98 protein-coding genes and 3 tRNA genes (2 of these 101 cut by a window edge) are annotated in these 113,868 nt (G+C 71.7%); 55 read left to right on the top strand and 46 right to left on the bottom strand.

Annotated elements, in window-relative coordinates; genetic code table 11:
- The 6 genes from lepA to recO form a co-directional block, all read left to right on the top strand.
- Window positions 1–1,763, top strand: the 3' portion of a protein-coding gene (lepA, locus tag JGR68_RS09755) for a translation elongation factor 4 (protein ID WP_199360810.1). Its footprint begins 31 nt before the window's first position; only the last 1,763 of its 1,794 coding nucleotides appear in the window; its start codon lies off the left edge, out of view; its stop codon occupies window positions 1,761–1,763.
- A 37-nt stretch (window positions 1,764–1,800) separates the two neighbouring features.
- The gene (gene lepB, locus JGR68_RS09750) at window positions 1,801–2,595 is read left to right on the top strand and encodes a signal peptidase I (RefSeq protein ID WP_199359947.1); all 795 of its coding nucleotides are present in this window, start codon (window positions 1,801–1,803) and stop codon (window positions 2,593–2,595) included.
- 61 nt (window positions 2,596–2,656) lie between these two features.
- Window positions 2,657–3,037, top strand: a complete 381-nt coding sequence (locus tag JGR68_RS09745) for a DUF4845 domain-containing protein (RefSeq protein ID WP_199359948.1) — start codon at window positions 2,657–2,659, stop codon at window positions 3,035–3,037.
- The gene (rnc, locus tag JGR68_RS09740; protein WP_199359949.1) at window positions 3,024–3,704 is read left to right on the top strand and encodes a ribonuclease III; all 681 of its coding nucleotides are present in this window, start codon (window positions 3,024–3,026) and stop codon (window positions 3,702–3,704) included. The genes JGR68_RS09745 and rnc overlap by 14 nt, the downstream gene beginning before the upstream one ends.
- Window positions 3,701–4,624 carry a GTPase Era gene (gene era, locus JGR68_RS09735; RefSeq protein ID WP_199359950.1) on the top strand — a complete coding sequence of 308 codons (924 nt, stop codon included), beginning with the start codon at window positions 3,701–3,703 and terminating at the stop codon, window positions 4,622–4,624. The genes rnc and era overlap by 4 nt, the downstream gene beginning before the upstream one ends.
- 98 nt (window positions 4,625–4,722) lie before the next feature.
- Window positions 4,723–5,472: a DNA repair protein RecO gene (gene recO, locus JGR68_RS09730; protein WP_199359951.1), complete on the top strand. Its 750-nt coding sequence runs from the start codon at window positions 4,723–4,725 to the stop codon at window positions 5,470–5,472.
- Here recO and JGR68_RS09725 read toward each other — a convergent pair.
- Window positions 5,451–6,167: a response regulator gene (locus JGR68_RS09725; protein ID WP_234446490.1), complete on the bottom strand. Its 717-nt coding sequence runs from the start codon at window positions 6,165–6,167 to the stop codon at window positions 5,451–5,453. The two genes, recO and JGR68_RS09725, sit on opposite strands and share 22 nt — an antisense overlap.
- A gap of 34 nt (window positions 6,168–6,201) precedes the next feature.
- Between JGR68_RS09725 and JGR68_RS09720 the strand changes: the two genes are divergently transcribed.
- From JGR68_RS09720 to JGR68_RS09685, 8 genes are all read left to right on the top strand, one after another.
- Window positions 6,202–8,217: a hypothetical protein gene (locus JGR68_RS09720; RefSeq protein WP_199359953.1), complete on the top strand. Its 2,016-nt coding sequence runs from the start codon at window positions 6,202–6,204 to the stop codon at window positions 8,215–8,217.
- A gap of 18 nt (window positions 8,218–8,235) precedes the next feature.
- Entirely contained in the window at window positions 8,236–8,862 is a 627-nt protein-coding gene (locus tag JGR68_RS09715; RefSeq protein WP_199359954.1) for a YdbL family protein, read from the top strand.
- A gap of 221 nt (window positions 8,863–9,083) precedes the next feature.
- A complete protein-coding gene (gene rlmD, locus JGR68_RS09710) occupies window positions 9,084–10,412 on the top strand; it encodes a 23S rRNA (uracil(1939)-C(5))-methyltransferase RlmD (RefSeq protein ID WP_234446489.1) in 1,329 nt (442 codons plus the stop codon).
- A gap of 141 nt (window positions 10,413–10,553) precedes the next feature.
- The gene (locus tag JGR68_RS09705) at window positions 10,554–11,069 is read left to right on the top strand and encodes a CYTH domain-containing protein (protein ID WP_199359956.1); all 516 of its coding nucleotides are present in this window, start codon (window positions 10,554–10,556) and stop codon (window positions 11,067–11,069) included.
- A gap of 12 nt (window positions 11,070–11,081) precedes the next feature.
- On the top strand, window positions 11,082–12,083 hold the full coding sequence (gene nagZ / locus JGR68_RS09700; protein ID WP_199359957.1) for a beta-N-acetylhexosaminidase: 1,002 nt from the start codon (window positions 11,082–11,084) through the stop codon (window positions 12,081–12,083).
- Complete coding sequence (locus JGR68_RS09695; RefSeq protein WP_199359958.1) at window positions 12,080–12,640, top strand: hypoxanthine-guanine phosphoribosyltransferase; 561 nt, start codon at window positions 12,080–12,082, stop codon at window positions 12,638–12,640. Before nagZ ends, JGR68_RS09695 begins: the two co-directional genes overlap by 4 nt.
- A gap of 17 nt (window positions 12,641–12,657) precedes the next feature.
- Window positions 12,658–13,410: an S-methyl-5'-thioinosine phosphorylase gene (locus JGR68_RS09690; protein ID WP_199360812.1), complete on the top strand. Its 753-nt coding sequence runs from the start codon at window positions 12,658–12,660 to the stop codon at window positions 13,408–13,410.
- Between the two features lie 97 nt (window positions 13,411–13,507).
- Window positions 13,508–13,714 carry a cold-shock protein gene (locus tag JGR68_RS09685; RefSeq protein WP_144893142.1) on the top strand — a complete coding sequence of 69 codons (207 nt, stop codon included), beginning with the start codon at window positions 13,508–13,510 and terminating at the stop codon, window positions 13,712–13,714.
- Window positions 13,715–14,192: 478 nt separating this feature from the next.
- Here JGR68_RS09685 and JGR68_RS09680 read toward each other — a convergent pair whose 3' ends face one another.
- Together JGR68_RS09680 and JGR68_RS09675 are read right to left on the bottom strand one after the other, a co-directional pair.
- Window positions 14,193–14,717: a hemerythrin domain-containing protein gene (locus tag JGR68_RS09680; protein WP_199359959.1), complete on the bottom strand. Its 525-nt coding sequence runs from the start codon at window positions 14,715–14,717 to the stop codon at window positions 14,193–14,195.
- A gap of 79 nt (window positions 14,718–14,796) precedes the next feature.
- Window positions 14,797–15,354: a hypothetical protein gene (locus JGR68_RS09675; protein WP_234446488.1), complete on the bottom strand. Its 558-nt coding sequence runs from the start codon at window positions 15,352–15,354 to the stop codon at window positions 14,797–14,799.
- Between the two features lie 160 nt (window positions 15,355–15,514).
- On the opposite strand from JGR68_RS09675, the gene JGR68_RS09670 reads away from it, so the two are divergent.
- Window positions 15,515–17,116 (top strand): SDR family oxidoreductase, encoded by a 1,602-nt coding sequence (locus JGR68_RS09670; protein ID WP_199359960.1) that lies wholly within the window; start codon window positions 15,515–15,517, stop codon window positions 17,114–17,116.
- A 37-nt stretch (window positions 17,117–17,153) separates the two neighbouring features.
- Here the strand turns inward: JGR68_RS09670 and JGR68_RS09665 are convergent, their stop codons facing one another.
- The 4 genes from JGR68_RS09665 to JGR68_RS09645 are packed head-to-tail and all read right to left on the bottom strand — an operon-like array spanning window position 17,154 to window position 21,221.
- Window positions 17,154–18,992 (bottom strand): ABC transporter transmembrane domain-containing protein, encoded by a 1,839-nt coding sequence (locus tag JGR68_RS09665; protein WP_199359961.1) that lies wholly within the window; start codon window positions 18,990–18,992, stop codon window positions 17,154–17,156.
- Window positions 18,992–19,582, bottom strand: a complete 591-nt coding sequence (locus JGR68_RS09660; protein ID WP_199359962.1) for a YigZ family protein — start codon at window positions 19,580–19,582, stop codon at window positions 18,992–18,994. Before JGR68_RS09660 ends, JGR68_RS09665 begins: the two co-directional genes overlap by 1 nt.
- Window positions 19,579–20,628: a hypothetical protein gene (locus tag JGR68_RS14125; RefSeq protein ID WP_305067839.1), complete on the bottom strand. Its 1,050-nt coding sequence runs from the start codon at window positions 20,626–20,628 to the stop codon at window positions 19,579–19,581. Before JGR68_RS14125 ends, JGR68_RS09660 begins: the two co-directional genes overlap by 4 nt.
- Window positions 20,625–21,221, bottom strand: a complete 597-nt coding sequence (locus JGR68_RS09645; RefSeq protein WP_255531841.1) for an RNA polymerase sigma factor — start codon at window positions 21,219–21,221, stop codon at window positions 20,625–20,627. The genes JGR68_RS14125 and JGR68_RS09645 overlap by 4 nt, the downstream gene beginning before the upstream one ends.
- Window positions 21,222–21,434: 213 nt before the next feature.
- On the opposite strand from JGR68_RS09645, the gene JGR68_RS09640 reads away from it, so the two are divergent.
- Window positions 21,435–24,308 carry an EAL domain-containing protein gene (locus JGR68_RS09640; RefSeq protein ID WP_234446487.1) on the top strand — a complete coding sequence of 958 codons (2,874 nt, stop codon included), beginning with the start codon at window positions 21,435–21,437 and terminating at the stop codon, window positions 24,306–24,308.
- Between the two features lie 22 nt (window positions 24,309–24,330).
- Here the strand turns inward: JGR68_RS09640 and JGR68_RS09635 are convergent, their stop codons facing one another.
- From JGR68_RS09635 to JGR68_RS09615, 5 genes are all read right to left on the bottom strand, one after another.
- A complete protein-coding gene (locus JGR68_RS09635) occupies window positions 24,331–26,046 on the bottom strand; it encodes a VWA domain-containing protein (protein WP_199359964.1) in 1,716 nt (571 codons plus the stop codon).
- 79 nt (window positions 26,047–26,125) lie between these two features.
- Window positions 26,126–27,637: an aldehyde dehydrogenase family protein gene (locus JGR68_RS09630; RefSeq protein ID WP_199359965.1), complete on the bottom strand. Its 1,512-nt coding sequence runs from the start codon at window positions 27,635–27,637 to the stop codon at window positions 26,126–26,128.
- Between the two features lie 35 nt (window positions 27,638–27,672).
- Window positions 27,673–29,319 carry an acetolactate synthase large subunit gene (locus JGR68_RS09625; protein ID WP_199359966.1) on the bottom strand — a complete coding sequence of 549 codons (1,647 nt, stop codon included), beginning with the start codon at window positions 29,317–29,319 and terminating at the stop codon, window positions 27,673–27,675.
- Between the two features lie 123 nt (window positions 29,320–29,442).
- Window positions 29,443–30,795: an exodeoxyribonuclease VII large subunit gene (gene xseA, locus JGR68_RS09620; RefSeq protein WP_199359967.1), complete on the bottom strand. Its 1,353-nt coding sequence runs from the start codon at window positions 30,793–30,795 to the stop codon at window positions 29,443–29,445.
- An 89-nt stretch (window positions 30,796–30,884) separates the two neighbouring features.
- On the bottom strand, window positions 30,885–31,190 hold the full coding sequence (locus JGR68_RS09615; RefSeq protein WP_199359968.1) for a DUF2218 domain-containing protein: 306 nt from the start codon (window positions 31,188–31,190) through the stop codon (window positions 30,885–30,887).
- Between the two features lie 86 nt (window positions 31,191–31,276).
- Here JGR68_RS09615 and ispG point away from each other — a divergent pair, with 86 nt between their 5' ends.
- The 3 genes from ispG to JGR68_RS09600 all read left to right on the top strand — a co-directional run bounded on the left by ispG (window position 31,277) and on the right by JGR68_RS09600 (window position 36,724).
- Window positions 31,277–32,569, top strand: coding sequence for a flavodoxin-dependent (E)-4-hydroxy-3-methylbut-2-enyl-diphosphate synthase (gene ispG, locus JGR68_RS09610; protein ID WP_199359969.1), 1,293 nt, complete (start codon window positions 31,277–31,279; stop codon window positions 32,567–32,569).
- Window positions 32,559–33,248, top strand: coding sequence for a phosphatase PAP2 family protein (locus JGR68_RS09605; RefSeq protein WP_234446486.1), 690 nt, complete (start codon window positions 32,559–32,561; stop codon window positions 33,246–33,248). Before ispG ends, JGR68_RS09605 begins: the two co-directional genes overlap by 11 nt.
- 188 nt (window positions 33,249–33,436) lie before the next feature.
- Window positions 33,437–36,724 carry a S8 family serine peptidase gene (locus tag JGR68_RS09600; protein ID WP_199359970.1) on the top strand — a complete coding sequence of 1,096 codons (3,288 nt, stop codon included), beginning with the start codon at window positions 33,437–33,439 and terminating at the stop codon, window positions 36,722–36,724.
- A 66-nt stretch (window positions 36,725–36,790) separates the two neighbouring features.
- Here JGR68_RS09600 and JGR68_RS09595 read toward each other — a convergent pair whose 3' ends face one another.
- The 7 genes from JGR68_RS09595 to rnd form a co-directional block, all read right to left on the bottom strand.
- Window positions 36,791–37,660, bottom strand: coding sequence for a DMT family transporter (locus JGR68_RS09595; RefSeq protein ID WP_199360823.1), 870 nt, complete (start codon window positions 37,658–37,660; stop codon window positions 36,791–36,793).
- Window positions 37,661–37,701: 41 nt separating this feature from the next.
- A complete protein-coding gene (gene murB / locus JGR68_RS09590) occupies window positions 37,702–38,760 on the bottom strand; it encodes a UDP-N-acetylmuramate dehydrogenase (protein WP_234446485.1) in 1,059 nt (352 codons plus the stop codon).
- Window positions 38,757–39,815 carry a quinone-dependent dihydroorotate dehydrogenase gene (locus JGR68_RS09585; protein ID WP_199359972.1) on the bottom strand — a complete coding sequence of 353 codons (1,059 nt, stop codon included), beginning with the start codon at window positions 39,813–39,815 and terminating at the stop codon, window positions 38,757–38,759. The genes murB and JGR68_RS09585 overlap by 4 nt, the downstream gene beginning before the upstream one ends.
- A gap of 10 nt (window positions 39,816–39,825) precedes the next feature.
- The gene (locus tag JGR68_RS09580) at window positions 39,826–41,361 is read right to left on the bottom strand and encodes an aldehyde dehydrogenase family protein (protein ID WP_199359973.1); all 1,536 of its coding nucleotides are present in this window, start codon (window positions 41,359–41,361) and stop codon (window positions 39,826–39,828) included.
- Window positions 41,362–41,383: 22 nt separating this feature from the next.
- A tRNA-Arg gene (locus tag JGR68_RS09575) sits at window positions 41,384–41,460 on the bottom strand.
- Window positions 41,461–42,054: 594 nt separating this feature from the next.
- Window positions 42,055–42,130 (bottom strand) — tRNA-Ala (locus JGR68_RS09570).
- Window positions 42,131–42,145: 15 nt separating this feature from the next.
- Window positions 42,146–43,264 carry a ribonuclease D gene (gene rnd, locus JGR68_RS09565; protein ID WP_199359974.1) on the bottom strand — a complete coding sequence of 373 codons (1,119 nt, stop codon included), beginning with the start codon at window positions 43,262–43,264 and terminating at the stop codon, window positions 42,146–42,148.
- A 96-nt stretch (window positions 43,265–43,360) separates the two neighbouring features.
- Here rnd and JGR68_RS09560 point away from each other — a divergent pair, with 96 nt between their 5' ends.
- On the top strand, window positions 43,361–45,247 hold the full coding sequence (locus JGR68_RS09560) for a formylglycine-generating enzyme family protein (protein ID WP_234446484.1): 1,887 nt from the start codon (window positions 43,361–43,363) through the stop codon (window positions 45,245–45,247).
- 25 nt (window positions 45,248–45,272) lie between these two features.
- Window positions 45,273–46,187, top strand: coding sequence for a M48 family metallopeptidase (locus JGR68_RS09555; protein WP_199359975.1), 915 nt, complete (start codon window positions 45,273–45,275; stop codon window positions 46,185–46,187).
- A 155-nt stretch (window positions 46,188–46,342) separates the two neighbouring features.
- On the opposite strand, the gene phaR is transcribed toward JGR68_RS09555, so the two are convergent.
- From phaR to gluQRS, 3 genes are all read right to left on the bottom strand, one after another.
- Window positions 46,343–46,834, bottom strand: a complete 492-nt coding sequence (gene phaR / locus JGR68_RS09550; RefSeq protein WP_199359976.1) for a polyhydroxyalkanoate synthesis repressor PhaR — start codon at window positions 46,832–46,834, stop codon at window positions 46,343–46,345.
- A gap of 87 nt (window positions 46,835–46,921) precedes the next feature.
- The gene (gene phbB / locus JGR68_RS09545) at window positions 46,922–47,662 is read right to left on the bottom strand and encodes an acetoacetyl-CoA reductase (RefSeq protein WP_199359977.1); all 741 of its coding nucleotides are present in this window, start codon (window positions 47,660–47,662) and stop codon (window positions 46,922–46,924) included.
- 51 nt (window positions 47,663–47,713) lie between these two features.
- A complete protein-coding gene (gene gluQRS, locus JGR68_RS09540) occupies window positions 47,714–48,622 on the bottom strand; it encodes a tRNA glutamyl-Q(34) synthetase GluQRS (RefSeq protein ID WP_199359978.1) in 909 nt (302 codons plus the stop codon).
- A 114-nt stretch (window positions 48,623–48,736) separates the two neighbouring features.
- On the opposite strand from gluQRS, the gene htpX reads away from it, so the two are divergent.
- Window positions 48,737–49,645: a protease HtpX gene (gene htpX, locus JGR68_RS09535; protein ID WP_199359979.1), complete on the top strand. Its 909-nt coding sequence runs from the start codon at window positions 48,737–48,739 to the stop codon at window positions 49,643–49,645.
- A gap of 437 nt (window positions 49,646–50,082) precedes the next feature.
- Here htpX and JGR68_RS09530 read toward each other — a convergent pair whose 3' ends face one another.
- Both JGR68_RS09530 and epmB read right to left on the bottom strand, forming a co-directional pair.
- Window positions 50,083–52,164: an EAL domain-containing protein gene (locus tag JGR68_RS09530; protein WP_199361684.1), complete on the bottom strand. Its 2,082-nt coding sequence runs from the start codon at window positions 52,162–52,164 to the stop codon at window positions 50,083–50,085.
- 101 nt (window positions 52,165–52,265) lie between these two features.
- Window positions 52,266–53,270, bottom strand: a complete 1,005-nt coding sequence (gene epmB / locus JGR68_RS09525) for an EF-P beta-lysylation protein EpmB (RefSeq protein ID WP_199361685.1) — start codon at window positions 53,268–53,270, stop codon at window positions 52,266–52,268.
- Between the two features lie 49 nt (window positions 53,271–53,319).
- Here epmB and efp point away from each other — a divergent pair, with 49 nt between their 5' ends.
- The 8 genes from efp (at window position 53,320) to JGR68_RS09490 (ending at window position 61,133) form a co-directional block, all read left to right on the top strand.
- Window positions 53,320–53,886 (top strand): elongation factor P, encoded by a 567-nt coding sequence (gene efp, locus JGR68_RS09520; protein ID WP_199361686.1) that lies wholly within the window; start codon window positions 53,320–53,322, stop codon window positions 53,884–53,886.
- On the top strand, window positions 53,886–55,235 hold the full coding sequence (locus tag JGR68_RS09515; RefSeq protein WP_199361687.1) for a TRZ/ATZ family hydrolase: 1,350 nt from the start codon (window positions 53,886–53,888) through the stop codon (window positions 55,233–55,235). The genes efp and JGR68_RS09515 overlap by 1 nt, the downstream gene beginning before the upstream one ends.
- 34 nt (window positions 55,236–55,269) lie before the next feature.
- On the top strand, window positions 55,270–55,992 hold the full coding sequence (ubiG, locus tag JGR68_RS09510) for a bifunctional 2-polyprenyl-6-hydroxyphenol methylase/3-demethylubiquinol 3-O-methyltransferase UbiG (protein ID WP_199361688.1): 723 nt from the start codon (window positions 55,270–55,272) through the stop codon (window positions 55,990–55,992).
- The gene (locus tag JGR68_RS09505) at window positions 55,989–56,675 is read left to right on the top strand and encodes a phosphoglycolate phosphatase (protein ID WP_199361689.1); all 687 of its coding nucleotides are present in this window, start codon (window positions 55,989–55,991) and stop codon (window positions 56,673–56,675) included. Before ubiG ends, JGR68_RS09505 begins: the two co-directional genes overlap by 4 nt.
- A complete protein-coding gene (locus JGR68_RS14030; protein ID WP_234446483.1) occupies window positions 56,672–57,361 on the top strand; it encodes a phytoene/squalene synthase family protein in 690 nt (229 codons plus the stop codon). Before JGR68_RS09505 ends, JGR68_RS14030 begins: the two co-directional genes overlap by 4 nt.
- Before the next feature lie 124 nt (window positions 57,362–57,485).
- Window positions 57,486–58,409, top strand: coding sequence for a GTP cyclohydrolase FolE2 (gene folE2 / locus JGR68_RS09500; RefSeq protein ID WP_234446482.1), 924 nt, complete (start codon window positions 57,486–57,488; stop codon window positions 58,407–58,409).
- 97 nt (window positions 58,410–58,506) lie between these two features.
- The gene (locus JGR68_RS09495) at window positions 58,507–60,231 is read left to right on the top strand and encodes a diguanylate cyclase (protein ID WP_199361691.1); all 1,725 of its coding nucleotides are present in this window, start codon (window positions 58,507–58,509) and stop codon (window positions 60,229–60,231) included.
- Window positions 60,232–60,260: 29 nt separating this feature from the next.
- Complete coding sequence (locus JGR68_RS09490) at window positions 60,261–61,133, top strand: hypothetical protein (protein ID WP_199361692.1); 873 nt, start codon at window positions 60,261–60,263, stop codon at window positions 61,131–61,133.
- Window positions 61,134–61,165: 32 nt separating this feature from the next.
- Here the strand turns inward: JGR68_RS09490 and JGR68_RS09485 are convergent, their stop codons facing one another.
- From JGR68_RS09485 to yidD, 3 genes are all read right to left on the bottom strand, one after another.
- A complete protein-coding gene (locus JGR68_RS09485) occupies window positions 61,166–61,945 on the bottom strand; it encodes a M23 family metallopeptidase (protein WP_199362229.1) in 780 nt (259 codons plus the stop codon).
- A gap of 124 nt (window positions 61,946–62,069) precedes the next feature.
- Window positions 62,070–63,416: a dihydroorotase gene (locus tag JGR68_RS09480; RefSeq protein WP_199361693.1), complete on the bottom strand. Its 1,347-nt coding sequence runs from the start codon at window positions 63,414–63,416 to the stop codon at window positions 62,070–62,072.
- Entirely contained in the window at window positions 63,413–63,649 is a 237-nt protein-coding gene (yidD, locus tag JGR68_RS09475) for a membrane protein insertion efficiency factor YidD (RefSeq protein WP_207750148.1), read from the bottom strand. Before yidD ends, JGR68_RS09480 begins: the two co-directional genes overlap by 4 nt.
- A 265-nt stretch (window positions 63,650–63,914) precedes the next feature.
- Between yidD and dksA the strand changes: the two genes are divergently transcribed.
- Window positions 63,915–64,958, top strand: coding sequence for an RNA polymerase-binding protein DksA (dksA, locus tag JGR68_RS09470; protein WP_199361694.1), 1,044 nt, complete (start codon window positions 63,915–63,917; stop codon window positions 64,956–64,958).
- A 782-nt stretch (window positions 64,959–65,740) separates the two neighbouring features.
- Here dksA and JGR68_RS09465 read toward each other — a convergent pair.
- From JGR68_RS09465 to cysS, 4 genes are all read right to left on the bottom strand, one after another.
- A complete protein-coding gene (locus JGR68_RS09465) occupies window positions 65,741–67,429 on the bottom strand; it encodes an AMP-binding protein (protein WP_199361695.1) in 1,689 nt (562 codons plus the stop codon).
- A 118-nt stretch (window positions 67,430–67,547) separates the two neighbouring features.
- Window positions 67,548–68,762, bottom strand: coding sequence for an MFS transporter (locus tag JGR68_RS09460; RefSeq protein ID WP_199361696.1), 1,215 nt, complete (start codon window positions 68,760–68,762; stop codon window positions 67,548–67,550).
- An 83-nt stretch (window positions 68,763–68,845) separates the two neighbouring features.
- Window positions 68,846–69,286, bottom strand: a complete 441-nt coding sequence (locus tag JGR68_RS09455; RefSeq protein WP_199361697.1) for a SufE family protein — start codon at window positions 69,284–69,286, stop codon at window positions 68,846–68,848.
- A gap of 2 nt (window positions 69,287–69,288) precedes the next feature.
- Window positions 69,289–70,731 (bottom strand): cysteine--tRNA ligase, encoded by a 1,443-nt coding sequence (gene cysS / locus JGR68_RS09450; protein ID WP_199361698.1) that lies wholly within the window; start codon window positions 70,729–70,731, stop codon window positions 69,289–69,291.
- A 102-nt stretch (window positions 70,732–70,833) separates the two neighbouring features.
- Between cysS and JGR68_RS09445 the strand changes: the two genes are divergently transcribed.
- From JGR68_RS09445 to argH, 7 genes are all read left to right on the top strand, one after another.
- On the top strand, window positions 70,834–71,316 hold the full coding sequence (locus tag JGR68_RS09445) for a hypothetical protein (protein ID WP_234446481.1): 483 nt from the start codon (window positions 70,834–70,836) through the stop codon (window positions 71,314–71,316).
- A 255-nt stretch (window positions 71,317–71,571) separates the two neighbouring features.
- Window positions 71,572–72,588, top strand: coding sequence for an N-acetylornithine carbamoyltransferase (locus tag JGR68_RS09440; RefSeq protein ID WP_199361699.1), 1,017 nt, complete (start codon window positions 71,572–71,574; stop codon window positions 72,586–72,588).
- 111 nt (window positions 72,589–72,699) lie between these two features.
- Window positions 72,700–73,908: an argininosuccinate synthase gene (locus JGR68_RS09435; protein ID WP_199361700.1), complete on the top strand. Its 1,209-nt coding sequence runs from the start codon at window positions 72,700–72,702 to the stop codon at window positions 73,906–73,908.
- A gap of 126 nt (window positions 73,909–74,034) precedes the next feature.
- On the top strand, window positions 74,035–75,138 hold the full coding sequence (locus JGR68_RS09430; RefSeq protein WP_207750150.1) for an acetylornithine deacetylase: 1,104 nt from the start codon (window positions 74,035–74,037) through the stop codon (window positions 75,136–75,138).
- Window positions 75,139–75,381: 243 nt separating this feature from the next.
- On the top strand, window positions 75,382–76,713 hold the full coding sequence (locus JGR68_RS09425; protein WP_199361701.1) for an acetylglutamate kinase: 1,332 nt from the start codon (window positions 75,382–75,384) through the stop codon (window positions 76,711–76,713).
- Complete coding sequence (gene argC, locus JGR68_RS09420; RefSeq protein ID WP_199361702.1) at window positions 76,710–77,678, top strand: N-acetyl-gamma-glutamyl-phosphate reductase; 969 nt, start codon at window positions 76,710–76,712, stop codon at window positions 77,676–77,678. Before JGR68_RS09425 ends, argC begins: the two co-directional genes overlap by 4 nt.
- Before the next feature lie 137 nt (window positions 77,679–77,815).
- Window positions 77,816–79,117: an argininosuccinate lyase gene (gene argH / locus JGR68_RS09415; RefSeq protein ID WP_199361703.1), complete on the top strand. Its 1,302-nt coding sequence runs from the start codon at window positions 77,816–77,818 to the stop codon at window positions 79,115–79,117.
- Here the strand turns inward: argH and JGR68_RS09410 are convergent, their stop codons facing one another.
- Complete coding sequence (locus JGR68_RS09410; protein ID WP_199361704.1) at window positions 79,118–80,428, bottom strand: MFS transporter; 1,311 nt, start codon at window positions 80,426–80,428, stop codon at window positions 79,118–79,120.
- 73 nt (window positions 80,429–80,501) lie between these two features.
- A tRNA-Pro gene (locus tag JGR68_RS09405) sits at window positions 80,502–80,578 on the bottom strand.
- A 133-nt stretch (window positions 80,579–80,711) separates the two neighbouring features.
- Here JGR68_RS09405 and hisS point away from each other — a divergent pair.
- The 12 genes from hisS (at window position 80,712) to hisIE (ending at window position 91,985) form a co-directional block, all read left to right on the top strand.
- Entirely contained in the window at window positions 80,712–82,085 is a 1,374-nt protein-coding gene (hisS, locus tag JGR68_RS09400) for a histidine--tRNA ligase (RefSeq protein ID WP_199361705.1), read from the top strand.
- Window positions 82,086–82,117: 32 nt separating this feature from the next.
- The gene (locus JGR68_RS09395) at window positions 82,118–84,025 is read left to right on the top strand and encodes an aromatic amino acid lyase (RefSeq protein ID WP_199361706.1); all 1,908 of its coding nucleotides are present in this window, start codon (window positions 82,118–82,120) and stop codon (window positions 84,023–84,025) included.
- On the top strand, window positions 84,022–84,396 hold the full coding sequence (locus JGR68_RS09390) for a hypothetical protein (protein ID WP_199361707.1): 375 nt from the start codon (window positions 84,022–84,024) through the stop codon (window positions 84,394–84,396). Before JGR68_RS09395 ends, JGR68_RS09390 begins: the two co-directional genes overlap by 4 nt.
- A gap of 75 nt (window positions 84,397–84,471) precedes the next feature.
- Window positions 84,472–84,798, top strand: coding sequence for a YerC/YecD family TrpR-related protein (locus tag JGR68_RS09385; RefSeq protein WP_199361708.1), 327 nt, complete (start codon window positions 84,472–84,474; stop codon window positions 84,796–84,798).
- A gap of 10 nt (window positions 84,799–84,808) precedes the next feature.
- Window positions 84,809–85,723 carry an ATP phosphoribosyltransferase gene (hisG, locus tag JGR68_RS09380; protein ID WP_199361709.1) on the top strand — a complete coding sequence of 305 codons (915 nt, stop codon included), beginning with the start codon at window positions 84,809–84,811 and terminating at the stop codon, window positions 85,721–85,723.
- Entirely contained in the window at window positions 85,720–87,102 is a 1,383-nt protein-coding gene (gene hisD, locus JGR68_RS09375) for a histidinol dehydrogenase (protein WP_199361710.1), read from the top strand. The genes hisG and hisD overlap by 4 nt, the downstream gene beginning before the upstream one ends.
- Window positions 87,090–88,169 carry a histidinol-phosphate transaminase gene (gene hisC, locus JGR68_RS09370; RefSeq protein ID WP_199361711.1) on the top strand — a complete coding sequence of 360 codons (1,080 nt, stop codon included), beginning with the start codon at window positions 87,090–87,092 and terminating at the stop codon, window positions 88,167–88,169. The genes hisD and hisC overlap by 13 nt, the downstream gene beginning before the upstream one ends.
- Complete coding sequence (hisB, locus tag JGR68_RS09365; protein ID WP_199361712.1) at window positions 88,166–89,242, top strand: bifunctional histidinol-phosphatase/imidazoleglycerol-phosphate dehydratase HisB; 1,077 nt, start codon at window positions 88,166–88,168, stop codon at window positions 89,240–89,242. The genes hisC and hisB overlap by 4 nt, the downstream gene beginning before the upstream one ends.
- Window positions 89,239–89,838, top strand: coding sequence for an imidazole glycerol phosphate synthase subunit HisH (hisH, locus tag JGR68_RS09360; protein WP_199362233.1), 600 nt, complete (start codon window positions 89,239–89,241; stop codon window positions 89,836–89,838). The genes hisB and hisH overlap by 4 nt, the downstream gene beginning before the upstream one ends.
- Window positions 89,835–90,584 carry a 1-(5-phosphoribosyl)-5-[(5-phosphoribosylamino)methylideneamino]imidazole-4-carboxamide isomerase gene (gene hisA / locus JGR68_RS09355; protein ID WP_199361713.1) on the top strand — a complete coding sequence of 250 codons (750 nt, stop codon included), beginning with the start codon at window positions 89,835–89,837 and terminating at the stop codon, window positions 90,582–90,584. Before hisH ends, hisA begins: the two co-directional genes overlap by 4 nt.
- On the top strand, window positions 90,578–91,351 hold the full coding sequence (gene hisF / locus JGR68_RS09350; RefSeq protein WP_199361714.1) for an imidazole glycerol phosphate synthase subunit HisF: 774 nt from the start codon (window positions 90,578–90,580) through the stop codon (window positions 91,349–91,351). The genes hisA and hisF overlap by 7 nt, the downstream gene beginning before the upstream one ends.
- A complete protein-coding gene (hisIE, locus tag JGR68_RS09345; protein WP_199361715.1) occupies window positions 91,344–91,985 on the top strand; it encodes a bifunctional phosphoribosyl-AMP cyclohydrolase/phosphoribosyl-ATP diphosphatase HisIE in 642 nt (213 codons plus the stop codon). Before hisF ends, hisIE begins: the two co-directional genes overlap by 8 nt.
- A 24-nt stretch (window positions 91,986–92,009) precedes the next feature.
- Here hisIE and JGR68_RS09340 read toward each other — a convergent pair whose 3' ends face one another.
- A complete protein-coding gene (locus tag JGR68_RS09340) occupies window positions 92,010–93,818 on the bottom strand; it encodes a diguanylate cyclase (RefSeq protein WP_200672688.1) in 1,809 nt (602 codons plus the stop codon).
- Between the two features lie 156 nt (window positions 93,819–93,974).
- Between JGR68_RS09340 and JGR68_RS09335 the strand changes: the two genes are divergently transcribed.
- Window positions 93,975–95,579: a calcineurin-like phosphoesterase family protein gene (locus JGR68_RS09335; protein WP_199361717.1), complete on the top strand. Its 1,605-nt coding sequence runs from the start codon at window positions 93,975–93,977 to the stop codon at window positions 95,577–95,579.
- Window positions 95,580–95,770: 191 nt separating this feature from the next.
- Here JGR68_RS09335 and mtnC read toward each other — a convergent pair whose 3' ends face one another.
- The 5 genes from mtnC to JGR68_RS09310 form a co-directional block, all read right to left on the bottom strand.
- On the bottom strand, window positions 95,771–96,463 hold the full coding sequence (gene mtnC, locus JGR68_RS09330) for an acireductone synthase (protein ID WP_199361718.1): 693 nt from the start codon (window positions 96,461–96,463) through the stop codon (window positions 95,771–95,773).
- Window positions 96,460–97,017 (bottom strand): acireductone dioxygenase, encoded by a 558-nt coding sequence (locus JGR68_RS09325; RefSeq protein ID WP_199361719.1) that lies wholly within the window; start codon window positions 97,015–97,017, stop codon window positions 96,460–96,462. Before JGR68_RS09325 ends, mtnC begins: the two co-directional genes overlap by 4 nt.
- Before the next feature lie 12 nt (window positions 97,018–97,029).
- On the bottom strand, window positions 97,030–97,674 hold the full coding sequence (locus JGR68_RS09320; protein WP_199361720.1) for a methylthioribulose 1-phosphate dehydratase: 645 nt from the start codon (window positions 97,672–97,674) through the stop codon (window positions 97,030–97,032).
- A gap of 163 nt (window positions 97,675–97,837) precedes the next feature.
- On the bottom strand, window positions 97,838–99,139 hold the full coding sequence (locus tag JGR68_RS09315; RefSeq protein WP_199361721.1) for an amino acid permease: 1,302 nt from the start codon (window positions 99,137–99,139) through the stop codon (window positions 97,838–97,840).
- 28 nt (window positions 99,140–99,167) lie between these two features.
- Window positions 99,168–100,658: an amino acid permease gene (locus JGR68_RS09310; RefSeq protein WP_199361722.1), complete on the bottom strand. Its 1,491-nt coding sequence runs from the start codon at window positions 100,656–100,658 to the stop codon at window positions 99,168–99,170.
- Window positions 100,659–100,846: 188 nt separating this feature from the next.
- On the opposite strand from JGR68_RS09310, the gene JGR68_RS09305 reads away from it, so the two are divergent.
- A complete protein-coding gene (locus JGR68_RS09305) occupies window positions 100,847–101,398 on the top strand; it encodes an NUDIX hydrolase (protein WP_199361723.1) in 552 nt (183 codons plus the stop codon).
- 224 nt (window positions 101,399–101,622) lie between these two features.
- Here JGR68_RS09305 and serA read toward each other — a convergent pair whose 3' ends face one another.
- On the bottom strand, window positions 101,623–102,855 hold the full coding sequence (gene serA, locus JGR68_RS09300) for a phosphoglycerate dehydrogenase (protein WP_199361724.1): 1,233 nt from the start codon (window positions 102,853–102,855) through the stop codon (window positions 101,623–101,625).
- A 116-nt stretch (window positions 102,856–102,971) separates the two neighbouring features.
- On the opposite strand from serA, the gene JGR68_RS09295 reads away from it, so the two are divergent.
- From JGR68_RS09295 to JGR68_RS09285, 3 genes are read left to right on the top strand one after another with little or no spacing between them, the layout of a single operon-like run.
- A complete protein-coding gene (locus tag JGR68_RS09295; protein ID WP_199361725.1) occupies window positions 102,972–104,366 on the top strand; it encodes an FAD-binding oxidoreductase in 1,395 nt (464 codons plus the stop codon).
- 8 nt (window positions 104,367–104,374) lie between these two features.
- Window positions 104,375–104,677 carry a DUF2388 domain-containing protein gene (locus tag JGR68_RS09290; RefSeq protein WP_199361726.1) on the top strand — a complete coding sequence of 101 codons (303 nt, stop codon included), beginning with the start codon at window positions 104,375–104,377 and terminating at the stop codon, window positions 104,675–104,677.
- 7 nt (window positions 104,678–104,684) lie between these two features.
- Complete coding sequence (locus JGR68_RS09285; protein ID WP_199361727.1) at window positions 104,685–106,568, top strand: DUF4105 domain-containing protein; 1,884 nt, start codon at window positions 104,685–104,687, stop codon at window positions 106,566–106,568.
- Between the two features lie 116 nt (window positions 106,569–106,684).
- On the opposite strand, the gene yeiP is transcribed toward JGR68_RS09285, so the two are convergent.
- From yeiP to JGR68_RS09255, 6 genes are all read right to left on the bottom strand, one after another.
- Window positions 106,685–107,251 carry an elongation factor P-like protein YeiP gene (gene yeiP / locus JGR68_RS09280; RefSeq protein ID WP_199361728.1) on the bottom strand — a complete coding sequence of 189 codons (567 nt, stop codon included), beginning with the start codon at window positions 107,249–107,251 and terminating at the stop codon, window positions 106,685–106,687.
- Between the two features lie 9 nt (window positions 107,252–107,260).
- Window positions 107,261–108,031 (bottom strand): SDR family NAD(P)-dependent oxidoreductase, encoded by a 771-nt coding sequence (locus JGR68_RS09275; protein WP_199361729.1) that lies wholly within the window; start codon window positions 108,029–108,031, stop codon window positions 107,261–107,263.
- A gap of 33 nt (window positions 108,032–108,064) precedes the next feature.
- Entirely contained in the window at window positions 108,065–110,653 is a 2,589-nt protein-coding gene (locus tag JGR68_RS09270) for an EAL domain-containing protein (RefSeq protein WP_234446480.1), read from the bottom strand.
- The gene (locus tag JGR68_RS09265; RefSeq protein ID WP_199361730.1) at window positions 110,650–111,549 is read right to left on the bottom strand and encodes a hydroxymethylglutaryl-CoA lyase; all 900 of its coding nucleotides are present in this window, start codon (window positions 111,547–111,549) and stop codon (window positions 110,650–110,652) included. The genes JGR68_RS09270 and JGR68_RS09265 overlap by 4 nt, the downstream gene beginning before the upstream one ends.
- Window position 111,550: 1 nt before the next feature.
- Window positions 111,551–113,560 carry an acetyl/propionyl/methylcrotonyl-CoA carboxylase subunit alpha gene (locus JGR68_RS09260; protein ID WP_199361731.1) on the bottom strand — a complete coding sequence of 670 codons (2,010 nt, stop codon included), beginning with the start codon at window positions 113,558–113,560 and terminating at the stop codon, window positions 111,551–111,553.
- A gap of 61 nt (window positions 113,561–113,621) precedes the next feature.
- Window positions 113,622–113,868, bottom strand: partial view of a GxxExxY protein gene (locus JGR68_RS09255; RefSeq protein ID WP_199361732.1) — the 3' portion only. 137 nt of this gene lie beyond the right edge of the window; only the last 247 of its 384 coding nucleotides appear in the window; its start codon lies off the right edge, out of view; the stop codon is at window positions 113,622–113,624.

Below are 113,868 nucleotides of genomic sequence, written 5' to 3'. Positions count from 1 at the left end.
CGCACGTCGACCACGGCAAGTCGACGCTTGCCGACCGCATCATCCAGCTCTGCGGCGGCCTGACCGCGCGCGAGATGGAAGCGCAGGTGCTCGACAACAACCCGATCGAGCGCGAGCGCGGGATCACCATCAAGGCGCAGTCGGTGTCGGTGCCCTATACCGCGCGCAACGGCCAGACCTACCACCTCAACTTCATCGACACCCCCGGGCATGTCGACTTCAGCTACGAGGTCAGCCGCTCGCTGGCCGCCTGCGAGGGCGCGCTGCTGGTGGTCGATGCCGCGCAGGGCGTGGAGGCGCAGTCGGTCGCCAACTGCTACACCGCGGTGGAGCAGGGCCTGGAAGTCGTGCCGGTGCTCAACAAGATCGACCTGCCCACCGCTGACATCGAGCGCGCCAAGGCCGAGATCGAGGCGGTGATCGGCATCGACGCCACCGACGCGGTGGCGGTCAGCGCCAAGACCGGGCTCAACGTCGAGGAGGTGCTCGAAGCCATCGTGCACCGCATCCCGCCGCCCGTGCCGCGCGACACCGACAAGCTGCAGGCGCTGATCATCGACTCCTGGTTCGACAACTACCTGGGCGTGGTCTCGCTGGTGCGCGTGATGCAGGGCGAGATCAAGGCCGGCGCCAAGATGCTGGTGATGTCGACCGGGCGCACCCACCAGGTCGACAAGGTCGGCGTGTTCACGCCCAAGCGCAAGGAAACCGCGGCGCTGCGCGCCGGCGAGGTGGGCTGGATCAACGCCTCGATCAAGGACGTGCACGGCGCGCCGGTCGGCGACACGCTCACGCTCGCCAACGATCCCGCGCCGCACCCGTTGCCGGGCTTCCAGGAGATGCAGCCGCGCGTGTTCTCGGGCCTGTTCCCGGTCGACGCCGACGACTACCCGGACCTGCGCGAAGCGCTGGAAAAGCTCCGCCTCAACGATGCCGCGCTGCGCTTCGAGCCCGAGAGCTCCGAGGCCATGGGATTCGGCTTTCGCTGCGGCTTCCTCGGCATGCTGCACATGGAGATCGTGCAGGAGCGCCTGGAGCGCGAGTACGACCTCAACCTCATCAGCACCGCGCCGACGGTGGTCTACGAAGTGCTGATGACCGATGGCGAGGTCATGTCGCTGGACAACCCGGCGAAGCTTCCGCCCACCAACAAGATCGAGGAAGTGCGCGAGCCGATCATCCGCGCCAACATCCTCACGCCGCCGGACTACGTCGGCAACGTGATCACCCTCTGCGAAGAGAAGCGCGGCAGCCAGGTCGGCATCCAGTACCTGGGCAGCCAGGTGCAGATCAGCTACGAGCTGCCGATGGCGGAAGTCGTGCTGGACTTCTTCGACCGCCTGAAGTCGGTGTCGCGCGGCTATGCCTCGCTCGACTACCACTTCGTACGCTTCGAGGCCGGCCCCTTCGTGCGCGTGGACACGCTGATCAACGGCGACAAGGTCGATGCGCTGTCGATCATCGTCCACCGCAGCCACGCCGACCGCCGTGGCCGCGATCTGACCGACAAGATGAAGGAACTGATCCCGCGCCAGCAGTTCGACGTCGCGATCCAGGCCGCCATCGGCTCGCAGATCATCGCCCGCAGCTCGGTCAAGGCGCTGCGCAAGAACGTGCTGGCCAAGTGCTACGGCGGCGACATCAGCCGCAAGAAGAAGCTCCTGGAGAAGCAGAAGGAAGGCAAGAAGCGCATGAAGCAGGTTGGCCGGGTGGAGATCCCGCAGGAGGCCTTCCTCGCCGTGCTCCAGGTGGACAACAAGTGACGGCGGCCGACCGGCGCGCCGCGGACGGGGTGGACGCATGAAGTGGTTCGAACTCGGGCTGGTCCTGCTGACCTTCGCCTCCGGCATCATCTGGCTGCTCGACCGGCTGTTCTTCGCGAAGGCGCGCAAGGCGCGCGCCGGCCTGCTCGACGAGGGCCGCGAGCCGGTGGTCGTCGACTACGCGCGGGCGTTCTTCCCGATCCTGGCAGTGGTGCTGGTGCTGCGCAGCTTCATCGCCGAACCGTTCCGGATCCCGTCCAGCTCGATGATGCCGACGCTCCTGATCGGCGACTTCATCCTGGTCAACAAGTTCGCCTACGGCCTGCGCCTGCCGGTGAACAACCGCAAGGTGATCGAGATCGGCCTGCCCGAGCGCGGCGACGTGGTGGTGTTCCGCCCGCCGGCGCACCCCGACCAGGACTGGATCAAGCGCGTCGTCGGCCTGCCGGGCGACGCCATCGCCTACCGTGACAACGTCCTCTACGTGAACGGCGAAGCCTCGGCCTACCAGCCGATCGGCGCGTACGTCGGCAAGGGCCGCGGCGAGGAAATGAGCGGCGCCAGCCTGCTGGCCGAGGACCTCGGCGGCGATGGCCGCCACGAGGTGCTGGAGATCGACAGCCCGATGTTCGCGCACCACGGCGTGGGCGAGTGGACGGTGCCCGAAGGCGAATATTTCGTCATGGGCGACAATCGTGATAGAAGCGACGACAGCCGCTTCTGGGGCACGCTTCCGGAGACCCAGCTCCGGGGCAAGGCGTTCCTGGTGTGGATGAATTTCGACAGCGCCGCCGGCGGCGTCGACTTCGACCGCATCGGCACGCGCCTCTGAGCGGCACGGGGAAACGGGCGCGGCAATGACCAATCGCAACGGGGATCGAGGGGAGAGGGCAATGAGGAATTCGCAACGCGGCATCACCCTGCTGGGGTTCATCATCGTGCTGGGGGTCGTGGGCCTGTTCGCCTACGTCGGCATGAAGCTGTTCCCGATGTATTCGGAGTACTACAGCGTGCGCTCGGCGATGAAGGGCCTGGCCAACGAGCCCGGCATCGCCAACACCGAGCCGCGCAAGATCCAGGACCTGTTCTTCCGCCGGCTGTACATCAGCTACTCGGAGAACGTGAAGCCCGAACACGTCAAGCTCAAGCGCGTCGGCGCCGGCTGGCAGATGGACGTCAAGTACGAGGTGCGCAAGGAGCTGATCGGCAACCTCGACGTCGTGGGCAAGTTCGAGTCCACGCAGATGCTGACCAGGACCGGTGCGGTCGATTGATCCCGGTGCGCGCATCGCGGGACATGCGTTCCGCGATCCCGCGCTGCTCGCGCAGGCGCTGACGCACCGCAGCGCCGGCGCCCCGCACAACGAGCGCCTGGAATTCCTGGGCGATGCGCTGGTCGGGCTGATCGTGGCCGAAGTGCTGTACCTGCGCTGGCCCAGGGCCGACGAAGGCGCGATGACCCGCGCACGCGCCGAGCTGGTGCGCGAATCCTCGCTGGCGCGGATCGCGCGCGACCTGGAACTCGGCGCCCGCATCACCCTGGGTCCCGGCGAAATGAAGTCCGGCGGCCACCGCCGCGATTCGATCCTGTCCGATGCGCTCGAGGCAGTGGTCGGCGCGATCTATCTCGATGCCGGCTTCGAGGCCTGCCGCAGCGCGGTGCTGCCATGGTTCGAGCCGCAGGTCGCGGCGCTGCCGGCCGGTGGCTTCGGCAAGGACCCCAAGACCCGGCTGCAGGAATGGCTGCAGGGGCGGCAGCGTCCGCTGCCCAGCTATGAACTCGTGTCCGAAAGTGGCGAGGAACACGCCCGCATCTTCCTGGTCCGCTGCCTGCTGACCGAGCCCGCGCTCGAGGCCGAAGGCAGCGGCAGCTCCCGGCGTGCCGCCGAACAGGACGCCGCCACGGCGATCCTGTCCCAACTGGAATCCGCAAAACCATGAACACCCCAGCCGCCAGCCGCAGCGGCGCGGTCGCCGTCGTCGGCCGGCCGAACGTCGGCAAGTCCACCCTGGTCAACGCCCTGGTGGGCGCCAAGGTCAGCATCGTCTCCAACCGCCCGCAGACCACGCGCCATCGCCTGCTCGGCATCGCCACCTTCCCGGCGGGCCAGCTGCAGCTGGTCGACACGCCCGGCGTGCATCGCGCACCGGGCAAGCAGTCGGCGTCGGCCATGCACCGGATGATGAACCGGGCCGCGCGCGGCGCGCTCGAGGGCGTCGATGCCGCGGTGCTGGTGGTCGAGGCGGGCCGCTGGGACGAGGAGGACACGCTGGCGTACGAGGCCCTGCGCGAGGCGAAGGTGCCGGTGGTGCTGGTCGTCAACCAGGTCGACCGCATCCGCGAGAAGGCCGCGCTGCTGCCCTACCTGCAGAAGGTGACCGACGGCCGCGACTTCGCCGGCGTGCACCCGGTGTCGGCACTCAAGCGCACCGGCCTGGATGCGCTGGTTGCCGAGCTGCTGGGCCTGGTGCCCGAGGGCGAGCCGGCCTACGCCGAGGACGAGATCACCGACAAGAGCCAGCGCTTCCTCGCGGCCGAACTGCTGCGCGAGCAGCTGATGCGCCAGCTTGGCGCGGAGCTTCCGTACTCGACCACGGTGGAGATCGAGTCCTTCAGCGAAGAGGACACGAAGTCCGGCCCGATGATGCGCATCGGCGCTGTGGTCTGGGTCGAGCGCGACGGCCAGAAGGCGATCGTGATCGGCAAGGGCGGCGCGCGGCTGCGCGAGATCGGCAGCAAGGCGCGGCTTTCGATGGAGCGCCTGTTCGGCTGCAAGGTGTTCCTGGAAACCTGGGTGCGCGTGCGCGCCGGCTGGTCCGACGACGAGGCCGCGCTGCGCAGCTTCGGCTACGACAAATAGCCCGCGGCTTGAAACTGTAGGAGCGGCTACAGCCGCGATCACGGCCGCGGCCACCACGAACCCCTGATCGCGGCTGTAGCCGCTCCTACAATGCGCGCATGCGGATCGCCGGCGAGCATGCCTTTGTCCTCCACGCGCGCGCCTGGCGCGAGACCAGCCTGCTGGTCGAAGTGCTGTGCGCGGAGGAAGGCCGCATGGGCCTGGTGGCGCGCGGCGTGCGGGGGCCGAAGAAGCAGGCGCTGCGCGCGGCGCTGCAGCCGATGCAGTACATCCGCTTCGATGCCGTGCAGAAGGGCGAGCTGGCGCACCTGAATTCCGCCGAGGCCCTGGATGTCGCGCCGCGGCTGCAGGGCGAGGCCATGCTGTCCGGCTTCTACGCCAGCGAACTGGTGCTGCGCCTGGCACCGCGGCACGACCCGCAGCCCGAGCTCTACGCGGCCTACGCGGCGCTGCGCGCCCGCCTGGGCGCGGGCGAGCCGCTGGCCTGGACGCTTCGCCGCTTCGAGCGCGACCTGCTGGACGGCATCGGCGTCGGGCTCGACTACGGCCACGAGGGCGATGGCGATCCGGTGGATCCCGCCGCCCGCTACCGGCTGGACCCGGGACACGGACCGGTGCGCGTGCGCGGGGAACGCGGAGGCGATCGCGAGCGCAGCGCCACCGGCCGTGCGCTGCTCGCGCTGTCGGACGACGTCGCGCCCCCGGCCGAGGACCTCGGCGGACTCCGCCGGGTGCTGCGCGAGGTGCTCGAATCGCACCTGGGTGGCCGCCCGCTGGCGTCGTGGCAGCTGCTGGGCGACCTTGGCCGCGTGGGCCAGGGCGGGCCTCAGGGTGGCAGCAGTTCCTGAGCCGCGGCGTCGAAGCCGCCGAGCGCCGCATCCGAGTCGGGCGCGTCCTCCAGCGTCCTCACCGCCCGTCCCAGCCGCGCCGCGCCGACGAAGCCGCAGCTCGCGCGCAGGCGGTGCAGGACATCGCGCAGGCTGTCGTGCCGGCCGGTGCGGACCGATTCCATGACCTGGCCGTGGGCGGCCGGCAGCTCGGCCAGGAACAGCTGGCGCAGCGCGTCGACGTGCGCGCGCTCGCCGTTGAGCGCGCGCAGCGCGGCGACGTCGTCCCAGGCGTGCAGGCCGGCCGTGTCCAGCGGTGAAGCGACCGCCGCCTCCGCCACCCGCAGCGAGGATCGCCCGGCCAGCGCGCCGGCCAGCGCCGCGCGCAGCGCCGCCGCGGCCAGCGGCTTGACCAGCACGGCGTCGAAGCCGGCGTCCTGCAGTGCGCGGTGGACCTCGTCGTCGCGGGCGGCGGTGTGCGCGATCGCCGGCGTGTCCAGCCCGAGGCCACGGAGCTCGGCGAGCAGCCCCGCGCCATCGCCGTCGGGCAGGTGGGCATCGACCAGCCAGAGCGCATACGCGATGTTGGTGGCCTGGGCGCGCGCGGCCGAACGGGTGTTGACGGTGTCGACGGTCGCCGGCAGGCCTTCCGCCGCGGCGGCGAGGAAGGCGGCGGTGGTGTGGTCGTCCTCGACCAGCAGGATGCGTGGTTTCATCGGCGCGTCCCCTCCTGTCGCTACTCTGGCTGCCATGCCCGCGTGGATCTTACCCCTGCTCGCCGCGTTTGCGCTGCTGTCCGCGAGCCCGGCGCATGCGCGTGCGCTGGTGGCGCGGATGGCGAGCGTGTCCACGCCGGTGGCGACGCTGCAGGGCGTGCAGGTGCGGCTGGACTGGCCCGCAGACGCCGAGGTGGGCGAGCTGCGCATCACGGCGCAGCGCGCGGACGCGCCCGACCTGGGACAGCACTTCGCCGCGCTGTCGTGGCGTTGCCCGCTGCGCCGCGACGGCCAGGGCGGCTGGGCCTGTGCGGGCGAGTTGAGGCAGGGGCGCGGCGCGCCGCTGCGGCTGGAGCTGGCGCTGCCTCCGGGGCGCGTGTCCGCCGCGCTGTCGGGTGCTGGCGGCTCGCGGCTTGCGCTGCGCCGTGACGATGCCGCGCCGGATCTCTTCGCCATCGACATCACGCGCGTGCCGGTGGCCTGGGCCGAAGCACTGGCCCGGCGCGCATGGCCCGGCGTGCGGCTCGGGGACGGCCGCCTGGGGGGCCACCTCGAGCTGCGCGTTCCGGACGCGGCGCCGATGCGGCTCACCGGCGAACTGGCGCTGGACGGCGGCGCCTTCGACAGCGCCGACGGGACGCAGGCCGGGGCCGGACTCGGCGCGCGGCTCGGCATCGACTGGCTGGCGGCGGAGGCCGGTCCGCAACTGGCCATCGACGGCGAGCTGCTGGGCGGCGAGCTGCTGTTCGGCAGCGGCTACTTCGTGCTGCCGGCAACGCCCGTTCCGGTACGCCTGCGCGCGCATGGCGTGGCCGACGGCTGGGCGTTGGACGCGTTCCTCGCCCGCGACCCGGGCGTGCTGGAGGTGCAGGGCCGCGCGGACCTCGATGGCGCGGGCGTGCGCGCACTGGCGCTGTCGCTGCGCAGCGCGGAGGCGGCGCGGCTGCCGGAGCGCTACCTCTCGGGCTGGCTGGGCCAGGCCGGACTGACCGGGCTGGCGCTCACCGGCGGCTTCGACGCCGACGTGGAGATCATCGACGGTGCGCTGGCCGGCTTCGCGCTGCGCGCCCGCGGGCTGGACGTCGCCGCGCCCGACGGGCGCTTCCGCTTCCAGGGCCTGGACGGCGACGTGCGCCTGGTGTCGGAAGGCCGCGTCGACAGCGAGCTCCGCTGGCAGTCCGCGGCCATCGGCGCCATCCCCTTCGGTCCCGCGCGCCTGCCGTGGCGCAGCAGCGATGGCGAGCTGCACCTGCGCGAGGGCGTCGGCATCGCGATCCTCGATGGCCGCCTCGACATTCCCGCGCTGCGGTTGCGCCCGCCGGGCAGCAAGGGTCCGCTGCTGGTGGAGGCGGCGCTCGGCGTCGAGTCGCTGGACATGGCCACGCTGGCCCCCGCGCTCGGGCTCCCGGCCTTTCCCGGGACCCTGTCCGGCCACATCCCCAGCGCGCGCTACGTCGGCGACCGCCTGGACTTCGAAGGCGGCGTCGTGGCCCGCGCCTTCGACGGCGAGGTGCGGGTGTCGTCGCTGGCGATGGAGCGCCCGTTCGGCGTCGCGCCGACGCTGCTGGCCGACATCGCCCTCGACGGGCTCGACCTCCAGGCGCTGACCGGCGTGCTCGAGGTCGGCGGCATCAGCGGCCGCCTGCACGGCCGCATCGACGGCCTGCGCCTGGTCGACTGGGAGCCCGCCGCCTTCGACGCCGAGCTGCACACCGAGCCGCGCCGCGGCGTGCGCCAGCGCATCAGCCAACGCGCGGTGCAGGACATCTCCAGCGTCGGCGACGCCTCGTTCACCGCCAGCCTGCAGGGCCAGCTGCTGGCTCTGTTCGACGACTTCGGCTATCGCCGCATCGGCATCTCCTGCCGGCTGGCCAACGGCGTCTGCACGATGGCGGGGCTTCAGCCTCGCGGCAGCGGGTTTGTTATCGTCGAGGGCGCCGGGCTGCCGCGCCTGGACATCGTCGGCTACAACCGCCGCGTCGACTGGAAAACCCTGGTCGAGCGCGTGGTGGCCGCGGGATCGGGCGAAGTCTCGCCCGTGTTCGACTGACCGTCCGAGGAGGACTGCATGCGCTGGACCGGGTTGCCCTTCGTCGCCGCGCTGGCGCTCACCGCCTGCGTGACCATCAACGTGTACTTCCCCGCGGCGGAGGCGCGCGAGGCGGCGCGTGAGTTCGTCGAGAACGTGATCGGCGAGGACGGCGCAGCGCCCGCGCCCGCGCAGCCCGTGGACCAGCCCGGCGGCATGCCGGGAGGGATGGCGCTCGAGGGCGCGGCCGCGTCCGGTGGCCTGGCGTTCGACCCGTGGATCCTGCTCGGCATCGCGCCGGTGCATGCGCAGACGCCGGACATCACCATCCGCACGCCGGCGATCCAGGCGATCCAGCAGCGCATGGAATCGCGCTTCGCATCCACCCTGCGGCCGCATTTCGACAGCGGCGCGCTGGGCTTCGGCGGCGACGGCCTGGTCGTGGTGCGCGATGCGGGTTCGCTGCCGCTGAAGGACCGCGTGGCGGTCAACGCCGCGGTCGCCGACGACAACCGCGACCGCAATGCGGTCTACCGCGAGGTGGCGGTGGCCAACGGCCATCCCGAGTGGGAGCCGCAGATCCGCGAGGTGTTCGCCCGGCAGTGGATCGCCAGCGCGCGCGGCGGCTGGTGGTACCAGCAGGGCAACAGCTGGAAGCAGAAGTAGCACCCGAGCGGTGTAGGAGCGGCTACAGCCGCGATCGCGCGGAGCCGGTCCAGGCGATGTTCGCGCGGACCTGTCCAGGCGATTCCGGGACGACCTGGTGGATCGATCGCGGCTGTAGCCGCTCCTACAGGGCAGGGGAGGCGCGCGCGGGGGAGGGCGGGGCGGCGCGTCGCGGTGCGGGTTTGAGACAATGCGCGGCCCACCGTACCGGTAGCAGCGCATTGGCCCGCATCGACCAGACGCCCTTCGAGGCCGTGATCCTCGGACTCGGTCCGGACGGGCGCGGCATCACCCGGCGACCCGAAGGGCACCCGCACGCGGAGAAGACGGTGTTCATCGCTGGCGCACTGCCGGGCGAGCGGGTGCTCGCGCGCCAGACCCGGCGCTGCCGCCGCTTCGACGAGGCCGAGGTGCTCGAGGTGATCGACGCCTCGCCCGACCGCGTCCAGCCGCGCTGTCCGCACTTCGGTGTCTGTGGCGCGTGCAGCCTCCAGCACCTGGCCCCGGCGCGGCAGGTCGCGGGCAAGGCGCGGATGCTGGCCGACTGCTTCGCCCAGGCGGGCGTGCGCGCGGAAACGGAACTACCTCCGCTCGCCGGCGCGCTCTTCGGCTATCGCCGCAAGGGCCGGCTGTCGGTGCGCCGGGTGGAGAAGAAGGGCCGGACCCTGGTGGGTTTCCGCGAGCGCGACGCACGCTTCGTCGCCGAACTGGTGGAATGCCATTCGGTCGTCCCGCAGGTCGGGATGCAGCTGGGCGCGCTGTCTGCGCTGGTCGACGGCCTCGACGCGCGCAGCGCCATCCCGCAGATCGAATTCAGCGCGGGCGATGACGCCACCGCCCTGGTGTTCCGCCATCTCGAGCCGCTGGGCGAGGGCGACCGCGCGGCGCTGACGGCGTTCGCGCAGCACCACGGCTTCGCCATCTATCTGCAGCCCGGCGGCCTCGAGACCATCGCGCCGCTGTGGCCGGCCGCCCCGCGGCTGTCGTTCCGCCTGGCGCCATGGGACGTCGAGCTGGCGTTCGAGCCGCTGGACTTCATCCAGGTCAACGGCGACCTCAACGGGAAGATGATCGCGCATGCGCTGGAGCTGCTCGACGTGCAGCCCGGCGACCGCGTGCTCGACCTGTTCTGCGGCCTGGGCAACTTCAGCCTGCCGCTGGGACGCCAGGCGTCCGAAGTGGTGGGCGTCGAAGGCGACGCCGGCCTGGTCGAGCGCGCGCGTGCCAACGCGGCGCGCAACGACATGGACCACGTCCAGTTCCACGTCGCCGACCTCGCCACGGACCTGTCGGCCCAGCCGTGGATGGGCGCGGGCTTCGACCTGCTGCTGCTCGACCCGGCGCGCGCCGGCGCGCTGGAGGTGCTGCAGCAGCTGCCGCTGCAGGGGCTCAGGCGCATCGTCTACGTCAGCTGCAATCCGGAGACGCTGGCCCGCGATGCCGCGTACCTCGTCGGCGAGCGCGGCTGGCGGATGCCCGCGGCGGGCGTGATGGACATGTTCCCGCACACCGCGCACGTGGAGTCGATCGCGGTGTTCGAACCCGCCTGAGGCGGCCCCGGGCCGCCTGGGCCGCTCGCCGCGTCCAGCCGGGAAGGGACGGCGTGCGTCATGTGGGAGCGGCCATGGCCGCGATATGCTGCCCGGCCGGATCGCGGCCCTGGCCGCATCCAGCAAGCGCGCGGAGTGGTGATGGGCATCGAGATCGAACGCAAGTTCCTGGTCGCCGGCGACGGCTGGCGCCAGGCGGCCCACGCCGTGGTGCCGATGGCGCAGGGCTACCTCAACGACCAGCTGTCGATGGACGAAGGCCGCCAGCGCGCTTCGGTGCGCGTGCGCCTGGAGGGCGACGCCGCCTTCCTCAACATCAAGTCGCGCGAGCTCGGCCATACCCGCCAGGAGTTCGAATATCCGCTGCCGGTGGACGAGGCGCGCGCGCTGCTCGACCTGTGCGTCGGCGGACGGGTGGAGAAGCGCCGGCACCTGGTGCGCCACGGCGCGCACCTGTGGGAGGTCGACGAGTTCCTGGGCGACAACGCCGGCCTGGTCGTGGCCGAGATCGAACTCGGCAGCGCCGACGAGGCCTTCGCGTGCCCCGACTGGCTCGGCGTGGAGGCCACCGACTGCCCGCGCTACTACAATCTGGCCCTGGCCGCGCGTCCGTACTCGCTGTGGAGCGATGCGGAGCGCGCGGGACCGGAAACCTGAGGAGAGAGACCAATGCTCGTCATCGGCGTCGCCGGTACCGAACTCACCGCGCAGGAGCGCGACTGGCTGCAGCACGATGCCTGCGCCGGCGTGATCCTGTTCACCCGCAACTTCGCCTCGCGCGCGCAGGTGGCCGAGCTGTCACAGGCGATCCGCGAAGCCGCGCCGCGCCCGCAGCTGGTCTGCGTCGACCAGGAAGGCGGCCGCGTGCAGCGCTTCCGCGAGGGTTACAGCGCGCTGCCCTCGCTGGAAGGCTTCGGCCGCGACTACGCCCGTGACCCGGACGCCGCGCTGGCGCGTGCCCGTGAGCACGCCTGGCTGATGGCCAGCGAGGTGCGCGCCTCGGGCGTCGACCTCAGCTTCGCGCCGGTGGTCGACCTCGGCCGCGGCAACCTCGCCATCGGCGACCGTGCGTTCTCCGACGATCCGCAGGTGGTGGCCGCCTTCACCCGCGCCTACGTCGAAGGCATGCACGAGGCGGGCATGGCCGCGACCCTCAAGCATTTCCCGGGGCACGGCTCGGTGCGCGAGGACACGCACTTCGACGACGCCGTCGACGACCGCCCGCTGGACGTCATCCGCGCGGAGGACCTGGTGCCATTCGTTGCCGGCATCGACGCCGGCGCCGACGCGGTGATGCTGGCGCACGTGGCCTATCCGCAGGTCGCACCCGAGCCCGCCGGCTACTCGCCGCGCTGGATCGACGGGATCCTGCGCACGGAGATGGGCTTCCGCGGCGTCGTGTTCTCCGACGACATCGGCATGGCCGCGGCGCATGGCGTGGGCGGCATCAAGGCGCGCGTGGATGCGCACCTCGACGCCGGCTGCGACGTGGTCCTGGTCTGCCATCCGGAGCTGGTGGAGGAATCCCTCGCGGCGGCCGAAGGACGCGCGCTCAACACCATGGCGCTGGCCGGCCTGCTCGGCCGCGGCGCGCTGGGCTGGGACGGCCTGCTGGCGGACGGGCGCCATGGCGCGGCATCCGCGCGACAGGGCGGCGGGGTGGCGGCATGAGCGCGCCGTCGCTGGCCGAGGTGATGGTCGACGCCGACCTCATCCATGCGCGCGAGGTGCTCGAAGCCGCGATCGGCGATATGGCCGTGGCGATACACGCCGAGTACGCCGGCGATGCACGCGCGCCGCTGTTCGTCACGATCATGCACGGCGGCATGCCGTTCGCCGCGCAGTTGGCGTTCGCGCTGGGCGAGCGCGGCCTCGACCTGGAGTTCGACTACCTGCACGCCACCCGCTACCGCGGTAGCACCACCGGCTCGCGCCTGGCCTGGCTGCACCGCCCGGCCACGCCGATGCGCGGCCGCCGCGTGATCCTGGTCGACGACATCCTCGACGAGGGCCACACGCTGAAGGCGGTGACCCGCTGGTGCGAGGACGAGGGCGCGGCCGACGTGCGCGTGGCCGTGCTGGCGACCAAGGTGCATGACCGCTGCGTCGACGGCGTCTGCGCCGACTGGTCGGGGGTCGAGGTGCCGGACCGCTACGTCTTCGGCTACGGCATGGACTACAACGAGCAGGGCCGGAACCTGCCCGCCATCTACGCGCTGGGCGAATGAGCATGGGGGCGACCAGCATGGAGCCGCTTGCGCTGGCCGTGATCGGCGGCACCGGCCTGTACCAGCTGGCCGGGCTGCAGGATGCGGAGGAACACCAGCCGGTGACGCGCTACGGCGCGCTGCCGGGTCCCGTGCGGCTCGGCCACATCGGCGGCCAGCGCGTGGCCTTCCTGGCGCGCCACGGCGAGGGCCATTCGGTGCCGCCACACCTGGTGAACTACCGCGCCAACCTGTCGGCGCTGCACGCACTGGGCGCGCGCCGGGTCCTCGCGCTCAACACCGTCGGCGGGATCACCGCGGCCTACGGGCCGCGCGTGCTGGCCTGTCCCGACCAGCTCATCGACTACACCTGGGGCCGGGTTTCGACCTTCTGCGAAGAGCCCGGAACCGACGTGCTGCACGTCGACATGGGCGATCCCTACGCACCGTCGCTGCGCCGCGACGTGCTCGCCGCGGCGGCACGGGCCGGAGTCGGCGTGGTGGATGGCGGCTGCTACGGCGCCACCCAGGGACCGCGCCTCGAGACCCGCGCCGAGATCGCGCGCATGCGCCGCGACGGCTGCGACCTGGTCGGCATGACCGGGATGCCCGAGGCGGGGCTGGCGCGCGAGTTGGGACTCGACTATGCCTGCCTCGCGATCGTCGCCAACTGGGCGGCGGGCGCGGGCCCGCAGGTCGACGAGGTGATCACGCTGGAAGACGTGCTCGCCAACGTCGCCGCGGCCACCTCGGGTTTACCCGCGGTCATCGACGCGCTGCTCGACGGGTGATTGCGCGCGCCGTTCGGCCTTTGCATACTCGGGCCGCGTGCGCGGGTCCCTTGCAGGCATGCGCACGCAACCGCATCCAGACGAGGTAGGAAGAGTCATGCAATACGGCACAGTGAAGTGGTTCAACGACGCCAAGGGTTTCGGCTTCATCGCTCCCGAGGACGGCAGCGCGGACGTGTTCGTGCACTACTCGGCGATCGACTCCAAGGGCTTCCGCAGCCTGCAGGAAGGCCAGCGCGTCAGCTATGAAGTCACGCAGGGCCCGAAGGGCGCGCAGGCGGCCGGGGTGTCGCCAGTCGCCTAGAGCGGCGGACCGCAACAGCATTCGACCTGTTCCAGGGCCCCGGATTTCGGGGCCCTTTTTGTTGGGTCTTCTCCGCGCGCGGGGGATGGAGTTGTGCGGCGCTTTGACGCATGGCCTGCTGCCGCTCATGTCCCCCGGTGCCGGCCCACAGGGCCGTCACCTCCTCCTTGACTTCCCGTCAGCAGGCCACGCGCCAAAGCGGTGTGGCGTCCAGGGCGCCCCGCCCAGAGCAGACGCGGGCGTTCGCTTCCCAAGACCGCGGGAAAGGTCGCGCCTGCCGCGGATGCAGGGGGGGGATGGCCAGAGCCGGCCATGGATGGTCGGCGGCCGGATGCTGGGAGCAGGACGCGGAGACATCCGGCTGGCCATCCCCCCCCCTGCATCCGTGGCAGGCAGCGAGAATCCACTCGAGGCCAACGCCTGCACTCACAGCCAACGCCTGCACTCACAGCCAACGCCTGCACTCGCAGCCAACGCGTCAGCCAGGCGCCTTCGGATTGCGCAGCACCGACTTCAGCCCGGTCTTGATCTTGGCGTGCGTGGTGATGCCGGCCGCGAGGAACGAGGTCTTCCATTCCTCGTACTGTTCGTCGAATTCGGCCAGCTCCTCCGCGCTGAACAGCTCGCGGGCGGAGGCGAACATCTCCTTCTCCTCTTCCTGCGCGTGGTGGTCGATGAACTCCGACAGCACCTTGACCGAACCCGCGAACTGGCGGCTGGTCTGGTCCGACGCATGCAGGTCGGGCAGCACCGTCAGCTCCACCGCGCGGTGTTCCTGGATCGCCTCGGCGTGCTGCAGCAGCTGCTCGTGCGAGGCGCGTTCGGCGAACGCCGGATAGAACACCAGCTCTTCCCACTTGGCGTGTGGGATCAGGTTGGCCTCGATCTTCTCCAGCAGTTCGGTCCGAGCCTTCTCCGCGCGGTCGGTGGTGGCATTGATCTGCCCGAACAGGTCACGGAGGACGTCGTGTTCCTTCTTGAGCGTGACAAGGATGCTGCGCATTGGCGGTGGCTCGGGCGGGGGCGGATGGCCATCCAAGCGCGCCGCCGCGGACGCGGGCGTGAAGGGGCGGCGGGGCCGCTCAGGCCTGGGCGGCCGTCCGCAGCTCGATGCCGAGCGCGGGCGCGATCGCGCGCAGCGCCTCGTCGTCGCGGCTGAGCGTGATCCACCCGGCGACCGTGTCGGTGCCGGTCTCCCAGATCCACAGGGTGTAGCCGTAGCTGCGCAGCGCGTCATAGGCCACGTGCAACAGGTCGGGGGTCCGCGCCGCGTCCAGGAACTCGTCGTCGGTGGGATCCTCGACGCCCCAGTCGAGCTCCAGGTTCCAGCGCGCGACCAGCTCGGTGATGCTCTCGACGAAGGCCGCCGCGTCGTCGTCGTGGATCTGGAAGCCGGACGTCCAGTCGATGATGTCCTTCAGCAGCCAGACCGGCTCGACCTCGTCCTCGCGCGCGTCCGCGGTGGCGTCCTGCCAGGCGCCGAACTGGCGCATCGCGGTGTCCTCGTCGCCCGGATTGATCAGCAGCAGGAGCTGCCAGACCAGGGCTTCGGTGCCGGCCTCCTCGTCGACCTCCATCTCGTGATCGAAGCCGCTGGCGTAGTTGTCGTCGGGGTCGAATTCGCGGTCTGGGGCGTGCACGGGCGTGGTCCGGAGGGGCAGGGGCACACAGGATAAGGGTCGCGGCATGGCCGTGGCGGCAAGGGATGAGCGCCCGCGCGGGCGGTGTCTGACCGGGCGCAACGGGCGGCGCCCGCCCCCGGCGCTGTCGTTTGGGCGGGCCAGCCCTCAAACTATGCCGATGACCACGACCCCACCGGGCGCCTTCGACGCCCGACCGGACCTGTCCGGTGATTCCCTCGCAGCGCGGCTCAAGCTGGCCACCGACACCCTCGAAACCGTCGCCGCCGACCACTCGCTGCTCGACGCGCTCGACGACGCCAGCCGCGAGCGCCTGCACCGCGCGGTCGCCGCGCTCGGCGCGCCGGTCGATGCCGTGGCCCGCCGCCAGCGCCGCAAGCAGGCCAAGCGCAGCCGGGTGGAGGCGAAGAACGCCCATGACGATGCGCTGCTGGACGCCACCGGCATCCGCACCCTGCGCCGGCAGCCGGTGTTCACCACGCCCAACTACTTCCCGCCGGCGGACTTCCAGCCGCGCGACCTCGACGCCGACGTGCCGCCGCACCACGAGGCGCTCGAGCCGCAGCACTGCTACGTCTGCAAGCAGAAGTACACCCGGATCCACCATTTCTACGACCAGCTGTGCCCTTCCTGCGCGGACTTCAACTTCGCCAAGCGCACCGAGCTCACCGATCTCACCGGCCGCGTCGCGCTGCTGACCGGCGGCCGGGTCAAGATCGGCTACCAGGCCGGCCTGAAGCTCCTGCGCTGCGGCGCGCGGCTGATCGTGACCACGCGCTTCCCGCGCGACTCCGCCGCGCGGTACGCCGAAGAACCGGACTTCGCCGACTGGCACGACCGCCTGGAGATCTTCGGCCTCGACCTGCGCCACACCCCGAGCGTGGAAGCGTTCTGCAGCGAGCTGCTGGCCACGCACGACCGCCTCGACTTCATCATCAACAACGCCTGCCAGACCGTGCGCCGCCCGCCGGAGTTCTACGCGCACATGATGGCGGCGGAGACCGCAGCCCTGCGCGACGCGCCCGCGCACCTGCAGCGCCTGCTCGGCCGCTACGAAGGCCTGCGCGCCGACGCCCTGCTGCCCGAAGGCGACAGCACCGCGCTGGCCGGCCGCGACCTGCGCCACGAGGCGGCCGCGGGGCTGACCCGCGCCGCCGAACTGTCGCAGGTGCCGCTGCTGGCCGAAGAGCTGCTCGGCCAGTCGCACCTGTTCCCGGAAGGCCGGCTCGACCAGGACCTGCAGCAGGTCGACCTGCGCGGCCGCAACTCATGGCGCCTGCTGATGGACGAAGTGCCGTCGGTGGAGCTGCTGGAAGTGCAGCTGGTCAACGCGATCGCGCCGTTCCTGATCAATGCGCGCCTGAAGCCGCTGATGCTGCGCACGCGCGACGGCAGCCCGCTCACACGCGACCGCCACATCGTCAACGTGTCGGCGGTCGAAGGGCAGTTCTACCGCAACTTCAAGACCACCCGGCACCCGCACACCAACATGGCCAAGGCCGCGCTCAACATGATGACGCGCACCTCGGCCGCCGATTACCAGAGCGACGGCATCCACATGAATTCCGTGGATACCGGCTGGGTGACCGACGAGGATCCGGTGGAAATCGCCGCGCGCAAGACGATCGAAGAGCGCTTCCACCCGCCGCTGGACATCGTCGACGGCGCCGCGCGCATCGTCGATCCGATCATCGCCGGGCTGAACACCGGCGAGCACGTGTGGGGACAGTTCCTGAAGGATTACCGCCCCACCGACTGGTAGGGCCTGGGGTCCGGTCGCCTCGGCCGGGCAGCGGTGTTCAGGGCTGGGCGCCGGCACCCGCGTCCAGGAACTGCAGGCGCGCGAGCTCGGCGTACAGACCGCCCTCGGCCAGCAGTTCGGCGTGGGTGCCTTCGGCGACGATGCGGCCGTGGTCCATGACCACGATGCGGTCGGCGCGCAGGACCGTGGCGAGGCGGTGCGCGACGACGATCGTGGTGCGGCCTTCCATCAGCCGTTCGAGGGCGTGCTGCACGGCGCGTTCGCTCTGGGCGTCGAGCGCCGAGGTGGCTTCGTCGAGCAGCAGCAGCGGCGCATCGCGCAGCAGGGCGCGGGCGATCGCCACGCGCTGCTGCTGGCCGCCCGACAGGCGCGCACCCCGCTCGCCGAGCTCGGAGGCGTAGCCGCCCGGCAGCCGCTCGATGAAGTCGTGGGCCTCGGCGGCGCGCGCGGCGGCCTCGACCTCGGCATCGCTGGCGTCCAGGCGTCCGTAGCGGATGTTGTCGGCGGCGCTGGCGGCGAAGATCGTCGGCCGCTGCGACACCAGGGCCATGCTGCCGCGCAGCTCGACCGGATCGAGTTCGCGCAGGTCGATCCCGTCCATCGAGACGCTGCCCGACTGCGGATCGTGGAAGCGCTGCAGCAGGGCGAAGACGGTGCTCTTGCCGGCGCCCGAGGGGCCGACAAGCGCCACGGTCTCGCCGGGCGCCACTTCGAGGCTGAAGCCTTCCAGCGCCGCGGTATCGGGGCGCGTCGGATAGTGGAAGGTGACGTCGCGCAGCGCAACCGCGCCGCGCACCGGGCGCGCGAGCCCGCGCGGCGAAGCCGGCGCAACCACCTTGGGCGCCTCTTCGAGCAGTTCGCCGATCCGGCCCATGCCGCCGGCGGCCTTCTGCAGCTCGTTCCAGACCTCGGCCAGCGCGCCCACCGAGCCGGCGCCGAACATCGCGTACAGCACGAATTGCCCCAGGGTGCCGGCGCTCAGGCGCCCGTCGGCGACGTCGTGCGCGCCCAGCCACAGCACCAGGGTGATCGCGCCGAACACCACCGAGATCGCCACCGCGGTCACCAGCGCCTGCACGCCGATGCGCCTGCGCGCCACCTCGACCGCGGTGGCCACGGCGGCACCGAAGCGGCCGCGCTCGTGCTGCTCGCGCGCGTGCGACTGCACGGTGTCGATCGCGCCCAGGGTCTCGGTGGCCAGCGCATTGGCATCGGCCACCCGGTCCTGGCTCTCGCGCGAGATCTTCTGCAGCCGGCGCCCGCCCAGCACCAGCGGCAGCACCGCCAGCGGGATGCCGACCAGGGTCCAGGCGGCCAGGCGCGGGCTGGTCACCACCAGCATCGCGACCGAGCCCAGCACCATCACCACGCTGCGCAGGGCCACCGACATGCTGGTCGCGACCACGCCGCGCAGCAGCTCGGTGTCCGCGGTCAGGCGCGAGACCAGCTCGCCGGTGCGGCTGCGCTCGAAGAACGCCTGGTCCAGGCCGACGATGTGTCCGAACAGCTGCGTGCGCAGGTCGGCGACCACGCGCTCGCCCAGCAGCGAGACGAAGAAGAAGCGCGCCGCGGTGGCGAGCGCGAGCGCCAGCGTCACCACGAACAGCAGCGAGAAGGCGGCGTCGATGCCGGCGCCGCTTGCGAAGCCGTCGTCGATCATCCGTCGCACGGCGATCGGCAGGCTGAGGGTCGCCGCGCTCGAAGCCACCAGGGACAGCATCCACGCCAGCAGCAGCCCGCGATGGCGGGCCAGGAACGGCCAGAGGGGGCGCAGCGACGACAGCGAGGCCTTCGCCTGGGTGGCGTCGGGGTCGCTGGAGCTGGGGCTGGATTCGCGGGGCGGCGGGGGCGTGGACGTGCGGGCGAGTCGGACCATCACCCATTGTCGCCCATGCGCGCGCGGTCGCGGGTGGCGTCGCGCAGGCGCGTGGCCAGCGCGTGCAGCTGCGCGGCCGGCAGGCGCAGGCGGAAGCGCACGCCGTCGGCGGCGAAGTCCTCGCTCAGCTTCTCGGCGTCGAAGGCCGGCAGCGCCGCATGCACGGCGGCGAGGTCGGCGAAGGGGCACTCGACGTCGACCTCGGTCATCTCCACCACTTCGCGGCGCTCGGCGGTGCGCAGGCATTCCGCCGCGGCGCCGCCGTAGGCGCGGACCAGGCCGCCCGCGCCGAGCTTGATGCCGCCATACCAGCGCGTGACCACGACGGCCACGCCGTCCAGGCCCTGGCCGTCGATCGCGGCCAGGATCGGCCGTCCGGCGGTGCCGGCGGGCTCGCCATCGTCGCTGGAGCGGTAGCCGTCGCCCAGCCGCCAGGCCCAGCAGTTGTGGGTGGCGTCGGGCACCGAGACCGAGGCGATGAACGCCGCCGCCGCGTCCGGATCCGAGACCGGCGCGGCGCTGGCCAGGAACCGGCTGTGCTTGACGACGAGTTCGTGCGTGGCCGTCGCGGCCAGGGTGATGGTGCTCATTCCCCGCCCAGCAGCGCCCGCAGGTCGGGCGGCACCGGTGCGTCGGGATGGCGGCGGCGGAACTCGGCGTAGCTGTCGCGGGCCTCGTCGTAGCGCTCGGCCGAGACCAGTTCGCGGATGCGCGCCAGCCACGCCTCGCGCACCGCGGGCGAATCCACCGAAGCCGGCGGCGTGTCGTCGAGCGGCTGGTCCAGCCAGTCCTCGTGCCGCACCTCGTCCGCGGCCCCGGCCGCGTCCGCGCGCCGGGCGGCCGGGGACGCCATGGAGGGGGGCGCCGGCTGCGCGCGCAGCGGGGCAGGCGGTGCCGGCGGCGCGGGAGGCGCGGGCAGCGCTGGTGCCGGCTCCACCGGTGCAGACGTCGGGACGGGCGCGTCGAAGACCACCGGTGGCTCCTCGGACGCACGCATCTCGGCCGCCTGCGCTTCGGCCGCGGGTGGCCTCGCAGGCATCGAGGCCGCTGCCGGTGGTGCGGGCGACTCGGGCCCGCTGCCGGTGAGCGCGCGCACCGGCGATGGAGGCGCCACGACGCCTGCCTCGGGCGGGGCCTGGCGCGCGGGGCTGCCGGCGTCCCCCGCATCTGCCGCATCCACCGCCGGAGCCGCCTCCGCAGCCGCAGCCGCCGGCGCCGGCGTAGCCGCAGCCTCGGGCGCGCGCGCGGCGGCGTCCGGCGTCGCGGGTGCCGCGATCCCGGTTTCATCCGCCAGGTCGGGCACATCGAAACGCGGCTGCAGCTGCCACGCGATCCCGGCGGCGATCACCACGGTCGCCGCCAGGGCGCCGCCGCGCAGCACGGCGGGATGGCGTCGCCGATGCCGATGGCCGGTGGCCGCGGTGGTCCGGATCGCCGGGCCACCCGCCGCCGCACCGCTGCCGTCGCCTGCTTGCCCGCCGGCCGCCGCGCGCGCTGCGGCCGCGGCGCGCGCCGAAGCCAAAATGGTCGCGTCCAGCGCCGGGGAGGGGCCCGGCACGGGATCGTGGCGCGCCAGCGCGTCGGCCAGCGCGCGCTCGGTCGAGTCCAGCGGATCGGGTCGGGTCGGCTGCGTCATCGCGCGTCCTCCCGCGCGGGTTCGTCGGCCGCGGTGGCGGTGGGGGTGCCGGCCAGGGCGGCGCGCAGTTTGTCCATGGCATAGCGCAGCCGCGACTTCACGGTTTCGCGGCCCACGCCGGTGATGTCGCCGATCTGCTCCAGGGTCAGCTCCTGCTCCAGGCGCATCAGCACCACCTCGCGCTGGTCCGCGGGCAGGGTGTCGAGGGCCTGCTGCAGGCCGCGCCGTCGCTGCCAGGCGTCGAGCCGGCGCTCGGGGGTGTCGCCGTCCTCCAGCCGGGCGGTGCGCGCGTCGGCGTCGTCGGGCGCCGGCGGCCGATGCTGGCGGGCGCGCCAGTGGTCGGTGACGCGGTTGCGCGCGATCCGGTACAGCCAGGTGGCGAAGGCGGCATCGGGGCGCCAGTCGGCGCCGGCGGACACCACGCGCTGCCAGGTGTCCTGGAACACCTCGTCGGCCAGCCCCGGGTCGCGCAACTGGCGCAGCAGGAACCGGTGCAGCCGCTCGCGATGGCGCAGGTACAGCGTTTCGAAGGCCGCGGCGTCGCCCTGCGCCCACGCCCGCATCAGCGCGTCATCGCTGGGTTCGGCGTGCACTGCATGCTCCGGGGCGTCCATCGGCAGCAGGTTAAGCGCTGCGCCGGGGCGCGTGAAGCCCGTGCGCGCGGCGCCGATGCGCGGCATCATGTCGCCGGGAGGCCGGGGGGAAGGCCGCTCCTGCTTGCCGCTGGCGGCGTGATCCGTCGTTCTTCCCTTGGTACTGGGCTGTGCGAGGGGATCTGGCAGGTGCAGGCAAGGTTGGACATTCCGGTGGCATCGCCGCCCCGCAAGGTCGATCTCGCGGGGTTGGCGGGCATGCTGGCGCAATCGCTGCCCACCGGGTCCCTGGTCGTGGTCTGCTGGAGCGACGAGCGCCTGGGCGCAGGGGAATCGATCGTCGACGACGCCCCCGAAGGGCTCCGGGCGCGGGCCCACGGCCTGCTGGCCGGGGATCCGCCGCGGCGCGACGGCGGCAGGTCGATCGAGGACGCCTGGGAGGAGGGCGAGGCCGCGGTGGCCATCGCCACGCGCCTGCCGGAAGCGCTGACGCCCGGTTCCTGCGAGGCCTGGCGCGCGCTGGCGCGCCGGCTGGTCTCGGCGACCCTCGCCTCGGCCCAGGCCGAAACCCGCATCGAATCCCTGCGCAAGTCCGAGCGGCTGCAGCAGGCGCTGTACGGGATCGCCGACCTGGCGGGTTCGGGCCTGGACATGGCCCAGGTGCTGAAGCGGATCCACGGCGTGGTGGGCGGCCTGATGTCGGCCGAGAACTTCTACATCGTGGCCTACGACGACCTGCGCCACACCACCCGCTTCCTGTATTTCGCCGACCGCATCGATCCCTGGGTGGCCGAGCCCGACACGGAGATTCCGCTCGAGGACATGCCGGCCAGCCTCACCGTGGCCCTGTTGCGCCACGGGCATCCGCTGCGCGGGCCCTCGGACCAGCTGCGGAGCCAGCTGGGGGTCGAGCGCGACGCGCGGCACGGGCCTGACTCGGCCGACTGGCTCGGCGTGCCGATGCGCCGCGAGGGCCGCGTCTGCGGCGCGATCGTGGTGCAGAGCTACGACCTGCCGGACTGCTATACCGACGAGGACCGCGCGCTGCTGGAGTTCGTCGCCCAGCACATCCTGACCGCGCTCGACCGCAAGCACGCCCAGGCCGAGCTGGAGCGGCGCGTGGTCGCGCGCACGCGCGAGCTGCAGCAGGCCAACGAGGTGCTGCAGGCCGAGATCGTCGAGCGCCAGCGCGCCGAGCGGCTCCAGCGCGCGCTGTTCCGCATCAGCGAGCTGTCGTTCACCGCCGAAAGCGTGGAAGGCTTCTACAACGACCTGCACGCCGTCGTCGGCGAGCTGCTGTACGCGCGCAACTTCTACATCGCCATGGTGTCCAGCGACGGCGGGCACATCGAGTTCCCGTATTCGGTGGACGAGCGCGACATCATCCGCGAGCCGCGGCGCATGATCCGCGGCCTGAGCGAATACGTGATCCACAGTGGCCGCGCGCTGCTGGCCGATCGCGACACCATCGCCCGGCTCGAGGCCTCCGGCGAGCTGCAGCACCACGGCTCGCTGGCGAACTTCTGGCTCGGCGTGCCGCTGCTGCGCGATGGCGTGGCGGTCGGGGTGATCGCGGTGCAGAGCTATTCGCCCGACATCGCCTTCACCGTGCATGACCAGAAGCTGCTGACCTTCGTCGCACACCACATCGGCGGCGCGCTGGCGCGCAAGCGCTCGCAGGACCACCTGAAGTCGGCGCACGCCGAGCTCGAGGACCGGGTCGAGGCGCGCACCCGCGAGCTGGAGGAGACCAACCGCGAGCTGCGCGCCCAGGTGTCCGAGCGCCTGCGGGCCGAACAGCGGCTGATCCACCAGGCGCGCCACGACCACCTGACCGGGCTGCCCAACCGCATCCACCTGCTGGAGCGGCTCGACGCCGCGATCGCCGAGACCCGCGGGCAGGCGCGCGGGCCGTTCGCGGTGCTGTTCCTCGACCTCGACCGCTTCAAGCTGGTCAACGACAGCGTCGGCCACGCGGCGGGCGACGAGATGCTGGTGGAGGTCGGCCGCCGGATCGCGCGGCTGCTGCGCGACGGCGACGTGGTGGCGCGCCTGGGCGGCGACGAGTTCGCCGTGCTGCTGGGCGACGCCGGCGACGAGACCGTCGCCCAGGCCGTGGTGGGGCGGATCCTCGCCGACCTCGGGCGGCCGATGTGGGTGGCGGGGCGCGAGCTGTTCCCCTCGGCCTCGGTCGGCATCGCGATGTGGCAGCCGCGCTACCACCACGGCGAGGACCTGCTGCGCGACGCCGACGCCGCGATGTACCGCGCCAAGGCGCTGGGCCGCGACCGCAGCGAGCTGTTCGACGAGGAGATGCGCGCCGAGGCCACGCGCCTGCTGGACCTCGAGGCCGACCTCCGGCGCGCGATCCTGTCCGATGCGTTCGAGCCCTGGTTCCAGCCGATCGTCGACCTGGCCACCGGCCTCGTGGTCGGCCACGAGGCGCTGCTGCGCTGGAACCACGAGCTGCAGGGGCCGCTGCCGCCGGGTGCCTTCATCGGCGTCGGCGAGGACAGCGGCCTGATCGAACAGGTGGACTGGCTGGTCTACCGACGCGCCTTCGACTGGATGACGCGGCACCGCGAGGGCTACGTCTCGATCAACGTCTCGCCGCGCCATTTCCACTCCGACAACTTCGCCGAGCGCCTGCTGCAGATGCTCGAGGACGTGGGCGCCGATCCGGCACGGCTGCGCATCGAGATCACCGAGGTGGCCCTGCTCGACGATGCGCCGCGCGCGCTGCGCATGCTGAAGACGCTGCGCGCGCGCGGCGTCTATGCGCTGCTGGACGACTTCGGCACCGGCTTCTCGGCGCTGTCGTACCTGCACCGCTTCCCGATCCACGCGCTGAAGATCGACCAGAGCTTCGTCGCCGGGCTCGACGACGCGCTGCATCCCGAGAGCCTGGCCCTGGTGCGCGCGATCCTGGCGCTCGCGGGCACGCTGGGCATCGACACCATCGGCGAAGGCGTGGAGACCGCGGCCCAGGCCGAGACCCTGCGCCAGCTCGGCTGCACGATGGGCCAGGGCTTCCTGTTCGGACGCCCGATGCCCGCGCCCGCCGCCGGCGACCGCGGCGCGGCCTGAGCGGCGGCGGGGCAGGATCACGTCAGTCGCCGCCGGCGTGGGCATCGGCGCGGGTGGCGAGCCGGCCGGCCTCCACCAGGGTGGCGAATTCGGCGCGCAGGCCCCAGCGGTCGTCGCCGCGGTTGGCGGCAGCGCTGGCCGCGATCGCATCCCAGTTCCAGCCGCCCAGGTGGTGGCCGCCGCGCAGGGCGTCGGCGAAGGCGGCGACCGTGGCGGCGAAGCGCAGCGACTCGCCGGGCTGCGCGCGGATCGCGTCGCGGCGCAGCGGCACTTCGATCAGCCGGCTGCGGTCGTTGCCGGGCAGCTTGTAGCGCAGGCGCAGGTGCGCGAGTTCCCCGGTGGCCGCGGTGGTCTGCGCGGGCGCGGCGTAGCGCAGCGCGCGCAGGCGCTCGCCGCCCGAGCCCGCCAGCGCGATCTCGTACAGCGCGGTCACCTCGTGCCCGGCGCCGATGTCGCCGGCATCGACCCGGTCGTTGGCGAAGTCCTCCTCGCGCAGCATGCGGTTGCTGTACCCGACCAGCCGGTATTCGGCGACCACGGCCGGATTGAACTCGACCTGCACCTTGACGTCGCGGGCGATGGTCAGGAGCGTCGACGCCATCTCCTCCACCAGCACCTTGCGCGCCTCGAGCAGGGTGTCGACATAGGCGTGGTTGCCGTCGCCGGCATCGGCCAGGCGCTCGGCCATGGCGTCGTTGTAGTTGCCGGTGCCGAAGCCCAGCGTGGTCAGTGCGATGCCCGAGCCGCGCTGGTCGGCGACCATGGCCTCGAGCGCATCGCGGTCGACGGTGCCGACGTTGAAATCGCCGTCGGTCGCCAAGATCACCCGGTTCGCACCGCCTTCGACGAAGCCCTGGCGGGCCATCGCATAGGCCAGCTCGATGCCGGCGCCGCCGTTGGTGCTGCCGCCGGCCTGCAGGCGCCCGAGCGCGGCGAGGATCTCGCCCTTGCGATCGCCCGCGGTGGGCGGCAGGACCAGCCCGGCCGAGCCGGCGTAGGCGACGATCGACACCCTGTCCTGGGCGCGCAACTGGTCGACGAGCGCGCCGAAGGCCTGGCGCAGCAGCGGCAGCTTGTCGGGCGAATGCATCGAGCCGGAGGTGTCGACCAGGAACACCAGGTTGGCCGGCGGCAGCTGCGCCTTGGGCACGTCGTAGCCGCGGATGCCGACCATCAGCAGGTGGCGCGCCGGATCCCAGGGCGCGGGCGCGATCTCGGTGGTCACGGCGAACGGGACCTCGCGGGTGCGCGGCGCCGGGTGGCCGTAGTCGAAGTAGTTGATGAACTCCTCCGCACGGACCGCGTCCGGTGGCGGGCGCACGCCCGCGCGCAGCATGCGGCGGACGTTGCTGTAGCTGCCGGTGTCGACGTCGACGGAGAAGGTGGACACGGGGTGCTCGGACGCGCGGCGGACCGGGTTGTCGTCGAGGTCGGCATATTCCTCGCGATTGGCGGGCGGCGCCGGCGGACGCTGCGGCGGCATGACCGCGTAGGCGGTCGGGGCCGGGGCCTGCGCCATGCGCGTGGCCTCCAGCCGCCGTCGCGCACCGGTCGTTTCGATGCGGTCGAGCATCGCCTCCTGTGCCACCGGGGCGGGCCGGGCAGGTGGCGCGGCGGGCGTCGACTTCGGGACGGGCGCGGGCGCGGCGGGCGCGCCGTCGGCGGAGGACTGTGACGTCTGGCAGGCGGCGAGCAGCAGGCTCGCGGCGAGCGCGGCAGCGAAGGGAAAGCGGTTCATGGCGGACTCCGTCGGTGGACGCAGGAGGCCAACGCGCGAGGCGCCCGGGTGGGGTTGCCCGCCCGGCACGTGCATCCGCTCAGACCGGGTCGCGGATCACCAGCAGGCGCGGCTCGGTCATGTCCTCGATCGCGCAGCGCACGCCTTCGCGCCCGAGGCCGGAGTCGCGCACGCCGCCGTAGGGCATGTTGTCGACGCGGAAGCTCGGCACGTCGCCGACCACCACGCCGCCCACCTCCAGGCGGTCCCAGGCGCGCATCGCGTGCGCGAGGCTGGCGGTGAACACGCCCGCCTGCAGGCCGAAGGCGCTGTCGTTCACCCGCGCCAGCGCCTGGTCGAAGTCGTCGAACGGCTCCAGCATCGCCACCGGGCCGAAGGCCTCCTGGCGGTAGAGGTCGGTGTCGGGCGGGACCTCCTCCAGCAGCGTCGCCGGCAGCATGCTGCCCTTGCGCTCCCCGCCCGCGACCAGCTTCGCGCCGGCCTTGCGCGCGGCGCGGATCCACGATTCGACGCGGATCGCCGCGTCCTCGTCGATCATCGGGCCGATGACGGTCTTTTCGTCGCGCGGGTCGCCCATGCGCAGCTGCTGCACGGCCGCCTTCATGCGGCGCTTGAGCCGGGGGTAGAGCTCCGCATGCACCAGGATGCGCTGCACGCTGATGCAGCTCTGGCCCGACTGGTAGTAGGCCCCGGTGACCAGGCGCTCGACGACGTGGTCGAGGTCGGCACCGGGATCGGCATCGATGATGCAGGCCGCGTTGCCACCGAGTTCCAGCGTCACCTTCTTCTTGCCGGCGCGAGCCTTGAGGTCCCAACCGACCAGGCCGCCGGTGAAGCTCAGGAGCGCGATGCGCTCGTCCTCGACCAGCTGCGCGGCGTCCTCGTTGCTGCAGGGCAGGATCGAGAACGCGCCGCGCGGCAGGTCGGTCTCCGCCAGCACCTCGGCGATGATCAACGCGCCAACGGGGGTCTTGGCGGCGGGCTTGAGCACGAAGGGACAGCCGGCCGCGATCGCGGGGGCCACCTTGTGCGCGACCAGGTTCAGCGGGAAATTGAACGGCGTGATGAAGCTGCAGGCGCCGATCGGCACGCGCTTGACCATGCCGCGGTAGCCGCGGCTGCGCTCGGAGATCTGCAGCTCCAGAACCTCGCCCTCGATGCGCGTGGCTTCGCCGGCGGCGATGCGGAAGGTGTCGATGAGGCGCGCGACTTCGCCGCGCGCGTCGCTGATCGGCTTTCCGGCCTCGATGCACAGCGCCAGCGCGAGCTCGTCGGCGCGCTCGCCGAAGCGCCGCACGCAGTGCTCCAGCACGTCGCGGCGCGCATCCGGCGGGAACGCGGCCATCGCCCGCTTCGCCGCGTGCGCGGCGACCAGGGCCTTGCGCACGGTGGCGGCGTCGGCGAAGGCGACCCGGGTGGCGACCTCGCCGGTGTACTTGTCGAGGACCTCGAGCCCGGTGTTGGCGGCCACGGCACGGTTGGCGAGATAGTAGGGGTAACTCGGCGCCAGGCCGTCGCGCGCGCTGCGGCCCGGGGCCGCGCCGGTCTTCTTCTTCTTCGTCTTCGCCTTCGCCTGCTTACTGCCCGCCATTGCCTGTCCTCCGTTCGGTTTCCGTCTTCCGGCGCTCATTCCACCGCCGCGCTGAGCCGCGGGATCTCCTCGTTGAGGAGCCAGTCGTCATCGGCATAGTCCACCGGCACCTCGATCAGGTCGACGCCCGGGGTCGCCAGCGCCTCGCGCAGCAGCGGCAGCAGCCCGGCGGCCGACGCAGGCCGGTGCCCGCGCGCGCCATAGCTCTCCGCGTACTTCACGAAATCCGGATTGCCGAGGTCCATGCCGTAGTCCGGGAAGTCCTCGTGCGCCTGCTTCCACTTGATCATGCCGTAGGCATCGTCGCGCAGTACCAGCACCACCAGGTCCAGCTGCAGGCGCACCGCGGTCTCCAGCTCCTGCGAGTTCATCATGAAGCCGCCGTCGCCGCAGACCGCGACCACCTTGCGATCGGGATGGACGATGCGCGCGGCGATCGCCGAAGGCAGCCCGGCGCCCATGGTCGCCAGCGCATTGTCGAGGAGCAGCGTGTTCGGCCGCCGGCAGCGGTGGTTGCGCGCGAACCAGAGCTTGTACAGGCCGTTGTCCAGGCAGGTGATGTCGTCCGGGCCCAGGGCTTCGGCCAGGTCGGCGACGATGCGCTGGCTGGCCATGGGGAAGCGATCGTCGCGGCTGCGTTCGCCCAGCTGGCTGCACAGCGCGGTGCGCACGCGGTCGAAGAAGGCGAAGTCCCAGTGCGCCTGCGGTTCGAGTGACTCGCCCAGGCGCCGCACGGCATCGGCGATGTCGCCCACCACCTCGAGCTGCGGGAAATAGACCGCATCGACCTCGGCGCCGTCGTAGTTGACGTGGATCACCGTGCGCCGGCCCTCGCGCATGAAGAACGGCGGCTTCTCGATGACGTCGTGGCCAATGTTGACGATGCAGTCGGCGGCGTCGATCGCGCGGTGCACGTAGTCGTGGTCGGACAGCGCGGCGGTGCCGATCCACAGCGGGTCGGTCTCGTCGAGCACGCCCTTGCCCATCTGGGTGCTGAAGAACGGGATGCCGAGCCGGTCGACGAAGCCGCGCAGGGCGCGCGCGGTGGTCTTGCGGTTGGCGCCGGCGCCGATCATCAGCAGCGGGTGGCGTGCGTCGCGGATCGCCGCCGCGGCGCGCGCGATCGCCTTGTGCTCGGCGACCGGCCGGCGCGAGTACGACCTGGCGATCGGCACCGCGTCCGTCGGGTCGCCGGCGATGTCCTGCGGCAGCTCCAGGTGGGTGGCACCCGGGCGCTCGTCCTCGGCGCGCCGGAAGGCTTCGCGCACGCGTGCCGGGATGCTGTCGGCGGAGACCAGCTGGCGCGTGTACTTGGTCAGCGGGCGGAGCGTGCCGATCGTGTCGATGATCTGGAAGTGGCCCTGGCGGCTGCTGCGGATCGGCTTCTGGCCGGTGATCATCAGCATCGGCATGGCCCCGAGCTGCGCGTACGCGGCCGCGGTGACCAGGTTGGTGGCGCCCGGGCCCAGCGTGCTCAGGCAAACGCCCGCGCGACCGGTGAGGCGGCCGCAGGTCGCGGCCATGAAGCCGGCGGCCTGCTCGTGGCGGGTCAGGACCAGGCGGATGCGCGAGGTGCGCAGCGACTCGATCAGATCGAGGTTCTCTTCCCCCGGGATCCCGAAGATGGTCTCGACGCCTTCGGCTTCGAGCGCGGCGACGAGCAGGTCGGAGGCCTTGGCCATGGGCTGCGGGTTCCTCGGGCGGCGGCAGGAACCGGCAGTATGGGGATCGCGGCGTTAGCGTCGGGCGAGCATGCAGGTGCGATGCCGGGACCGGGCGCCGGCCGCGCCGGCGAAGCGGCGCGATCAGTCGTCGCGGCGTTCGACGCCTTCCACGCGCACGCGCAGCTCGCCATCGCCGACGCGCGCGGACAGCGGATCGCCCGGCGCAGCGTCGCCGACGCCGCGGACCACGCGGCCATCGTCGTGGCGGAGGATCGCGTAGCCGCGCGCCACCGTGGCCAGCGGACTCACCGCATCGAGCGAGCGGGCCAGGCCTCGCAGGCGCAACGCATCGGCCTGCAGCCGGCGTGCGACCGCGGCCTGCGGACGCGGTGCGAGCCGTGCCAGGCGTTCGCGCAGCGCGGCAAGCCGGCGCTCCGGACGCGTCGCGCGCAGCACCGCCCCGGCGTGGCGCAGGCGTGCGCGCAGGGCGGCGTCGCGCGCCTGCCAAGCCGCGTGCAGCCGGCGTAGCGCCTGCTGCTGGCGCTCGTCCAGCGCGCGCAGGCGCGCCTGCGGTGCGACCACCTGCAGCCGCAGCGAGGCGTGGTCGGCGCGCTGCATCCGGTCGCTCATGCGCTGCAGCTGCAGCACGCCCATCCGCTGCTGCAGGCCGCGCAGGCGGGTGGCGACGTCGACCGCGTTGGGCACCAGCAGCTCCGCGGCGACCGACGGCGTGGGTGCGCGCAGGTCGGCGGCGAAGTCGGCGAGGGTGAAGTCGGTCTCATGCCCGATCGCCGAGACCACCGGCACCGGCGAGGCGGCAATCGCGCGCGCCAGGGCTTCGTCGTTGAAGGCCCAGAGATCCTCCAGCGACCCGCCGCCGCGCGCCAGCACCAGCACGTCGTAGCGGCCGCTGCCGGCGGCGCGGTCGAGCATGCCGCGGATCTGCGCCGCGGCCGCGTCGCCCTGCACGGGCACCGGCAGCACGTCGACCTCGAGCAGCGGGAAGCGCCGTGCGAGCACGCTGAGCACGTCGCGCACCGCGGCGCCGGAGGGCGAGGTGATGAGGCCGACGCGTCGGGCATAGGCCGGGAGCCGGCGCTTGCGTGCCTCGTCGAACAGGCCCTCGGTCTGCAGCTTCGCCTTGAGTTCGTCGAACGCCCGGCGCAGCGCGCCTTCACCGGCCTCCTCCATGGAGTCGAGGATCAGCTGGTAGTCGCCCCGCGCCTCGTACAGCGTCAGGCGGCCGCGGGCGAGCACGCGCAGGCCGTCCCGCGGCTGGAAGCGCAGCCACTGGCTCTTGGGCCGGAACAGCGCGCAGCGCACCTGGGCGCGGGCGTCCTTGAGGGTGAAATAGAGGTGGCCGGACGCCGGGCGCGACAGGTTGCCGATTTCGCCTTCGACCGCGACCACGGAGAAGGCGTCCTCCAGCAGGCTGCGGGCCAGCGCGTTGAGCTGGCTGGGGTTGAGGACGTTTTCGCCGGAGGAGGGGAGCATGGCGGCAGGATACCGGCAGCCCCGGCTGGCGGCGTGGCCGGCACGCGGGTCCGCGGGCGGGGCGGCCGCCTGGCCGCGGCCGGCACCACTCAGTCGGCGCGCGTGCCCGGCTGCCAGCCGATCTCTAGGGTTTCGCCGCGTGCCATGCGGTGCAGGTGGTTGGCGACCACGTCCTGGTACCGGCGCAGGCGAGCCTCGTCCGGGGCTTCGATCCGGGCCTCGAGGGCGCTGGCGCCGGCGGAGAGGCGGGCGACGGTGTGCGCGTCGAAGGCGATCCGCGCCTGCGTGGCGTCGAACTCGACCTCGAGCTTGTGCGCCCAGTGGGTGCACAGACGCTTGATCAGGCGGCTGGCGTCGGTGGTGGCGATGGTCGCGGAGGCGGTGGATACGGGCATGGGGGAAACCTTGTCCTGCAGTCCCTGATGAACTGGGGGGAAGGCGGCGCGGTAACAAGCACCCCGGCGGGGACTAAAATGGAACGATGAACGCCATTCCGCAGACCCGCCCGACGCACGCCGCGCACACGCTCGAAGAATGGGCCTTCGGCCCGGCACCCCGGCGCGCCACCCGCCAGGTGCGGGTGGGCGGCATCGCCGTCGGCGGCCAGGCGCCGGTGGTCGTACAGTCGATGACCAACACCGACACCGCGGACGTCGAGGGCACGGTCAAGCAGGTCGCCGCGCTCTGGCGCGCGGGCTCCGAGCTGGTGCGGGTGACGGTCAACAACGCCGAATCCGCGGCGGCGGTCCCGCGCATCGTCGAGCGGCTGGCGATGATGGGCGTCGAGGTGCCGATCATCGGCGACTTCCACTACAACGGCCACCAGCTGCTGGCGGCCGAGCCTGCATGCGCCGAGGCGCTGGCGAAGTACCGCATCAACCCGGGCAACGTCGGTTTCGGCCGGAAGAAGGACCTGCAGTTCGCGCAGCTGATCGAGTTCGCGATGCGCTACGACAAGCCGGTGCGCATCGGTGCCAACTGGGGCTCGCTCGACCAGGCCTTGGCCGCCGCGCTGATGGACGAGAACGCCGCGCTCGCCGAGCCCCGGGACGCCGGCCGCGTGCTGCGCGAGGCGCTGATCCGCTCGGCGGTCGACTCCGCCGAACGCGCGGTCGAGCTCGGACTCGCCCGCGAGCGGATCATCCTGTCGGCCAAGGTCAGCGGCGTGCAGGAGCTGATCGCGGTCTATCGCGACCTGGCGGCGCGCAGCGACTTCGCGCTGCACCTGGGCCTGACCGAAGCCGGCATCGGCAGCAAGGGCATCGTCGCCTCCAGCGCTGCGCTGGCGGTGCTGATGCAGGAAGGCATCGGCGACACCATCCGCATCTCGCTCACGCCCGAGCCGGGCGCGCCGCGCACCCAAGAGGTGGTGGTGGCGCAGGAGCTGCTGCAGACCATGGGCCTGCGCGCGTTCACGCCGATGGTCACCGCCTGCCCGGGCTGCGGCCGCACCACCAGCGAGTTCTTCCAGGAGCTGGCCAAGGTGGTGCAGGAGCACGTGCGCGCGAAGATGCCGGAATGGAAGATCACCCGTCCTGGCGCCGAGCACATGACGCTGGCGGTGATGGGCTGCGTGGTCAACGGCCCGGGCGAGTCGCGCCACGCCGACATCGGCATCTCGCTGCCGGGCACGGGCGAGGCGCCCACCGCGCCGGTGTTCATCGACGGCGAGAAGGCGATGACGCTGCGCGGCGGAAACATCGCACAGGAGTTCGTGGCCCTGGTCGACGCCTACGTCGACCGCCGCTACGGCGCCGCCGTGCGTGCCGACTGAGGATCCTTCGGCGCCGCGCGGCCCGGGCGACGGGCGCGTCGTCGTGCCCGATGCGCCGCCGACGGTGGCCGGCGGCGCGTGGTGGCTCGCGGGCGGAGTGCTGCTTCCGCTGGCGGTGTTCGCGCTGCTGGCGGCGTCGGTCGGCGCCGGCCCGCTGGCCTTCGACCTGCCGCTGCTGGGCATCGCGCAGGGCAGCGGCGGCGGGCGGCTGGATGCGGCCTGGGCCCTGGTCTCGCGCCTGGGCTACGAATGGGGCGTCGTGCCCTTCGACCTCGCCCTGGTGGCCGCCTTGCTGCTGTTGCGGCGCTGGCGCGCGGCGCTGTTCGCGGCGATCGCGCTGGGCGGCTCGGGACTGCTGAACGTCGGGGCCAAGCTGGCCTTCGGCCGGGTCCGGCCGGAGCTGTGGGAGTCGATCGCGCCGGAACAGAACTTCAGCTTTCCCAGCGGCCACGCCATGGGCTCGATGACCCTGGCCTGCGTGCTGGCCCTGCTGCTGTGGCGCACGCGCTGGCGCAGGCCCGCCATCGTGGGCCTGGGCCTGTTCGTGGCCGCGGTCGGCTGGTCGCGCATCCACCTGGGCGTGCACTACCCCTCGGACATCCTCGCCGGCTGGGCGCTCGGCCTCGCGTGGACGGTGGCCTGGTGGATCGCCTTTTCACGTGGGGCCCGCGCCGCCTGAGCGGCATCCGGTCGCGGCCGGGAATGGCCAGGCCCGGGACTTGTCGTGCGCGTCCTTTCGGGGGATGCTCCGGAGCGCAGCGGCGAACCGCCCTGCGCGTCCGATGCAGGGGCTGGCAACACCGTCGCAGGATGGGTTGCCCGGGGGCCGGGCGCAGGTCATCCATACCGGGGGAGAGTTTCGTGATCATGAAATCCAGCTTGGCGATGGCGGTGGCCACCGCCGTCGTGGTGACGGCCGCGGGCGCCGCCGCCGTGGGAGTGAAGTCGAGGATGGCGGCACCGACACTGGCGCAGCCCGCGCCGGTGCCGGCCGCGATCGCCATGCCGCGCGCGCCGAAGGAGGCGCTCGAGCCGCATATCGTCCTGTTCGCCGAGCCGGCCCTGGCCTCGTACCGCGGCGGCGTGCGCGGGATCGATGCACCGGCGCGCCGCGCCGGCGGGCGCCTCGACGTGGGCAGCCGCCAGGCGGGCGCCTACGTCGACTACCTGCGCAGCCGCCAGGCCGCGCGCGAGTCCGACATCACCCGCAGCCTGGGCCGCGGCCTCGATGTCTCGCACCGCATGCAGCACGCGGTCAACGGCATCGTGGTCGCGCTGACGCCGTCCGAAGCCGCCAGGATCGCGCGCATGCGCGACGTGCGCCTGGTCGAGGGCTACCGCGAGTACACGCTCGACACCGACACCGGCCCGCGCCACATCGGCGCGGCCGCGGTCTGGTCGGGTGCCGCCGCGGGCAGCGCGCTCCAGGGCGAAGGCATGGTGGCCGCGATCCTCGATTCCGGCATCAACTTCGGCAGCCCCTCGTTCGCCGCGCTGGATCCCACCGACGGCTACGCCCACGTCAATCCGCTCGGCGCCGGCAACTACCTCGGCACCTGTGCCCCCGGGGGCGTCGACGAGGGCCGCTGCAACGACAAGCTGATCGGCGGCTACGACTTCGTCTGCGAAGCGCCGGGCGACACCTGCAGCAACCCCGGCTTCCGCGAGGAGCCCGGCTTCGGCGACACCAGCTCGCACGGTACGCACGTCGCCTCCACGGTCGCCGGCAACCGCCGCACCGTGGGCATCAGCGGCGCGCAGGCCGACATCTCCGGCGTGGCCCCGCGCGCAAGCCTGATCGCGCTCGACATCTGCTACACCAACATCGCCACCGGCCAGGGCCTGTGCCCCAACGTGTCGGCCGTGGCGGCCGTGGACCAGGTGATCAAGGACGGCGTGGCCGACGTCATCAACTACTCGATCGGCGGCGGCGCGCAGCCGTGGAGCGAGGCGGTCTCGCTGGCCTTCCTCGACGTCGTCGCGTCCGGCGTGTTCGTCGCCAGCTCGGCCGGCAACAGCGGCCCGGCGGCCAATACGCTCGGCCACCTCGAGCCCTGGGTGTCGGCCACGGCGGCGGCGCAGCACGGCCGCGAGGGCTATTCCTTCCTGATGCAGGTCACCGGTCCGGGCACCGTGCCGGAGCCGCTGACGGCCATCGAACTGACCACGGGCTCGAACGGCGTCGGCCACACGGCGGCGTATCCGGCCACCACGCCGCTGCGCGTCAGCCCGAACATCGACGCCATCGATGACGGCTGCGCGGGCTATCCGGCCGGCAGCTTCGCCGGCGCGATCGCGGTCGTGCGCCGCGGCAGCTGCAGCTTCACGATCAAGGTCAACGCCGCGGGCGCCGCGGGTGCGGTGGCGGTGGTGATCGCCAACAACGTGCCCGAACCGGTCCTGCCGTCCGTACCGGACACCACCGTCCCGGCCTTCGGCGTCGACCAGGCCACCGGCAACGCCCTGCGCAACTTCCACCAGGCCAACCCGGCGGCCACCGCGGCGATCGGCTTCCCCGCGGCCCCGGTTCCGAACACGCCGGATGCGCTGGCGTCGTTCAGCTCGCGCGGGCCGGCAGGCACCTTCAGCCTGATCAAGCCCGACGTCACCGCGCCCGGCTACGCGATCCTCGCCGCCGTCGCCGGCACCACCATCACCGGCTTCGAGAACGCGGTCGGCCTGATGAACGGCACCTCGATGGCGTCGCCGCACCAGGCCGGTGCCGCGCTGCTGGTGCGCCAGGCGCGTCCGGACTGGAGCGTGTCCGAGGTCAAGTCGGCGCTTGCCATGACCGCGACCAGCGAGGTCTTCCTCGAGGACGAGGTGACCCGGGCGGGTCCGTTCGCGCGGGGCTCCGGCCGGATCCGCGTCGACCAGGCCCTGCGTGCGGGCCTCGTGCTCGACGAGTCGGCCGAGAACTACCTGGCGGCCAACCCGGCGACCGGTGGTGATCCCTCGGCGCTGAACCTGCCGAGCCTGGCCAACCGCAACTGCGAGACCAGCTGCACCTTCAGCCGCACCGTCCGCAACGTCGACGGCCGCGTCCAGACCTGGTCGGCGAGCCTGAGCGGACTGCGCGGCAAGGTGACGCCGATCGTGGTGCGCATCCCGGCCAACGGCACCGCGACCTTCCAGGTGACCATCGACAGCAGCAGCCTGTCCAACAACGGCAGCTGGAACTTCGGCAACCTGCGGCTCAAGGCCACCAGCCTGCGCGGCGGCAAGCCGGACCCGGTGCTGAACCTGCCGATCGGCGTCGCGGTCCAGCCGCCGGTGGTCAACCTGCCTGCGGTGACCTCGGCCACCGTCGCGGCGGGCGGCCAGGGCTCGGTGACGATCCCGCTGGGCAACACCGGTGGTTCGGTGCTCGCCTGGTCGGTCGACAACACCGGCGATGCGATCAGCCGGATCGTCGAGCGCTGGCGCGGTGCGGTCGGCAGCGGCTTCCGCGCGACCCGCTACACGGATCCGGCCTCGGCCGGCGGCCTGCTGGCCCAGTTCTCCGGCGATGACTTCGTGGTCGATTCCGCCACGCGCATCACCGGGCTCTCGGCCGAGGGCTTCGTGGTCAGCGGCGCGGCGCTTGCGGCCGCGGCGCAGTCGCTGCAGTGGAGCATCTACCCCGATGCGGCCGGCGTTCCGGCCGGCAATCCGCAGACCAATCCCGCGGCAGCGGTCTGGACCTACTCCAGCGCACCGACCGGGGCCGGCGTCTCCCTGCAGGGCGGCCGCATCAGCCTCGACCTGGCCGCTGCAGGCCAGGCCGTCAACCTGGCACCCGGCCGCTACTGGGTGGTGATCAACACCACGGGCTCCTTCGCCAACCGCTGGGCGTGGTTCGGAAGCGCGGACGGCGCGGGTGGTTTCGCCGGCATCAACATCGCCGCAAACGGAACCGGCTCCTGGATCGCCAACACGGCGTTCAACGGCCTCGACCTGCAGGTGGACGCCGAGGTGCCGTGCGGCGCCAGCTGGCTCGGTGCGATCGCGCCGGCCGCGGGCTCGCTGCAGCCGGGCGACAGCCGGCCGCTGGTGGCCCAGCTGCTGGCCAACGGCCTGGCCGCCGGCAGCTACACCGGCTATGCCTGCGTCGCGAGCAACGATCCGGTGTCGCCGCTGAAGGCCTCGCGCGTGGCGCTCACCGTCACGCCGTGATCCCCGGATCCGTGCCCTGACGGGCAGGGCGTGACAGGCGAAGGGCCCGGGAAACCGGGCCCTTCGTCATTCCGCGGGCTTGGCGCCCTCGGCCGGGGCGGTGGTCGCCTCGCGGCGCGCCAGCTGCACCTCGCGGTGCGCGATGTAGGCGTTGGCGACCAGGATGATGGCGGCACCGAGCAGGGTCCAGCGCGTGGGCGCTTCGCCGAACAGCAGCCACGCCGCCAGCGCCACCAGGGGCAGCTGGATGAAGCTGATCGGCTGCAGGGCCGAGACCTCGCCGATCTTCAGGGCGCGGGTCCACAGCAGCTGTCCGCCGGTGCCGAAGGCGCCGAGCAGGAGCAGCCACAGCCACTGGATGCCCTGCGGCCACTGCCAGGCGAACAGCGCCGGCACCAGCGACATCGGGACCCAGAAGACATAGGTGTAGAAGACGATCGTGTCGGCCGCATCCACGCGCGAGAGCTGCTTGATCTGGATCGCCACCAGCGCCGAGAGCAGGGCGCCCGACAGCGCCACCAGGCTGCCGAGGCTGAATTCCGCGCTGCCCGGGCGCACGATCACCAGCACGCCGACCAGGCCGATCACCACCGCCGACCAGCGGCGCAGGCGCACGGTCTCGCCGAGGATGAACACCGCGGCCACGGTGGCGAACAGCGGCGTGGCATACGACAGCGCCACCGCCTGCGCCATCGGCAGGTGGCCGAGCGCCCAGAAGCCGCACAGCATCGAGCCCACGCCGACCGCGCAGCGCACGAGGTAGCGCGGCAGCTGGGTGGTGCGCGGCAGCTGCCAGCGCCCGCGGAACAGGAACGGCAGCAGGAACAGCAGGCCGAACAGGTTGCGGAAGAACGCCACCTCGTAGGTCGACAGGGCCTCGGAGGCCAGGCGGATGGTGACCGCCATCGCGGCGAAGAAGCTGGTGCTGCCGAGCATCAGCAGGGCGGCGCGCGCCTGCGGGGTCGAGGCGGCCCCGCTCACCAGGTGGCACCGACGATCCGCGGCTCCGGCTCCAGGGCCACGCCGAAGCGCGCCTGCACCGAATCCGCGATCCGCCGCGCCAGCGCCAGCAGGTCCTCGCCGGTCGCCCGGCCGTGGTTCACCAGCACCAGGGCATGCCCCGGCGCCACGCCGGCATCGCCATCGCGATGGCCCTTCCAGCCGGCTGCGTCGATCAGCCAGGCCGCCGAGAGCTTGGCCAGGCCCGGTCCCGCCGCGAAGCACGGGAGGTCGGGGTACGTGGACGCCAGGGCATCGGCCTGCGCCTGCGCCACGATCGGATTCTTGAAGAAGCTGCCCGCATTGCCGAGCACGGCCGGGTCGGGCAGCTTCCGCCGGCGGATCCGGCAGACGGCGTCGGCGACCTGGGCCGGCGTCGGGATGTCGATGCCCATGTCGGCGAGCTCGCGGCCGATGCCGGCGTAGCCCAGCTCCAGCCGCGGCGTGCGCGCCAGCGCGAACTCGACCGCGGTCACCACCCAGCGCGACGGTTCCCGCTTGAAGCGGCTGTCACGGTAGGCGAAGCCGCAGTCGCCCGCGGCCAGCCGCACCAGGGCGCCCGCTTCGCGGTCCCAGGCCTCGACCGCGTGGATCCGACGATCGAGCTCCACCCCGTACGCGCCGATGTTCTGGATCGGCGCCGCGCCCACCGTGCCCGGGATGAGCGCCAGGTTCTCCAGGCCCGACAGGCCCAACGACAGCGTCCGCAGCACGAAGTCGTGCCAGGCATGACCCGCTTCGGCCCGCACCAGCACGCGCTCGCCGTCGTCTTCGAGGATGCGCGCGGCGGCACCGGTCAGCGCCAGCGCGACACCGTCGAGCGGGCCTGCGAACAGCAGGTTGCTGCCGCCACCGATCGGCAGCAGCGGGCCGCGGTCCATCCGCGGGTCGGCCAGGGCGGCGGGCAGGGCGGAGGCGTCGGCGACTTCGACCAGCCACGCGGCGCGCGCCGGAACCCGGAAGCTGGTGCGGCCGCCGAGGTCGGCGTCGCGCGTCCAGCGCAGCGCGGGCACGGCGTCGAGGGCGGCGGTGTTCACAGGTTGGGCAGGTTGCCGCGGCTGGGGGCTTCCTTGCGGCGACGGATCGCCTCGACGCATTCGCCGATCAGGGCCGGGCCGCGGTACACCAGGCCGGTGTAGAGCTGGACGAGCGAGGCGCCGGCCGCCGTCTTCTTGGCGGCGTCGGCACCCGACAGGATGCCGCCCACGCCGACCAGCGGGATCGTCTCCGGCAGCCGCGTGCGCAGCATCCGCAGCACCGCGGTCGACTTGTTCATCAGCGGCTCGCCCGACAGCCCACCGGTTTCGTGCGCATGCCGGTGGCCCTGCACGGCGATGCGCGACACCGTGGTGTTGGTGGCGATCACCCCGTCCACGCCGAGGTCGCCGAGCACCCGTGCCGCGGCGTCGATGTCCTCGTCGCTGAGGTCGGGCGCGACCTTGACCAGCACCGGCACGCGACGGCGGTGGCGCGCGGCCAGGCGCTCCTGGCCTTCGCGCAGCTCGCCGACCAGCCGGCGCAGCGCCTGCTCTTCCTGCAGTTCGCGCAGGCCGGCGGTGTTGGGCGAGGAGATGTTGACGGTGACGTAGTCGGCCAGCGCGTAGACGCGCTCCAGGCAGTGCAGGTAGTCGGTGTGCGCGGACGCGTTGGGCGTGTCCTTGTTCTTGCCGATGTTGATGCCGAGCACGCCGTCGCCACGACGCCTGGCATGCGACACGTTGCGCACCAGGGCATCCACGCCGCCGTTGTTGAAGCCCAGGCGGTTGATCACCGCACGGTGCCCCGGCAGGCGGAACATGCGCGGCTTCTGGTTGCCCGGCTGCGCGCGTGGCGTGACCGTGCCGACCTCGACGAAGCCGAAGCCCAGCGCGAGCAGGGCGTCGATGTGGTCTCCATTCTTGTCCAGCCCCGCGGCCAGGCCGACGGGGTTGGGGAAGGTCAGGCCAAAGGCCTTGGTCGGGAACGGGCGCGGCGGTGCCGCCACGAGGCGCTGCAGGCCGGTCCGGTGCAGGGCCTCGAGCGAGGACAGCCCCAAGCCATGCGCGCGCTCCGCATCGAGGGCGAACAGGAAGGGGCGCGCCAACCCGTACATGGGGCGTTCCTCAGAGGTCGAACTTGATGCCCTGGGCCAGCGGCAGCGCGTCGGAGTAGTTGATGGTGTTGGTCTGGCGGCGCATGTAGCCGCGCCACGCGTCCGAACCCGACTCGCGGCCGCCGCCGGTTTCCTTTTCGCCACCGAAGGCGCCGCCGATCTCGGCGCCCGAAGTGCCGATGTTGACGTTGGCGATGCCGCAGTCCGAACCCGCCGCCGACAGGAAGGCCTCGGCGCGCTTGAGGTTGGTGGTGAAGATCGCCGACGACAGGCCCTGCGGCACGTCGTTCTGCATCGCGATCGCGTCCTCGAGCTCCGCGTACTTCATCACGTACAGGATCGGCGCGAAGGTTTCGGTCTGCACCACCTCGGCATCGTTGGCCAGGCCGGTGATGATCGTCGGCAGCACGAAGTAGCCCTTGCGATCGGTCAGCGCCTGGCCGCCGCTCTCGACGGTGCCGCCCGCGGCCTTGGCCTTTTCGATCGCCGCGAGATAGGCGTCGACCGCCGACTGGCTGTTGAGCGGGCCCATCAGGTTGGCGGCGTCGGTCGGGTCGCCGATCTTCGTCCCGACCTGGGCGTAGCCGGCCTTGAGCTTGCCGAGCACGTCATCAAAGATCGACTCGTGGATGAAGACGCGGCGCGTGGTCGTGCAGCGCTGGCCGGCGGTGCCCACGGCGCCGAACACGATCGCCGGGATCGCCAGTTTCAGGTCCGCGGTCTCGTCGACGATCATCGCGTTGTTGCCGCCCAGCTCCAGCAGCGAACGGCCCATGCGGCGCGCGACGCGCTCGCCGACCTGGCGGCCGACCTTCGTCGAGCCGGTGAAGCTGATCATCGCCACGCGCCTGTCGTCGACCATGCGCTCGGCCAGCGCGTTGTCGGTGTCGTTGAACAGGAAGAACAGATCCGGGAAGCCGCCGTCGCGCAGCGCTTCGTTGCAGACGCGCATCGACGCGATCGCCGACAGCGGCGTCTTGCCCGAGGGCTTCCAGATCGAGATGTCGCCGCAGACCGCCGCGATGAACGCGTTCCAGGCCCAGACCGCCACCGGGAAGTTGAACGCCGAGATGATCCCGACGATGCCCAGCGGGTGCCACTGCTCGTACATCCGGTGGCCCGGGCGCTCGGAGTGCATGGTCAGGCCGTAGAGCTGGCGCGAGAGACCGACGGCGAAATCGCCGATGTCGATCATCTCCTGCACTTCGCCGTCGCCCTCGGGCTTGGACTTGCCCATCTCCAGCGCGACCAGCGAACCCAGCATGTCCTTGTTGGCGCGCAGCGCATTGGCGCACAGCCGGATGGCTTCGCCGCGCAGCGGCGCCGGGGTCGTGCGCCAGGTCCGGAAGGCGGCCTGCGCGCGCCCGACGATCAGCTCGTAGTCCTCGCTGGAGGCTGCATGCACCTGGGCCAGCACCTCGCCATCGGTCGGATTCACCGGCTCCAGCACGCCGGCGTCGCGGGCCTTGGACCACTCGTTGTTGCCGAGGTAGGCGCCGGATTCGGTGGCGGACAGGCCGAGGGCGGCGAGGACGGGATGGGGCATGGAGGACTCCTGGAGACGGATGTGGCGCCCCCGGCGCGATTCGAACGCACGACCTTCCCCTTAGGAGGGGGACGCTCTATCCAGCTGAGCTACGGGGGCAGCAGCCGGCGATTCTCGCACGCGCCTTCCGGAGGGGCAAAAGCGACCGCCGGTCATGGCGAATCTGAAAAGTCGGTCTCTCTGCCAGGTTGTCCGGGAGTTTGCACGCCGCCCGCCGCGGATGCAGGGGGGATGCCCAGCCGGATGTCTGCGCGTCCTGCTTCCAGCATCCGGCCGCCGGCCATCCATGGCCGGCTCTGGTCATCCCCCCTGCATCCGCGGCAGGCACGACCCCTCCCGCGATCCGGGATTCCAACGCTCGCGCGTCGCCACGCCCGCCCCTGTAGGAGCGGCTACAGCCGCGAAAGCCGCGCCAGCCGCGACGGCACAGCGCGGCTCCCGCCTTTCCATCCCGGAGCCGACGATGGCTGGAGCCGTTCCCGCGCGCAGGGGGTGTGCGCACAGCAGGCCATGGATGGCCTGCGGCCGGCCTTGGGAGCAGGATGCGGACAGGCCGGGGGAGCACACCCCCTGCGCGCGGGAAGGGCAGCGCGCACCCCAACGAGGCGCGGGCCGCAGCGGGTGCGATCCCGGACCCGGAAGCACAAAAAAGGCCGGAGCGGTTTCCCGGTCCAGCCTTCCTGCATGTCTGATTGGTGGAGCGGAGGGGGATCGAACCCCTGACCTTCGCGATGCGAACGCGACGCTCTCCCAGCTGAGCTACCGCCCCATCAGAGCGCGCATTCTACGCATGCGCCGGCCCGGTCGGCAATCGGCCCGTGGCGTCGGCGAGCAGTGGTGCCAGGAGCGCCTCCAGCTGCGTGCGGCGCCAGCCACCGAGCGCCGCCCAGTCACCGTCGTCGAGCAGGGCCTCGAGGCGCCGGCGCGAGGCGAGCACGCCGTCGGGCAGGCCCAGTTCCGCGCTGCGCGCGGCCACCGCGTCCTGCAGCCGGCGCACGGCGCGCTTGTCGGGTTCGTCGGTGCGCACCAAAGGGGCGTCGGCTTCGTCGTCCAGTGGCGTGGCCAGTGCCGTCCAGACCTCGCCCAGCAGCTTGCGCGGGGCCTTGGGATGGCGATCGAACAGGGCCTTGAGCGCGGCCTGGTCGGTGGGGACGCTGCGGGCGACGGCGGTGGCCAGCTCGTTGTCCAGGACCCAGCTGCGCGGCCGGTCGTGTTCGCGGGCCCAGGCGTCGCGCCAGCGCAGCAGGCGCAGCAGGCGCAGCTGGGCGGCGCGATCGAAGCCCTGCGCGGCGCGGATCGGCAGGTGCGGCCAGCGCTCCAGCTGCTGGTCGCGCGCGTTCGCGACCATGCGTGCGCAGTCCTCGCGCAGCCAGTCCAAGCGGCCGAGGGCTTCCAGCTTCGCCTGCAGGTGGTCGTGCAGTTCGAACAGGTGGCGCACGTCGTCCGCCGCGTAGGCCAGCTGTGCGTCCGACAGTGGCCGGCGGGTCCAGTCCGAGCGGGTCTCGCCCTTGCCGAGCGCGACCCCGGTGACGTCGGCCACCAGGCGCTGGTAGCCGGCACCGGAGGCGAGTCCCGCGACTGCGGCGGCCACCTGGGTGTCGAACAGCGGTTCGGGTACCGCGCCACAGGCGTGGTGGAAGGCGATGAGGTCCTCGCTGGCGCTGTGCATCACCTTGACGATGCCGGCATCGAGCAGGATGCCGCGCAGCGCGTCGGCCATCCCGGGGGCCTGCATGTCGAGCAGCAGGATCTCGTCGCGCACGGCCATCTGCGCCAGGGCCAGGTGCGGCCACCAGGTGCGCTCGCGGATGAATTCGGTATCCAGGCCGATACGCGGCGGCGGCGTGTCGAAGCGGGCGAGGAGGGCGGCGGGCTCGGCCACCCAGATGTAGTCGGGTTCCATCGGCGCCAGCCTACCGGCGGCCACGGGCCGGCGGCAATGGCGGCGGGGCAGGCCCCGCGGCTGCGCGGCCGGGGCGGCTTGCCGTAATCTGCCCCCGTGAGCGACCGTCGAAATCCCCATCGGACCCGCGCCTGGCCGCGCCGCGCGGGCACTGTCCTGGTGCTGGCCCTGCTGCTCGCGGCGGGCTGCGGCCGCGACGCCGCGCAGGAAGCCGCGACCCCGGATGCCGCGGTCGACACGGCCGCCGGCGACGGCAGCGTGACCATCAGCGGCGACGACCGCCTGGCGGGCAGCCTCACCTGGCGCGCCCCGAAGGTCGAGTTGCAGAACGAAGCCGCCGCGCTGGACGACGCGCTGGAGCGCGCGGATGCGGCCCTTGAATCCGGCGACCTGGATGCCGGGCCGGGATCGGCGATCCCCCTGTACCAGGCCGTGCTGGTGCATGTGCCGGACAGCGCCCAGGCCGGCAAGGGGCTGGAGCGCGCCTTCGCCGCGCTGCTCGCGCAGGGCTCGGAGGCGCTGGCGCGGGCCGGTGACGACGATGCGGCGTTGAGACGCGCCCGCGAGGTCGCCGCGGTCGCGCGCAGCCTGCGTCCGGGAGGCGGCGACGTCGGCGAGTACCTGGCCGGGGTCGACCGCGCCGAGGAGATCGCCGAGATCAACCGCGCCGCCGAGGCCGAGCTGCGCGAAGGTCGCCTGGGCGAGGCCGGTGGCGGAGCGCTGGCGCGGGTGCGCCAGGCGCTGGCGGTCGACGCGGAACAGCCGCGCGCGCTGCAGACGCGTGCCGCGATCGAGAGCGCGATGATCCGGCGCGCGGAGGATGCCGCCGCGGACGGCGACTTCGAGACCGCGGGCACCTGGCTCGGACACGCCGAGGGCGTGCGCGACGAGGTCGGAACAGTGGCCGATGCGCGGGAGCGCGTCGACACCGAGCGCAGGCGGTGGATCCAGCGCCTGCGCGACGAGGGCGTCGCCGCCCTGGCGCGGCCGGACGGCATCGCGCAGGCCCGCGCCCTGCTGGCCCGCATGCTGGTGCTGGCCGAGCCGCGCAATCCGGCCGTGGCCGAACTGCGCGAACGCATCGACCTGGCGGTCCACTACGGTGGCTTCCGGCCCGGCCAGCGCTTCACCGACGGCGCCGCGGGCGGGCGCGGCCCGCAGATGGTGGTGGTCCCGCACGGCGGCTTCAGCATGGGCGCCGTCGACGGCGACCCCGATGCGGAGGACAGCGAACGGCCGCGGCGCAACCTGCGCTTCGAGCGCGGCTTCGCGCTGTCGCTTGCCGAGATCACCGTCGCGCAGTTCCGCCGCTTCGTCGACGCGACCGGCTACCGGACCCGCGCCGAGCGCCGCGGATTCTCGATGGCCTACGACGAGCGCAGCGGCAATTTCGTCCGCCGCAGCGGCGTGGACTGGAAGTCGGACTTCGCCGGCGCACCGGCCGCGGCCAACCTGCCGGTGGTCCACGTCAGCGCGCGCGACGCCCAGGCCTACGTCGACTGGCTGGCCGAGGTCAGTGGCGAACGCTACCGGCTGCCCAGCGAGGCGGAGTTCGAGTACGCGCTGCGTGCGGGTGGCAGCAGCCGCTACCCATGGGGCGGCGACGCTCCGCCCGCGCGCGCCGGCAACCTGACCGGTGGCGCGGACCGATCACCCGGCGGGCGCGGCTGGAGCAATGCCTTCGACGGCTACGACGACGGCCACTGGGGGCCGGCGCCGGTGGCCAGCTTCACGGCCAATGCATTCGGACTGCACGATCTTGAGGGCAACGTGAGCGAGTGGGTGGCGGACTGCTGGCACGACAGCTACCGCCGCGCCCCCGCGTCCGGCGCGGCCTGGGTCAATCCGGGCTGCAGGATGCAGGTGGTGCGCGGCGGGGCCTGGGCGAGCTCCCCGCCGCAGACGCGCAGTTCGTGGCGGGCACCATCGCCGGTCGACAACACCAACGCACGCGTGGGCTTCCGGGTCGCGCGCGACATCTGAAGAGCACACCAGGTCAGGAGCGTACATGCGTCAGGATCCCTTCGGCCGGCAGCGGCAGCAGCAGCAGGCCAGGCCGCGCCGCGGCTTCAACCCGAGGATCCTGATCCTCGTCGCGTTCCTCGCGTACGGCGCGTACTACTGGTTCTCCAACCAGACCCTGGACCCGGTGACCGGCGAGAAGGTGCTGATCGACCGCTCGCTGTCGGTCGAGGACGAAAAGGCGCTGGGCCTGCAGGCCTACGAGGAGATCCTGTCCACCGAGCGTCCGGTGGATCCGAACACGCCGATCGCGCGCGAGGTCCGCGAGATCGCGCGCCGGCTGATCGAGCGCGTGCCCGAGATCGAGGCCGCGCTGGCGGCCGAGAACGGGCAGCAGCCGACCGGCTTCTCGTCGACCTTCGACTGGGATGTCAACGTCATCGAGTCCGACCAGGCCAACGCGTTCTGCCTGCCCGGCGGCAAGATGGCGGTCTACACCGGGCTGGTGCCGGTGGCGCAGAACGAAAGCGCCATGGCGGTGGTCATGGGCCATGAAATCGCCCATGCGCTGCTCCGCCACGGCGCCCAGCGCATGGCCCAGCAGAAGCTGTCGCAGATGGGGCAGATGGCCGGCGCCATGAGCGGCATGGATCCGCAGCAGCAGCAGATGGTGATGGCGGCGATGGGCTACGGCTACCTGCTGCCCTATGCGCGCAAGCACGAGACCGAGGCCGACCATGTCGGGCTGATGCTGGCGGCAGCGGCCTGCTACGACCCGCAGGAAGCGGTGCCGCTGTGGGAGCGGATGGGCGCGGCGAGCGGCGGCCAGGCGCCGCCCGAGTTCCAGTCCACGCATCCCAATCCGGGCACGCGCATCCAGAACCTGCAGTCGCTGATGCCGAAGGCGATGGAGTTCTACCAGCGCTTCTGCGGTGACGGGGCGCCGGCGCTGCGGGGCTGAGGCGGGGACGGGCGGAGGCAGGCGGGGAGAACGAGCGCGGGAATCTTCCCGCCGCGTGCCGCAGTGCTGCATGGTGGCAGCGGATCGGAATCGCCGGGGTGGGGCGTGGTGTCGGCGTGTCGGGATCGCGGCTGTAGCGGCTCCTACAGCCGCTTCTAGAGCGGTTTGCGCTTGCTGCCGGGGGCGGGGTCGCGGGGTTTGTCGGCGGGCTTGGCCGCGGAACCCAGGTTGCGCTGGAACTCCTCCCACATCGCCATGTTGCGCTCGGTCAGCTGGCTCATCATCGACCACGGCGTCTGCCCCAGCATGCTGCCCATCTGCTGGCGGAACTGCTGCTGCTGGTCGAGGAAGGTCTTCATCGAGCGCTCCAGGTAGGGGCCCATGAAGCCCTGCAGGGAGTCGCCATAGAAACGGATGATCTGGCTCAGGAGCTCCGTCGACAGGATCGGCTGGCCGTCCTGCTCCTGCTCCGAGATGATCTGCAGCAGCACCTGGCGGGTCAGGTCGTCGCCGCTCTTGGCATCGCGGACCTCGAAGTCCTCGCCGTCCACGATCAGCTGGCGGACATCCTCGATCGTGATGTAGCTCGAGATCTCGGTGTCGTACAGGCGGCGGTTGGGGTACTTCTTGATGACACGCATGGCCATGCTGCGGTGCTCGAATTACCGGACTCAACGCAGCATGACGCAGCGCAACAGCGCTTGCAACCAGACCCCCGCGAGGGGTCCGGAGCGCTACCAGCCCATGTACTGGCCGCCGTTGGCGGACAGGTTGGCGCCGGTGATCCACGCCGCTTCGTCGGCCAGGAAGAACGCCACCGCATAGGCGATCTCGTCCGGTTCGCCCAGGCGTCCGGTGGGGATCTGGGCCACGATCTTCTCGCGCACCGCCTCCGGGACCGCCATCACCATGTCGGTGCCGATGTAGCCTGGCGAGACCGTGTTCACGGTGATCCCGAGCTTCGCGTTCTCCTGCGCCAGGGAGATGGTGAAGCCGTGCATGCCGGCCTTGGCGGCGGCGTAGTTGGCCTGGCCGTACTGGCCCTTCTGGCCGTTGATCGAGCTGATCTGCACGACGCGGCCCCACTTGCGCTCGCGCATCCCCTCGATCACCGGGCGGGTGACGTTGTAGCAGGCGTTGAGGTTGGTGGTGATCACGTCGGTCCACTGCTCCGGCGTCATCTTGTGGAAGGTCGAATCGCGGGTGATGCCGGCGTTGTTGACCAGGATCTCGACCGGCCCCAGCAGTTCCTCGACCTTGCGCACCATCGCCTCGGCCTCGGCCGCCGAGGACACGTCGCCCGGCACCAGGGTGAACTCGAAGCCTTCCGCGCGCATCGCCTGTTCCCAGGCGCGGGCCTTGTCCTCGTTCCGGTAGTTGGTGGCCACCCTGTGGCCGGCCTTGGCCAGGCGCTTGCAGATGGCAGTGCCGATGCCGCCGGTTCCCCCGGTGACCAACGCGACCCGTGACGTCATGTCATCGCTCCCGATGCGTGGACGCGGCATGCGTCCGCTTCGCGATCGATTCTAGGGTCCCGGCATTGCAGCGGCATTGTGCAGTGCGGTGGCGGACAGCGGCCCGCGCGGGATGCGTCCTGCGTCGAAGCCGGCGACGGCCGCCGCAAGCACGTCGCGCAGCGGACCCGACGTCGGCAACCTGGACGGCGGCTGGCCCAGCGCGCGCCAGGCCGCGCGCAGCGTCGGCAGCGGGTCGGCCGCATCCACCGGCAGCGAGCCCTCCGACTTCGACAGCTTGCGCCCGTCTTCGCCGAGTACGAGCGGCAGGTGCATGTAGCGCGGGGTGGTCAGGCCGAGCGTGCGCTGCAGCAGCACCTGGCGCGGGGTGGAGTCGAGCAGGTCCGCGCCGCGCACCACGTCGGTGATGGCCTGGTCGGCGTCATCGACCACGACGGCGAGCTGGTAGGCCCAGAAGCCGTCGGCACGCCGCAGGACGAAGTCCCCGACGTCGCGGTCGACCTGCTGTGCGGTCCGGCCATGCACGGCGTCCTCGAAGGCCACGCGGCTGCCATCCGGGACGCGCAGCCGCAGGGCAGGGCGGGTCCGGCGTGCGCCGGGACGGCAGGCGCGATGGACGCCGCCGGTCGCGGCGACGTCGGCGCGGCTGCAGTGGCACTCGAAGGCCAGCCCGGCGTCCAGCAGCCGCGAAACCGACGCGGCGTACAGTTCGCCGCGCTGCGATTGCCACGTCACCTGGCCGTCGTGTTCCAGGCCGAAGCCGGCCAAGGTGCGCAGCTGTGCAAGGGCCGCGCCCGGCACCTCCCGCCCGCGGTCGACGTCCTCGACGCGCAGCCACCACTCCGCGCCGGCGCTGCGCGCGGCCAGCCAGCTGCCGAAGGCGGCCAGCAGCGAGCCGAAATGCAGGGCGCCGGTGGGCGAGGGTGCGAAGCGGCCGCGCAGCGGCGGGGGAGTCGTCATGGCAAGAGCAGGGCGCGCATCCGGGGCTGGGTCGAGGCTCATCGCGTCATCTTGAATTCAATGCCGGTCGGACACACTTCACCCACAGAATCGAACCCGCAGGAAACCCGTCCCATGTTCAAGCGCGTCGCCCTCTTCCTCGCCACCAACCTGGCGGTGCTGGCCCTGCTCAGCATCATCATGTCGGTGTTCGGCATCAACCCGCAGTCGATGGGCGGCCTGCTGGTCATGGCTGCGCTGTTCGGCTTCGGGGGCTCGCTGATCTCGCTGCTGTCGTCGAAGTGGGTCGCCAAGCGCGCCGCGGGCCTGCACGTGATCGAACGCCCCGGCAGCGACGTCGAGCGCTGGCTGGTCGACACCGTCGCCCGCCAGGCCCAGGCGGCCGGCATCGGCATGCCGGAAGTCGCCATCTACGACGCGCCCGAGATCAACGCCTTCGCCACCGGCGCCAACCGCAACAACGCCCTGGTGGCGGTTTCGACGGGCCTGCTGCGCTCGATGGACCAGGACGAGGCCGAAGCCGTGCTCGCGCACGAGGTGAGCCACATCGCCAACGGCGACATGGTCACCATGGCCCTGCTGCAGGGCGTGCTCAACACCTTCGTGATCGTGCTGGCGCGCCTGGTGGGCCGGGTGGTCGACGGCTACCTCAGCGGCGGCCGCGACAACGGCGGCGGTGGGCTGGCGTACTTCGCCATCGTCTTCGCGCTGGACATGGTCTTCGGCATCTTCGCGAGCATGATCGCGATGTGGTTCTCGCGCCATCGCGAATTCCGCGCCGATGCCGGCGCCGCCGCGCTGGCGGGAAGGCCGAAGATGATCGCGGCGCTCAAGCGCCTGTCGATCAACCAGGGCCAGAACACCCTGCCCAAGCAGGTCGCGGCCTTCGGCATCAGCGGTGCGGTGGGCCATGGCCTGCGCCGCCTGCTGCTCAGCCACCCGCCGCTGGAGGAGCGCATCCGAGCGCTCGAGGCCGGCAGCATCGACGGCGAGGCCGCCCTGCGCCAGGGTCTGTTGGCCTAGGCATCGCCGGTGGGCCATGGCGGCGTTTTTTGAGCCATGGCCCAGGAGCGCGCGTGGGGTATCAAGGCGCTTCGACGCATGGCCTGCTGCCGCTCATGTCCCCCGATGCCGGCCTGCTGCCGGCATCTCCTCCTTGACTTCCCGTCAGCAGGCCACGCGCCGAAGCGATGCGGGGCCTCGGGGCGCCCGACAAAAGAAGCAAGGCCGGCGTTTCTCCGGGCCTCGGGGTGTGGCGCTGCTCCAAGCGGCCCGCAGCCGCCCGGACTGCGGTGCGATGCCTGCTGACGGGAAGTCAAGGAGGAGGCTTCGGCCGCAAGGCCGAAGCCGGGGGACATGAGCGGCAGCAGGCATCGCACCGCAGCGCCGCCAGTTATCCCGCCCCCACGCCGCAGCGCCGCCAGTTATCCCGCCCCCGCGCCGCAGCGCCGCCAAGGGCCTTACTCGAAGTCGTAGGACATGTCCGGGCCGGACGGGGCCAGGAAGTTGCCCGAGACGTAGTCCACGCCGGTGCCGAACAGCACCGACATGCTGGCCGCGTCGGAAATGAAGTCGGCCATGGTCTGGATGCCGAGTTCACGCGCCTTGGAGGCGATCTCGCGGACCCGCACCTGGTTGTCCGGGTTGCCGGTCAGGTCCTGGGTGAACCCGGGATCGATCTTCAGCATGTTGGGCTTCAGGTGCGCGAGAAGCTGGAACGAATCCAGCCCGGCACCGAAGTTCTCCAGGGCGATGCGGCAGTCCAGGCGCGCGGCCGCGGCGGCGAAGGCCTGCGCCGCCTTGAGGTGGGTGAACACCTTGGCCTCGGCCAACTCCACGACCAGGTATTCGCCCGGCACGCCGTGCGCGAGCAGCTGCTCGCCGATATAGCGGGTCAGGCTGTCGTCGGCCAGCGAGGCCTGGCTGACCTTCACCAGCAGGGTGGTCGGCTTGTTGGCGCGGATGCGCTCGCCGATCACCGCGATCGCGCGTCCGACCACGTAGTGGTCGATCTCCCAGAGCAGCCCGTGCTCCTCGGCGATCTGCAGGAAGGTCAGCGGCTTGATCAGCTCGCCGTCGGCGCCCTTCAGGCGCAGGAAGGCCTCGTACACCGGGCCGGTGTCGCCCTGCAGGCTGATCACCGGCTGGTAGTGCAGCACGAAGCCCTGGTTGTCGAGCGCATCGCGCAGGCGCGTCACCCAGGCCTGGATGTGCTCTTCCTCGGCGCGGTCGACCGCGCTGGGATCGAACAGCTCGAAGCGGTTGCCGCCGGTGGCGTTGACCGACGCCACCGCCTCGGTGGCCTTGGCGAGCACCTGGCTGACGCTGGCGATCCGCTCGCCGACCTGGACCGCGCCGATGCTGGCGGTGATCACGCTGGAGCGCGCGCCGATCTCGAACAGCTCCGCGGAGAACGCGGCCAGCACGCGGTTCGCCACCGACTGGGTGCCGGCATGGTCGGTATTGCGCACCAGCAGCGCCAGGGTGTGCTCGCCGAAGCGCGCGGCGACGGCGTCCAGGCCTTCGGCCGCGGCGCTCAGGCGCGTGGCGGCCGCGGCCAGCAGGTGGTCGGCCGAATCCAGGCCGATGTCGGCCAGCAGTTGCTGGTAGTGGTCGGGTTCGATCAGCAGCAGGCCGTGCTGCGCGCTGCCCTGGGCGGCGGAATCCACCGCGCCCTCGAGTGCGTGCAGGAAGGTGGCGCGGTTGTACAGGCCGGTGGCCTGGTCGCGCTGGCGCAGCTCCTCGATCTCCTGCGCGAGCTCGGGATCGAGTTCCTGGCGGCGGATCACCACCTGCACGCAGGGCTCGCCTTCGTACTGCGCCTGGGCGAACTCCATGGCCGCCGGGAAGGCGTTGCCGTCGATGTCGCGGGCCTGCAGCTCGTATCGCGGCGGCGGCGCCTCGCCCTGGGCCAGCGACTTGAGCAGCTGGCGGAAGTCCTCGACGTGCTGCGGCGCGACCATGTCCAGCAGCGACATGCCCTCGATGTCCTCGAACTCGTCGTAGCCGAACATCTCCAGGTAGGCCTGGTTGGCGCGGATGTGCATGCCTTCGTGCACGTAGGCGATAGGATCGCGCGAGGAATCGATCAGCGCGTCGCAGCGGCGCTCGGTTTCGCGCAGGCGCGCTTCGAGCCGGCGCTGGGCGCGGCGGGCCTCGAGGTCGGTCCAGGCGTCGCGGACCAGCGCCAGCAGCAGCGACGCGGGTTCGCGCAGCGCAAGCGCCCGCGCGCCGGCGCCCATCGCCTGGACGTAGGCCTCCTGGTCGAGCACGTCCGCCACCGCCAGCACCGGCAGGTCCTTGCCGGTGGCGGTGACCTGCTGCAGCACGGTGGCCAGCGGCAGCACGGCGGAGTCCACCTGGGCCACCACCACGTCGACCGGCTGCGCGGCCAGCATGCCGGCAAGCTCGTCCGCCGACGCCGGCCGCAGCGGACGCACGGCGATCCCCGCATTGCGCAGCGTGCTGACGATCGCCTCGGCCGCCTCGGGGCTGTCATCGACAATCATCAGCCGCAGTGCAGTGTCCTGGCTCTTCGACATGGGTCTCTCCGTGGATGCGGCGTTATGCCATGCACCGGCGCCTGGCGTCCATGACACCGATGCGTTGGCGGACCCGGGCAGCGTCCCGGGGGCGACCGCGGTCACAGTGCGCGCTTGGACGTGTCGCCCGGCAGTTCGCGCACCAGGCGCGGAACAAGGTAGCCCGGCAGTCGCGCGACCAGCTCGGCATGCAGTGCCCGCGCGCGTCCGTCGTCGACCTCGAAATGCGCGGTGCCGGCGACGCGGTCGAGCTGGTGCAGGTAGTAGGGCAGGACGCCGGCGTCGAAGCCGCGCTCGCACAGCGCCGCCAGGGCATCGATCGAGTCGTTGACGCCGGCCAGCAGCACCGCCTGGTTGAGCAGGCTGGCTCCGGCGCCGCGCAGGGCAGCCATGGCGGCGTCGACGGACGCGTCGAACTCGTGGGCATGGTTGGCGTGCACCACCACGGCCACCGGCCAGGGCAGCCCGCGCAGCCAGGCCAGCAGCGCGTCGTCGACCCGCTCCGGCAGGACCACCGGCAGGCGGCTGTGGATGCGCAGGCGGCGGATGTGCGGGATGTCGCGCAGCAGCCCGGTGAGCTCGGACAGCTTGCGGGTCGCGAGCGACAGCGGATCGCCGCCCGACAGGATGACCTCGGTGATGCCGGGATCGGCCGCGATCGCCGCCACCGCATCGGCCCATCCGCCGGCGGCCGCGGTCTCCTCCGCATACGGGAAGTGGCGACGGAAGCAGTAGCGGCAGTTGATGGCGCAGCTGCCGGTGGCCACCAGCAGGGCGCGGCCTTCGTACTTGTGGATGACGCCGCGGGCCTTGCGGGCGGCCGCGTCGCCCACCGCATCGAGTCCGAAGCCGGGCACGGTGCGCAGCTCGTCGGCCAGCGGCAGGACCTGGCGCAGCAGCGGGTCGTCCGGATCCCCGGGCCGCATCCGCGCCACGAAGCCGCGGGGCACGCGCAGCGCGAACGCCTCCAGGGTCCCGGCGGGCACGCGGGCCGCCTCGTGGCCCAGCCCGACCAGGGCGAGCAGCTCGCGCGGATCGCGGACGGATTCGCGCCAGGCCTGCTGCCAGCCGCGTGGCTGCATGGAAAGGGGGGCTGCGGGTATCATTTCCCCGACATTCTAGCCGCTCGCGCGGCCCCACCCAGCAGGAGCACGCATGGCCAGTTACGGCATGAACGACGTCAAGAACGGGATGAAGATCCTCATCAACGGCGAACCCGCCATCATCTCCGACACCGAGTACGTCAAGCCGGGCAAGGGCCAGGCGTTCACCCGCGTGAAGTACCGCATGATCAAGTCGGGCCGCGTGCAGGAAGTCACCATGAAGGCGACCGACTCGGTGGACGCCGCCGACGTGGTCGATACCGACATGCGCTACCTGTACGCCGACGGCGAGTACTGGCACTTCATGGACCCGGACAACTTCGAGCAGGTCCAGGCCGACAAGACCGGCATGGGCGGCGCGGAAAAGTGGCTGAAGGGCGAGGAAGACTGCGTGGTCACCCTGTGGAACGGCACGCCGATCCAGGTCACCCCGCCGAACTTCGTCGAACTCAAGATCAGCGAGACCGATCCGGGCGTGCGCGGCGACACCTCGGGCGGCGGCGGCAAGCCGGCCACGCTCGAGACCGGCGCGGTGGTGCGCGTGCCGCTGTTCGTCGGCCAGGACGAGGTGATCAAGGTCGACACCCGCTCCGGCGAGTACGTCAGCCGGGTCAAGTGATGGTGGTCGAGGCGGGCGCGCCCGAGGCCTGCGACCTGCTGGTCGAGGCCGGCCACGTGGTCCCGGTGGTGCCGCACGGCGTGGTGCTCGAAGACCACGCGGTGGCGGTGCGCGACGGCGTGATCGTCGCCTTGCTGCCGCGGGCCGAGGCGCGCGCGCGCTTCGCCCCGGCCGAAGTGGTGTCGCGTCCGGACGGCGTGCTGCTGCCGGGCTTCGTCAACGCGCACACCCACAACCCGATGACGCTGATGCGCGGCATTGCCGACGACCTGCCGCTCAAGGTCTGGCTGCAGCAGCACATCTGGCCGATCGAGGCCGCGGTGATGGCGCCGGACTTCGTCGCCGACGGCATCACGCTTGCGATCGCCGAAATGCTCCGCGGCGGCACCACCTGCTGCAACGAGAACTACTTCTTCCCCGACGTGCAGGCGGCCGTGTACAAGCGCCACGGCTTCCGCGCGCGTGTCGGGCTGCCGGTGATCGATTTCCCGACCGCCTGGGCCTCGGGCGACGACGAGTACTTCGACAAGGCCGGCACCGTCCACGACCAGTGGCGCGGCGATCCGCTGATCGCGATGGCCTTCGCGCCGCACGCGCCGTATACGGTCAACGACGCCAATTTCGCGCGCGTGCGCATGCTCGCCGACCAGCTCGACGTGCCGGTGCACCTGCACCTGCACGAGACCGCGCAGGAGGTCGAGCAGTCGCTGAAGGACCACGGCCAGCGTCCCCTGGCGCGCCTGGACCGCCTGGGCCTGGTCAACGACCGCCTGATCGCGGTGCACATGACCCAGCTGACCGACGCCGAGATCCATCTCTGCGCCGAGCGCGGCGTGAGCGTGGTGCACTGCCCGGAGTCCAACCTCAAGCTGGCTTCCGGTTTCTGCCCGGCCTGCGCGCTGGAGCGCGCCGGCGTGAACCTGGCCATCGGCACCGACGGCTGCGCCAGCAACAACGACCTCGACATGGTCGGCGAGACCCGCACCGCGGCGCTGCTGGCCAAGGCCGTGGGCCAGGATGCGGCCGGCTTCGACGCCTTCACCGCACTGCGCGCCGCGACCCTGGGCGGTGCGAAGGCGATCGGCTTCGACCACCTGGTCGGCTCGCTCGAGCCGGGCAAGCAGGCCGACATGGCCTGCATGGACCTTGGCGAGCTCGAGACCCAGCCGCTGCACCACGTCGTCTCGCAGATCGTCTATGCCGCCGGCCGCCACCAGGTGTCCGACGTCTGGATCGCCGGCGCGGCGAAGCTGCGCGGACGCGAGCTGGTCGACATGGATCCGGCGGCGCTGGTCGCCAACGCGCGCCAGTGGCGCACGCGCATGGCCGGCGTCCGCACCGGCGCCTGAAGCGCCGGTCATTCCCCACTCCCGAGCAGACGCCATGACCACCTCGCCGCACGGCAGCAACTTCCGCCAGTCCGAACTCGACAAGTTCGCCGAGCTGGCCAACCGCTGGTGGGACCCGGAGGGCCCGCAGAAGCCGCTGCACGCGCTCAACCCGGTGCGCCTCGACTACGTCGCCGCGCGTCGGGCGCTGGCCGGCGCGAAGGTGCTTGACGTCGGATGCGGCGGCGGGCTGCTGAGCGAAGCCATGGCCCGCACCGGCGCCGACGTGACCGCCATCGACCTGGCCGACGACCTCGTCCGGGTGGGGCGCCTGCACGCGCTCGAGTCGGGCCTGAAGATCGACTACCGCGTGCAGGCGGTCGAGGCGCTGGCCGCAGAGGCGGCTGGGACCTTCGACGTCGTGACCTGCATGGAGATGCTCGAGCACGTGCCGGACCCCGGGGCGATCATCCAGGCCTGCGCGACGCTGCTCAGGCCCGGCGGGAAATTGTTCGTGTCGACGCTCAACCGCACCCCGGCGGCGTTCGCGCTGGCGATCGTCGGCGCCGAATACGTCGCGCGCCTGCTGCCGCGCGGCACGCATCAGTACCGCGATTTCATCCGCCCGTCCGAGCTCGCCGGCTGGCTGCGCGAGGCCGGACTGGAGCTGGACGACGTCGTCGGGCTGGCCTACGAGCCCTGGGCCAACCGTGCGCGCCTGTCGTCGCGCACCGACGTCAACTACCTCGCCTCGGCCACGAAGCCGGACGCGTCGTGAGCGGCGAGGGCCGGCGCACGGGCGGGCGCTTCCCGCGCTGCGTGCTGTTCGACCTCGACGGCACGCTGCTGGACAGCGCGCCGGACATGGCCGCCACGGTCAACCGCATGCGCGCCGCGCGCGGCGTGGCGCCGATGCCGCTCGCCCAGCTGCGCCCGCACGTCTCGAAGGGTGCGCGGGCGATGAGCGCGGCGGCCTTCCCCGGGCTGGGCGGCGAGGTTCCGGCGGAACTCATCCGCGAGTTCCTGGACGTTTACGCCGAAGAGCTTGGCCGCCACGGCGCCGCCTTCGACGGCATCGAGGCGATGCTGTCGGCGCTCGAGGCCGACGGCGCGCGCTGGGGCATCGTCACCAACAAGCCCGAATACCTCGCGCGTGGCCTGATGCCCGCGCTGGGCTGGGAATCGCGCAGCGGCGTGCTCATCGGCGGCGACACCCTGGCCGAACGCAAGCCGCACCCGCTGCCGCTGCTGCACGCGGCCGATGCGATGGGCTTCGCGGTCGCCGACTGCGTCTACGTCGGAGACGACGAACGCGACATCGTGGCCGCGCGCGCCGCCGGCATGCGCTCGCTGGTCGCGCTCTGGGGCTACCGGCTGGAGCATGACGATCCGCGCGCATGGCAGGCCGACACGATGGTGGAGAGCCCGCAGGCGCTGCTGGACCCGGACGCCTGGCCGTGAGCACCGACGTCGACGTCCGCGACGGCGCCGCCAGCTTCGTCGCCAAGTGGCGCGCGCGCTGGCCGGAGTGGGAGCTGGGCATGGTCTTCGTGCCGGCTGCGCAGCGGCCCTTAGTCGAAGCCTGGTTCACGCTGCTGCAGGAGCTGACCGATGCCGCCTGGGGTGGCGCCGATCCGACGCCGGGACTGGCCAAGCTGGCGTGGTGGCAGGAGGAACTCGGCGGCTGGAGCAAGGGTGCCCGCCGCCATCCCCTGGGCGCGCTGCTGCAGCCGCGCAGCGCGGTGCCGTGGCTGGCGCTGGGCCGGGCGCTGCCCGACCTGCGCGCGCTGCGTGGACGCGATGCCGACGCCGCGGCGGAGCCGCATGGCGCAGGCGACGTGGTCGCGGGCGAGGCGTTCGCGGCCGCGATGGCCGACTGCGAGGCCGCGCTGTTCGACGGACGCGCCGACGCCGACGCCCGCGCCGTCGTGCTGCGCGGCCTCCTGGACGAGCGCAGCCTGGTGCAGGCGACGCCGATGGAGGCGATCGACGTGGCCGATCGCAATGCGCGCCGGGCCCGTCCCGGCACCCGCCCGCGCGGCATCGCCAGCGCCTTCACGTCGGCGCGCCGACGCGGCGCCGGCGCGGCGCTGCCGCCCGTGCGCGCGCTGCTGGCGGCGTGGCGCGGCGCGCGTTCGCCGCGCTGAACCAGCGGATCGCCGGGCCCTCCGCGCGGCCACGCCGCTGCGGCGTGCACGGCATGCAGCGTTGCGTGGGCCCGCATCGCCGCACGGTTACAATTGCAATCCATTCCCATTTGCAGGCCCTCGCGTGACTTCTTCCAACCAGCCTCCGGCGCTGCCCGACGTCGCCTACGATCGCGCCGCCGCCGCGCGCCCGCTCGACTGGGTCGGCATGCGCCGCATCGCGCTGCCGCTGTGCGTGGCGGGCGAGGGTGGGGAGCCGCAACGGGTGCCGGCATCGGCGGACATCGGCGTCGACCTGGCCAGCGCGGAGACCCGCGGCATTCACATGTCGCGGCTCTACCTGCTGGTGCAGGACGCGCTGTCGGCGCAGCCGCTGGCCGTGCCGGTCCTGCGCGACCTGCTGCGCGCGTGCATCGATTCGCAGTCCGGGCTCGCCACCACCGCGCGGCTGACCCTGCGCTGGGACCAGTTGCTCAGGCGCCGCGCCCTGGCCAGTGACAATGCCGGCTGGAAGGCCTATCCGGTGGAAATCGACGCGGTGCTGTCCCCGGCCGGCGCCGACATCGTGCTCGCCTTCGGCGTCGACTACTCCAGCACCTGCCCGGCCTCCGCCGCGCTGTCGCGACGCGCCAACGCCGATCGCTTCGAGGACGACTTCGGCGCCGACGACGCACCGTCCAAGGTCGAAGTGCGCGAGTGGCTGGCCTCCGGTCGCGGCCTGGCCGCGACCCCGCATGCCCAGCGCAGCCGCGCCGACGTGCGCGTGACCCTGCGCGACGACGTCGAGTGCCTGCCGCTGCTGCAGCTCGTCGATGCCATCGAGGCCGCGCTCGGCACCCCCGTGCAGACCGCGGTCAAGCGCGAGGACGAGCAGGCCTTCGCCCGCGCCAACGCCGACAACCTGATGTTCTGCGAGGACGCCGCCCGGCGCGTCGCCGCCGCCATCAGCGCCAGCCCGCACGTGGCCCGCTTCGACGCCACCGTCTCGCATTTCGAAAGCCTGCACGCGCACGACGCCGTGGCCAGGGTGACGGGCGTGGTGGCGTAGACGACGGAAGCCGATCCGCTCGGGCCGGGTCGATCCCCGGCGGGATCCGGGTGGTTTCCCGGCTGCCGGCGCGCAGGGGCTGGGATACGATTGCGCCATGGGGAATGGGGAACGCGGACGCCGGGGGCTCTGCTGCAGCGTCTGGCTGCTGCTCCTGCTGCTGTGCGCGCTGCCACCTTTCGCCATGGCCGCGAAGACGGTGCCCGCCCAGCCGCTCCTCGTGCTGCAGGAACTGCGGCAGGCCAATGGCGCGGCGCTCGATATCGAAGCCCTGCGTTCCGGTCGCCTGGATGGCGCACTGGCGCGGCTTGACGCGCCGCTCCTGCGCGCGCGCCAGGGGGAGGTCGGCTGGTGGCGGGTGACCGCGCCAGCACCGATTCCGGCGGGCGACCGGCCACAGCTGGTGCTGCGCTCACCCTTCGTCAACCGCGTGCAGGCCTGGGTGCCGGGCCGCGACGCGCCGGTGGAGCTGTCGATCTACGGCGCACACGCCGATCCGAGCCACGCGCCGCGTGCCCTGGTCGTGGACCTGCCGGAAGGCCTGCCGGCAGGGTCGGCGGTGTGGCTGCGGGTGGAGGCTCGCTCCAGCCTGCCGATGCAGGTGGCGGTCGAGCCGCTCGCCACGGTGCAGCGCGACGACCTCGCCTACACCACGTGGCGGACCCTGGTGCTGTCGGTCATCGCCCTGCTCGCGGTCCTGGCCTTCGTGTTCCGTGCCGGGACGGGCGAGTCGAGCTTCGCCTGGTTCGGCGGGATGCTGTGCTTTGCGGTGCTCTACCTGGTGTCCGTGGGCGGAGACGCGCGGCTGCTGCCCGGGGCCGAGCAGCTGTTCTCGACGACGCGGGCGCACATGGTGGTGGGCGGCTTCGGCGTGGTCTGCAGCAACCTGTTCCAGCGCAGCTACCTCGACCTCCCGGGCAAGCTGCCCGGCGTCGACCGCCTGCTGTGGATCGGGACCGCGCTGTCCGCGTCCTGCGGCATCGGGGCGATCCTCGCGCTGGCGCCGTGGCAGTCGCTCGCGGGCAATGCAGGCCTGGTGCTGTCGGCGGCCCTGCTGCTGGTGGGAAGCACGACGCTCGCGCTGCGTGGCGACCGTTCCGGACGCGTGGTGATGGTGTCCTGGCTGCCGCTGATGGTGTTCACCACCCTGGTGGCGACCGGGCTGATGGAGCTGTGGTCGGCACCGCCCTGGCTGGCGCAGGGGCTCGCCGGCAGCTTCGCGCTGGCCAGCCTGCTGCTGGCGATCGGCCTGGCGGACAAGCTGCTCGAGCTGCGCCGCGACCGTGACCAGGCCAGCGCCCTGGCCGTCGCCGACAAGCTCACCGGCCTGCTCAACCGCGCCGGCATCGAAGCCGAGCTGCGCCGCGCCCTGCAGGCCGACCAGGCGGGCGGCATGTGCATCGCCTTCGTCGACCTCGACAACTTCAAGCCGGTCAACGACGAACATGGCCACGGCGTCGGCGACCAGTGCCTGCGCGTCGTCTCGCAGCGCGTGCGCAACCAGCTGCGCGGCGGCGACCTGATCGGGCGCTATGGCGGCGACGAATTCCTGGTGGTGCTGCCGGCGACGCCGCTGGCCGACGCGCTCGCGGTGGCCGAGCGGATGCGGGTCTCGGTCAACGGCCGCCCGCTGACGATCGAGCACCACCGGCTGCGCGCGAGCCTGAGCATCGGCGTGGCCGAGTCGCGGCCGGGCGACAGCGTGGAGTCCCTGGTCGAACGCGCCGATGCCGCGCTGTACGCGAGCAAGCAGGCCGGGCGGAACCGGGTGTCGAGCGCCGGGGCCGCGGAGCGCGCGGAGCTGGCGGTCGCGGGCGCATGAACATCGGACTCGGACACAACGGACACGGAATGGACACGATCGGCATCGAGGCGCTGGAAGCGGGCGACATCCTGCTGATGATGGGCGAGGGACCCCTGTCGGACCTGATCGCCTGGGCGAGCGACGGGGTCTACAGCCATGCGGGCATCGTCGTGGAGGGCGGCGAGCTGGTCGAGGCTTCGCTCGGCGGCGTACGGCGCTATCCGCTGGCGCGGCGCGCGGTCGAATTCGAGCACTTCCACTTCATCGACGCTTGGCGGCCGCAGGATGGCAGCGGCGCGTTCGCGGCAGCCGACCGCGCCCTGGTCTGCGCGCACGCCGGCGACCTGCTGGGCGCGCCGTACCCGGTCGACCAGCTGGCGCTGTTCGGCGCGGTCATGGCGGTGCGCGGCAAGTGGCCGGTGCATCCGCTGGCGAGGCGCCTGGTCCGCATCGCCCTCGATCGGGCGCTGCCCTCGGAGTCGCCGGGGATGGTCTGCAGCGAAGTCGTCTACCGCGCCTGGGCCGAGTGCGGGGCCCAGCCGCGCGGCCGCATGGCCCCGCCGATCGTCGAAGGCAGGCGCGGCACCGCGCCGTTCCCGGCCATCGACTGGAAGCGCCTGGCCGAGGAAATCGGCCCGGTGCTGTTTCCGAAGGCGCCGGCCGGACTGCGCAGCGCCGGCCAGGCCGATGCCGCATCGCTCCTGCGTGACGTGGTGGATCCCTCCGACGACGCGCTCGAGGATGCCCGCGAGCAGGTCCTCGCGCGCCTCGCCGGCCCCGGCCCGCTGCGCGCCGCGAGCGCCGGAGCGCGCGCACCGCTTGACCACCGCCCGAACCCGCGCCTGGTCTCACCGCAGGACCTGGCCAATTCGCCGGCGACGCGGCTGCTCGGCCGCGTCATGCAGCGCGCCGCGGGCTGACGTCGGCGTTCCGGCGCAACCAACGCTCCGGCCTACGGCCGCTCCAGCACCAGCAGCGGATCCACGCGGACGTCGAACCAGTTCATGCCCCAGTGCAGGTGGGGCCCGGTCGCGCGGCCGGTGGCGCCGACGGCGGCGAAGGCCTGCCCCTGCTCGACGCGCTCGCCTTCGGCCACGTCGATGCGCGAGAGGTGGAGGAAGTTCGAGCTCACGCCGTGGCCATGGTCGATCACCACCGTGCCGCCGGTGAGATAGAGCCCGGGGTCGGCGAAGGTGACGGTGCCTGCAGCCGGCGCCTGGACCGGCGTCCCGGTCGGGGCCGCGATGTCCATTCCGGAGTGGCCGGCGCCCGGCTTGCCGTTGTAGATCCGGCCGCTGCCGAAGCGGCCGCTGATGCGGCCTTCGACCGGACGGATGAAGGGCCTGGCGAAATCGGCGCGGTCGTCGTCGCGGGTGCGCGCGGCGGTGACGCGGGCCTGCTCGCGGCGGATGCGCGCGGCGATGGCCGGCGGCGGATCGACGGTCTTCGGCGGCACGCCGTTGACGCGCTCCATTGGCCAGTCGCGCGGATCGACCTCGATCCGGGCCGCGGTGCGGCTGCCGTCCGGCCGGATCACCTGCACCTCCAGCGGGCCGCTGGCATCGCGGCCGACGCCGAAGACCACGGTGCCGTAGGCGGTGCTGCGCAGCACGCGACCGGCGTGCTCGACGCGGCTGCCCGCGGGCACCTTGCCCAGCACCAGGGCACCCTGCTGCACGCGCTCCGGGAACACCACGCGTGCGTCCGGGGCGGCGGCGTCGACCGACGCCATCGCGGGGACGGCCTGCGCGATCGCCAGTGCCCAGGGCAGGGCGGACAGCAGGCCCACGAGGACCGCGCCTGCCGCGGTCACCGTGCGTAGTCCGGTGCCGGAACCACGCCGTTCGCGCAGCGCCTCATCGCGCGAACTCCAGGCGGCGCCCTGCCGCGTCGCCGGTGATCCGCGCGCCATCCCAGGCCAGCGCGCCGTTGACCCAGGTGGACGCGATCCGCGAGCGGAAGGTCGTGCCTTCGAACGGCGACCAGCCACACTTCGACAGCACGTCGGCGCGCCTCACCGTGAACGGGGTGTCCTCCACCAGCACCAGGTCGGCCCAGTAGCCTTCGCGCAGGAAGCCGCGCTCCTTCACGTCGAACAGCTGCGCCGGCGCGTGGGCGAACTTCTGCACCACGCGCGCGGCGTCGAAGTGGCCTTCGTGCACGCACTCCAGCGCCGCCACCAGGGCGTACTGCACCAGGGGCAGGCCGCTGGGCGCGCGCGCGTACGGCGCCTGCTTCTCCTCCCAGGTGTGCGGGGCGTGGTCGGTCGCCAGCACGTCGATGACGTCGTCGGCGAGCGCGCGCAGCAGGGCGGCGCGGTCGCTCGCCTCCTTGATCGCCGGGTTGCACTTGATCTGGTGGCCCAGGCGCGCGTAGTCGGCGCGGTCGAAGCGCAGGAAGTGGATGCAGGTCTCGGCGGTGATCCGCTTGCGCAGCCGGCCGTCGGCATCGACCAGCGGGCCGGCCTCGAACAGCGCCAGCTCGTCGGCGGTCGAGATGTGCAGCACGTGCAGGCGGGTGTCGTGGCGGCGCGCCAGCTCCAGCGCCAGGCGGGTGGACTTGATGCAGGCCTCGCGCGAGCGGATGTCGGGGTGCAGCTCCGCGGGGATGTCCTCGCCGTATTTCGCGCGCGCCGCCGACAGCGCCGCGTCGATCATCGGTGTGTCTTCGCAGTGGGTGATGATCGGCACCGGCGTCTCGCGGAAGATCGCGTCGAGCGTCTGCGGATCGTCGACCAGCATGTTGCCGGTGGACGCGCCCATGAACACCTTCAGCCCCGGGGTCGCGCGCGGATCGATGGCACGCACGGCGGCGAGGTTGTCGTTGCTGGCGCCCATGTAGAAGCCGTGGTTGGCGCGCGCGCGGCCGGCGGCGCGCGCGTACTTGTCCTCCAGCGCCGCGGCGTCGAGCGTGGGCGGGCTGGTGTTGGGCATGTCCATGAAGCTGGTCAGGCCGCCGGCCACGGCCGCGGCGGATTCCGTCGCCATGTCGGCCTTGTATTCCATGCCTGGTTCGCGGAAGTGCACCTGGTCGTCGATCATCCCCGGCAGCAGGCGGCGGCCGTCGGCGTCGACCACCGTCTCGCCCGCACGCGGCGCAAGGCTGCCGATGGCCTCGATGCGGCCGCCGCGCATGCGCAGGTCGGCGTCGAACTCGCGGCCCTCGTTCACCAGGCGCGCGTTGAGGATGAGGGTGTCGGTCATCGTGGGGGTCCGTGGTCGCGGGGCGGCGGGGGATCGAAGCCGCCCGGATGGAGGGGATGGCAGCGCCCGACGCGCTTCACGGCCAGCCAGCTGCCGCGCAGGGCGCCGTGCAGCGAGATCGCCTGCATGGCGTATTCCGAGCAGCTGGGGACGAACCGGCAGCGTGGGCCGAGCAGCGGGCTGAGCCAGCGCTTGTAGCCGCGGAGCAGGGCGATGAGCAGGCGATCGATCAAGATGCGTCGGCAAAAGGTCGGGTGTGCGGCGCGCCGCGGTTGCCGCTGCAGCCGGGGCAGGGTATAACAGCCCGCTTTCCCGTCCAAGCGTCGGGAGTGTGGCGCCGGCCACTTGCGCGCCCCCCGGGGCGCTCCCGGTGGCCGGACACGTCAATCGTCGCCGCAATGCGGCCACGTCGGTGAATGCCCCGCTCCCGCTGCAAGGCCGGCGGCCGGCCGCCAACCAGCGGGCCGGCGCCCACTCGTCCCAGAAGGATCGCCGAACGTGGCAGTGAAGAAGACCGTCAAGAAGGCCGCCAAGGCCGCCAAGCCCGCAGCGAAGAAGGCCACGAAGGCCGCCCCGGCCAAGGCCGCGGTCAAGAAGGCCGTCGCCAGGAAGGCCGTCGCGAAGCAGGCCCCTGCGAAGCAGGCCGTGGCCAAGGCGCCGGCCAAGGCTCCCGCGAAGAAGGCCGCCGCGGGCCCGGTCGCGAAGAAGGCGGCCCAGGCCAAGCCGGCGGTGAAGAAGACGCCCGTGAAGACCGCTGCGAAGAAGGCCGCGCCCGCGAAGAAGGCGCCGGCCAGCCCGTCCCCGGTGGCGAAGAAGTCCGCCGCGGCGAAGGCACCTGCGCCCAGGCCGGCGGCCAAGCCGGCCGCCAGGGCCGTGCCGGCGGCGCCGATGAAGAAGGCGGTCGCCAAGGCCGCGCCCGCCGCGGCGCCGGCCAAGGCTCCCGCCGCCGCGCGCAAGGCCACCGCCAAGCCCTCGACCAAGGTCGCCCCGGTGGCGGCTCCCGCTCCCCGCCAGGCGCCCGCGCGCCGCGGCGCCAAGGTGGCCAAGGCCGTGACCACGCGCCAGCCGCAGGCGCCGGCACCCAAGCCGCGCTACAAGGTCGTTGCCTACAAGACCGACGAAGCCACCGGCCGTCCGATCCCGCCCGAGGGCTACAAGCCCGGCGCCGACGAGGAGTACATGAGCCCGCTGCAGCTCGAGTACTTCCGCCAGCGCCTGATGGACTGGCGCGCGGACCTGGTCGAGGAATCGAAGCAGACCATCGAGAACCTCAAGGACGAAGTGCGCGACGTCGGCGACGACGCCGAGCGCGCCACCCGCGAGACCGAGAACTCGCTCGAGCTGCGCACCCGTGACCGCTACCGCAAGCTGATCGGCAAGATCGACAGCACGCTGAAGCGCGTCGACTCGGGCGAATACGGTTTCAGCGTCGATTCCGGCGAAGAGATCGGCCTGGACCGCCTCGAGGCCCGCCTCACCGCCGAGCGCACCATCGACGAGCAGGAGCGCTGGGAGCACCTGCAGAAGCAGATCGGCGACTGAGCCTCGATCCGCACCGCGTCAGCAGAAAGCCCGGCATCGCCGGGCTTTTTTTTGCTTCTGCTTCCACGTGAGGGAGGCGCCGTGGTGGCGCGCCGCGGCGCTTTGACGCATGGCCTGCTGCCGCTCATGTCCCCCGGCCCCGGCCCAAGGGGCCGGCGCCTCCTCCTTGACTTCCCGTCAGCAGGCCACGCGCCAAAGCGGTGCAGGCCGCGGGCGACCGGAGTAAGAGCAGGAGCGGAGCAGAAGCAGAAACAGGAGCAGGAGCAGGAGCAGGAGCGGGAGCAGGAGCAGGAGCAGGAGCAGGAGCAGGAGCAGGAGCAGGAGCAGGAGCAGGAGCAGGAGCAGGAGCAAGCACGAGCACAACCACGAAGAGCACGAGCGGCGCCGGCGCGGGGACCGGCCTTGCGTCCTGCTTCAAGGGGCCGAACCCGATCCGGACCGCGGTGACGGGAAGCCAAGGTGGAGGGTCCGCCCGCAAGCCGGAGACGGGAGCATGAGCGACAGCAGACATGGCACCGCAGTCGGGAAGGGTGTCGGCTGCCTGGGCCGTGCGACGCGCCAGGGCACCGCCGCGCGTGGCCCTTGCTTTCCGGCGGCGCGCCGACGGCCTCGCACCGCTGCGGCGCGTGGCCTGCTGACGGGAAGTCAAGGAGGAGATGCCGGCCCTTCGGGCCGGCATCGGGGGACATGAGCGTCAGCAGGCCATGCATCGAAGCGCCGCGAGAGCCCCACCAGCGTCTTTCCCCAAAATGCGAAAGCCCTTTCCTGCTTCCAGCGCAGGATCAGCCGCCCAGGCGCTTCGCCATCTCCGCCGCCATCAGGTGTTTCTGGACCTTGCCGGAGACCGTCATCGGATAGCCGCAGACGAATTCCACGTAGCGGGGGATCTTGTAGTGGGCGATGCGGCCGCGGCAGAAGTCGCGGATACCGTCGGCGTCGGGCGTGGCGCCCTCGACCACGCGGATCCAGGCGCAGACCTCCTCGCCGAACTTCGGGTCGGGCACGCCGAACACCTGCACGTCGACGACGTCGGGATGCGTGTGCAGGAATTCCTCGATCTCGCGCGGATAGATGTTCTCGCCGCCGCGGATCAGCATGTCTTTCAGTCGGCCGACGATGCGGCACCAGCCGTCGTCGTCGATCGTGGCCAGGTCGCCGGTGTGCATCCAGCCCTCGGCGTCGATCGCCCCGGCGGTGCGCGCGGCGTCGCCCCAGTAGCCCTGCATCACCGAATAGCCGCGGGTGTGCAGCTCGCCGATGGTGCCGTGGGGCACGGTGTTGCCGTCCTCGTCGGCGATCCGCACCTCGACGTGCGGATGGATGCGGCCGACCGAGTCGAGGCGCCGCTCGACGGGGTCGTCCACCGTGGTCTGGAAGCTCACCGGGCTGGTCTCGGTCATGCCGTAGCAGATCGTCACCTCGGACATGTGCATCCGCTCCATGACCCGGCGCATCAGTTCGACCGGGCAGTTCGATCCGGCCATGATCCCGGTGCGCAGGCTGGACAGGTCGAAGTCCGCGAAGCGCGGATGGTCGAGCATCGCGATGAACATGGTCGGCACGCCGTGCAGGCCGGTGCAGCGCTCGTCCTCGACCGCCCGGAGGGTCGCGATGGCGTCGAAGCCCTCGGCCGGATGCACCATGCAGCTGCCATGCGTCACGCAGGCGAGGTTGCCCAGCACCATGCCGAAGCAATGGTAGAAGGGCACCGGGATGCACAGCCGGTCGTGCTCGGTCAGGCGCATGCGCTCACCGATGAAGAAGCCGTTGTTGACGATGTTGTGGTGGGTGAGCGTGGCGCCCTTGGGCGCGCCGGTGGTGCCCGAGGTGAACTGGATATTGACCGGATCGTGGGGATCGAGCGCGTCCTGCAGCGCCGCGACGCGCGCGTGCGCGGCCGCATCGCCGCAGGCGGCGATCGCATCGAAGCGCCAGGCGCCGGCCGCGTCGCCCTCGTCCCCGATCAGCAGCACGTGGCGCAGCTCGGGCAGTCGCGCGGCCTGCAGCTGTCCGGGCGCGGACGCGTCCAGCTCGGGCGCCAGCTCGCGCAGCATGCCGAGGTAGTCCGAGGACTTGAACGCCGGCGGCAGCACCAGCGCCCGGCAGCCGACCTGGGTCAGTGCGTACTCGAGCTCGTGCGTGCGGTAGGCGGGATTGATGTTGACCAGCGCCAGGCCGGCGCGCGCGCTGGCGAACTGCAGCAGCACCCACTCCACGCGGTTGAGCGACCAGATGCCGATGCGCTCGCCGCGCGCCAGGCCCAGCGCCAGCAGGCCGGCCGCAAGCCGGCTCACGCGTGCGTCGAACTCGCGCCAGGACCAGCGCACGCCCTGCGGCGGCACCACCAGCGCGTCGCGGTCGGGCCAGGTGGCGGCGATGCGGGCGAGCATCGCGCCGACGGTCTCGTGCAGCAGCGGTTGCGAGGTGTCTCCCCTGACGTGGCTGGGGGTGGGCGTGTGCAGGGTGGCCATGGCGGGGCGGGGCGGCGAGGGGGATTCGAGCATACGGCGGGCGCCGCGCCCGGGTGTACGCGACCATGGGCGCAGGCGCGGACGCTGTGTTGCGCCATAGCGGCCCAGCGTTCCGCCCTCAGTGCAGCTCGCGCAGGTCCAGCCGCCGCAGCTTCGGTGCCCGCCACGCGGTGACCGCGGCGACGGTCATGGTCACGCAGCCGCCCAGCACGACCGCGGGCACCAGGCCCAGCAGCCGCGCCATCGAGCCGGCATAGAACGCGCCAAGCTCGTTCGACGAACCCACGAACAGTCCGTTGATCGAGGACACCCGGCCGCGCATGGCGTCGGGCGTCGACAGCTGCAGGATGGTCGAGCGCAGCACCACCGAGACCCCGTCGCACATCCCCGACAGCAGCAGGAAGAAGGCCGAGAGCCAGAACGAGGTCGACAGGCCGAAGCCGACGATGCACAGTCCGAAGCCCGCCACGGCAATCAGCAGGATGCGCCCTGCATGACGCGTCGCCGGCCTGCGCGCCAGCCAGACGCCCATCGCCACCGCACCCAGCGCCGGCGCGCTGCGCAGGATGCCCAGGCCCTCGGGGCCGTAGTCGAGGATCTCGCGGATGAAGGCCGGGGCCAGCGAAATCGCCCCGCCGAACAGCACCGCGAACATGTCCAGCGCCAGCGCGGCCAGCAGCAGCTGGTGCGAGAACACGAAGCGCGCGCCTTCGGCGATGCTGGCGAAGATCGGCGCGCCCTGCAGGGTGATCGCGGGCTCGGTGACCTGCAACCGGCGCACCGCGAACGCCGCCGCCAGGGCGAAGCCCGCGGCCAGCGCGTAGGACACCCACATGCCCGCCGCGCCCACGATCACCCCGCCGACGGCCGGTCCCAGCACCATCGCCGACTGGAACACGATGCTGCCCAGGCTGGCTCCGCGCGCGAATTGCGGCCGCGGCAGCACGCGCGCGAACAGCGCGTTGTAGACCGGACCCAGGAAGGCCCGGACCGCTCCGGTCAGCACCAGCGCGGCATAGATCCAAGCCACGTCCACCGTGCCCAGGACGCCGGAGGCGATCAGCGCGAGCGCGATCGGCGTCAACGCCAGGCCGATGCAGGCGTACATGCCGAGCCGGCGCCGCGGCAGGTGGTCGACGAGGTAGCCGGCGAACGGCGCCACGCAAAAATAGGGGACCAGTTCGGCCAGGCCGATGAGCCCCAGCATCCAGGGATTGCGGGTGAGCTCGTAGACCTGCCAGCCGACCGTCACCGCGACCATCTGGTAGGACAGGATCGTGCAGATCCGGTAGGCCATCAGGCCGCGGAACGCGCGGTTGCGCAGCGGGGCCATGCGGCTGTCGTCCGCGCCGACCGGTGCCGGCGGCGCGGCGGCCGGGCCCGGCCGCCGCGCGTCCCCGCCGGACCCCGCCGTGCTCACGCCAGGGCGCGCTGCGCGGCGTCGCGGATGAAGGCCAGGAGCGACGCGAGGCCGTTGCTGCGCGTTGGTGAAAGATGCTTGGCCAGGCCGATGTCGGCGATGTACGAGGGGTCGTTGGCGAGGATTTCGCGCGCGCTGCGGCCCGAGTAGACGCGCAGGGCGAGGTAGACCAGGCCGGAGACGATCGCCGAGTCGCTCGCGGCGGCGAAGTCCATGCGCCCGGCGTCACCCGAGGGCACGATCCAGACCATGGACTGGCAGCCGTGCAGGCGATGGGCCTCGGTGCGGAACTCGTCCGGGAAGTCCGGCAGCTTGCGGCCGAGGTCGATCAGGTACTGGTAGCGCTCGGACCAGTCGCTGAAGAACGCGAACTCGTCGCGGATCGCGGCCTGGGCCTCGGCGGCGCTGCTTTCAAGCGGGAAGTGGGATGTGGACATGCTCAGCCCCGCTTCCAGCGCGCGCCCTGGGGCGTGTCTTCGAGGAGGATCCCCTCCGCGGCCAGCTGGGCGCGGATCGCGTCGGCGCGGGCGAAGTCGCGCGCCTGCTTGGCGGCCGCGCGCTCGTCGACCAGGATCTGGATCCGGGCGTCGTCGTCGCCGGAGGCGCCGCGGCCGAACCAGGCGGCCGGCGACTGCTGCAGCAGCCCGAGGACGCGGCCGCCCGCGCGAAGGCTGGCTGCCAGCGTTGCCAGCGCAAGCAGCGGGCCGTCGCCGGACGCTTCGCCGTTGGCCAGCGCATTGCGCAGCACGCGCGCGCTGCCGGCGATCGCCGCGAGCTCGGCCAGCGCCTGCGGCGTGTTGAGGTCGTCGCACAGGGCGGCTTCGATCGCGTCCGGGATCGCGACGTCCGCGGCCAGGGCATTTCCGCCCTCGGCGGCCTCGTGTCGTGCCAGCAGCGCGTCGGCATCGCGCAGCGTGCCGTACAGCCGGTCCAGGGTGCGCACGCTCTGTTCGACCAGCGCGTCGGACCAGTCCAGCGGCTGGCGGTAATGGGCCGACATCAGCGCATGGCGCAGCGCCTCGGGCGGATGCTGGCGCACCAGGTCGTGGACCTTCTCGATGTTGCCCAGCGACTTCGACATCTTCGCGCCGCCGAAGTTGAGCATGCCGTTGTGCAGCCAGAAGCGCGCGAAGGGCGCACCGCCATGGGCGCATTCGCTCTGCGCGATCTCGTTCTCGTGGTGCGGGAACTGCAGGTCGACGCCGCCGGCGTGGATGTCGATGGTCTCGCCGAGGTGCGCGGCCGCCATCGCCGAGCACTCGATGTGCCAGCCCGGGCGGCCGCGGCCCCAGGGCGAATCCCAGCCGGGCAGGTCGCCGCTGGACGGCTTCCACAGCACGAAGTCGCCCGGATCGCGCTTGTACGGCGCCACGTCGACCCGCGCGCCGGCCAGCATGTCCTCCAGCTCGCGGCGCGACAGTTTGCCGTAGCCGTCGAAGCTCGCGACCGAGAACAGCACATGGCCCTCGGCGGCGTAGGCGTTGCCGGCGTCGATGAGCCGCTCGATCATCGCGATGATCTCGGCGATGTGGCCGGTGGCCTCGGGCTCGATGTCCGGCGGGGCCACGCCGAGCGCGGCCATGTCCTCGCGGTAGGCGGCGGCGAAGCGGTCGGTGATCGTCGAGATCGGCACGCCCTGTTCGGCCGCGGCGGCGTTGATCTTGTCGTCCACGTCGGTGATGTTGCGGGCGTAGGCCAGCGTGCCGAACCGGCGCCGCAGCAGGCCGGCCAGCACGTCGAACACCACCGGGCCGCGCGCGTTGCCGATGTGCACGTAGTTGTAGACCGTGGGGCCACAGACATACATCGTCGTGCGCGCGGGATCACGGGGCTGGAAGTCCTCCACCCGGCGGGTGAGGCTGTTGAAGAGTCTCAGGGTCATGCCTTGGGGCCGCTGGGCAGGCCGTCGATTCTACCGGCGGGGGACCGTGACAGCCACGATTCAGCCCGCTGCGGCGGCCACCGCCTACACTGCGGCATCGACATGCACTCCTTCCTGCCCGCAAAGCGGTGGCTGCCGCTGCTCATGGCCCCGCTGCTGGCGGCGGCGCCTGCGTGGGCCCAGCACACGGTGATCCAGGCCGAGAACGTGCGCTACGAGTACGCGCAGGTGCTGCGCGCCGAGCCGGTGTACCAGACCCTGCGGGCCACCGGCATGGTCGAGCGCTGCGAGCAGTCGAGCATGGTGTCGCCCGACGAGGGCGAGGAGCGGCGCGGCCTCTCGCGCGTGGTGGGCGCGGGGCGCGACGTGCTGACGCCGAGCCGCCGCGAGCCCGGCACGGACGAGGGCGACGCGGACTGCAGGATGGTGCCGGTGGAGCGCGAGTTCCGGCGGCCGATCGCCTATGACGTCGATTACGTGGTGCGCGGCGTGAAGTACCGCTCGCGCCTGCCTGCCGATCCCGGCAACCGCCTCCGGGTCAAGGTGGCGGTGACGCCGGTGGTGCCGAGCGGTGCCCAGGACTGAGCGGGCCGGAATGGACGGACGGGGGCCGTGCTTGCGGGTCCGCGCGCCGCGTGGGAAGATTGCCGCGATGCAACACGCCTGCGCCTCCGTCCATGGTCTGCTGACCTCCGCCTACATGGCGGCGGGCATGACCTCGCGCGCGCGCCGACCGGAAGCCCACATTTCCCTGGGTTAGGACCGGACAACGCCTGTTTTTCCGTCTTTGAAGCCCGGCCCAAGCCGGGTTTTTTCGTTTTCGATTCCATGGACTCCGCCATGACCACCGCCCCGCAGCACTTCCTCAATACCCAGGACTGGACCCGCGCCCAGCTCGACGCCGTGCTCGCCGAGGCCGCGCGCCTGAAGCGCGCGCCCACCGGCGACGCGCTGAAGGGCAAGTCGATCGCCCTGGTGTTCTTCAATCCCTCCATGCGCACCCGCACCAGCTTCGAGCTGGGCGCGTTCCAGCTCGGCGCGCACGCGGTGGTGCTGCAGCCGGGCAAGGACGCCTGGCCGATCGAGTTCGAGCTGGGCACGGTGATGGACGGCGAGGCTGAGGAGCACATCGCCGAAGTGGCACGGGTGCTCAGCCAGTACGTCGACCTGATCGGCGTGCGCGCGTTTCCGAAGTTCGTCGACTGGTCAGTGGACCGGGAGGACCGGGTGCTGGCGGGCTTCGCGAAGTACGCCACCGTGCCGGTGATCAACATGGAGACCATCACCCATCCCTGCCAGGAGCTGGCGCACGCGCTGGCGCTGCAGGAGCACTTCGGCACCAGCGACCTGCGCGGCAAGAAGTACGTGTTGACCTGGACCTACCATCCGAAGCCGCTCAACACCGCGGTCGCCAATTCCGCGCTGACCATCGCCACCCGCATGGGCATGGACGTGACCCTGCTGTGCCCGACCCCCGAGTACGTGCTCGACGAGCGCTACATGGGCTGGGCGAAGGCCAACGTCGCCGAAAGTGGTGGCTCGCTGGCGGTCAGCCACGACATCGAGGACGCGTATGCCGGTGCCGACGTGGTCTATGCCAAGAGCTGGGGCGCGCTGCCGTACTTCGGCAACTGGGGCCCCGAGAAGCCGATCCGCGAGGGGTTCAAGCACTTCATTGTCGACGAGGCCAAGATGGCGCTGACCAATGGCGGCGTCTTCAGCCACTGCCTGCCGCTGCGCCGCAACGTCAAGGCCACCGACGCGGTGATGGATTCGCCGCGCTGCATCGCCGTGCAGGAAGCCGGCAACCGCCTGCACGTGCAGAAGGCGGTGATGAAGGCGCTGGCCGGGCGCTGAAGCCTGCCGATACGTCACAACCCTTTCCTGTAGGAGCGGCTACAGCCGCGATCCGGCGACAACGATCGCGGCTGTAGCCGCTCCTACAGTTCTCCCCCACAGAGACCCGATATGACCGCTGCCTCCGAATCCAAAGACATCGTCCTCGCCTTTTCCGGCGGCCTCGACACCAGCTTCTGCGTGCCGTGGCTGAAGGAGCGCGGCTGGAACGTGCACACCGTGTTCGCCGATACCGGCGGCGTGGACGCGGCGGAGCGTGCGGCGATCGAGGCGCGCGCGGCCGAGCTTGGCGTCGCCAGCCACGTCACCATCGACGGCGGTCCCGCGATCTGGGACGGCTTCGTCAAGCCCTTCATCCACGCCGGCGAGGCCTACCAGGGCCAGTACCCGCTGCTGGTGTCCGACCGTTACCTGATCGTCGACGCCGCACTCGCGCGCGCGAACGACCTCGGCACCACCGCGATCGCGCACGGCTGCACCGGCATGGGCAACGACCAGGTGCGCTTCGACCTGGCGGTGAAGGCCAGCGGCGACTACCGCATCGTGGCGCCGATCCGCGAGATCCAGAAGGAACACACCCAGACCCGCGCCTACGAGCAGGCCTACCTCGAGCAGCGTGGCTTCGGCGTGCAGTCCAAGCAGAAGAGCTACACCATCAACGAGAACCTGCTGGGCATCACCATGTCCGGCGGCGAGATCGATCTCTGGGAAGCGCCGGGCGAGGGCGCACGCGGCTGGTGCGCGCCACGCGGCGCGTGGCCCGTGGAGCCGCTGCAGGTCTCGGTGCGCTTCGTCAACGGCGAGGCGGTGGGCCTGGACGGCGAGGACGTGCCCGGACCGAAGCTGCTGGCCAGGCTCAACACCATGTTCGCGCAGTACGGCGTCGGCCGTGGCATCTACACCGGCGACACCACCATCGGCCTGAAGGGCCGCATCGTGTACGAGGCGCCGGGACTGGCCGCGCTGCTTGTGGCCCACCGCGCGCTGGAAGAGGCGGTGCTGAGCAAGCAGCAGAACCGCTTCAAGCCCGACGTCGGCCGCAAGTGGGTCGAGCTGGTGTACGAGGGCTTCTACCACGACCCGCTGAAGACCGACCTCGAGGCCTTCCTGGCCTCGTCGCAGCGCATGGTCAACGGCGAGGTGATGCTCGAGACGCGCGGTGGTCGCGTCGACGCGGTCGCGGTGCGCTCGCCGCACATCCTCAATGCCAGCGGCGCCACCTACGCCCAGTCCGCCGACTGGGGCGTGGAAGAGGCCGAGGGTTTCATCAAGCTGTTCGGAATGAGCAGCACCCTGTGGGCCGAGGTCAACCGGTCGTGAGCCACGCCGGCAGCCATGTGCACCCGCGCCGCGAATCCGCAGCGGACAGCCAGGGATTCTGTAGGAGCGGCTATAGCCGCAATTGCAGAGTGCCGATCGCGGCTGTAGCCGCTCCTACAGGGCGGCTTGGACGTGATTGAGCCAATACTTCGCCACCTCGCGGCGCTGGTGTCCTTCGACACCCGCAATCCTCCGCGCGCCATCGGCACCGGCGGGATCTTCGACTACATCCGCGCCCAGCTGCCGGATTTCGAGGTGACCGTCACCGACCACGGCGCAGGCGCGGTGTCGCTGTTCGCGCGTCGCGGCACGCCCACGCTGCTGTTCAACGTGCACCTCGACACCGTGCCCGACTCGCCGGCGTGGACCGCCGACCCGCATGTGCTGCGCGTCGAAGGCGACCGCGCGGTCGGCCTGGGGGCCTGCGACATCAAGGGTGCCGCGGCCGCGCTCATCGCCGCGGCGCAGGCCGTGGAAGGCGACGCCGCCTTCCTGTTCACCAGCGACGAGGAAGCCAACGATCCGCGCTGCATGGCCGCCTTCCTCGCCTCCGCCCACGGCTTTCGCCAGGTGGTGGTGGCCGAGCCGACCGGCTGCGAGGCGGTGCTCGCCCACCGCGGCATCGCCGCCGTGCAGCTGCGCTTCCACGGCGAGGCGGGCCACGCGTCCGGCGCGCAAGCGCTTTCGGTGAGCGCGGTGCACAAGGCGATGCGCTGGGGTGTGGACGCGCTGGACCTGGCCGAGGCCGAGGCGCACCAGCGCTTCGGTGGGCTCACGGGCCTGCGCTTCAACATCGGGCGGGTGGAGGGCGGCATCAAGGCCAACGTGATCGCGCCCGCGGCCGAGGTGCGCTTCGGCTTCCGGCCGCTGCCGTCGCACGATGTCGACCAGCTGCACGCCCGCTTCGCCGCGCTGGCCCCGGATGGCAGCGACTACGCCGCGACCTTCCACGGCCCCGCGCTGCCCGCCGGCGACACCGCCGCGGCCGAGGAGCGCCGCCTGGCCGCGCGCGATCTTGCCGAAGGCCTGGGCCTGCCGATCGGCAACGCGGTCGACTTCTGGACCGAAGCCTCGCTGTTCTCGGCCGCCGGCCTCGACGCCATCGTCTACGGCCCCGGCCACATCGCCCAGGCCCATACCGCCGACGAATGGGTCGCGCTGGAGCAGCTCCGCACCTATGGCGAGGCGGTGGGGCGGGTGATTGGAGCAAAAACGTTTGCCAAGGATTGACGCGGATAAGGGCGGATTCACACGGATAGAGCGGAGGTCGTTCAAGAGCAGCGCATGGATGGGGTCCCTCACATGTAGGAGCGGCTATAGCCGCGATCGGCAGGCGGCAATCGCGGCTATAGCCGCTCCTACAGAAGGCAGGACTTTTCACAGAAGGGCTTCTGCTCCATCCGTGTGAATCCGCCCTTATCCGCGTCAATCCGTGGCAAAAACCCCCACAGCCCCACCTACGAAGCGATACACATGCACACACACGTCCAGACCCGCCAGACCATCGTCCGCCTGCTTTCGAGCATGGGCAGCGCGAAGGAGATCAGCCAGTACCTGAAGCGGTTCTCGCAGGTCGACGCCCGGCGCTTCGCCGTGGTCAAGGTCGGGGGCGCGGTGCTGCGCGACGACCTCGACGCGCTGACGTCCTCGCTGGCCTTCCTGCAGCAGGTGGGCCTGACGCCGATCGTGGTGCACGGTGCCGGACCGCAGCTCGACGAGGCGATGCAGGCCGCGGGCATTACCAAGCGCACCGTGGACAACCTGCGCCATACCGACGCCGCCGGCCTGGCCATCGTGCGCCGGGTGATGCGGCAGCAGAACCTGCGCCTGGTCGAAGCACTGCAGGTTCAGGACGTCCGCGCCACCTCGATCCAGTCGGGTGTCTTCGAGTGCGCCTTCCTCGACCGCGAGCGCTACGGCCTGGTGGGGCAGGTGATGCGCGTGGATACCGACGGCATCGGCGCGGCGATCAAGGCCGGCTCGATCCCGGTCATCACGTCGCTGGGGGAGACCGCCGACGGCCAGATCGTCAACGTCAACGCCGACTGGGCCGCCAACGAGCTGATCAAGACGCTGCAGCCCTACAAGATCGTCTTCCTCACCGGAACCGGCGGCCTGCTCGGCCCCGACGGCCAGGTGATCGACTCGATCAACCTCAGCACCGAGTACGAAGAGCTCCTGCGCCAGCCCTGGCTGCACTCGGGCATGCGCCTGAAGATCGAGCAGGTGCACAACCTGCTGATGGCGCTGCCGCCGTCGTCCTCGGTGTCGATCACCCGGCCCGACCAGCTGGCGCGCGAGCTGTTCACGCACAAGGGCTCGGGCACCCTGGTGCGGCGCGGCGAGCGGGTGATGCGCGCCGGTTCATGGGATGCGCTCGACCTGCCGCGGCTGCGCATGCTGGTCGAGTCCGCGTTCGGCCGCACCCTGCTGCCCGACTACTTCGAACGCACGCCGCTGCTGCGCGCCTACGTCAGCGAGAACTACCGCACCGCGGTGATCCTGACCGAGGTCGACGGCGTGCCCTACCTCGACAAGTTCGCCGTGCTCGACGACGCCCAGGGCGAGGGCCTGGGGCGCGCGGTGTGGCAGGTGATGCGCGAGGAGACGCCGACGCTGTTCTGGCGCTCGCGCAGCGGCAATGCCGCCAACGCGTTCTATTACGCCGAGAGCGAAGGCTGCCTGAAGCAGGGGCCGTGGAAGGTGTTCTGGTACGGCATGGACGGCTTCCGCGCGATCGAACGCGCGGTGGAGCACTGTGCCGACCGTCCGCCGACCCTGGTCGAAAAGGAGGACGCGGCGTGACCGCATCGATCGGCATCATCGGCGCGCGCGGACACACCGGCGCCGAGCTGATCCGGCTGCTGGCCGCGCATCCGGGCTTCGAGCTCGCCGCGGTGTCCTCGCGCGAACTCGATGGACAGCGCGTCGGCGCCCACGTGCCGGAATACGGCGGCGAGCTGCGCTATTCGAACCTCGCGCCCGACGCGCTGGCGTCGGCCGGCCTGGACGCCTGGGTGCTGGCGATGCCCAATGGCCGCGCCAGGGCCTACGTCGATGCGCTGGCGTCCGGCGGCGGCGATCCGGTGATCGTCGACCTGTCCGCCGACCACCGCTTCGACGACGAGTGGTACTACGGGCTGCCCGAACTCACGCGCGACGGCTACGCCGGCCAGCGGCGCATCGCCAATCCCGGCTGCTACGCCAGCGCCATGCAGCTGGCGGTGGCGCCGATGCTCGACCTGGTGGACGGCCCGGTGCAGTGTTTCGGCGTGTCCGGCTACTCGGGCGCCGGCACCACGCCGTCGGAGCGCAACGATCCCGACAAGCTGCGCGACAACCTCATGCCCTATGCGCTGGTCGACCACCTGCACGAACGCGAGGTCACCCGCCACCTCGGCACGGAGGTGGAGTTCATGCCGCACGTGGCGCCGCATTTCCGCGGCATCACCCTGACCGCGAACCTGCATCTGCACGAGCCGGTCGCGGCCGAGGCCGTGGAAGCCGCCTATCGCGCGCGCTACGAGGGCGAGCCGCTGATCAGGGTGTGCACCGACGCGCCGTGGGTGAGCCACATCGCCGGCCGGCACGGAGTGGAGATCGGCGGGTTCACGGTGTCGGCGGACGGCCGCCGCCTGGTCGTCGTCGCCACGCTCGACAACCTGCTCAAGGGGGCCGCGACACAGGCCCTGCAGAACCTCAACCTTGCGTTCGGCCGGCCGGAGGTCGAGGGCATCCCCCTGGACTGGCCGCCCGCACCCACCCTGTAGGAGCGGCTACAGCCGCGATCGCCGCGATGCTCCGCCACATCTGATCGCGGTTTCTGGCACATCGGATCGCGGCTGTAGCCGCTCCTACAGGAGCTGCGACCGCCGGCCATCACACACAACCCATCCCGGAGACCGACATGTCCGACCTCCTCTGGCAGAAGCCCGGCGTCACCGTCGACGCCGACATCCAGGCCTTCCTCGCCGGCGACGACGTGGTGCTGGACCGCGACTTCTTCCTGCACGACATCCGCGCCAGCCGCGCGCACGCCGAAGGCCTCGAGCGCATCGGCATCCTGTCCGCGGACGAACTGGCGGGCATCGGGCGCGAGCTCGAGCGGTTGGCCGACGACTTCCGCAGCGGCAGCTTCATCCTCGACGGGCGCTACGAGGACGGCCACTCGGCGATCGAGGCGCGGCTGACCGAACGCCTCGGCGACGCCGGGCGCCGCATCCACACCGGCCGCAGCCGCAACGACCAGGTGCTGGTCGCCACGCGGCTGTGGCTGAAGGAGAAGCTGGCGCGCACCCGCGCGCTGTGCCTGGAGATCGCCGGCATCGCGCTGGAGCGTGCACGGGCCGAAGCCGACGTTCCGCTGCCGGGCTACACGCACCTGCAGCGCGCGGTGGTGAGCTCGCTCGGGATGTGGTGGGCGGCCTGGGCGGAGGCCTTCATCGACAACGCCCGGCGCGCGGACGACACCCTGGCCTGGGTCGACGCCAACCCGCTGGGCAGCGCGGCCGGCTACGGCGTCAACCTGCCGCTGGAGCGCGAGCACACCACGGCCGCGCTCGGCTTCGGCCGCATGCAGGTGGCCGCGACCTATGCCCAGCTGTCGCGCGGCAAGTTCGAGATGGCCGCGATCGAGGCGTTGTCCAGCGCGATGCTCGACCTGCGGCGCCTGGCCTGGGACCTCAGCCTGTTCACCTCGGGCGAATACGGCTTCGTCAGGCTGCCCGCGCAGTACACCACCGGCAGCTCGATCATGCCCAACAAGCGCAATCCCGACGTCATCGAGCTGATGCGCGCGTCCTATGCCAGCGTCGCCGCGGCGCGCTGCGAGATCGAGCAGCTGCTGTCGCTGCCCTCCGGCTACCACCGCGACCTGCAGGTCTCGAAGGGCGCGCTGTTCCACGGCTTCGGCAAGGGCCTGCAGGCCCTGTCCCTGCTGCCCGACCTGCTGCGCAACCTCGACTGGGACGTGGACCGGATGCGCGCGGCGCTGGAACCGTCGATGTATGCGACCGACCTTGCAGTCGACATGGCGCGCGACGGCCTGCCCTTCCGTGAGGCCTATCGACAGGCCGCCGACCCGGCGCGCTGGGCCGAGGGCGATCCTGCCGCGAGCCTCGCGGCACGCGTGTCGCCGGGCGCGTCGGGCGCGCCGGGACTCGACCTGCTGGCTCGGCGGCTGGCGGCCTTCGGGATCAGCGCGGCCTGATCACGGCTGCCGGGCCGCGGCCTCGTCCCGGGTTGTCCCGCGGCCCGGGCCATCCTCGAGCACGCGCGGCCGGCAGGCCTGCCATGCGCCGCCCAGCATCACCACCACGCTGGCCGCGAGCATCGCGAAGGGCCAGGCGAATCCGCCGGTCGCCTCCCTGAGGATGCCGAACAGCAGCGGCCCCAGGCACGCCAGCGTGTAGCCCAGTCCCTGGGTGAAGCCCGACAGGGCCGCCGAGCCATCCGGCGTGCGCGTGCGCAGGTTGATCAACGTCAGGCCTAGCGGAAAGGTGCAGCCGCCGATGCCGACCAGGGTCGCCCACAGCCAAGGCGCGGCCATCGGCGCCTGCCACAGCCCGTAGAAGCCGGCGAACTGGGCCAGCGCGCACGCCAGCGCCATCGGGAAGCTGTTGCGCATGCGCACGGCCAGCGCCGGGACCACCAGGCCGCCGAGCAGGCTGAAGCCGGTGTACAGCGCCACCATCGCGCCGCCGAATGCAGGCGAGGCGCCGGCCTCGGTGAAGATCCGCGGCATCCAGGTGAACATCGCGTAGGTCGCCAGCGAGGTCATGCCGAACATCAGCGCCATGCCCCAGCCGAGTCCGGTGTGCCAGACGCGGTTGCGGGTGCCCGGCGTGGACGCCAGGTCGGTGGCGCCCGCCGCCGGGATGCCGGCTGCGCCCGCGTCGCGACCCCGGTCGTGGCCCGTCCCGGAACCGGCCCCGGGGACGCGCCGCAGCAGCAGGACCCAGGGCAGGGCCGCCGCGATCGCGGCCAGCGTCCACGCCGCCATCGACAGGCGCCAGCCAAAGGCGTCGGCCAGGGGCACCGCCAGCAGCGCCGCCAGGATCGTGCCGGCCTGCAGCGCGGTGATGTAGACCACGCTCAGGGTGCCGACCCGGTGCGGGAACCAGCGCTTCACCAGCGGCGGCAGGACCACGTTGCCGATGCCCATGCCAGCCAGCGACACCAGCGAGCCGGCGATCAGCACGCCGACCCCGCCCGCCAGCGAGCGCAGCACCAGGCCGGCGGCGGCCAGCGCCATTGCCAGCAGGACGGTGCGCTCGAGCCCGAGGCGGCGGGCGATCGCCGGCGTGGCCGCACCGAACGCGGCGAATGCGGCGGCCGGCAGCATGCCGATCACGCCCGCCATGGCGGCGCCGAAGCCGAACTCGCGGCCGACGACGTCGAGCAGCGGCGTGATCGAGGTGACCGCCGTGCGCAGGTTGAAGGCGGCCAGCGCGATCCCGGCCAGGGCGAGCAGCCGGCCGGGGACGCGCGGTCCGCCGGCAGGGGTGGGGAAGGCCGGCATCGTGGTGTCCTGGCGCCCGCGGGCGCGAAAAGCAAAAAACCGGCCCTGCGGCCGGTTTCTGCGTGTTCACCGATGGTCGGGGAGACAGGATTTGAACCTGCGACTTCTACGTCCCGAACGTAGCGCTCTACCAGGCTGAGCTACACCCCGACAGGTGAGCTGCACATTGTAATGACCGGGGGCGGGGGGAGGCAAGCACCCCGTGCCGGCACCCGGGCCGCGCCGCGTGCAGCCGCTAGAATGTCGGGCCCACCGCGGCCTCGCCCCGCACCGGAGATCCGCCTTGATCAAGCCCCGCACGCCCCCGGGCGTCCTCGAGCTGCTTCCGCGCGAGCAGGTCGCCTTCCAGCGCATGCTCGACACCATCCGCCGCACCTTCGAGGCCTATGGCTTCCTGCCGGTGGAAACGCCGGTGTTCGAACTCTCCGACGTGCTGCTGACCAAGACCGGGGGCGAGACCGAGCGACAGGTCTATTTCGTGCAGTCCACGGGCGCGCTCGAGAAGGGCGACCCGGGACGGCCTGAAATGGCGCTGCGCTTCGACCTGACCGTGCCGCTGGCGCGCTACGTGGCCGAGCACGAGCACGATCTCGCGTTCCCGTTCCGCCGCTACCAGATGCAGCGCGTCTACCGCGGCGAGCGCGCCCAGCGCGGCCGCTTCCGCGAGTTCTACCAGTGCGACATCGACGTGATCGGCAAGGACACGCTGTCGCCGCGCTTCGAGGCCGAGGTGCCGGCGGTGATCAACGCGGTGTTCGAGGCCCTGGGCATCGGCGAGTTCACGATCCAGCTCAACCATCGCAAGCTGCTGCGTGGCTTCTTTGCCGGCCAGGGGATCAGCGACGAGGCGCAGCCGCTGGTGCTGCGCGAGATCGACAAGCTCGACAAGCGCGGGGAAGAGGCGGTGCGCGCGACGCTGGTGGGTGAGGCCTTCGGCCTTGCCCCTGAAGTTGCGGACCGGCTGCTGGAGTTCTCGCGCGTGCGCTCTTCCGGGCACGACGACGCGCTGGCGAAGCTCGACGCACTTGGCGCCGGCACGCCGCTGTTCGAAGAAGGCCGCGACGAGCTGCGTGCGCTGCTCGGAATGCTCAATGCCATGGGCGTGCCCGGGTCGCGCTACGCCATCAACCTCTCGATCGCGCGCGGCCTGGACTACTACACCGGCATGGTCTACGAGACCACGCTGGACGCGCACCCGGAGATCGGTTCCATCTGCTCCGGTGGTCGCTATGACGACCTCGCCAGCCACTACACGAAGTCGAAGCTTCCCGGCGTCGGCATTTCCATCGGCCTGACGCGCCTGTTCTGGCAGCTGCGCGAGGCCGGCCTGGTGGGGACCGCCGAGAGCACCGTGGACACGCTGGTCGTGCTGCTCGACGACGAGGGCCTCGACCACGCGCTGGCCCTGTCGCAGCGCCTGCGCGCCGCGGGCCTGAACGTGGAAACGCAGATGGAGCCGCGCAAGCTGGCCAAGCAGCTGCAGTACGCCGACCGGGCGGGCATCCGCTTCGTGGTGATCCGCGGCGGGGACGAGGCCGCCCGCGGCGTGGTGGCGGTCAAGGACCTGCGCCGCGGCGAGCAGTTCGAGGTCGCCGAGGACGAATTGGGCAGCACCCTGCGGGTGGAGCTCGAGCAGCTGCGCGCACACGGCGCCTGACGGCGCGCCCCCGGACAGGAAAGGCAACCGACATGAAGCACATCCGTCTCGACGGCAGGTCCCTCACGCGCTCGCAGCTGGTGATGATCGCCAACGGCGCCTCGGTCGAACTCGATCCGGTGGCGCTGCAGGCGGTCGAGCGCGCCGCGGCATTCCTCGCCGAACAGGTGCGCCGCGAGGAGCCGATCTATGGCGTGTCGACCGGCTTCGGCAGCAATGCCGACAAACTGCTGGGCGCGCATCCGCTGCGTGACGAACTGCCCGGCGCAAAGCCTTCGGGACGCTCGCTGCACGCCGAGCTGCAGCAGAACCTGGTCGTCACCCACGCGGTGTGCGTGGGCGAGCCGATGAGCCCCGAAGTGGTGCGGGCGATGCTGTGCATCCGCATCAACACCCTGCTCAAGGGACACTCGGGCATCCGCGTGCAGACCCTGCAGGCGCTGACGGCGATGCTCAACGCCGGCGTGGTGCCGGTGGTTCCGGAGCTGGGCTCGGTGGGCGCCTCGGGTGACCTGGCGCCGCTGTCGCACCTGGCGATCGTGCTGCTGGGCGGTGGCGAGGCCTTCGTCGAAGGCGAGCGCATGCCGGGTGCGGATGCGCTGCGCCGTGTCGGCCTCGAGCCGGTGACGCTCTCGTACAAGGAAGGCCTGGCGCTCAACAACGGCACGGCGCAGATGCTGGCCATGGGCGTGTTGGCGCTGGATCGCCTGGACCGCCTGCTGGAAACCGCCGACCTGGCCGCGGCGATGACCATCGATGCCTTCGCCGGCCGCCTCGGTGCCTTCGCCGAAGAAGTGCACGCGCTGCGCCCGCATCCCGGGCAGGTGGAAGTGGCCGCGCGCCTGCGCGCGCTGCTGGAAGGCTCCACGCTCGCCGACATCCCCTACCACCTGGTGCCGCGCTTCCGGCAGTGGCTGCCCGACAGCTGGCAGACGCCGGAGGCACAGGCGCTGAGCTTCGACATCGGCTGGGACTGGGTGCCGGCCAGCCAGCGCCACGGCCGCGAGAAGTTCTACCTGCGCTTCAAGCCCTTCCGCGGCGGCAAGAAGCACCAGCCGCAGGACAGCTATTCGCTGCGCTGCATCCCGCAGGTGCACGGCGCGGTGCGCGACGCGGTGGAGCAGGCGCACCGGGTGTTCGATATCGAACTCAACGCGGTCACCGACAACCCGCTGGTCTTCCCCGACAGGCAGGCCGCGCACGTCGAGGAGCAGGTGATCTCCGCCGGCCACTTCCACGGCATGCCGCTGGCGCTGGCGCTGAGCTACGTGAAGGCGGCGATCCCCGTGCTGGCATCGATCTCCGAGCGCAGGCTCAACAAGCTCGTGGATCCGGCAACCAGCGACGGCCTGCCGGCCTTCCTGATCGGCAACGAGGACGGCACCGAATCCGGCCACATGATCGTGCAGTACACCGCCGCCGCGATCGTCAACGACCTCGCCACCCGTGCGCATCCGGCCAGCGTGTACTCGGTGCCGACCAGCGCGAACGCGGAAGACCACGTGTCCATGGGCGCGAACGAGGCCCGCCACGTGCTGTCGATGACGGCGGATCTCGGCAAGGTGCTGGCGCTGGAGCTGTACACCGCGGCGCAGGCGCTGGATTTCCGTCGCGACATGATCAACGCCGCGCGCGACCTGGCGCGCAGCGGTGACGCCGCAGGTTTTGCCGCCAAGGTGCATGGCGCGCCCATGGCCGGGCATCGCGACCACGCGCAGTTCGTGGAGGAAGTGGGTGCGCTGCGCGCCGAGCTTGCTGCGTCCGAGCCCTACCACCCGGGCGTGGCGGTTGCCGCCGCGCATGCCGCGCTGCGCGAGCGGATCGGTTTCCTCGACCGCGACCGCGCGCTCGACGGCGAGGTGGCCGAAGCGGTGCGCCTGGTGGTCGACGGCAGCCTGCTGCAAGCGGCACGCAGGGCCGAGGCGGGCGAAGGCGGATGAACCTGCCGCTGCACCTGGGCTGGCCGGGAGCACTGGAAGCCGGCCTGATCGCGCTGGCGATCGGCTTCCTGCTGTTCCTCGTGTTCCACGCGCTCTCCGCGCGATTGGCTTGGAACCCGGGTCATTCTGTCGGCTGGGCCTGCCTGGGCGCGGTGGCGATCGGCGCCGGGATCGATCTCTGGAACCTGTTCTACCTCGGCGTGGTGAAGCTCGAATCCCCGGTCTATGCGCGTATCGCGCTGTCGAAGATCCACGACCCGGATGGGCTGGGTGTGCGCGTGCTGATGGAAGTGCTGGGTGCCCTCACGGGCGTGGCCCTGGGGTGGATGGCGACGCACCGCGGCAGCACGGGTACGCGCCAAGGGAACTGATTCAAGTGAACGCGCCCCATCACGGGGCGGAACGACCGCGTTGACAATGTACTAGCGCGCTATTACATTGGCGCGATGAAGCAGCGCCCCGAATCCCCATCCAAGCGCGAGGCCGATGCCTCGCTCCGCGCCCTGGCCAAGGCGCTGGCAGCGCTCGACCAGCCGGCCGAGATCACCGCCTTCCTTCGCGACCTGTGCACGCCGGCCGAGCTCGAGGCCATGGCCGACCGCTGGCGGGTGGTGCCACTGCTGCTGGAGAAGGTTCCGTACCGCGAGATCCACGAGCGCACCGGCGTCAGCGTCACCACGGTCGGTCGCGTCGCCCGCACCATCGAGCATGGCGCCGGCGGTTACGCGGCGGCGGTACGCAAGCAGTTCCCCCGTCTCGTCCCTTCGAATTGAGCGCCCCCGCATGAGTCCCCCCGCCCCCATCGCGGCGCGCGAGCGCCTGCGCATCGCCATCCAGAAAAGCGGCCGCCTTGGCGAGCCGTCCCGCGCCCTGCTGAAGTCCTGTGGCCTGGAGTGGCGCGAAAGCCGCGACCGCCTGTTCTGCTACGGCGAATCCGCACCGATCGACCTGCTGCTGGTGCGCGACGACGACATCCCCGGTCTGCTCGCCGATGGCGTCTGCGACCTGGGCATCGTCGGCCGCAATGTGCTGGCCGAGCAGTCCGCGGAGCGTGCGCTGTCCGGCAGGCCGCAGGTGGCGCAGGAGATCCGGGCGCTGGGCTTCGGCGGCTGCCGCCTCGACATTGCGGTGCCGGACGACTGGGACTGGCAGGGCCCCGCTGATCTCGCAGGCAGGCGCATCGCCACCAGCTATCCGCAGCTGCTGCGCCAGTGGCTGGACGCGCAGGGCATCGCCGCCGACGTGGTGTTCCTGTCGGGCTCGGTGGAGATCGCGCCGCGCCTGGGCCAGGCCGACGTCATCTGCGACCTGGTCTCCAGCGGCGCCACGCTGGCGGCCAACCAGCTCAAGCCGGTGCTGACCCTGCTGCAGAGCGAGTCGGTGCTGGCCGGGCCGGTGCAGCCGCTTGTCGACGTGCGCGCGGGCCTGCTGCAGCAGCTGCTGCGACGCATGGACGGCGCGCTGCGGATCAAGGACAGCAGGCTGTTGATGTTCCAGGCCGATCGCGGCCAGGTGGATGCGCTGCTCAAGCTGCTGCCCGACGCGGAGCGGCCGACCCTGCTGCAGGTCGATGGCGAGGACTCCTTGGCGCTGCAGGCGCTGTGCCACGGGGCGATGACCTGGCAGCGGCTCGAGGATCTGCGCCAGGCCGGCGCGCGCAGTCTGATGGTGCTGCCGGTCGAGAGGACGCTGGCATGAGCGTCGCTGAAAACACGGCCAGCAGCGCTACGGCCACGAACAGCCGCGCCGCGGCCACGAGCAACCATGCTCCGGTCAAGCGCCTGCGCTGGTCCGGACTCGATGTGGATGCACGCGCGCACGCACTCGCGCGCCCGGTGCAGGCGGTGGCCGGCACGGTCCGCGACACCGTGGCCGCACTGATCGACGAAGTCCGCGCCGGCGGCGATGCGGCGCTGCGCGATCTCACGCTGAGGCTGGATGGCGTCGCACCTGGAACACTGGAAGTGGACGCCACCGAGTTCGCCGCCGCGGAAGCGGCAGTGCCCCAGGCGCTGCGCACAGCCATGGCCGAGGCCGCCGGGCGGATCGAAGCGTTCCACCGCGCCGGCATGGCGCAGCCCTACGCGGTTGAAACCGCGTCAGGTGTCGTCTGCGAACGCATCCTGCGGCCCATCGGCCGGGTCGGCCTGTATGTGCCCGCCGGCAGCGCGCCGCTGCCGTCCACGGCGCTGATGCTGGGCGTGCCGGCGCGCCTGGCCGGCTGTCCGCAGGTGACGCTGTGCACGCCGCCGCGCCGCGACGGCAGCGCCGATCCTGCCGTGCTGGTGGCCGCACGCATGACCGGCGTGCAGCGGGTATTTAAGCTTGGCGGCGCGCAGGCGATCGCGGCCATGGCGCTGGGTGCCGGCAGCGTGCCGAAGTGCGACAAGCTGTTCGGCCCGGGCAATGCCTGGGTGACCGAGGCCAAGCAGCAGCTGGCGCAGACGGGCGCGGTGGCCATCGACATGCCGGCCGGGCCGTCCGAGGTGCTGGTGATCGCGGATGCCGGCGCCAATGCCGCCTTTGTCGCCGCGGACCTGCTGTCGCAGGCCGAACACGGTCCGGATTCGCAGGTGGTGCTGCTGGCCGACAGTGCGCCGCTGCTCGATGCCGTCGAGCGCGAACTGGCCGCGCAGCTGGCACGACTGCCGCGCGCGGCCATCGCCGCGCAGGCGCTGTCGCAGTCGCGCCTGGTCGAGGTCGAGACGCTGGATGAAGCATTCGCGATCAGCAACGCTTACGCGCCCGAACACCTGATCCTCGCGCTGCGCGAGCCGCGTGCCTGGCTGCCCAGGGTCGAGGCGGCCGGCTCGGTCTTCCTCGGCGACCACACGCCCGAGGCGCTGGGCGATTACTGCAGCGGCACCAACCACGTGCTGCCAACCAACGGCGCCGCGCGTGCCTGGAGCGGAGTGAGCGTGGGCAGCTTCCAGAACGCGATCAGCGTGCAGGCGGCGACCCGCGAGGGCATCGCCGGCATCGGCCCCTGGGCGGTGACCCTGGCCGAAGCCGAGGGCCTCGAAGCGCATGCCAACGCAGTGCGGCTACGAATGGAGGCGCCTGCATGGGTGCGGTGATCGATCTGATCAGGGAGGACCTGCGCGGCTTCACCGGCTACGGGTCCGCGCGCAGCGAAAAGCTCCAGGGCGAGGTCTGGCTCAACGCCAACGAGTCCGCTTGGCCCAGCGCGGGCGACCCGGGCGACGGCTGCAGGCGCTATCCCGAGCCGCAACCACCGGAGCTCGCTGAAGCGCTGGCACGGCTGTACGGTTGCGTGCCCGGGCAGCTGCTGATCGGGCGCGGCAGCGACGAAGCCATCGACCTGCTGGTGCGCACGCTGTGCGTGCCGGGCCGGGATGCGGTGGTGGTGTCGCCGCCGGTGTTCGGCATGTATGCGGTGAGCGCGCGGCTGCAGGGCGCGCCGCTGATCGAGGTGCCGCTGATCGACGGCGTGGAGAGCTTCGCGCCGGACCTGCATGCGCTGGCGGAGATTGCACTGGCCCGATGCGCGCGACTGGTGTTCCTGTGTTCACCCGGAAATCCAACGGGGAACGCGATCGCGCTGGACGACATCGCCGCGCTGGCGCGCAGGCTGCAGGGCAGGGCGCTGCTGGTGGTGGACGAGGCCTATGGCGAGTTCTCCTCGCAGCATTCGGCCATCGGATTGCTGGGCGAACACGACAACCTCGGCGTGCTGCGCACGCTGTCCAAGGCCCACGCACTGGCAGGTGCGCGCATCGGCGTGCTCGCAGCCGATCCGGCGCTGGTCGCGGCGCTGCGGCGCTGCCAGGCGCCGTACCCGGTGCCCGCACCCTGCGCGGCGCTGGCGCTGGCCGCGCTGTCCCCGGAGGCGCTCGCCCGCACTGCGGGACGCGTGGCCGAGGTGCGCAGCGAGCGCGAGCGGATGCGGACGGCGCTGGCCGACGTGCCCGGCGTGCTGCGGGTGTATCCGTCCGAGGGCAACTTCCTGCTGGTCCGCTTTGCCGACGCCTCGCGCGCGTTCGCGCAGCTGCTTGCCGCAGGCATCGTCGTCCGCGACCAGCGAGCAGCGCCGCAGCTGGGCGACGCGCTGCGCATCACCATCGGCACCCCGGCGCAGAACGACCGGGTGCTGCGGGCACTTTCCAAGGGAACACTGGCATGAGCACCCCGATCCTGTTCGTCGACCGCGACGGCACCCTGATCGAGGAGCCGGACGACTTCCAGATCGACGCCTACCACAAGCTGCGCTTCGTACCCGGCGTGATTCCGGCGCTGCTGAAGCTGCGCGATGCGGGCTATGCGTTCGTGATCGTCAGCAACCAGGACGGGCTGGGGAGCGCGCAGTATCCGCAGGCGGACTTCGACGGTCCGCAGGCGCTGATGATGCAGGTGTTCGAAAGCCAGGGCATCGCCTTCCGCGAAGTGCTGGTCGACTGCAGCTGGCCGGAAGAGAAGCTGCCCACGCGCAAGCCCGGCATCGGCCTGGCGCTGCACTACCTGCGCGACCGCGGCATCGACCTTGCGCGCTCGGCCATGGTCGGCGACCGCGATACCGACCTGGAGTTCGCCGCCAACATGGGCATCCGCGGCTTCAAGCTGCGCAGCCCGCAGTTCGGCGGCGAGTGGGACTGGGCCAGCATCGCGCACGAGCTGGCCGATGCGCCGCGCCGGTCCGATGTGCAGCGCAATACGAAGGAGACCCGGGTCCGCATCGCGATCGACCTCGACCGCGTGGCCGAGCCGAAGGTGTCCACCGGCCTGCCGTTCTTCGACCACATGCTGGAGCAGATCGGCAAGCACGGCGGCTTCGCACTGGAAGTCGAGACCACGGGCGACCTGCACATCGACGAGCACCACACGGTCGAGGACACCGCGCTCGCGCTGGGCCAGGCGCTGCGCGAGGCCCTGGGTGACAAGCGCGGCATCGGCCGCTACGGCTTCACCCTGCCGATGGACGAGACCCTGGCCAGCGCCGCGCTCGACTTCAGCGGGCGCCCGTGGCTGGTGTTCGAGGGCGACTTCCGCCGCGAGCGCGTCGGCGACCTGCCGACCGAGCTGGTGTCGCACTTCTTCCGTTCGCTGTGCGATGCGGCCGGGCTCAACCTGCACCTCTCGGTGCGCGGCGACAACGACCACCACAAGATCGAGGCGGCGTTCAAGGCGTTGGCGCGCGCACTGCGCCACGCGATCCGGCGCGAAGGCGTGGAGCTGCCGAGCACCAAGGGCGCGCTCTGATGCGTCTGGTGCTGGTCGATGCCGGCGGTGCGAACCTCGGCTCGGTGCGGCAGGCGCTGCACCGGCTGGGCGTGGAGCCGCAGCTGGCCACGGACGCGGTCACGATCCGCGCCGCCGACCGCGTGATCCTGCCCGGCGTGAGCACCGCGGCCGAGGTGATGCGGCGGCTGCGCGAGCTCGACCTGGTCGAGACGCTCCGCAGCCTGCAGGCGCCGCTGCTCGGCATCTGCGTGGGCATGCAGCTGCTGTTCCAGCATTCCGAAGAGGGTGATACGCCCTGCCTGGGCCTGCTGCCCGGTCGCGTGCGGCGGCTGCCGCCGTCGCCCGGCGTGCGCGTGCCGCACATGGGCTGGAACCGGCTGCGGCCGCTGGGCGAATCGCCGCTCACCCGCGGCATTGCCGACGGCGACTTCGCCTACTTCGTGCACAGCTACGCCGCGCCGGCGGGTGACGACTGCGTGCTGGCCTGTGAGCACGGCACCCGCTTTGCGGCGGTGGTGGAGCGCGGCAACGTCGCCGGCGCGCAGTTCCATCCCGAGCGCTCGGCGCGCGTGGGAGCGCGGCTGCTGCGCAATTTCATCGAGGCGACGCCATGAGCGACGGATTCACCCTCTATCCCGCCATCGACGTGCGCGAAGGCCGCGTGGTGCGGCTGGCACAGGGCGACTACGCCCGCGAAACGCACTATGGCGACGATCCACTGGCACTCGCCCTCGACTATGCCGACCAGGGCGCGCAGTGGCTGCACCTGGTCGACCTGGACGCGGCCCGCGCTGGTGGCTACACGCTGCTTCCGCTGCTGCGCGCGCTGGCCGGCGATGGTCGGCTGAAGGTGCAGACCGGCGGCGGCGTGCGCGGGCGCGACGATGTGGTGCAGCTGCTCGAGGCCGGTGCCGCGCGGGTGGTGATCGGTTCGCTTGCGGTGCGCGAGCCGGACAGCGTGCTGGCCTGGATCCGAGCCTTCGGCGCGGACCGGATCACCGTGGCGCTCGACGCACGGCTCGACACGGCCGGCATCTGGCGGCTACCTGTCCACGGCTGGACCGAGACCGGCGAGGAATCCCTCGCTGCCCTGGCCGTGCGCTATGCGGACGTTGGCCTGCGCCACCTGTTGAGCACCGATATCGCCCGCGACGGGATGCTCACCGGACCGAACCTGGCGCTGTACGACCATCTGCGAAGCACGGCGCCCGCGTTGTCCCTGCAGGCCTCGGGCGGCGTCTCCGGCGTCGCCGACGTGACCCGTGCGCGCGACGCCGGCTGCGCCGGCATCGTCCTCGGTCGCGCCCTGCTGGAACGACGCTTCAGCCTGCGCGAAGCGCTGCAGGCCGCGACATGCTGAGCCGGCGCATCATTCCCTGCCTGGACGTGCGCGACGGCCGCGTGGTCAAGGGCGTGCGCTTCCGCGACCACGTCGACATGGGCGATATCGCCACGCTGGCCGCGCGCTATCGCGACGAGGGCGCCGACGAACTGGTGTTCTACGACATCGGCGCGAGCCCTGAGGGGCGCTCGGTCGACTACCGCTGGGTGGAGCAGGTGTCGGCACTGCTGGATATTCCGTTCTGCGTGGCCGGTGGCATCCGCGACGTGGCCACGGCGCGCGCGGTGCTGCACGCCGGTGCCGACAAGATTTCGATCAACACGCCGGCGCTGGAACGGCCGGCGCTTGTGAGCGAACTCGCCGAGGCGTTTGGCGTGCAGTGCGTGGTGGTCGGCATTGACTCCATCCGCGAGCCCGACGGCGAATGGCGGGTGCGCAGCCACACCGGCGACCCCGACAGGACGCGAGCGCTGGCGCTGCGCACCCTGGACTGGGTGGTGCAAGCGCAGCGCCTGGGTGCCGGCGAGATCGTCCTCAACTGCATGGACAGCGACGGCGTGCGGCGGGGCTATGACATCGAGCAGCTGGCGGCGGTGCGGGCGATCTGCGAAGTACCGCTGGTCGCCTCGGGCGGCGCCGGGGCGGCGGAACATTTCATCGAGGCCTTCGAGCGCGCGGACGTCGATGGCGCACTCGCGGCCAGCGTCTTCCACAGCGGCGCGCTGGCGATCGGCGGGCTCAAGGCGACCCTGCGCGCGCAGGGCATCGAGGTGCGTGATGCATGAGTCGGGACCAAAGGAGGCCACGCTCGATCCCGACGCGCTGGCGTGGGCGAAGGGCGACGGGCTGTTGCCGGCGGTGGTGCAGGACGCCGACAGCCTGCGGGTGCTGATGCTCGGCTACATGGACCGGGATGCGCTGGCCGCCACGCTGGACAGTGGCCAGGTGACCTTCTTCAGCCGCAGCAAGGGCCGCCTGTGGACCAAGGGCGAGACCTCGGGCCACGTGCTGGACCTGGTCTCGGTCCGCGCCGACTGCGACGACGACGCGCTGCTGGTGCTGGCGCGCCCCAAGGGTCCGACCTGCCACCTGCAGCGCGCCAGCTGCTTTCCCGGTGCGCCCGCCGCCGCGCTGGAGCCTCTGGATGCGCTGCTCGCGCGACGCGAGGCGGAACGTCCTCCCGGCAGCTATACGACGCGCCTGTTCGAAGGCGGGGTGCGCCGCATCGCGCAGAAGGTGGGCGAGGAAGGCGTGGAGACCGCGCTGGCCGCGGTGGCCCAGGACGACGAGGCACTGCTCGGCGAAGCCGCCGACCTCACCTATCACCTGCTGGTGCTGCTGCGCGCACGCGGCCTGGGCCTGGCGGACCTGGAGCGCACGCTTGCAGGGCGTTCCGGCAGCACCACGGTCGACAGCTGACGGTTCTTTGGCAGACGCGGCGCCTCAGGCCGCCGAGATCGAGGTGCGGACGCAGTCGCGTCCGTGGGCCTTGGCCGCGTACAGCGCCTGGTCGGCGACCTGCAGCGCGTCCTCGATGTCGTCGACGGTGCCCGGCACCACGGTGTGGACGCCGACGCTGGCGGACACCCGCACCGGAGGGCCGTGCTGCGAGATGCAGGGCCGGGAGGCGATCGCCCGGCGCACGCCCTCGGCGACGGCCACCGCGCCGCGCAGGTCGGTGCGCGGCAGGACGACGACGAATTCCTCGCCGCCGAAGCGTGCCAGCAGCGCCTCGTGCGGCTCGAGGGCATCGCCGATGCGCTGGGCCGCGGCACGCAGCACGTCGTCGCCCACCATGTGGCCGTGCTCGTCGTTGATCGACTTGAAGTAGTCGAGGTCGACCATCAGCAGCGAGAGCGACTGGCGCTCGCGGTTGCACTCCACGAGCAGGCGTTCGAACGCGTCGTGGAAGTGCGAGCGGTTGTACAGGCCGGTCAGCCCGTCGCGTCGGCCCGACTCGCGCAGCCGCGCCGCGGTTTCCTCGAGCTGGTCGAGCGTGTTGCGCAGCTCGCGGGTGCGCTGCGCGACCTTGCGTTCGAGCTGCACGTTGGCGTCGCTCACGATGCGTTCGTTCTCGCTGCGCAGCGAGGCGTAGCGGTAGCTGAGTGCGATCGACAGGAACAGCATCTCCAGCGCCGAGCCGAGCTGGACCCCGTACTCGGTGAAGAAGGTCTTCGGGAACACCCCGAAGGCCACCAGGGTGTAGACCGCGGTGCCCGCGAGGAACATCGCCCAGGACAGCAGGAACAGCCTGGCCGGCGCATAGCCGCGTCCCAGCGCGACCACGCCGACCACGGTGATCCAGAGAATGCTCGCCAGCACCGCCAGCGAGACCGCCGGGGTGATCAGCCGGTAGGGCACCACCAGCGCGGCGATGCCGAAGCAGGCGAAGGTCGCGATGGCGACGATGCTGACCCGGTTGCCGGCCGGCCAGCGTTCGCCGAGGCCGAGGAAGATGCGCGCGAACTGGTGCATGCCGATCAGCGCCAGGCTGATCGACAGCGGCACCGACTTGTCGGCCAGCCAGGTGTTGTCGGGCCAGAGGTATTCGAAGCCGAGGCCGTTGAGGCAGAACAGCACCAGGCCGAAGGCGCTGATGTGGAACAGGTACCAGAAATAGCTGGCGTCGCGCAGCACCAGCCACAGCACCAGGTTGTAGAAGAACAGCGCCACCAGGATCCCGTAGTACAGGCCGATCGAGAACTGGGCGTCGCGCGAGAGCTCGGTGAACGCGGCCGGCGTGTACAGCACCAGCGGCACCTGCATCGAACTCTGGCTCTGGACCCGGAACAGGATGTCGACCGGCTGGCCCACGGGCAGGTCGAGCAGGAAGTTGGGGTGGCGGTAGCGGATCACGCGTTCGCCGAAGGGCAGGGCGTCGCCCCCGGTCTGGTGGACGATGCGGCCGTCGGGATAGCGCAGGTAGAGGTCGAGGTGGTCGCTGAGGGGATAGGTCTGGACCAGCAGCCAGCGCACCTCGGCCGGGTCCCGGTTGATGATCCGCGCGTGGACCCAGAAGGCGCCGTCCTGGAAGCCGAAGGCCGGGTTGCCGCCGGGAAGCGGCGCGAAGGCATCGGTGCCGACGAGCGCCCAGGCGTCCTGCACGGTGTCGCGTCCCGTGGTGTCGTGTCGGTAGTCGACGTGCGGCGAGAGCGCCAGCTCGCCGGTGCCGGGTGCCAGCTCGATCGTGCCGGCCACGGCCGATCCACCGAGCGCCAGAAGCGCGACGGCGAAGGCCGTGAGCCAGGCCATCCAGGGCCTCGCGCCGATCATCCTGACCCCTCCAGACGCGCCCATGACATCTGCCGGCCACAGCCCGGCCCGATCATATGCCTGCCGGCAACCCATGTCTAAACGCGATCGGGCACGATAACGGGCCATCCGTCCGGCCACGGAGCCACGATGTCCATGTCCCTGCGCCTCCTGTCATTGATCTGCCTGCTGGCGGCGTCCGGCGTTGCCGATGCGGTGCGCTGGGAGGGGCGCGTCTTCCACGACCTCGATGGCAATGGCCTGGCGGACCCCGACGAGCCGGGCATCGCAGGGGTGGCGGTGTCGGACGGGAGGACGCTCGCGCTGAGTGACGCCGATGGCCGCTACCGTCTCGACGCACGCGACGCTGTCCCGGTGTTCGTGGTGAAGCCCGCCGGCTGGCGACTGCCGGCGCGCGATGACGGCCTGCCCGCGGCCTGGCACGCGCCGCGTGGTCCTGGCCATGTGCACCGCGGCGACTTCGCCCTGCAGCAGCCGGACCGGCGGGGAGACCGCGCGCTGTCGGTGCTGGTGTTCGCCGACCCGCAGGTGAAATCGCTGGTCGATGTCGACCATTACGCGCGCGACATCGTCGCGCCGCTGGCGGCCGCGGACCGCCGTGCCGACCTCGGCATCAGCCTGGGCGACATCGTCGACGACGTGGTCGCGCTGTATCCGCAGGTCAACGCGGCGACCACGCGGCTGCGCGTGCCCTGGCTGCACGTGCCCGGCAACCACGACTTCGACCCGGGCGCGGACGCCGACGATGCCTCGCTCGCCGCCTTCCACGCCAGCTACGGGCCCGACAGCTTCGCGTGGCATGAGGATGCCGCGAGCTTCCTCATGCTCGACGACGTGGTGCTGCAGCCCGGTGGACGGCCCTCTTATGTCGGCGGCCTGCGCGAGGACCAGTTCGCCTTCCTCGAGGCCTGGCTGCCCAGCGTGCCCAGGGACCGCCTGCTGGTGCTGGGCGTGCACATCCCGCTGTTCGATACCGCTGCGCCCGGTCGGCCCGCCACGTTCCGCACCGCTGACCGCGAGCGGCTCTTCGCACTACTGCAGGACGTTCCGAAGCTGCTGGTGCTCAGCGGCCACCGGCATACCCAGCGCCACCACCGCCACGGACCCGCGGAGGGTTGGCATGGCGCGGAGCCGCTGCACGAGTTCAACGTTGGTGCCGCCAGCGGGGCCTTCTGGTCGGGTGCACCGGACGCCGAAGGCATCCCCGACGCGACGATGGCCGATGGCACGCCGAACGGGCATGCGCTGCTCGACATCGCGGCCGACGGGCGCTATCGCCTCTCCTGGCATCCGGCGCGGCTGCCGGCCGACGACCCCGCGCGCACCGCGGCCATGCACCTGCACGCACCCCGCGCGCTGCGGCGCGGCGCGTATCGGGCGTGGGCGGTGTACGCCAACGTCTACATGGGCGAGGCCGACACGCGCGTCGAGTACCGCGTGGACGGCGGCGAGTGGACGGCCATGCAGCGGGTCGAGCGTCCCGACCCCTGGCTCATGGCCGAGAACGCGCGCGACGATGCCGCCGCAACCCTGCGCGGCCATGACCGCTCGCCCGAAGCCGAACCCTCGACCCACCTGTGGCGCGGCGCGCTGCCGACCGACCTGGCCGCCGGTGACCACGACATCGAGGTGCGCGCCTTCGACCGCTGGCACGGCGAGCAGCGGGCCGCGACCCGCTACCGCCTCGAAGAACGCCCGACACCCGTCCCGCCCCCCGCGACCGCGCCCCGCCCCCTGTAGGAGCGGCTACAGCCGCGATGTCCGCAGCGTCGGATCGCGACCTGTAGGAGCGGCTACAGCCGCGATCGCCCTTGCCGGGTCAGGCCATCGCACCGTGGATCGCGGCTATAGCCGCTCCTACAGTGGATCGGCAGAGGACCGGCAGAGGACCGGAAGCAGACCGGAAGCAGACCGGAAGCAGACCGGCGGCGTCAGGGGTTTACGGCGTCGAAGCTTTCCACCCGCGCGTGTCCGTTGCAGGCGTCACCGCCGCGCGGCTCGGGATAGTCCTCGAGACGGTCGACCAGCACCGTGCGCAGTCCGGCTTCGCGCGCGGCGTCGAGTTCGGCGACCACGTCGGACAGGAACACGATCGCCTCGGGTGCCACGCCGAGCTCCGTGGCGATTCGCGCATAGCTGGCAGCCTCGCGCTTGCCGCCGACCTCGGTGTCGAAGAACGCGTCGAACAGCGGCAGCATGTCGCCGGCATCGGAATGCCCGAAGAACATCTTTTGCGCCGGCACCGATCCCGACGAGTAGACCGCGAGCGGGTGCCCCGCCGCGTGCCAGCGGCGCAGGCCGTCGACCGCATCGGGATAGACGTGCGCGGTGAAGTCGGCGCGGCGGTAGCCATCGGTCCAGATCAGGCCCTGCAGGGCCTTGAGCGCCGTGTGCTTGCGGTCCTCGTCGATCCAGCCCTGCAGCACCTCCACGATCACCGCGTCATCGCACACCGCCCCGTGCTCGGTCGCCACCTGGTCCAGCCACCGCCGGACCTCCGGCTCCTGGCCGCGCTCGCGCACGAATCGGGGCAGCTCGCGCCGCGCATACGGAAACAGCACGTCGCGCACGAACGAGATGCTGCCCGCCGTGCCCTCGATGTCGGTCAGGATGGTGGTCTTCATGGACGCGACGGCTTCTCGTAGCGCGGGAAGCGCTGGGCGATGTCGGTGCCGGTGAAGTGGCCCACCCAGCCGTCGGGCTGCTGGAAGAACCGGATCGCGACGAATTCGGGCTCGGGGCCCATGTCGAACCAGTGCGTGGTGCCGTCGGGCACGGCGATCAGGTCGCCCTTGACGCACTCGATCTCGTAGACGCGGTCGGCCACGTGCAGGGTGAACAGGCCGGAGCCGGCGACGAAGAAGCGGACCTCGTCTTCCTTGTGGAAGTGCTCGTCGAGGAAGGTCCGGCGCATGTCCTCGCGCTTCGGGTTGTCGGGCGCGATGCTCACCACGTCGACGGTGGTGAAGCCGCGCTCGGCGCTGATGCGCGCGATGTCGTCGGCGTAGGCGGCGAGCACCTCGTCCTGCGAGGCACCGGCGGAGACCGGTTGGCTGGCCTGCCAGCGCTCGAAGGTGACCCCGATCGACGCGAGCTCGCGCGCGATCGCGTCGCCGTCGCGGGTGTCGAAGAGCGGTGCGCCGGGGGCGTCGTCGGCAAAGATGCGCAGGCGGCTCATGGCGGTCTCCAGTCAGTGGCCGGCGGTGAGCCGGCGCAGCTCCAGCTCGCAGTCGAGCAGGAATTCGAATGCGTCCAGGTGCCGGCGCGCCTCGGCCATGTCGCGGCCCCAGGCGTACAGGCCGTGGCCGTCGATCAGGTAGCCCCACATCGGGCGCTGGTCGAGCAGGGCATCGACCTGCGCGGCGAGCGTGGGCATGTCCTGCGAGTTGGGCAGCACCGGCACGTCGATCGCGGCCTCGTGCGTCGCATTGCCGCGGAAGGCCTTCAGCAGTTCGTATCCTTCCAGGCGCACGTGCCCGGAGCCGGCGAACAGCCGCGAAGCGATCGTCTGCGCGCGCGAATGGGTGTGCAGCACGCAGCCGACGTCGGCGAAGCGCGCATAGAGCCGGGTATGCAGCAGCGTCTCGGCCGAAGGCCGGTGGTCACTGCCGACGGCGCGACCGTCCATGTCGACGACCATGATGTCGTCCTCGCGCAGCTTGCCCTTGTCGCGACCCGAGACGGTGATCGCCGCGTGGGCGCCATCCAGCCGGTGCGAAAAATTGCTGCTCGTCGCCGGCGTCCACCCGAGGGCCGCCAGCTCGCGCACGTTGACGATGATCTCACCGGCCAGCTCGCGCAGCCGGTGGACGTCGTAGGGCAGTGTCTCGTTCATGCCGCAAGTCTAGCCCCTCAGCCGATCGCGGGTACGGGGCAGCAAGCGCTTTTTTGCCACGGATTACGCGGATCAAAGCAGATTGGCCGGGGCGAGCGCGCCGCCATCCACTATCTGCTCTTATCCGCGTAATCCGTGGCAAAAAAAGCGTTTGAAAGCCCGCTCAGGGCGCTGGGACGTGCCGCCGGCCGAAGCCGCGGTAGGCGGCGAGTGCGAGCAGGGCGATGACGACGGCGCCGATCAGGGTGTCGATCGGGGTCGACCAGACGAGCAGGCCGCAGGCGACCAGGGCACCCATGCCGAGCAGGCGGTCGGAGGTGGTCGCCGGCCGCGCGGGGCTGCCCAGCAGCAGGCTGAGGCCGGCGGCGACGTAGGCCATCACCACCAGGGTCACGGCCATGTTGATGATCGCCTCGAACTGCGAGGAGACCGAATCCGACAGCGTGGTCAGGGCGATCAGCGTCATCGCCAGCACCACCAGCAGCAGGCCGGTCGAGGCGGCGCCGTTGCGCCGCACGCGTCCGAACACGGCGGGCAGGAAGCCGCGCTGCGCGGCGCGCGCGCCGGATTCGCCGGTGACCAGCATCCAGCCGCCGAGCGTGCCGGTGGCCTTCAGCGCGGCGGCCGCGGCGATCACCGGAATCGCCCACTCGCCGAACATCCGCCCTGCCACCAGGGCGAACGGCGCGCTGGAGCCCGCAAGTTCCTGCACCGGCACGATGCCCATCATCAGCACCGACGACGTGAGGTAGACCACGCCGGCCAGGACGATGCCGCCGAGCGTGGCGATCGGCACGTTGCGGTCCGGATCGCGCACCACGCCGGCGACCATGGCCCCGGTCTCCAGGCCGATGAAGGCCCAGAACACCACCGCCAGCGAGCCGAAGGCGACCATCGGATCGGACTGGCCGCTGACGTTCCAGCCGGCGCTGAACAGCTCGGGATTGAAGTGGGTCCAGCCCGCGACCAGGATCGCCGCCACCGGCAGCAGGCCGAAGACCACGCAGAACGACTGGAAGCGCGCGATGCTGCGCGGCCCCAGCAGGTTGAGGCCGAACATTGCCCAGATCAGCAGCACCTGGCCGGTGAGCCGCACGCCGAGCGAGTCCTCGATCGGCAGCAGGATGATCAGGTAGCCGAAGGCCGCCACCGCGATGGCGTTGTTGCCGATCCACGACGACAGCCAGTACAGCGTCGACGCCAGGAAGCCCATGTCGCGGCCCAGCGACGGACGCACATAGTCGTCCGGCGAGGTGAGGTCCGGATGCTGGCGTGCGATGCGCGCGAAGGCCGCGCCCAGTGCCACCGCCAGCAGGGTGCCGATCAGCCACGACAGCGCGGTGACCGTGCCGGACTTGGCCAGGGTGGCCGGCAGCAGGAAGAAGCCGGAGCCGATCATGTTGTTGGCGACCATGAAGGTCGCCAGCACCGGGCCGATCTTCTTCACGGCGGTGGTCGTGGACATCGTTGTTGGGATTCCCCGAAACGCGCGGTCAGCGCGCCTGGTTGAGCTTGCTGTTGCGGTAGCCGTAGCCGAAGTAGATCGCCTGTCCGAGCAGGGTCCACAGCACGAAGATCAGCCAGTGCTCCATGAACGACTGGAAGAACAGGAACAGGCAGGCGATCACGCCCAGCGGGCAGATCAGCCAGAACATCGGCACGCGGAACGGCCGCGTGAGGTCGGGTCGGGTATAGCGGAGCACGAACACGCCCAGGCAGACCGTCGCGAATGCGATCAGGGTGCCCATCGAAACCAGTTCGCCGAGCACGCTCAGCGGCATGAAGCCGGCCAGCAGGCAGGCCACGACGCCCACCACGATGGTGCCGACGTAGGGCGTGTGGTGCCTGGGGTGCACCTTGCCGAACATCTTCGGCATCAGGCCGTCGCGCGACATCGAATAGAAGATGCGCGGCTGGGCCATCAGCATCACCAGGATCACCGACGACAGGCCGGCGATCGCGCCGATCTCCACCGCGGTCTTCAGCCAGCCGAGATTGGCGCCGGGATTGGCCCGCATGGCCAGCTCGAGCGCGGTGGCCACCGGCTTGGCGGTGTCGAGTTCGCGATACGGCGCCATGCCGATCAGCACCGCGCAGACCGCGATGTAGACCAGGGTGCAGAGGACCAGCGAGCCGAGGATGCCGATCGGCATGTCGCGCTGCGGGTTCTTCGCCTCGCCGGCGGCGGTCGAGACCGCGTCGAAGCCGATGTAGGCGAAGAACACGATGGTCGCGGCGCGGAACACGCCGTCCATGCCGAAGCGGCCAGGGCCTTCGTTGGCCGGAATGAACGGGGTGAAGTTGGCCGGATCGATGTACTGGATGCCAAAGCCGAGGAAGGCCGCGATCACGGTGATCTTGATCGCGACGACGATCGCGTTCACGTACGCCGACTGGGTGATACCGACGTAGCAGAGCCCGCTGACCGCGGCGACGATCGCCACCGCCGGCAGGTTGATGACGCCCGCGGTGCGCACGAAGCCCGAGCCGTCCCAGGTGATGGGCGCCGAGGCCAGCTCGGCGGGGAAGGGGAGTCCGAGCGTGGTGGTGAGGAAGCTCACCAGATAGCCCGACCAGCCAACCGCGACCGTACTCGAGGCGAACAGGTACTCCAGCACCAGGCACCAGCCGATGAACCAGGCGACGTATTCGCCCAGCGTGGCGTAGGAGTAGGAATACGCGCTGCCGGAGACCGGCATCATCGCCGCGAACTCGGCGTAGCAGAGGCCCGCGAACGCGCAGGCCAGGCCGGCGAGGACGAAGCTGAGCATGATCGCCGGGCCGGCGTGGTTGGCGGCGGCCTGGCCGGTCAGCACGAAGATGCCGGCGCCGATCACCGCACCCACGCCCAGCAGCACCAGGTGCCGCGCGGTCAGGGTGCGCTTGAGGGTGGCTTCGCCCTGCAGGCTGCCCTCGACGGGCTCGCCGGCATCGACGTGCGGAGCCGGTTCGACCGGCTTGACCCTCATCAGCGCTTTCAGCATCCGCAGCTTCTCCCCTCGTTGGTCAGGTCCCGCGGCGGGCCTTCCCATGGCCATGCCGCGATGGGTGGCGCATCGCGCGCCACGGCCGCCGTACCTTGCCAAAGCGGTTGCGCATGCACAAGCCGCAGTGCAGCGCGCTGCGCGGTGATAATGGCGCCCCGTCCCAGTGCCGCCCGCGGCGATCCAGCATGCCTCCCGATCCGATCACCGCGCTCGAGTCCGCATTCACCGCCCATGCCGCCGCGTGGCCGGGCGAAGCCGAGGACGCCGCCCGGTTCATCGTGCTGCTGCGCGAGGGCGTGCATGCCTTCCTGCGCGAGCGGCTCGAGGGGCACTTCACCGCCTCCGCCCTGCTGGTCAGCGCCGACGGACGGCGCACGCTGCTCACCCATCACCGCAAGCTCGGACGCTGGCTGCAGCCCGGCGGACACGCCGATGGCGACACCGACCTGGCGCGCGTGGCGCTGACCGAGGCCAGCGAGGAGAGCGGCCTGCCGGGCCTGCGCGTGGAGGGCGGGATCTTCGACCTCGACCGCCACTGGATCCCGGAGCGCAAGGGCGTGCCCGGCCACTGGCACCACGACGTGCGCTACGTGGTGCGCGCGGGCGCCGACGAGGCGTATGTGGTCGGCGAAGAGTCGAACGATCTCGCCTGGATCGCCGTCGATGCCGTGGCCGCCGACGAGTCCATGGACCCCTCCCTGCGCCGCATGGCCCTCAAGTGGGTGGCCGGCGGCTGAGGGAAGAGCGAGAAGCTTTGCCGCGGATTGAGGCGGATGAGCGCGGATTTACGCGGATAGGGCAAAAGCGGGTTTGTTTGATGGAGCGAAGAGCGGAGCGGGCGGTGGCCCCTGCGTGGTGGACGGCGCCCGCGGTCCTCTTCCTTCTTTCCGCTTGATCCGCGTCAATCCGCGCTCATCCGCGTCAATCCGTGGCAAAAGAGTTTTCCCGCATCCCACCGAGGCTAGTAGAGGACGCGTGCGCGCAGCGTTCCGGGCACCTCGGCCAGCTGCGCGCGCAAGGCCGCGGCCTGTTCCGGCGTCGCGCCGACGTCGATCACCACGTAGCCGACCTCGGCATCGGTGCGCAGGTACTGGCCGTCGATGTTGAGCCCCGCCTGCGAGAACACCTCGTTCACCCGCGACAGGACGCCGGGCACGTTGCGGTGGATGTGCAGGATGCGCTGGCTGCCCTCGTGCCCGGGCAGGGTGACCTCGGGGAAGTTGACCGCCGACAGCGTGCTGCCGTTGTCGCTGTAGCGCACCAGCTTCGAGGCGACCTCGGTGCCGATATTGTCCTGCGCCTCGAGCGTGCTGCCGCCCACGTGCGGGGTCAGGATCACGTTGTCGAAGCGCGTGAGCGGCGAGTCGAAGGCCTCGTCGTTGCCCTTGGGCTCGACCGGGAACACGTCGATCGCGGCGCCGCCGATGTGCCCGCTGTCCAGCGCCGCGGCCAGCGCGTCGATGTCGACGACCGTGCCGCGCGAGGCGTTGACCAGGTGTGCGCCGGGCCGCATCGCCGCCAGCGCGGCCGCGTCGACCATCATCCGCGTCGCCGGGGTCTCGGGCACGTGCAGGGTGACCACGTCGGCGCGCGCAAGCAGATCGTCCAGGCCGGCCGCGGCGCGCGCATTGCCCAGTGCCAGCTTCGCCTCGACGTCGTGGAACAGCACGCGCATGCCGAGACCTTCGGCCAGCAGGCCGACCTGGGTGCCGATGTGGCCGTAGCCGACGATGCCCAGGGTCTTGCCGCGGACCTCGCGGCTGCCGGCCGCCGACTTCAGCCAGCCGCCACGCAGGCAGGCGGCGTGGCGCGCGGGGACGCCGCGCATCAGCATGATGATCTCGGCGATCACCAGCTCGGCCACGCTGCGGGTGTTCGAGTAGGGCGCGTTGAACACCGGAACACCAACGCGCGCGGCGGCGCCGAGGTCCACCTGGTTGGTGCCGATGCAGAAGCAGCCCACGGCCATCAGCCGCCGCGCGTCGGCCAGCACGTCCGCGGTGAGCTGGGTGCGCGAGCGGATGCCGAGGATATGCGCCTCGCCCACGCGCTCGCGCAGGGCGTCGCCGGTGAGCGAGCCCGCGTGGGTCTCGATGCTCGAGTAGCCGGCGCTGCGGAAGACCTCCACGGCGCTCTCGCTCACGCCCTCCAGCAGCAGCACGTGGATGTCCTTGCGCGGGTAGGAGGTCTTCATCGTCGGCGCCCTGGGGGAGGCCTGCAGTGTGCCAGCGGCGCCGCGGTGTTGCACTGCAGCGGTGGACGCTGGGGCGCGCCGCTGGCAGGCTGGCCGTTCCGCACAGGCACCCGGCCATGCACGACCCCAGACTCGATTCCCTGCGCAGCGCGCTCCCCGGCCTGCGCCTGGCCACGGAACCCGACGAGCTGCTGCACTACGGCCGCGACTGGACCCGGCGCTGGACGCCGGCGCCGCTCGCGGTGGCCCTGCCCGGCGACACCCGGGAGGTGCAGGCCGTGCTGCGCTGGGCCAGCGACGAAGGCGTGCCGGTGGTGCCGTCCGGCGGACGCACCGGCCTCTCGGGCGGCGCGGTGGCGGCGAACGGCGAGCTGGTGCTGAGCCTGGAGCGCATGCGCCGGGTGCTGGCCTTCGATCCGGTCGACCGCAGCCTGACCGTCGAGGCCGGCACGCCGCTGGAAGCGGTGCAGGAGGCGGCGCGCGCCCACGGCCTGCAGTACCCGGTGGATTTCGCCGCGCGCGGTTCCTGCACCATCGGCGGCAACATCGCGACCAATGCCGGCGGCATCCGCGTGCTCCGCTACGGCAATACCCGTGAATGGGTGGCGGGGCTGAAGCTGGTGACCGCGGCGGGCGAGCTGCTCGACCTCAACCGCGGCCTGGTCAAGAACTCCAGCGGCTACGACCTGCGCCACCTCGCCATCGCCTCGGAAGGCACGCTGGGCGTGGTGGTGGAGGCGACGTTGCGGCTGGCGCCGCCGCCGCCGCCGGTGGCGACCCTGCTGCTGGCGCTGCCCTCGTTCGACGTGCTGATGCAGGTCTTCCAGGCGCTGCGCGAGCGGCTGTCGCTGGAAGCGTTCGAGTTCTTCACCGACGTGGCGCTGCGCCACGTGCTCGCGCATGGCGCGCAGGCGCCGTTCGACACCGGCCATCCGTACTACGTGGTGGTGGACGCCGCGGCCGTTGGACCGGACGACCCGCATCTCCTCGATGCGTTCGCCCATTGCGCGGAGCAGGGCTGGGTCGAGGACGGCGTGGTCGCGCAGTCGCAGGCCCAGGCGCTGCAGCTGTGGCGCCTGCGCGAGGGCATCACCGAGGCGCTGGCGCCACACCTGCCGTACAAGAACGACGTCGCCGTGCGCGTGTCGGCGATGCCGGCGTTCATCGCCGAGGCGCAGGCGCTGCTGTCGGCGCACTACCCCGGGTTCGAGGTGGCGTGGTTCGGGCACATCGGTGACGGCAACCTGCACATCAACGTGCTGAAGCCGGCCGCGCTGGAGCAGGACGCCTTCGTCGAGCGCTGCGGCGCGGTGACGGCGCACCTGGCCGGGCTGGTGGAACGCCATGCCGGCACCATCTCCGCCGAGCACGGGATCGGTCTGGTCAAGAAGCCATACCTCGGCTGTACGCGGAGCGCGGCCGAGATCGCGGTCATGCGCGCGGTGCGCGCGGCGCTGGATCCGGCGGGTATCCTCAATCCCGGAAAGCTCTTCGATCCCCCGTCCCGGTAGGCACCCCCATGATCCGCATCGTCTCCGCCTGCGCGCTCGCGCTGGCCATCGCCACGCCCCTCCACGCGTCCAGCTTCGCCGGCACCAGCGCGGGCGCGGGCTCGGCATCCAGCGGGGCCAGCTCGGGCTCGACGTCGGGCAATGACAAGGTGGTGCTGCAGGCGCGCGAGGACGCGGCCGGCTTCGTCGCCAGCGACGGGCGCATCCGTGGCGCACGGCTGGAAGCGGCCCTGCGCGCCCTGCGCGAAGACTCGGCGGACGCGCGCGCGGCGAGCGACCTCGAGCTGGCGCGGGCGATCCTGGCGCGCTGAGCTGGACGTGATCCGCCCGGCGCTGGCGCTGGCGACAGCGCTGGCCCTGGGATGGACGTCCGGCGCGCAGGCTGCGCTGCGCGTCGAGGCGGCCGCGGACGCCACGCCGCGGGAGCAGGAGCGCACGCGCGCGCTGGTGGACGACGTCCTCGGCCGCCTGCCGCCGCGGTGGCGCGACCAGGCGCGTTCGCTGACCCTGTCGTGGCGTGACGACCTGCCCGAAGGGGTGCACGGCCGCCTGCGCGGCCGCCGGATCGGCCTGTCGCGCGGGTTGCTTGAGCCGGAACCTGGCGACTGGGTCGGGAGCTACGCCGCCGCCGCCGACGCCGCCAAGCCCGACGTCCACGCCGACACCGACTCCGCCAGCGGCGCAGCAGCCCAGGGGCCGGCGACGTCGGCGCTGGTGCACGAGCTCGCGCATGCCTGGGACCGCGAACACGGCCTGTCGCGCGAGCCGCGGCTGCTCGATCTCGCGGGATGGCAGGTGCGGCCGCTGTGGCCGGGCCGCGCGCCGCACAACGCATTCACCGCGCGCAGTCCGGACCGCTACGAGCTGCATTCGCCGGCCGAATTCGTCGCGGTGAACCTCGAGCACTTCATCCTCGATCCCGCCTATGCCTGCCGCCGGCCACTGCTGCATGCGTGGTTCGCGGAGCACTTCGGCTGGGCGCCGGCCGAGAGCGCGTGTGCGCCCGCGCTGCCGTGGGTCGACGCCGGCGCACTGGCCGACGCGGCGGCCCAGCCCCTGCTCGAGCTCGACCCCGCGCAGGTGTTCGCCGTGGACTACCTGCTCGCGGGCGACGGCGAGGCGATGGCGAGCCGCTGGGGCCACGCCATGCTGAGGCTGGTCGTCTGCGCGCCGGGACGAACGACCGGGCCCGACTGCCGCCTCGATCTCGAGCACCATCGCGTGCTGTCGTTCCGCGCCTTCGTCGACGACCTGCAACTCTCGAGCTGGCGCGGCCTGACCGGAGGCTATCCCTCGCGCCTGTTCGTGTTGCCGCTGCAGCAGGTGGTCGACGAATACACGCGGGTCGAGCTGCGGCCGCTGGCCTCGATCCCGCTGCGGCTGTCGGGCGACGAGATCGCCGGCCTGCTGGAGCGCGCGGCGCGCGTGCACTGGAGCTATGACGGGCGCTATCGCTTCGTCGGCAACAACTGCGCGGTCGAGACCTGGAAGCTGCTGCACGATGGCGTCCCGCGCGCGGCGCAGGCGCGGCTGGACGGCATCACGCCCAAGGGCCTGCTGCGGCGCCTGCGTCGCGCGGGCCTCGTCGACGACGCGCAGGTGCCGACCGATCCCGGCGAGGCGCTGCGCCTGGGCTACCGCTTCGAACCCATGACCGCGCACTACCAGGCGCTGTACGACGTGGCGCGCGCGCACCGCGGCGCCTGGCCGGACGGGGTCGAGGCCTGGCTGCGCATGCCGCCATCGGCCCGGGCGTCCGGGCTGGAGGATGCCGACCTGCGGGCCTCGGCGGCGCTGCTGCTGCTCGAGGAAGCGGCGCTGCGCCGCGAACAGCAGCGTGCGCGCGAGCTGTTGAAGCGGCGGCTGCCGCGGGCAGGTGCCGACGGCGCGGACGCCGCCTCCGACGCCGACGGTCTGCTGGCCGAAGCGCTGCGCGAGGGCGGCGCGTTCGCCAGCCCCGCACGGCTGTTGTCACTTCCCGGCTACGGCGTGCCGCAGGCGGCCGAGCGCGAGCAGGCGCGCAGCGAAGCCGCGGTGCGTGCCGCGCGCCTGCGTTCGCTGGATGCACGGCTTCGTGCCGCCGCGCGCGACTGGCTGCCGCCCGGGAACCGGGCGGCCCTGGAACAGACCGAGGCCAACATCGCCGCCCTCGGCGCCCGCCTGCGCGCGCTGCACCAAGCCGAAGGCGGCCTGCGCCTGTAGGAGCGGCTACAGCCGCGATCGGCCGCCCCGGGCAGGGCGGCAGATCGGATCGCCGCTATAGCGGCTCCTACAGGAGGCGGCGGGTTGGATCGCCGCGGTGCAGGAACGGGCGCCCGTCAGTCCGCGCGACCGGAGAACTCGCCGCTGGTGGTGTTCACCAGTACGCGCTCGCCGTTGACGATGTACTCGGGCACCTGGATCTCGAGGCCGGTCGACAGGCGCGCCGGCTTCGGGCGCTTGGTGGCCGTGCCGCCCTTGAGCTCCGGCGGGGTTTCCACCACCTCCAGCGCCACCGTCTGCGGCAGCTGCACCGCGATCGGCAGGTCGTCGATGATCTGCACGAAGCAGCCACCCAGGCCGTCGCTGATGTAGCCGGCGTCGTCGCCGACCACGTCGGCGTCCAGCGTGTAGGGCGTGTAGTCCTCGTCGTCCATGAACACGAAGGCTTCGCCGTCCCTGTACGAATAGCTGGCCTGGCGGCGCAGCAGCTCGACTTCCTTCAGGTCGTCGTCGCCGTCGAACGAGGCGTCGGTCTTGTTGCCGCCGGGCACGCTGTACATGGTGAAGCGGAAGCGCACGTTGCCACCGCGGCCCTGCGGCGAACTGCGCTCGATGTCGCGCACCTGGTAGACGGTGCCGTTGTGCTCGACCACGTTGCCCTTCTTGACGTCGTAAGCCTTCATCGGTGTTCCTTACTTGGGGGCCAGGCGCACGGCGCCGTCGAGGCGGATGGTTTCGCCGTTGATGTAGCGGTTTCCGGCGATGTAGGCGACCACGTCTGCGAACTCCTCCGGACGTCCCAGCCGCGACGGGAACGGGATCGAGGCCGACAGCGACTGCTGCACGTCGTCGGGCATGCCGTCGACCATCGGCGTCCAGAAGATGCCCGGGGCGATCGTGTTCACCCGGATGCCAAACCGGGCCAGCTCGCGCGCCATCGGCAGCGTCATGCCGACCACGCCGCCCTTGGACGCCGAGTACGCGGCCTGGCCGATCTGGCCCTCGTAGGCGGCGACCGAGGCGGTGTTGACGATCAGGCCGCGCTCGCCGTCCTCGCCCGCGGCGTTGTGCTGCATCAGCGCGGCGCCGGCCTTGGCGACGTTGAAGCTGCCGACCAGGTTGACCATCACCGTGGACTGGAAGCGCGCCAGCGGCATCGAGCCCTCGCGGCCGAGCACGCGGCCGGCGCCGAGGATGCCCGCGCAGTTGACGACCAGGTTGAGTCCGCCGAGGAACGCCTTCGCGGCGGCGAGGTTCGCGGCCACCACGGCCTCGTCGGTGACATCGGTGGCGAAGTAGCTCGCGTTGCCCTCGCCGAGGGTCGCGACGGCCTCGGCGCCCTTGTCGGCATTGACGTCGAACAGGGCGACCCGGCCGCCGTCGGCGACGATGCGGGTGGCCACGGCCAGGCCAAGGCCCGAGACGCCGCCAGTGACGACGGCGCGGATGGAATCAGCTTGCATGGAGGCTCCCCGGTTGGGCGGAAACCGCGGATTTTACCGGACTGTCGACGGTGCACGCGGATCCCCGGCGAGCCGGGAACGCGCGTGGGCGGCAAACGCGTCGGGCAGCAGCCCGGGGGCGAACAGGAAGCCCTGGCCGACGGGCACGCCGAGCTGCAGCAGGAAGTGGCGCTGCGCTTCGTGCTCGATGCCCTCGGCCACCAGCGCCAGGCGCAGGCTGCGCGCGATCCCGGCCACGGCCTGGCACACCGCCACGTCGGACTGGTTGTCGGGCACGCCGGAGACGAACAGCTGGCTCAGCTTCAGCCCCTGGATCGGCAGCCGGCGCAGGTAGTTCAGCGCGCTGTAGCCCTCGCCGAAATCATCGATCGCCAGGCCCACGCCCAGCGCGCGCAGCGCGGCGAAGTTGCCCAGGGTCTCCGGCGCGTCCTCGATCAGCACCCGCTCGGTGAACTCCAGCTCCAGCGCGCTGCCGGGCAGGTCGAAGCCGCGGAGCAGGCTGCGCAGCGACGCCGTCAGGTCGCTTCCCAGGAGCTGCCGGTACGACACGTTCACCGCCACGCGCACGATGCCCAGGCCCTCGTCGCGCCACGCGGCGACCTGGCGGCAGGCTTCGTGCAGCACCCAGTGGCCGATGCGCACGATGTCGCCGGTGCCCTCGGCCTGCGCGATGAAGTGGTCGGGACGCATCTCGCCCAGGCGCTCGTTGCGCCAGCGGATCAGCGCCTCGGCGCCGACCACGCGCCCGCTGGCGAGCTCGACCTGCGGCTGGTAGACGAGGTGGAACTCCTGGTTGTCGGCGGCGTGGCGCAGCTGGGTCTCGAACTGCAGCCGGTCGCGCTTCGACTGCGCCAGTGCCGGGTTGTAGGCCAGGCGGCCGTTGCGGGTACGTCGCTTGCTCTCGTACATCGCCGCGTCCGCGTGCTGGATCAGCGTCTGCGCGTCGGCACCGTCCTGCGGCGAGCGCGCCAGGCCGATGCTCGCGGTGACCACGAACTCGTCGCTGTCGAAACCGAAGCCGATCGCGAAGGCGTCGAGGATCGAATCGGCCAGCCGCTCGGGCCGGGCAGGGTCGTCGCCGCAGCTGCACACGACCAGGAACTCGTCGCCGCCGAAGCGGGCGATCAGACCTTCCTCGCCCACGGCGCGGCGCAGCCGTTCGGCGGCGGCGGTCAGCAGGTCGTCGCCGGCCGCGTGGCCCAGCACGTCGTTGATCAGCTTGAAGCGGTCGAGGTCGATGTAGAGCACCGACACCGGCTGCCCGTCGGCCAGGCGCTCGCGGATCTCGGCCAGCATGGCGTCGCGGTTCAGCAGGCCGGTCAGTGGATCGCTGCGCGCCAGCACGCGCAGGTTCTGCTCGCCGTGCTTGCTGACGGTGATGTCCTGCAGGGTCCCGGTGACCAGGGCCGAGCCGGCCACGCCGCTGCCGCTCTCGCCGATCACGCGCACCCAGAACGCCTGGCCGTCGCCGCGCTGGCCCTGCAGGTCGAGGTCGAAGCCGGTGCCGCCGGTCGCCCCCGCCAGCACCTGGCGCAGGCGCGCGGCGTCGCCGGTCAGCAGGCAGGCGAGCATCGCCTCCATCGAACCAAGGTGCCGCGTCCGGCCCAGGATGTGCGCGGCTTCGCGGGTCAGGTAGAGCTGGCCGCTGGCGCGGTCCCACTCCCAGCCGCCGATGCTGGCCAGCGCCTGCACGCGGTCGAACAGCGCGCTGTCGCGCTTGAGGCCGGTGACGTCGGAGAACATCGACAGCACCTGGTCGGGGCGGTCGCCGCCGGCGGCATAGTGCGGAATCGACGTCACCGACAGCCACAGCAGGCGGCGCTGGGTGCGGTGGAACAGGCCGAGCACGGTGCTGCGCACGATGCGCCCCTCATGCAGCGCGCGCAGGGACGGGTACTCGGCCAGCGGCAGCTCGCTGCCGTCGGCGCGCAGCGCCATCCACTGCGCCGGCAGGCTTCCGTCGCGCGGCACCGGCGTGCCCTCGCGCACGCCGAGCATGCGCAGCGCCGCGGAGTTCGCGTGCAGCACGCTGCCGTCCGCGGACTGGATCACGATGCCCTTGTCGATCTGCTCGAGCAGGTCGTGGTAGCGCACCTCGGCCTCGCGCCGGCGGCTGAGGTCGCGCGCGACCGCCACCACGCAGCGCTGGCCGTCGCGGTCGAAGCCCGCCGAGTGCACCTCCACGGGAAAACGGGTGCCGTCGGCGCGCATGTTGCTGACCTCGATGACGTAGGTCTCGCCGCGGTCGAGCGCCTCCAGCACCGGTGCCATGTGGTCCTCGGGCAGGTCGGGGTTGAGCACGTGGATCGGCTGGCCGACGACCTCATGCCGGGGCCGGCGGTAGGCGGCCATGCCGGCGTGGTTGAGGTCGAGCACCGTGCCGTCGGCGGCGATCACGCTGACCGGATCGGGCACCGCGTGGAACAGCGCGTGGTAGCGCGTCTGCGCGTCGCGGACATCGGCGCTGGCCGCGCGCAGCGCATCGGCCGCCTGCGCGAGGAGCTGGCGCGTGGCCGCGGGCAGGGACGGGTCCACGGCCGCCACCTCCAGTTCCGCCAGCACCGCGCTGCCGCCGCCTTCGATCGGCACCTGCAGCAGCCGGTCCGGCGGCGGGCCGTTCACGCGCTGACCCTGGCCCGTGTCACCCGGCTGCCGCTGGCGCGTCCCAGCACGCCCGACAGCCAGGCCCCCGTGTCGACCAGGGCGTCGAGCTCGACGCCGGTCTCGATGCCGAGCCCGTGCAGCATGTAGACCAGGTCTTCGGTCGCGAGGTTGCCGCTGGCGCCGCGCGCGTAGGGACAGCCGCCGGTGCCGGACACGGCCGCGTCGACCACGGCCACGCCGTCCTCGAGACAGGCCAGCACGTTGGCCAGGGCCTGGCCGTAGGTATCGTGAAAATGGATCGCGAGCGCGGCCATCGGCACCTCCGATGCGACCGCCCGCAGCATGGCGCGCGCCTTCGCAGGCGTGCCGACGCCGATGGTGTCCCCGAGCGAGACCTCGTAGCAGCCCATCGCGTGCAGCGCGCGCGCCACGCGCACCACGTCGGCCAGCGGCACCTCCCCCTGGTAGGGGCAGCCGAGCACGGTCGAGACATAGCCGCGCACGCGCACGCCATCGGCGCGCGCACGCTCCAGCACCGGTGCGAAGCGCTCCAGCGACTCGTCGATGCCGGCATTGGTGTTGCGGCGGTTGAAGGCTTCGGACGCCGCGGTGAACACCGCCACCTCGTCGGCCCCCACCGCGCGGGCGCGTTCGTAGCCCTGCAGGTTGGGCACCAGCACCGGATAGGCCACGCCGGGCCGGCGGGTGATGCCCGAGAACACCTCGGCGGCGTCGGCCAGCTGCGGCACCCACTTGGGGCTCACGAAGCTCGTGGCCTCGACCGTGCGCAGGCCGGTGGCCGACAGCCTGTCGACGAGTTCGATCTTGTCCGCGGTGGCCACCAGCGCGGACTCGTTCTGCAGTCCGTCGCGCGGCCCGACCTCGACGATGCGCACCTGTGCCGGACGCGCCACCTCAGTCCTCCAGCGTGACCAGCACGGCGTCGGCATCGACGAAGTCGCCTTCGCGCGCCAGCACCTCGCCCACCACGCCGTCGCGCGGCGCCTTCAGCGCAAGCTCCATCTTCATCGCCTCCATCACCAGCAGCTCCTGGCCTTCGCTGACGCGCTCGCCCGCCTGCACCCGCGTGACCACGATACGCCCCGGCATCGGCGCCGCAACCCGGTTGCCGCCGCCCGCGCCCTCGCTGCGCGCGGGCTCGTAGGCCCCGACGCGTTCGAAGCGCCAGTGGCGGCGCCCGTCGTGCAGGCGCACGGCGGTGCCGTCGGTGTCGAGCGCGTAGCGGAGTCCCCGGCCGTTGAAACGCGCATGCAGGGTGCCCGAGGCCAGCCGGGCGCCTTCCACGCGCAGCGGCGCGGCGTCGGCGAACGCGATCCGATAGTCGCCGCCGGCGCCGTGCGCGACCGCGACCTGGCGCGTGTCGCCTTCGCCCAGGACCACGCGGCGCAGCCCGGCATGGCCCAGACGCCAGCCATCGGCACTGCCCCAGGGTGAGCCGGGATCGCTGCTGCCGGCCGCCGCGCAGCGCGCCTCGGCCTCGGTTCCGAGCAGCGTCGCGACCACGGCCGCGGCGCGTGCATCATCCGCGCCTTCGGCCGGTGCGCCGTCGTCGCCGATGAACTCGTCCAGGTGGCGGTCGAGGTATCCGGTGTCGATGCGGCCTTCGACCACGGCGGGGTGCCGGGCCAGCCGCTCGAGGAAGGCGATGTTGGACTTCGGTCCTTCGATCACGCAGGCGGCCAGCGCCGACCGCAGGCGCGCCAGCGCCGCGGCGCGGTCGTCGGCGTGGACGATGAGCTTGGCGATCATCGGGTCGTAGAAGATCGTCACCACGTCGCCCTCGACCACGCCCGAATCGATGCGCACGCCATCGGCGTCCGCGGGCAGGCGCAGGCGCTGCAGGCGGCCCGAGCCGGGCAGGAAGCCGGCGTCCGGGTCCTCGGCGTACAGGCGCACCTCGATCGCGTGCCCGCGCTGCGGCACGTCGGCCTGCGCCAGCGGCAGGGGCTCGCCGGAGGCAACGCGCAGCTGCCACTCGACCAGGTCGAGCCCGGTCACCATCTCGGTGACCGGATGCTCGACCTGCAGCCGCGTGTTGATTTCCATGAAGAAGAAGTCGCCCGAGGGCGCCACGATGAACTCCACCGTGCCGGCGTTCTGGTAGCCGATGGCACGCGCCGCCAGCACCGCCGCCTCGCCCATGCGCGCACGCAGCTGCGGCGTCAGGAAGGGCGAGGGCGCCTCTTCCAGCACCTTCTGGTAGCGGCGCTGGGCCGAGCACTCGCGCTCGTTCAAATGGATGGTGTTGCCCTGCGCATCAGCGAACACCTGGATCTCGATGTGCCGCGGCGACTCGATGTAGCGCTCCAGCAGCACCCGGTCGCGGCCGAAGGCATTGCGCGCCTCGCGCTGGCAGCTTTCCAGCGCGGGCAGGAAGCCGTCGGCGGCGCGCACGATGCGCATGCCCTTGCCACCGCCGCCGTACGCGGCCTTGATCATCAGCGGGTAGCCGATGCGGTCGGCCTCGCGCTGCAGCAGTCCGGGCGCCTGGTCCTCGCCGGTATAGCCCGGCACCACCGGCACCCCGGCCGCCGCCATCAGCTCCTTGGCCCCGGCCTTGCTGCCCATGCGCCGCATCGAGTCCGCCTTCGGCCCGATGAACACCATCCCCGCGGCCTCGACCGCATCGGCGAAGTCCGCGTTCTCGCTGAGGAATCCATACCCGGGATGGATGCCCTGCGCGCCGCTGGCGAGCGCCGCCGCGATGATCGCCTCGCCGCGCAGGTAGCTGTCCTGCGGCCGCGGTCCCCCGATGGGCCAGGCCTCGTCGGCCAGCTGCACGTGCTGCGCGCCGGCGTCGGCCTCCGAGTACACCGCCACCGTGGCGATGCCCATGCGGCGGGAGGTCCGGATGACGCGGCAGGCGATTTCGCCGCGGTTGGCGATGAGGATCTTCGAGAGCATTTTTTTGGCCACGGATCTGCGCGGATAAGAGCGGATTTACACGGATAAAGCAGGGGAGAGTCTAAGAGAAAACGCGGCGGCGGAATTCCGGGCTCGGGCCGAAGTTGAGGAGAAGCCCGAGGCGGATGCCGGTGGCCTTCAAGTAGTTGATGAGTTGGGCTTCATGCGCGGGAGCGATCCGGAGGACGGCCTTGATCTCGATGAGGAAATGATCGTTGACGAGCATGTCGGCCCTGAACTGGCCGACGACTTGCCCGTGGAATCGCACGTCAATGGGCACCTGTCTCCTTACATCAAACCCGCACTCC

Origin of the sequence: Luteimonas sp. MC1750, from assembly GCF_016615955.1 — a bacterium.
Lineage (GTDB): Bacteria > Pseudomonadota > Gammaproteobacteria > Xanthomonadales > Xanthomonadaceae > Luteimonas.
The sequence above is the reverse complement of the archived record's forward strand: the minus strand, read 5'-3'. Positions and strand labels throughout refer to the sequence as shown.

Excerpts from the sequence above, each read along its gene's own strand:
- JGR68_RS09555 (WP_199359975.1), top strand. The coding sequence starts at position 45,273 with ATGCGTCAGGATCCCTTCGGCCGGCAGCGGCAGCAGCAGCAGGCCAGG.
- epmB (WP_199361685.1), bottom strand. The coding sequence starts at position 53,270 with ATGATACCCGCAGCCCCCCTTTCCATGCAGCCACGCGGCTGGCAGCAG.
- JGR68_RS09685 (WP_144893142.1), top strand. The coding sequence starts at position 13,508 with ATGCAATACGGCACAGTGAAGTGGTTCAACGACGCCAAGGGTTTCGGC.
- JGR68_RS09395 (WP_199361706.1), top strand. The coding sequence starts at position 82,118 with ATGAAGCACATCCGTCTCGACGGCAGGTCCCTCACGCGCTCGCAGCTG.
- xseA (WP_199359967.1), bottom strand. The coding sequence starts at position 30,795 with ATGCTCCCCTCCTCCGGCGAAAACGTCCTCAACCCCAGCCAGCTCAAC.
- JGR68_RS09465 (WP_199361695.1), bottom strand. The coding sequence starts at position 67,429 with ATGGCCACCCTGCACACGCCCACCCCCAGCCACGTCAGGGGAGACACC.
- lepB (WP_199359947.1), top strand. The coding sequence starts at position 1,801 with ATGAAGTGGTTCGAACTCGGGCTGGTCCTGCTGACCTTCGCCTCCGGC.
- JGR68_RS09695 (WP_199359958.1), top strand. The coding sequence starts at position 12,080 with ATGAGCGCGCCGTCGCTGGCCGAGGTGATGGTCGACGCCGACCTCATC.
- JGR68_RS09660 (WP_199359962.1), bottom strand. The coding sequence starts at position 19,582 with ATGAGCACCATCACCCTGGCCGCGACGGCCACGCACGAACTCGTCGTC.
- efp (WP_199361686.1), top strand. The coding sequence starts at position 53,320 with ATGGCCAGTTACGGCATGAACGACGTCAAGAACGGGATGAAGATCCTC.
- JGR68_RS09335 (WP_199361717.1), top strand. The coding sequence starts at position 93,975 with ATGTCCCTGCGCCTCCTGTCATTGATCTGCCTGCTGGCGGCGTCCGGC.
- hisD (WP_199361710.1), top strand. The coding sequence starts at position 85,720 with ATGAGCGTCGCTGAAAACACGGCCAGCAGCGCTACGGCCACGAACAGC.
- mtnC (WP_199361718.1), bottom strand. The coding sequence starts at position 96,463 with ATGAAGACCACCATCCTGACCGACATCGAGGGCACGGCGGGCAGCATC.
- JGR68_RS09385 (WP_199361708.1), top strand. The coding sequence starts at position 84,472 with ATGAAGCAGCGCCCCGAATCCCCATCCAAGCGCGAGGCCGATGCCTCG.
- JGR68_RS09725 (WP_234446490.1), bottom strand. The coding sequence starts at position 6,167 with ATGAAACCACGCATCCTGCTGGTCGAGGACGACCACACCACCGCCGCC.
- JGR68_RS09290 (WP_199361726.1), top strand. The coding sequence starts at position 104,375 with ATGATCCGCATCGTCTCCGCCTGCGCGCTCGCGCTGGCCATCGCCACG.
- yeiP (WP_199361728.1), bottom strand. The coding sequence starts at position 107,251 with ATGAAGGCTTACGACGTCAAGAAGGGCAACGTGGTCGAGCACAACGGC.
- hisB (WP_199361712.1), top strand. The coding sequence starts at position 88,166 with ATGAGCACCCCGATCCTGTTCGTCGACCGCGACGGCACCCTGATCGAG.
- JGR68_RS09460 (WP_199361696.1), bottom strand. The coding sequence starts at position 68,762 with ATGGCCCCGCTGCGCAACCGCGCGTTCCGCGGCCTGATGGCCTACCGG.
- hisA (WP_199361713.1), top strand. The coding sequence starts at position 89,835 with ATGAGCGACGGATTCACCCTCTATCCCGCCATCGACGTGCGCGAAGGC.
- phbB (WP_199359977.1), bottom strand. The coding sequence starts at position 47,662 with ATGACGTCACGGGTCGCGTTGGTCACCGGGGGAACCGGCGGCATCGGC.
- ubiG (WP_199361688.1), top strand. The coding sequence starts at position 55,270 with ATGACCACCTCGCCGCACGGCAGCAACTTCCGCCAGTCCGAACTCGAC.
- JGR68_RS09495 (WP_199361691.1), top strand. The coding sequence starts at position 58,507 with ATGGGGAATGGGGAACGCGGACGCCGGGGGCTCTGCTGCAGCGTCTGG.
- JGR68_RS09515 (WP_199361687.1), top strand. The coding sequence starts at position 53,886 with ATGGTGGTCGAGGCGGGCGCGCCCGAGGCCTGCGACCTGCTGGTCGAG.
- rnd (WP_199359974.1), bottom strand. The coding sequence starts at position 43,264 with ATGGAACCCGACTACATCTGGGTGGCCGAGCCCGCCGCCCTCCTCGCC.
- JGR68_RS09580 (WP_199359973.1), bottom strand. The coding sequence starts at position 41,361 with ATGCCCCATCCCGTCCTCGCCGCCCTCGGCCTGTCCGCCACCGAATCC.
- JGR68_RS09320 (WP_199361720.1), bottom strand. The coding sequence starts at position 97,674 with ATGAACGAGACACTGCCCTACGACGTCCACCGGCTGCGCGAGCTGGCC.
- ispG (WP_199359969.1), top strand. The coding sequence starts at position 31,277 with ATGAACGCCATTCCGCAGACCCGCCCGACGCACGCCGCGCACACGCTC.
- JGR68_RS09600 (WP_199359970.1), top strand. The coding sequence starts at position 33,437 with ATGAAATCCAGCTTGGCGATGGCGGTGGCCACCGCCGTCGTGGTGACG.
- JGR68_RS09275 (WP_199361729.1), bottom strand. The coding sequence starts at position 108,031 with ATGCAAGCTGATTCCATCCGCGCCGTCGTCACTGGCGGCGTCTCGGGC.
- JGR68_RS09455 (WP_199361697.1), bottom strand. The coding sequence starts at position 69,286 with ATGTCCACATCCCACTTCCCGCTTGAAAGCAGCGCCGCCGAGGCCCAG.
- JGR68_RS09440 (WP_199361699.1), top strand. The coding sequence starts at position 71,572 with ATGACCACCGCCCCGCAGCACTTCCTCAATACCCAGGACTGGACCCGC.
- JGR68_RS09680 (WP_199359959.1), bottom strand. The coding sequence starts at position 14,717 with ATGCGCAGCATCCTTGTCACGCTCAAGAAGGAACACGACGTCCTCCGT.
- JGR68_RS09260 (WP_199361731.1), bottom strand. The coding sequence starts at position 113,560 with ATGCTCTCGAAGATCCTCATCGCCAACCGCGGCGAAATCGCCTGCCGC.
- JGR68_RS09310 (WP_199361722.1), bottom strand. The coding sequence starts at position 100,658 with ATGCTGAAAGCGCTGATGAGGGTCAAGCCGGTCGAACCGGCTCCGCAC.
- gluQRS (WP_199359978.1), bottom strand. The coding sequence starts at position 48,622 with ATGACGACTCCCCCGCCGCTGCGCGGCCGCTTCGCACCCTCGCCCACC.
- JGR68_RS09480 (WP_199361693.1), bottom strand. The coding sequence starts at position 63,416 with ATGACCGACACCCTCATCCTCAACGCGCGCCTGGTGAACGAGGGCCGC.
- argH (WP_199361703.1), top strand. The coding sequence starts at position 77,816 with ATGTCCGACCTCCTCTGGCAGAAGCCCGGCGTCACCGTCGACGCCGAC.
- JGR68_RS09340 (WP_200672688.1), bottom strand. The coding sequence starts at position 93,818 with ATGGCCTGGCTCACGGCCTTCGCCGTCGCGCTTCTGGCGCTCGGTGGA.
- JGR68_RS09485 (WP_199362229.1), bottom strand. The coding sequence starts at position 61,945 with ATGGCGTCGGTCGACGCCGCCGCCCCGGACGCACGCGTGGTGTTCCCG.
- JGR68_RS09295 (WP_199361725.1), top strand. The coding sequence starts at position 102,972 with ATGCACGACCCCAGACTCGATTCCCTGCGCAGCGCGCTCCCCGGCCTG.
- JGR68_RS09435 (WP_199361700.1), top strand. The coding sequence starts at position 72,700 with ATGACCGCTGCCTCCGAATCCAAAGACATCGTCCTCGCCTTTTCCGGC.
- JGR68_RS09625 (WP_199359966.1), bottom strand. The coding sequence starts at position 29,319 with ATGGCCAAGGCCTCCGACCTGCTCGTCGCCGCGCTCGAAGCCGAAGGC.
- hisF (WP_199361714.1), top strand. The coding sequence starts at position 90,578 with ATGCTGAGCCGGCGCATCATTCCCTGCCTGGACGTGCGCGACGGCCGC.
- JGR68_RS09595 (WP_199360823.1), bottom strand. The coding sequence starts at position 37,660 with ATGCTCGGCAGCACCAGCTTCTTCGCCGCGATGGCGGTCACCATCCGC.
- JGR68_RS14125 (WP_305067839.1), bottom strand. The coding sequence starts at position 20,628 with ATGACGCAGCCGACCCGACCCGATCCGCTGGACTCGACCGAGCGCGCG.
- htpX (WP_199359979.1), top strand. The coding sequence starts at position 48,737 with ATGTTCAAGCGCGTCGCCCTCTTCCTCGCCACCAACCTGGCGGTGCTG.
- JGR68_RS09630 (WP_199359965.1), bottom strand. The coding sequence starts at position 27,637 with ATGGCGGGCAGTAAGCAGGCGAAGGCGAAGACGAAGAAGAAGAAGACC.
- JGR68_RS09305 (WP_199361723.1), top strand. The coding sequence starts at position 100,847 with ATGCCTCCCGATCCGATCACCGCGCTCGAGTCCGCATTCACCGCCCAT.
- phaR (WP_199359976.1), bottom strand. The coding sequence starts at position 46,834 with ATGGCCATGCGTGTCATCAAGAAGTACCCCAACCGCCGCCTGTACGAC.
- JGR68_RS09690 (WP_199360812.1), top strand. The coding sequence starts at position 12,658 with ATGGAGCCGCTTGCGCTGGCCGTGATCGGCGGCACCGGCCTGTACCAG.
- JGR68_RS09325 (WP_199361719.1), bottom strand. The coding sequence starts at position 97,017 with ATGAGCCGCCTGCGCATCTTTGCCGACGACGCCCCCGGCGCACCGCTC.
- JGR68_RS09635 (WP_199359964.1), bottom strand. The coding sequence starts at position 26,046 with ATGAACCGCTTTCCCTTCGCTGCCGCGCTCGCCGCGAGCCTGCTGCTC.
- serA (WP_199361724.1), bottom strand. The coding sequence starts at position 102,855 with ATGAAGACCTCCTACCCGCGCAAGGACATCCACGTGCTGCTGCTGGAG.
- nagZ (WP_199359957.1), top strand. The coding sequence starts at position 11,082 with ATGCTCGTCATCGGCGTCGCCGGTACCGAACTCACCGCGCAGGAGCGC.
- JGR68_RS09315 (WP_199361721.1), bottom strand. The coding sequence starts at position 99,139 with ATGTCCACGACCACCGCCGTGAAGAAGATCGGCCCGGTGCTGGCGACC.
- recO (WP_199359951.1), top strand. The coding sequence starts at position 4,723 with ATGCGGATCGCCGGCGAGCATGCCTTTGTCCTCCACGCGCGCGCCTGG.
- JGR68_RS09745 (WP_199359948.1), top strand. The coding sequence starts at position 2,657 with ATGAGGAATTCGCAACGCGGCATCACCCTGCTGGGGTTCATCATCGTG.
- JGR68_RS09425 (WP_199361701.1), top strand. The coding sequence starts at position 75,382 with ATGCACACACACGTCCAGACCCGCCAGACCATCGTCCGCCTGCTTTCG.
- JGR68_RS09715 (WP_199359954.1), top strand. The coding sequence starts at position 8,236 with ATGCGCTGGACCGGGTTGCCCTTCGTCGCCGCGCTGGCGCTCACCGCC.
- cysS (WP_199361698.1), bottom strand. The coding sequence starts at position 70,731 with ATGACCCTGAGACTCTTCAACAGCCTCACCCGCCGGGTGGAGGACTTC.
- hisG (WP_199361709.1), top strand. The coding sequence starts at position 84,809 with ATGAGTCCCCCCGCCCCCATCGCGGCGCGCGAGCGCCTGCGCATCGCC.
- JGR68_RS09490 (WP_199361692.1), top strand. The coding sequence starts at position 60,261 with ATGGACACGATCGGCATCGAGGCGCTGGAAGCGGGCGACATCCTGCTG.
- era (WP_199359950.1), top strand. The coding sequence starts at position 3,701 with ATGAACACCCCAGCCGCCAGCCGCAGCGGCGCGGTCGCCGTCGTCGGC.
- JGR68_RS09410 (WP_199361704.1), bottom strand. The coding sequence starts at position 80,428 with ATGCCGGCCTTCCCCACCCCTGCCGGCGGACCGCGCGTCCCCGGCCGG.
- JGR68_RS09445 (WP_234446481.1), top strand. The coding sequence starts at position 70,834 with ATGCACTCCTTCCTGCCCGCAAAGCGGTGGCTGCCGCTGCTCATGGCC.
- JGR68_RS09705 (WP_199359956.1), top strand. The coding sequence starts at position 10,554 with ATGGGCATCGAGATCGAACGCAAGTTCCTGGTCGCCGGCGACGGCTGG.
- JGR68_RS09530 (WP_199361684.1), bottom strand. The coding sequence starts at position 52,164 with ATGTCGAAGAGCCAGGACACTGCACTGCGGCTGATGATTGTCGATGAC.
- hisIE (WP_199361715.1), top strand. The coding sequence starts at position 91,344 with ATGCATGAGTCGGGACCAAAGGAGGCCACGCTCGATCCCGACGCGCTG.
- hisC (WP_199361711.1), top strand. The coding sequence starts at position 87,090 with ATGGGTGCGGTGATCGATCTGATCAGGGAGGACCTGCGCGGCTTCACC.
- JGR68_RS09615 (WP_199359968.1), bottom strand. The coding sequence starts at position 31,190 with ATGCCCGTATCCACCGCCTCCGCGACCATCGCCACCACCGACGCCAGC.
- JGR68_RS09390 (WP_199361707.1), top strand. The coding sequence starts at position 84,022 with ATGAACCTGCCGCTGCACCTGGGCTGGCCGGGAGCACTGGAAGCCGGC.
- JGR68_RS09665 (WP_199359961.1), bottom strand. The coding sequence starts at position 18,992 with ATGGTCCGACTCGCCCGCACGTCCACGCCCCCGCCGCCCCGCGAATCC.
- JGR68_RS09720 (WP_199359953.1), top strand. The coding sequence starts at position 6,202 with ATGCCCGCGTGGATCTTACCCCTGCTCGCCGCGTTTGCGCTGCTGTCC.
- JGR68_RS09585 (WP_199359972.1), bottom strand. The coding sequence starts at position 39,815 with ATGTACGGGTTGGCGCGCCCCTTCCTGTTCGCCCTCGATGCGGAGCGC.
- JGR68_RS09670 (WP_199359960.1), top strand. The coding sequence starts at position 15,515 with ATGACCACGACCCCACCGGGCGCCTTCGACGCCCGACCGGACCTGTCC.